This window comes from Methylobacterium sp. E-025 (assembly GCF_022829705.1).
In the GTDB taxonomy this organism is placed as follows: Bacteria; Pseudomonadota; Alphaproteobacteria; order Rhizobiales; family Beijerinckiaceae; genus Methylobacterium.
Genome location: NZ_JAKSYR010000021.1, coordinates 1 through 99,850 on the forward strand (window position 1 = coordinate 1; position 99,850 = coordinate 99,850).

General features: G+C 70.0%; 98 protein-coding genes and 1 riboswitch. Of the genes, 50 read left to right on the forward strand and 48 right to left on the reverse strand.

Going from position 1 to position 99,850, the window contains the following annotated elements:
• The first annotated feature begins 96 nt into the window (after positions 1 to 96).
• Genes MKK64_RS00980 through MKK64_RS00990 form a run of 3 tightly spaced genes read left to right on the forward strand, consistent with a single transcriptional unit; the run spans position 97 to position 2,057 of the window.
• Positions 97 to 897: a pentapeptide repeat-containing protein gene (locus MKK64_RS00980; RefSeq protein WP_243931864.1), complete on the forward strand. Its 801-nt coding sequence runs from the start codon at positions 97 to 99 to the stop codon at positions 895 to 897.
• A gap of 41 nt (positions 898 to 938) precedes the next feature.
• Positions 939 to 1,328 carry a thioredoxin family protein gene (locus MKK64_RS00985; protein ID WP_147709877.1) on the forward strand — a complete coding sequence of 130 codons (390 nt, stop codon included), beginning with the start codon at positions 939 to 941 and terminating at the stop codon, positions 1,326 to 1,328.
• 9 nt (positions 1,329 to 1,337) lie between these two features.
• Positions 1,338 to 2,057 (forward strand): cytochrome c biogenesis CcdA family protein, encoded by a 720-nt coding sequence (locus MKK64_RS00990; RefSeq protein WP_243931866.1) that lies wholly within the window; start codon positions 1,338 to 1,340, stop codon positions 2,055 to 2,057.
• Positions 2,058 to 2,150: 93 nt separating this feature from the next.
• On the opposite strand, the gene MKK64_RS00995 is transcribed toward MKK64_RS00990, so the two are convergent.
• Positions 2,151 to 2,621, reverse strand: a complete 471-nt coding sequence (locus MKK64_RS00995; protein WP_243931868.1) for a regulator — start codon at positions 2,619 to 2,621, stop codon at positions 2,151 to 2,153.
• A gap of 183 nt (positions 2,622 to 2,804) precedes the next feature.
• Positions 2,805 to 3,683: a type 1 glutamine amidotransferase gene (locus MKK64_RS01000; protein ID WP_243931870.1), complete on the reverse strand. Its 879-nt coding sequence runs from the start codon at positions 3,681 to 3,683 to the stop codon at positions 2,805 to 2,807.
• Positions 3,684 to 3,913: 230 nt separating this feature from the next.
• Here MKK64_RS01000 and MKK64_RS01005 point away from each other — a divergent pair, with 230 nt between their 5' ends.
• Complete coding sequence (locus MKK64_RS01005; RefSeq protein WP_243931872.1) at positions 3,914 to 4,465, forward strand: metallophosphoesterase; 552 nt, start codon at positions 3,914 to 3,916, stop codon at positions 4,463 to 4,465.
• 38 nt (positions 4,466 to 4,503) lie between these two features.
• Here MKK64_RS01005 and MKK64_RS01010 read toward each other — a convergent pair whose 3' ends face one another.
• Positions 4,504 to 5,637: a DNA-binding protein gene (locus MKK64_RS01010; protein WP_243931873.1), complete on the reverse strand. Its 1,134-nt coding sequence runs from the start codon at positions 5,635 to 5,637 to the stop codon at positions 4,504 to 4,506.
• 185 nt (positions 5,638 to 5,822) lie between these two features.
• Between MKK64_RS01010 and MKK64_RS01015 the strand changes: the two genes are divergently transcribed.
• The 3 genes from MKK64_RS01015 to MKK64_RS01025 are packed head-to-tail and all read left to right on the forward strand — an operon-like array spanning position 5,823 to position 10,487.
• Positions 5,823 to 6,458: a hypothetical protein gene (locus MKK64_RS01015; protein ID WP_243931876.1), complete on the forward strand. Its 636-nt coding sequence runs from the start codon at positions 5,823 to 5,825 to the stop codon at positions 6,456 to 6,458.
• Positions 6,455 to 8,401 carry a hypothetical protein gene (locus MKK64_RS01020; RefSeq protein WP_243931878.1) on the forward strand — a complete coding sequence of 649 codons (1,947 nt, stop codon included), beginning with the start codon at positions 6,455 to 6,457 and terminating at the stop codon, positions 8,399 to 8,401. The genes MKK64_RS01015 and MKK64_RS01020 overlap by 4 nt, the downstream gene beginning before the upstream one ends.
• Before the next feature lie 4 nt (positions 8,402 to 8,405).
• Positions 8,406 to 10,487, forward strand: a complete 2,082-nt coding sequence (locus tag MKK64_RS01025; protein WP_243931880.1) for a hypothetical protein — start codon at positions 8,406 to 8,408, stop codon at positions 10,485 to 10,487.
• Between the two features lie 28 nt (positions 10,488 to 10,515).
• Here the strand turns inward: MKK64_RS01025 and MKK64_RS01030 are convergent, their stop codons facing one another.
• On the reverse strand, positions 10,516 to 10,827 hold the full coding sequence (locus tag MKK64_RS01030; protein WP_243931882.1) for a hypothetical protein: 312 nt from the start codon (positions 10,825 to 10,827) through the stop codon (positions 10,516 to 10,518).
• 105 nt (positions 10,828 to 10,932) lie between these two features.
• Positions 10,933 to 11,961: a hypothetical protein gene (locus MKK64_RS01035; RefSeq protein ID WP_243931884.1), complete on the reverse strand. Its 1,029-nt coding sequence runs from the start codon at positions 11,959 to 11,961 to the stop codon at positions 10,933 to 10,935.
• Between the two features lie 507 nt (positions 11,962 to 12,468).
• Here MKK64_RS01035 and MKK64_RS01040 point away from each other — a divergent pair.
• The 6 genes from MKK64_RS01040 (at position 12,469) to MKK64_RS01065 (ending at position 20,480) form a co-directional block, all read left to right on the forward strand.
• Positions 12,469 to 12,681: a hypothetical protein gene (locus MKK64_RS01040; protein WP_243931886.1), complete on the forward strand. Its 213-nt coding sequence runs from the start codon at positions 12,469 to 12,471 to the stop codon at positions 12,679 to 12,681.
• Between the two features lie 122 nt (positions 12,682 to 12,803).
• On the forward strand, positions 12,804 to 13,796 hold the full coding sequence (locus tag MKK64_RS01045; RefSeq protein WP_243931888.1) for a hypothetical protein: 993 nt from the start codon (positions 12,804 to 12,806) through the stop codon (positions 13,794 to 13,796).
• Between the two features lie 968 nt (positions 13,797 to 14,764).
• Positions 14,765 to 15,256: a hypothetical protein gene (locus tag MKK64_RS01050; protein WP_243931890.1), complete on the forward strand. Its 492-nt coding sequence runs from the start codon at positions 14,765 to 14,767 to the stop codon at positions 15,254 to 15,256.
• Positions 15,257 to 15,331: 75 nt separating this feature from the next.
• Positions 15,332 to 17,548, forward strand: coding sequence for a hypothetical protein (locus tag MKK64_RS01055; RefSeq protein ID WP_243931892.1), 2,217 nt, complete (start codon positions 15,332 to 15,334; stop codon positions 17,546 to 17,548).
• Positions 17,545 to 18,591, forward strand: a complete 1,047-nt coding sequence (locus MKK64_RS01060; protein WP_243931894.1) for an ATP-binding protein — start codon at positions 17,545 to 17,547, stop codon at positions 18,589 to 18,591. The genes MKK64_RS01055 and MKK64_RS01060 overlap by 4 nt, the downstream gene beginning before the upstream one ends.
• 8 nt (positions 18,592 to 18,599) lie before the next feature.
• Positions 18,600 to 20,480: a TniQ family protein gene (locus MKK64_RS01065; protein WP_243931896.1), complete on the forward strand. Its 1,881-nt coding sequence runs from the start codon at positions 18,600 to 18,602 to the stop codon at positions 20,478 to 20,480.
• A gap of 13 nt (positions 20,481 to 20,493) precedes the next feature.
• Here the strand turns inward: MKK64_RS01065 and MKK64_RS01070 are convergent, their stop codons facing one another.
• The 5 genes from MKK64_RS01070 to MKK64_RS01090 form a co-directional block, all read right to left on the reverse strand.
• Positions 20,494 to 21,204 (reverse strand): hypothetical protein, encoded by a 711-nt coding sequence (locus MKK64_RS01070; protein WP_243931898.1) that lies wholly within the window; start codon positions 21,202 to 21,204, stop codon positions 20,494 to 20,496.
• A gap of 349 nt (positions 21,205 to 21,553) precedes the next feature.
• On the reverse strand, positions 21,554 to 22,399 hold the full coding sequence (locus MKK64_RS01075; protein ID WP_243931900.1) for a 23S rRNA (adenine(2030)-N(6))-methyltransferase RlmJ: 846 nt from the start codon (positions 22,397 to 22,399) through the stop codon (positions 21,554 to 21,556).
• Positions 22,400 to 22,465: 66 nt separating this feature from the next.
• On the reverse strand, positions 22,466 to 23,128 hold the full coding sequence (locus MKK64_RS01080; protein WP_147860168.1) for a ribonuclease T2 family protein: 663 nt from the start codon (positions 23,126 to 23,128) through the stop codon (positions 22,466 to 22,468).
• Complete coding sequence (locus tag MKK64_RS01085; protein ID WP_147842583.1) at positions 23,125 to 23,592, reverse strand: hypothetical protein; 468 nt, start codon at positions 23,590 to 23,592, stop codon at positions 23,125 to 23,127. Before MKK64_RS01085 ends, MKK64_RS01080 begins: the two co-directional genes overlap by 4 nt.
• A 138-nt stretch (positions 23,593 to 23,730) precedes the next feature.
• Positions 23,731 to 24,738, reverse strand: a complete 1,008-nt coding sequence (locus MKK64_RS01090; RefSeq protein ID WP_243931901.1) for an extensin family protein — start codon at positions 24,736 to 24,738, stop codon at positions 23,731 to 23,733.
• A 208-nt stretch (positions 24,739 to 24,946) separates the two neighbouring features.
• Between MKK64_RS01090 and MKK64_RS01095 the strand changes: the two genes are divergently transcribed.
• On the forward strand, positions 24,947 to 26,182 hold the full coding sequence (locus tag MKK64_RS01095; RefSeq protein ID WP_243931902.1) for an amidase: 1,236 nt from the start codon (positions 24,947 to 24,949) through the stop codon (positions 26,180 to 26,182).
• A 15-nt stretch (positions 26,183 to 26,197) separates the two neighbouring features.
• On the opposite strand, the gene MKK64_RS01100 is transcribed toward MKK64_RS01095, so the two are convergent.
• Both MKK64_RS01100 and MKK64_RS01105 read right to left on the reverse strand, forming a co-directional pair.
• Complete coding sequence (locus MKK64_RS01100; RefSeq protein ID WP_243931903.1) at positions 26,198 to 27,364, reverse strand: AI-2E family transporter; 1,167 nt, start codon at positions 27,362 to 27,364, stop codon at positions 26,198 to 26,200.
• Positions 27,365 to 27,422: 58 nt separating this feature from the next.
• Positions 27,423 to 27,926: a molybdenum cofactor biosynthesis protein MoaE gene (locus tag MKK64_RS01105; RefSeq protein WP_147859035.1), complete on the reverse strand. Its 504-nt coding sequence runs from the start codon at positions 27,924 to 27,926 to the stop codon at positions 27,423 to 27,425.
• A 142-nt stretch (positions 27,927 to 28,068) separates the two neighbouring features.
• On the opposite strand from MKK64_RS01105, the gene MKK64_RS01110 reads away from it, so the two are divergent.
• Positions 28,069 to 29,088: a gamma carbonic anhydrase family protein gene (locus tag MKK64_RS01110; protein WP_147842266.1), complete on the forward strand. Its 1,020-nt coding sequence runs from the start codon at positions 28,069 to 28,071 to the stop codon at positions 29,086 to 29,088.
• Between the two features lie 286 nt (positions 29,089 to 29,374).
• Here the strand turns inward: MKK64_RS01110 and MKK64_RS01115 are convergent, their stop codons facing one another.
• Together MKK64_RS01115 and MKK64_RS01120 are read right to left on the reverse strand one after the other, a co-directional pair.
• Positions 29,375 to 30,286, reverse strand: coding sequence for an amino acid ABC transporter substrate-binding protein (locus MKK64_RS01115; protein WP_243931904.1), 912 nt, complete (start codon positions 30,284 to 30,286; stop codon positions 29,375 to 29,377).
• 69 nt (positions 30,287 to 30,355) lie between these two features.
• Entirely contained in the window at positions 30,356 to 31,633 is a 1,278-nt protein-coding gene (locus MKK64_RS01120) for a dicarboxylate/amino acid:cation symporter (protein ID WP_147725916.1), read from the reverse strand.
• 348 nt (positions 31,634 to 31,981) lie between these two features.
• Between MKK64_RS01120 and MKK64_RS01125 the strand changes: the two genes are divergently transcribed.
• From MKK64_RS01125 to MKK64_RS01170, 10 genes are all read left to right on the forward strand, one after another.
• Positions 31,982 to 32,899: a branched-chain amino acid ABC transporter permease gene (locus MKK64_RS01125; RefSeq protein WP_147842264.1), complete on the forward strand. Its 918-nt coding sequence runs from the start codon at positions 31,982 to 31,984 to the stop codon at positions 32,897 to 32,899.
• Positions 32,899 to 34,287, forward strand: coding sequence for a high-affinity branched-chain amino acid ABC transporter permease LivM (livM, locus tag MKK64_RS01130; protein ID WP_243931905.1), 1,389 nt, complete (start codon positions 32,899 to 32,901; stop codon positions 34,285 to 34,287). The genes MKK64_RS01125 and livM overlap by 1 nt, the downstream gene beginning before the upstream one ends.
• Positions 34,287 to 35,165, forward strand: coding sequence for an ABC transporter ATP-binding protein (locus MKK64_RS01135; protein ID WP_147725913.1), 879 nt, complete (start codon positions 34,287 to 34,289; stop codon positions 35,163 to 35,165). The genes livM and MKK64_RS01135 overlap by 1 nt, the downstream gene beginning before the upstream one ends.
• The gene (locus MKK64_RS01140) at positions 35,162 to 35,965 is read left to right on the forward strand and encodes an ABC transporter ATP-binding protein (protein ID WP_147725912.1); all 804 of its coding nucleotides are present in this window, start codon (positions 35,162 to 35,164) and stop codon (positions 35,963 to 35,965) included. Before MKK64_RS01135 ends, MKK64_RS01140 begins: the two co-directional genes overlap by 4 nt.
• A gap of 4 nt (positions 35,966 to 35,969) precedes the next feature.
• On the forward strand, positions 35,970 to 36,335 hold the full coding sequence (locus MKK64_RS01145; protein ID WP_147842262.1) for a DUF6867 family protein: 366 nt from the start codon (positions 35,970 to 35,972) through the stop codon (positions 36,333 to 36,335).
• 87 nt (positions 36,336 to 36,422) lie between these two features.
• Entirely contained in the window at positions 36,423 to 37,544 is a 1,122-nt protein-coding gene (locus MKK64_RS01150) for a branched-chain amino acid ABC transporter substrate-binding protein (protein ID WP_147842261.1), read from the forward strand.
• Positions 37,545 to 38,045: 501 nt separating this feature from the next.
• Positions 38,046 to 38,942: a transporter substrate-binding domain-containing protein gene (locus MKK64_RS01155; RefSeq protein WP_147842271.1), complete on the forward strand. Its 897-nt coding sequence runs from the start codon at positions 38,046 to 38,048 to the stop codon at positions 38,940 to 38,942.
• 84 nt (positions 38,943 to 39,026) lie between these two features.
• Positions 39,027 to 39,749: an amino acid ABC transporter permease gene (locus tag MKK64_RS01160; RefSeq protein ID WP_147725909.1), complete on the forward strand. Its 723-nt coding sequence runs from the start codon at positions 39,027 to 39,029 to the stop codon at positions 39,747 to 39,749.
• Positions 39,749 to 40,441, forward strand: a complete 693-nt coding sequence (locus MKK64_RS01165) for an amino acid ABC transporter permease (RefSeq protein WP_243931906.1) — start codon at positions 39,749 to 39,751, stop codon at positions 40,439 to 40,441. Before MKK64_RS01160 ends, MKK64_RS01165 begins: the two co-directional genes overlap by 1 nt.
• 153 nt (positions 40,442 to 40,594) lie before the next feature.
• On the forward strand, positions 40,595 to 41,323 hold the full coding sequence (locus MKK64_RS01170; RefSeq protein ID WP_147725919.1) for an amino acid ABC transporter ATP-binding protein: 729 nt from the start codon (positions 40,595 to 40,597) through the stop codon (positions 41,321 to 41,323).
• Positions 41,324 to 41,371: 48 nt separating this feature from the next.
• Here the strand turns inward: MKK64_RS01170 and MKK64_RS01175 are convergent, their stop codons facing one another.
• From MKK64_RS01175 to MKK64_RS01185, 3 genes are all read right to left on the reverse strand, one after another.
• Positions 41,372 to 42,490 carry an alkene reductase gene (locus MKK64_RS01175; RefSeq protein WP_243931907.1) on the reverse strand — a complete coding sequence of 373 codons (1,119 nt, stop codon included), beginning with the start codon at positions 42,488 to 42,490 and terminating at the stop codon, positions 41,372 to 41,374.
• A 134-nt stretch (positions 42,491 to 42,624) separates the two neighbouring features.
• On the reverse strand, positions 42,625 to 43,266 hold the full coding sequence (locus MKK64_RS01180) for a GNAT family N-acetyltransferase (protein WP_147725906.1): 642 nt from the start codon (positions 43,264 to 43,266) through the stop codon (positions 42,625 to 42,627).
• The gene (locus tag MKK64_RS01185) at positions 43,266 to 45,623 is read right to left on the reverse strand and encodes an Orn/Lys/Arg decarboxylase N-terminal domain-containing protein (protein ID WP_147842259.1); all 2,358 of its coding nucleotides are present in this window, start codon (positions 45,621 to 45,623) and stop codon (positions 43,266 to 43,268) included. The genes MKK64_RS01180 and MKK64_RS01185 overlap by 1 nt, the downstream gene beginning before the upstream one ends.
• A 292-nt stretch (positions 45,624 to 45,915) precedes the next feature.
• Here MKK64_RS01185 and MKK64_RS01190 point away from each other — a divergent pair, with 292 nt between their 5' ends.
• The 3 genes from MKK64_RS01190 (at position 45,916) to MKK64_RS01200 (ending at position 48,363) form a co-directional block, all read left to right on the forward strand.
• The gene (locus MKK64_RS01190; RefSeq protein ID WP_243931909.1) at positions 45,916 to 46,584 is read left to right on the forward strand and encodes a DUF1007 family protein; all 669 of its coding nucleotides are present in this window, start codon (positions 45,916 to 45,918) and stop codon (positions 46,582 to 46,584) included.
• Entirely contained in the window at positions 46,575 to 47,576 is a 1,002-nt protein-coding gene (locus MKK64_RS01195; protein ID WP_243931911.1) for a nickel/cobalt transporter, read from the forward strand. Before MKK64_RS01190 ends, MKK64_RS01195 begins: the two co-directional genes overlap by 10 nt.
• 73 nt (positions 47,577 to 47,649) lie before the next feature.
• Complete coding sequence (locus MKK64_RS01200) at positions 47,650 to 48,363, forward strand: hypothetical protein (RefSeq protein ID WP_243931912.1); 714 nt, start codon at positions 47,650 to 47,652, stop codon at positions 48,361 to 48,363.
• A 20-nt stretch (positions 48,364 to 48,383) separates the two neighbouring features.
• Here MKK64_RS01200 and MKK64_RS01205 read toward each other — a convergent pair whose 3' ends face one another.
• Both MKK64_RS01205 and MKK64_RS01210 read right to left on the reverse strand, forming a co-directional pair.
• Complete coding sequence (locus MKK64_RS01205) at positions 48,384 to 48,980, reverse strand: histidine phosphatase family protein (protein ID WP_243931913.1); 597 nt, start codon at positions 48,978 to 48,980, stop codon at positions 48,384 to 48,386.
• Positions 48,981 to 49,003: 23 nt separating this feature from the next.
• Positions 49,004 to 49,399: a VOC family protein gene (locus MKK64_RS01210; protein ID WP_243931914.1), complete on the reverse strand. Its 396-nt coding sequence runs from the start codon at positions 49,397 to 49,399 to the stop codon at positions 49,004 to 49,006.
• A 177-nt stretch (positions 49,400 to 49,576) separates the two neighbouring features.
• Between MKK64_RS01210 and MKK64_RS01215 the strand changes: the two genes are divergently transcribed.
• The 8 genes from MKK64_RS01215 to MKK64_RS01250 all read left to right on the forward strand — a co-directional run bounded on the left by MKK64_RS01215 (position 49,577) and on the right by MKK64_RS01250 (position 56,562).
• Positions 49,577 to 50,515: a 2-hydroxyacid dehydrogenase gene (locus tag MKK64_RS01215; RefSeq protein ID WP_243931915.1), complete on the forward strand. Its 939-nt coding sequence runs from the start codon at positions 49,577 to 49,579 to the stop codon at positions 50,513 to 50,515.
• Between the two features lie 192 nt (positions 50,516 to 50,707).
• Positions 50,708 to 51,427, forward strand: coding sequence for a response regulator (locus MKK64_RS01220; protein ID WP_147728697.1), 720 nt, complete (start codon positions 50,708 to 50,710; stop codon positions 51,425 to 51,427).
• Positions 51,424 to 52,809, forward strand: a complete 1,386-nt coding sequence (locus tag MKK64_RS01225; protein ID WP_243931916.1) for an ATP-binding protein — start codon at positions 51,424 to 51,426, stop codon at positions 52,807 to 52,809. The genes MKK64_RS01220 and MKK64_RS01225 overlap by 4 nt, the downstream gene beginning before the upstream one ends.
• Before the next feature lie 71 nt (positions 52,810 to 52,880).
• Positions 52,881 to 53,747, forward strand: a complete 867-nt coding sequence (locus MKK64_RS01230; RefSeq protein WP_243931917.1) for an NAD(P)-dependent oxidoreductase — start codon at positions 52,881 to 52,883, stop codon at positions 53,745 to 53,747.
• A 183-nt stretch (positions 53,748 to 53,930) separates the two neighbouring features.
• Positions 53,931 to 54,254 (forward strand): XdhC family protein, encoded by a 324-nt coding sequence (locus MKK64_RS01235; RefSeq protein ID WP_147728569.1) that lies wholly within the window; start codon positions 53,931 to 53,933, stop codon positions 54,252 to 54,254.
• Between the two features lies 1 nt (position 54,255).
• Positions 54,256 to 54,957, forward strand: coding sequence for an XdhC family protein (locus MKK64_RS01240; RefSeq protein ID WP_243931918.1), 702 nt, complete (start codon positions 54,256 to 54,258; stop codon positions 54,955 to 54,957).
• Positions 54,954 to 55,979, forward strand: a complete 1,026-nt coding sequence (locus tag MKK64_RS01245) for a molybdopterin-binding protein (protein ID WP_243931919.1) — start codon at positions 54,954 to 54,956, stop codon at positions 55,977 to 55,979. Before MKK64_RS01240 ends, MKK64_RS01245 begins: the two co-directional genes overlap by 4 nt.
• Complete coding sequence (locus tag MKK64_RS01250) at positions 55,972 to 56,562, forward strand: NTP transferase domain-containing protein (protein WP_243931920.1); 591 nt, start codon at positions 55,972 to 55,974, stop codon at positions 56,560 to 56,562. Before MKK64_RS01245 ends, MKK64_RS01250 begins: the two co-directional genes overlap by 8 nt.
• 4 nt (positions 56,563 to 56,566) lie before the next feature.
• On the opposite strand, the gene MKK64_RS01255 is transcribed toward MKK64_RS01250, so the two are convergent.
• Positions 56,567 to 56,707 (reverse strand): DUF2256 domain-containing protein, encoded by a 141-nt coding sequence (locus tag MKK64_RS01255; RefSeq protein ID WP_147728565.1) that lies wholly within the window; start codon positions 56,705 to 56,707, stop codon positions 56,567 to 56,569.
• 64 nt (positions 56,708 to 56,771) lie between these two features.
• Positions 56,772 to 57,638 carry a formyltransferase family protein gene (locus MKK64_RS01260; protein ID WP_147859014.1) on the reverse strand — a complete coding sequence of 289 codons (867 nt, stop codon included), beginning with the start codon at positions 57,636 to 57,638 and terminating at the stop codon, positions 56,772 to 56,774.
• 153 nt (positions 57,639 to 57,791) lie between these two features.
• Between MKK64_RS01260 and MKK64_RS01265 the strand changes: the two genes are divergently transcribed.
• The gene (locus MKK64_RS01265) at positions 57,792 to 58,526 is read left to right on the forward strand and encodes an SDR family NAD(P)-dependent oxidoreductase (protein WP_243931921.1); all 735 of its coding nucleotides are present in this window, start codon (positions 57,792 to 57,794) and stop codon (positions 58,524 to 58,526) included.
• A gap of 47 nt (positions 58,527 to 58,573) precedes the next feature.
• The gene (locus MKK64_RS01270) at positions 58,574 to 60,106 is read left to right on the forward strand and encodes a cryptochrome/photolyase family protein (protein WP_243931922.1); all 1,533 of its coding nucleotides are present in this window, start codon (positions 58,574 to 58,576) and stop codon (positions 60,104 to 60,106) included.
• Here the strand turns inward: MKK64_RS01270 and MKK64_RS01275 are convergent.
• From MKK64_RS01275 to bcsS, 3 genes are all read right to left on the reverse strand, one after another.
• Complete coding sequence (locus tag MKK64_RS01275; RefSeq protein ID WP_147842235.1) at positions 60,096 to 60,503, reverse strand: type II toxin-antitoxin system VapC family toxin; 408 nt, start codon at positions 60,501 to 60,503, stop codon at positions 60,096 to 60,098. The two genes, MKK64_RS01270 and MKK64_RS01275, sit on opposite strands and share 11 nt — an antisense overlap.
• A complete protein-coding gene (locus tag MKK64_RS01280; protein WP_243931923.1) occupies positions 60,500 to 60,748 on the reverse strand; it encodes a type II toxin-antitoxin system Phd/YefM family antitoxin in 249 nt (82 codons plus the stop codon). The genes MKK64_RS01275 and MKK64_RS01280 overlap by 4 nt, the downstream gene beginning before the upstream one ends.
• Positions 60,749 to 60,841: 93 nt before the next feature.
• Positions 60,842 to 61,585 (reverse strand): cellulose biosynthesis protein BcsS, encoded by a 744-nt coding sequence (bcsS, locus tag MKK64_RS01285; RefSeq protein ID WP_243931924.1) that lies wholly within the window; start codon positions 61,583 to 61,585, stop codon positions 60,842 to 60,844.
• 331 nt (positions 61,586 to 61,916) lie between these two features.
• On the opposite strand from bcsS, the gene MKK64_RS01290 reads away from it, so the two are divergent.
• Positions 61,917 to 62,519 (forward strand): exopolysaccharide biosynthesis protein, encoded by a 603-nt coding sequence (locus MKK64_RS01290; protein ID WP_147727042.1) that lies wholly within the window; start codon positions 61,917 to 61,919, stop codon positions 62,517 to 62,519.
• A gap of 22 nt (positions 62,520 to 62,541) precedes the next feature.
• Here MKK64_RS01290 and MKK64_RS01295 read toward each other — a convergent pair whose 3' ends face one another.
• From MKK64_RS01295 to MKK64_RS28015, 3 genes are read right to left on the reverse strand one after another with little or no spacing between them, the layout of a single operon-like run.
• Positions 62,542 to 63,366 (reverse strand): metal ABC transporter permease, encoded by an 825-nt coding sequence (locus tag MKK64_RS01295; protein ID WP_279592983.1) that lies wholly within the window; start codon positions 63,364 to 63,366, stop codon positions 62,542 to 62,544.
• A gap of 35 nt (positions 63,367 to 63,401) precedes the next feature.
• Positions 63,402 to 64,265, reverse strand: a complete 864-nt coding sequence (locus tag MKK64_RS01300) for a metal ABC transporter ATP-binding protein (protein ID WP_243931926.1) — start codon at positions 64,263 to 64,265, stop codon at positions 63,402 to 63,404.
• Positions 64,262 to 64,396, reverse strand: coding sequence for a hypothetical protein (locus MKK64_RS28015; protein WP_279592978.1), 135 nt, complete (start codon positions 64,394 to 64,396; stop codon positions 64,262 to 64,264). The genes MKK64_RS01300 and MKK64_RS28015 overlap by 4 nt, the downstream gene beginning before the upstream one ends.
• A 138-nt stretch (positions 64,397 to 64,534) precedes the next feature.
• Here MKK64_RS28015 and MKK64_RS01305 point away from each other — a divergent pair, with 138 nt between their 5' ends.
• A complete protein-coding gene (locus MKK64_RS01305; RefSeq protein ID WP_243931927.1) occupies positions 64,535 to 65,035 on the forward strand; it encodes a Fur family transcriptional regulator in 501 nt (166 codons plus the stop codon).
• Between the two features lie 28 nt (positions 65,036 to 65,063).
• Here MKK64_RS01305 and MKK64_RS01310 read toward each other — a convergent pair whose 3' ends face one another.
• Together MKK64_RS01310 and MKK64_RS01315 are read right to left on the reverse strand one after the other, a co-directional pair.
• Entirely contained in the window at positions 65,064 to 66,569 is a 1,506-nt protein-coding gene (locus tag MKK64_RS01310; protein WP_243931928.1) for an undecaprenyl-phosphate glucose phosphotransferase, read from the reverse strand.
• A gap of 543 nt (positions 66,570 to 67,112) precedes the next feature.
• The gene (locus tag MKK64_RS01315) at positions 67,113 to 67,451 is read right to left on the reverse strand and encodes an antibiotic biosynthesis monooxygenase family protein (RefSeq protein ID WP_147842240.1); all 339 of its coding nucleotides are present in this window, start codon (positions 67,449 to 67,451) and stop codon (positions 67,113 to 67,115) included.
• 407 nt (positions 67,452 to 67,858) lie between these two features.
• On the opposite strand from MKK64_RS01315, the gene MKK64_RS01320 reads away from it, so the two are divergent.
• On the forward strand, positions 67,859 to 68,272 hold the full coding sequence (locus MKK64_RS01320) for a helix-turn-helix domain-containing protein (protein ID WP_147727032.1): 414 nt from the start codon (positions 67,859 to 67,861) through the stop codon (positions 68,270 to 68,272).
• A 77-nt stretch (positions 68,273 to 68,349) separates the two neighbouring features.
• Here the strand turns inward: MKK64_RS01320 and MKK64_RS01325 are convergent, their stop codons facing one another.
• From MKK64_RS01325 to cbiE, 4 genes are read right to left on the reverse strand one after another with little or no spacing between them, the layout of a single operon-like run.
• A complete protein-coding gene (locus tag MKK64_RS01325; RefSeq protein WP_243931929.1) occupies positions 68,350 to 69,666 on the reverse strand; it encodes a cobyrinate a,c-diamide synthase in 1,317 nt (438 codons plus the stop codon).
• On the reverse strand, positions 69,663 to 70,463 hold the full coding sequence (gene cobM / locus MKK64_RS01330) for a precorrin-4 C(11)-methyltransferase (protein ID WP_243931930.1): 801 nt from the start codon (positions 70,461 to 70,463) through the stop codon (positions 69,663 to 69,665). The genes MKK64_RS01325 and cobM overlap by 4 nt, the downstream gene beginning before the upstream one ends.
• Positions 70,460 to 70,996, reverse strand: a complete 537-nt coding sequence (locus MKK64_RS01335) for a cobalamin biosynthesis protein (RefSeq protein ID WP_313898874.1) — start codon at positions 70,994 to 70,996, stop codon at positions 70,460 to 70,462. The genes cobM and MKK64_RS01335 overlap by 4 nt, the downstream gene beginning before the upstream one ends.
• The gene (gene cbiE, locus MKK64_RS01340) at positions 70,993 to 72,237 is read right to left on the reverse strand and encodes a precorrin-6y C5,15-methyltransferase (decarboxylating) subunit CbiE (RefSeq protein ID WP_243931931.1); all 1,245 of its coding nucleotides are present in this window, start codon (positions 72,235 to 72,237) and stop codon (positions 70,993 to 70,995) included. Before cbiE ends, MKK64_RS01335 begins: the two co-directional genes overlap by 4 nt.
• Here cbiE and MKK64_RS01345 point away from each other — a divergent pair.
• Positions 72,236 to 73,000, forward strand: a complete 765-nt coding sequence (locus tag MKK64_RS01345) for a cobalt-precorrin-6A reductase (RefSeq protein WP_243931932.1) — start codon at positions 72,236 to 72,238, stop codon at positions 72,998 to 73,000. The two genes, cbiE and MKK64_RS01345, sit on opposite strands and share 2 nt — an antisense overlap.
• Here MKK64_RS01345 and cobJ read toward each other — a convergent pair.
• Genes cobJ through MKK64_RS01395 form a run of 10 tightly spaced genes read right to left on the reverse strand, consistent with a single transcriptional unit; the run spans position 72,976 to position 82,925 of the window.
• Positions 72,976 to 73,731, reverse strand: coding sequence for a precorrin-3B C(17)-methyltransferase (gene cobJ, locus MKK64_RS01350; RefSeq protein WP_243931933.1), 756 nt, complete (start codon positions 73,729 to 73,731; stop codon positions 72,976 to 72,978). The genes MKK64_RS01345 and cobJ overlap by 25 nt on opposite strands.
• Positions 73,728 to 74,522 (reverse strand): precorrin-2 C(20)-methyltransferase, encoded by a 795-nt coding sequence (locus tag MKK64_RS01355; protein WP_147728991.1) that lies wholly within the window; start codon positions 74,520 to 74,522, stop codon positions 73,728 to 73,730. The genes cobJ and MKK64_RS01355 overlap by 4 nt, the downstream gene beginning before the upstream one ends.
• Entirely contained in the window at positions 74,522 to 75,154 is a 633-nt protein-coding gene (locus MKK64_RS01360) for a precorrin-8X methylmutase (protein WP_243931934.1), read from the reverse strand. Before MKK64_RS01360 ends, MKK64_RS01355 begins: the two co-directional genes overlap by 1 nt.
• Complete coding sequence (cobG, locus tag MKK64_RS01365) at positions 75,151 to 76,512, reverse strand: precorrin-3B synthase (RefSeq protein ID WP_243931935.1); 1,362 nt, start codon at positions 76,510 to 76,512, stop codon at positions 75,151 to 75,153. The genes MKK64_RS01360 and cobG overlap by 4 nt, the downstream gene beginning before the upstream one ends.
• Complete coding sequence (cobN, locus tag MKK64_RS01370; protein ID WP_243931936.1) at positions 76,509 to 79,889, reverse strand: cobaltochelatase subunit CobN; 3,381 nt, start codon at positions 79,887 to 79,889, stop codon at positions 76,509 to 76,511. The genes cobG and cobN overlap by 4 nt, the downstream gene beginning before the upstream one ends.
• Before the next feature lie 7 nt (positions 79,890 to 79,896).
• Positions 79,897 to 80,505, reverse strand: coding sequence for a Uma2 family endonuclease (locus MKK64_RS01375; RefSeq protein ID WP_243931937.1), 609 nt, complete (start codon positions 80,503 to 80,505; stop codon positions 79,897 to 79,899).
• A gap of 57 nt (positions 80,506 to 80,562) precedes the next feature.
• Positions 80,563 to 81,597, reverse strand: coding sequence for a cobalamin biosynthesis protein CobW (gene cobW / locus MKK64_RS01380; protein ID WP_243931938.1), 1,035 nt, complete (start codon positions 81,595 to 81,597; stop codon positions 80,563 to 80,565).
• An 18-nt stretch (positions 81,598 to 81,615) separates the two neighbouring features.
• Positions 81,616 to 81,984, reverse strand: coding sequence for a DUF1636 family protein (locus MKK64_RS01385; protein ID WP_147844509.1), 369 nt, complete (start codon positions 81,982 to 81,984; stop codon positions 81,616 to 81,618).
• Positions 81,977 to 82,726 carry a CbtA family protein gene (locus MKK64_RS01390; RefSeq protein ID WP_243931939.1) on the reverse strand — a complete coding sequence of 250 codons (750 nt, stop codon included), beginning with the start codon at positions 82,724 to 82,726 and terminating at the stop codon, positions 81,977 to 81,979. The genes MKK64_RS01385 and MKK64_RS01390 overlap by 8 nt, the downstream gene beginning before the upstream one ends.
• Before the next feature lie 22 nt (positions 82,727 to 82,748).
• Positions 82,749 to 82,925, reverse strand: a complete 177-nt coding sequence (locus MKK64_RS01395) for a CbtB-domain containing protein (protein ID WP_147728670.1) — start codon at positions 82,923 to 82,925, stop codon at positions 82,749 to 82,751.
• Positions 82,926 to 82,961: 36 nt separating this feature from the next.
• Positions 82,962 to 83,243, reverse strand: a riboswitch (cobalamin riboswitch).
• A 67-nt stretch (positions 83,244 to 83,310) separates the two neighbouring features.
• Between MKK64_RS01395 and cobU the strand changes: the two genes are divergently transcribed.
• The 4 genes from cobU (at position 83,311) to MKK64_RS01415 (ending at position 87,464) form a co-directional block, all read left to right on the forward strand.
• Entirely contained in the window at positions 83,311 to 83,838 is a 528-nt protein-coding gene (gene cobU / locus MKK64_RS01400) for a bifunctional adenosylcobinamide kinase/adenosylcobinamide-phosphate guanylyltransferase (RefSeq protein ID WP_243931940.1), read from the forward strand.
• Positions 83,835 to 84,437 (forward strand): cob(I)yrinic acid a,c-diamide adenosyltransferase, encoded by a 603-nt coding sequence (cobO, locus tag MKK64_RS01405; RefSeq protein ID WP_147728672.1) that lies wholly within the window; start codon positions 83,835 to 83,837, stop codon positions 84,435 to 84,437. Before cobU ends, cobO begins: the two co-directional genes overlap by 4 nt.
• A 34-nt stretch (positions 84,438 to 84,471) precedes the next feature.
• Complete coding sequence (locus MKK64_RS01410) at positions 84,472 to 85,908, forward strand: cobyric acid synthase (RefSeq protein ID WP_243931941.1); 1,437 nt, start codon at positions 84,472 to 84,474, stop codon at positions 85,906 to 85,908.
• Positions 85,909 to 86,084: 176 nt separating this feature from the next.
• Entirely contained in the window at positions 86,085 to 87,464 is a 1,380-nt protein-coding gene (locus tag MKK64_RS01415; protein WP_243931942.1) for an MFS transporter, read from the forward strand.
• Here the strand turns inward: MKK64_RS01415 and cbiB are convergent.
• The gene (cbiB, locus tag MKK64_RS01420; RefSeq protein ID WP_243931943.1) at positions 87,398 to 88,387 is read right to left on the reverse strand and encodes an adenosylcobinamide-phosphate synthase CbiB; all 990 of its coding nucleotides are present in this window, start codon (positions 88,385 to 88,387) and stop codon (positions 87,398 to 87,400) included. The genes MKK64_RS01415 and cbiB overlap by 67 nt on opposite strands.
• Between cbiB and cobD the strand changes: the two genes are divergently transcribed.
• Entirely contained in the window at positions 88,367 to 89,395 is a 1,029-nt protein-coding gene (gene cobD, locus MKK64_RS01425) for a threonine-phosphate decarboxylase CobD (RefSeq protein WP_243931944.1), read from the forward strand. The genes cbiB and cobD overlap by 21 nt on opposite strands.
• On the opposite strand, the gene MKK64_RS01430 is transcribed toward cobD, so the two are convergent.
• Positions 89,388 to 90,569, reverse strand: a complete 1,182-nt coding sequence (locus tag MKK64_RS01430) for an MFS transporter (protein ID WP_243931945.1) — start codon at positions 90,567 to 90,569, stop codon at positions 89,388 to 89,390. The two genes, cobD and MKK64_RS01430, sit on opposite strands and share 8 nt — an antisense overlap.
• A 326-nt stretch (positions 90,570 to 90,895) precedes the next feature.
• Between MKK64_RS01430 and MKK64_RS01435 the strand changes: the two genes are divergently transcribed.
• The 3 genes from MKK64_RS01435 (at position 90,896) to MKK64_RS01445 (ending at position 94,267) form a co-directional block, all read left to right on the forward strand.
• The gene (locus tag MKK64_RS01435; protein WP_147726422.1) at positions 90,896 to 91,099 is read left to right on the forward strand and encodes a hypothetical protein; all 204 of its coding nucleotides are present in this window, start codon (positions 90,896 to 90,898) and stop codon (positions 91,097 to 91,099) included.
• A 182-nt stretch (positions 91,100 to 91,281) separates the two neighbouring features.
• A complete protein-coding gene (locus tag MKK64_RS01440) occupies positions 91,282 to 92,685 on the forward strand; it encodes a malonyl-CoA decarboxylase (protein ID WP_147842481.1) in 1,404 nt (467 codons plus the stop codon).
• A gap of 46 nt (positions 92,686 to 92,731) precedes the next feature.
• Positions 92,732 to 94,267: a malonate--CoA ligase gene (locus MKK64_RS01445; RefSeq protein ID WP_243931946.1), complete on the forward strand. Its 1,536-nt coding sequence runs from the start codon at positions 92,732 to 92,734 to the stop codon at positions 94,265 to 94,267.
• Positions 94,268 to 94,277: 10 nt separating this feature from the next.
• Here the strand turns inward: MKK64_RS01445 and MKK64_RS01450 are convergent, their stop codons facing one another.
• From MKK64_RS01450 to MKK64_RS01460, 3 genes are all read right to left on the reverse strand, one after another.
• Positions 94,278 to 94,820, reverse strand: coding sequence for a TetR/AcrR family transcriptional regulator (locus MKK64_RS01450; RefSeq protein ID WP_243931947.1), 543 nt, complete (start codon positions 94,818 to 94,820; stop codon positions 94,278 to 94,280).
• A 261-nt stretch (positions 94,821 to 95,081) separates the two neighbouring features.
• Complete coding sequence (locus MKK64_RS01455; RefSeq protein WP_243931948.1) at positions 95,082 to 98,207, reverse strand: efflux RND transporter permease subunit; 3,126 nt, start codon at positions 98,205 to 98,207, stop codon at positions 95,082 to 95,084.
• Entirely contained in the window at positions 98,204 to 99,289 is a 1,086-nt protein-coding gene (locus MKK64_RS01460) for an efflux RND transporter periplasmic adaptor subunit (RefSeq protein WP_243931949.1), read from the reverse strand. Before MKK64_RS01460 ends, MKK64_RS01455 begins: the two co-directional genes overlap by 4 nt.
• Positions 99,290 to 99,850: the final 561 nt, after the last annotated feature.

Here is a 99,850-nt window from a genome sequence, read left to right on the forward strand (position 1 = left end):
CCCAAACCGCTAGGGTAACTGAGCAAAAACCCTCCCGGCAAGACCGGGAGGAAGCGCAGGCTTTCGCTGGGACAATGCGAAAACCCGGGAGAAACCATGCGCCGCCTCGTCCCCCATCTGCTCGCTTCCGTGCTTCTGGCCGCCCCCGCCCATGCCGAGCAGGAACTGCTCCTCGGTGCCGACATGGGCTCTGCGGCGATGACCAAGGCCGAGATGACCCGTTCCGACGTCGAGGCGCTGATCGCCAAGGCCGACGGCAAGCCCATCGACCTCTCCGACAAGGCGCTGGCCGGCCTCGACCTGTCCGGCCTGAACCTCAAGGGCGCGAACCTGCGCACCGCCCGGCTCAACAAGGCCAACCTGCGCGGCGCCGACCTGAGCGGGGCGAACCTGGAGCAGGCCTGGTTCATCAAGGCCGACCTCTCCGGTGCCAAGCTGGTGGGCGCCAAGATGTTCGGCATCACCGCCCGCGACGCCAACCTCAGCGGGGCAGACCTCAGCAGGTCGATGCCCATCGGCGACTTCAAGGGCGCCAACATGGCCGGGGCGACGCTGGTCGACCTCAAGGGCGGCGCCGACATCAAGAACCAGTCGATGGGCCTGATGCGGGCCGTGTTCGTCTCGGTGAACCTCAAGGGCGCCAACCTGAAGGGGGCGAACCTCGGTCGCTCTCGCCTCGAATACGCCGACCTCACCGACGCCGACCTGACCGACGTGGTCCTCATGGGTTCCGACCTATCGGGGGCCAACCTCACCGGCGCGACCGTCGCCGGGGCCGACTTCAAGAACGTCGACGTCACCGCCGCCCGTCTGATCGATCTCAAGGGTCAGGACAGCGCCAAGGACTGGTCGGCCCGCGTGAACGTCGACCGGGCGATCACGCAGGTCTCGAACTGAGCCCTCTTCCACCTCGACCGATCCACGAAGGAAAGACATCCATGACCACCCGACGCATCCTGCTCGCCGCCTTCGCCGTCGCCCCCATGTTGTTCGGCACCGCCGCCGGCGCCGCCGAGATGACCTACACGCCTGCCGCCTTCGAGGCCGCCCAGAAGGCCGGCAAGCCGATCCTGGTGCACATCACCGCCCCGTGGTGCACGACCTGCGCCGCCCAGAAGCCGATCCTGTCGAAGCTTGAGGCCGACCCGAAGTTCAAGGACCTGCAGGTGTTCGACGTCGACTTCGACAGCCGCAAGGACGTGGTCAAGAAGTTCGGCGCGACGATGCAGAGCACGCTCATCACCTACAAGGGCGAGAAGGAGACCGGGCGCTCGGCCGGCGAGACCAAGCCCGAGGCGATCTCCTCGCTCCTCGATAAGGCGATCTGAGGCCACGCCATGGTCACGAGCCTCGGCCTCGCCTTCCTCGCCGGCATCCTCTCGGTGCTGTCCCCATGCGTGCTGCCGTTGCTGCCGCTGGTGCTCGGCGCGGCGGCGTCGGAGCACAGGCTCGGCCCGGCTGCCCTCGCCGCCGGCCTGGCCCTGTCGTTCGTGATCATCGGCCTGTTCGTGGCGACGGTCGGCTTCGCCATCGGCCTCGACGCCGGCATCTTCCGGACCGGCGCGGCCATCATGCTGGTCCTGATCGGGTTGGTCCTGATGGTCCCGGCGGCCCAGACGCGGCTGGCCGTGGCGGCGGGGCCGGTGAGCAACTGGACCGAGAGCCGGTTCGGCGGCTTCTCGACCGCCGGCCTGCTCGGCCAGTTCGGCGTCGGGGTGCTGCTCGGGGCGGTTTGGAGCCCCTGCGTCGGGCCCACCCTCGGGGCGGCCTCGTTGCTCGCCTCCCAGGGACGCGACCTCGGCGTGGTCGCGCTCACCATGCTCCTGTTCGGCCTCGGCGCGGCCCTTCCGCTGCTGCTGCTCGGCACCCTGTCGCGCGAGGTACTGATGCGATGGCGCGACCGCATGATGGGGCTGGGCAAGGGGCTGAAGGCGGCGCTGGGCCTGATCCTCGTCGCCACGGGCCTGATGATCGCCTCGGGCTTCGACAAGGCCGCCGAGACCGCCTTGGTCAACGCCTCCCCGGCCTGGCTGACCAACCTCACCACCCGCCTCTGAGGCCGGAGACCGGTCCGGGTCCGTACGAGCTAACCAGATCGGTCGCCTACGAACGCCGGGGATGATTGCCACATCCCCGGCGTTGCCGCGCCTTCATGCGGCCCTGGCGGTGACCTTCTCGTACGTGCCCGTCGCGACCTGCTCTTCGAGCTGCGCCTTGAAGTCCGCGATCCCGAGGACCTGGACCGGATTGCCGGCGTCGTCGAGGAACTCGTAGAGTGCGTCCTCAATGTTGCGGTTGCTGAAGAACACGATGGCGTCCTCGTCGCCGCCGCCTTCCAGGTGCGGCTCGCCGTTCGCCACACCGGAGACGTAGCTGCCCGTGGAGCGCGTCTCCTTGTGGGTCCCATCCTGCCGGTAGAACCGAAGCTCGCCCTGCATCACGAGCGTCACGTAGGGGCTCTTGTGCCGGTGCAGCATGACCTTCTGGTTCGCAGCGAACTTGAACACCACGTCGACGATGCGGTTCTCCTCGTCGACCTTGTAGACGAAGAAGGCGATGTGCGGCAGCCAGTCGAGCGTCCGCCAGGTGATGTTGCTCTCGTCGAACTTGGGGGTTTGCATCAGGTTTCCTCGGGGTTCGCCGTGTGACCCGTCCGGGGTCAACGCACGGCTTTCCGCCGCGTCTCGTTTTTGAGGGCCCGCTCGAAGCCCCTTCAACGAAACCAGGCGACCTCATTGTCGGTTCGACGATTCGAGCCTCACGAGTTTCCTGAATCCGCGCTGTCCCCGTTCGAGGACGGCCGCTCACCCGCCGCGTCGGGCGTTGCGCGTCGAAATGACGAGGGCCTCGATGAAGTTGACGATCTCGATCCGTCGGTTGCCCTCGTCGGTCACCTGATCGTCCAGACCCAGCCGCCAGGCGAGGTCGCGCCGGTCGGGCTCGCGATGGAGGGCCTCGACGAGATCGGCCTGCTCCTCGACCTCGCGGCGGGTACGGGCCAGCCCGCTCTCGACCAGGTCGTCCGCCTGCCGCCGGAGGGCTCCCGTCACCTCGTCGAGCCCGATTTCCGGGTGGTACTGGACGCCCCAGAACGTGCCGCCGTCGTGGCGGATCTCCGCGGCTTGCGCGACGGTGGACCGGTTCAGCGCGAGCAGCGTGGCCCCGTCCGGCAGGGTCTCGACCTCATCGGTGTGAATGCTGGGCGCATCGTAGGCAGCCGGGCGACCCCTCAGCAGCGGACGAGACCTCCCAGCGTCCGTGGGCACGATCCGCCGGGCGAAGCCCGCCTCCGGACCGTTGCGGTTCTGCCGGACCGTGCCACCCGCGGCGACGGTCGCCATCTGCAGCCCGGCGCATGACCCGAACGACGGGGTACCCGAACCGAACAGGGCGCCCATGAAGGCCAGGGCACGCCTGATCTCGGGCGTCTCCTCGTAGAGCGACAGGGGTGAGCCGGAGAGGAAGACGGCATCGTACCCGCCAAGGCTTTCGCCGTCCGGAAGGCTGCAATCCGCGTCCGCCGGCATGATCCGGTGGCAGATGGCGCCCGGCGCAAGCCGGCCGAGCAGCTCGACGTAGGTCTCGCCGGACGACTTCCCCACGCTCTCTCGGCGCTTCTTGCGGGCGTCCGGTGGTTCGCTCTCGGCGACAAGGAAGCGCAACCGTGGCGTCGATGACTGCAAGGGGACCATGCTCCGGGGAGACGGTCCCCGAGACGCGAACCTATCCCGGATGCCGGCGTTCCGACCCCGGCGAACCTGCCGCAGGCCGCTTCGCACCTTGCCTCCCGCGACCGGCCAGGGCACGGTCTTCCCGTTCCGAGGAGACCGTGATGATACGCATAGGCCGCCACCCCGCAGATTGATCCCGGAGTGCCGCCACGCGCCCAGCCTCCGCTTACGCCGAGGCTTCCATGCATCGCCACCTCTTCGTTTCCGACACCCATTTCGGCCACGCCGCGATTTTGGCCGACCGGATGTCACTCCGCCGTCCGTTCACCTCCATCCAGGAGCACGACGAGGCGCTGATCGCGAACTGGAACGCCGCCGTCCGACCCGACGACACCGTCTGGCACCTCGGCGACTTCTGCTATCGCTGCTCGGAGGCCTACGCCCGGGACGTGTTCCGCAGGCTGAACGGCCGGCGTTTCCTCATTCGAGGGAACCACGAAAAGATCGGGGTGCGCCTGCCCTGGGATGGGCCCGTCGTCGACGTCGCCCGGGTCGTCGTCCAAAATTCCGACGGGACATCAACGGGGCTTTGGCTTTCCCATTACGCACACGTGGTGTGGCCTCGCATGCACCACGGCGACCTGCATCTCTACGGCCACTCGCACGGCAGCCTGCCCGGGACCGCAACCAGGACCGATGTCGGCGTCGACTGCTTCGAATTCCGGCCCGTCACCCTCGACGAGATCCGCGTGCGGCTGGCCGAAAACGCCCGTGCCGGCGAAGGCTCGCCATGATGGGCCGAAACGTAACGCGTCTCGGATGCCGCTATGCGTTACGCGGCCTCCTCGGAGTCGTGCGACCGGCTACCCGGCCAGGGTCCCGTGGCGGCGAACTTCCCGTCGGGCAGTTCCTCGAACGGGCGTTTCCACGCGATGCGAACGCGTAGCTTGTACCGGAGACGCCCGGGTTGGATGGGCTTGTAGTCGTTCGTACGCTCCACCCAACCAGGCGGTAGGTGCACCAGGATGTCCTCCACCGTGAGCGGCCCGACCTCCCGCAGCAGGTCATGGACCTCCGCCACGAACAAGATCCAGAATCGTCGTGACGAAATCCTCGGCTCTTCGGGTTCGTCGTCGACCTCCGGCTCAGGAGGCGGCTCCGGGGGCGCTTGGCGGGTGTTCGCAAGGGTGAAACAACCATCGACTTCCTCAAGGCCGTCCCCGGTCTCGACCATGCGGAGAAGGTGGTAGCGCAGCCAGGCCGGGGTGAGCGGCATGTCGATTTCCGTCGCGCCCTTGATCAGCCAAGGGGGAAGCGCGGTGTGCAGGGCATGCACCCGCATGGGGCCGCGCCTGGACAGTTCCTTCCCGACCTGCTCGCGGACCTGAACCCAGAACGCATCCATCTGGCTCACAAGCGAGCGACCACGGACCTTGCCGTAGACGCCCTGGAACATCTCGATCAGCTTCTCGGGGCGAGGGGCCTCGGCGGCGGGCGGGGCGACGGTCGTCATTGGGCCGGAGGCACGGAGGCGGGCGATCTCCGCTTCCAGGTAGGCCACTTTCGCCTCCAGGGCGTCGGCGTGGGCCAAAGCCTCGTCGAGGGTCTCGCGGAACGCCTCCCGCTCGCTTTCTCCGTTCGAAATCTCACCCATCCGGGCTCGGGTCTGCTCGACGCGGACCTCCTCCATCAGCGCCACGCCGAAATCCGTCAGGCGTTTCTCCAGCGCCTCCGGTAGGCCTGCCGCCTCGATGACAGGTCGGTAGCCGCGCTCCGCCTTCCATAGTTTGATGCTCGCCCCGATGTCACCGAAGGACCCCTTGTCGCCGAGCTCCTTCCGGACGTTGCGGACCGAGACCCGTTCCTTCGGTTGTCCCTTCGCAGGCTCCCGGGTCCGTATCCGGTCCGCGGCATCCCAGACGTCCTGTTTCGCGACCATGTCCGCGCCCCCGATCAGTCGGGGCATGATCCTGGAAAGCCGTGAAGAAACAGTCGTTCCCGCTTGAGGATGCGACCGACGGGACAACCTGGCACTGACGCGGAACGAAAAAACGTCACCTGAGGCTGCGGAAGGTCGGCGTGCGTTGTAAACTTGGCCGGACGATTCCTGCTTTCCGTTCTCACTCAAATTCCTCGGACCCGCACCCGACGATGGCCAAGGCCGATTACCATCGCAACGCGCTCCGAATCCTCTTCATCCTGGTGAAGGGCAGTCGTCCGTACGCTGGTGAGCCCGTCCCGGGGTTCGACAGCTATTTCCGCGGCGAGACCAAGGTTCAAGCCCTCGATTTTTGGATACGCTACCCCGACTATCTGGCCGACGAGATCCTTTCGATCTTCGAGGCAACGAACGACCCGAGCCTCCTCGCTATCGCCGGGAAGATCTTCGAGGACGAGGAACCCGACCTTCGTCGCGTGCCGATGTTGCGTCGGTACTTCGGCGCATACGAACCACTCGATACCGTGCTCGGCATCCTCAAGAGCCGAGGATTGGTCCTGCCACGCTCCCGCAGGATGGAGACAGGCAAGGACGCGCACGACTTCCTGGTCGGCCCCAAGGCCCGGGAGCTGGTCGAGAAGGTCGTCGCGGATATGCCGGACCTCGCCTGGTACGACCGTCGGGTCGATCTCGTGCTTCAGGTCGCGGACAGTCGCGGCGGGTTCACCCTCAAGGCCCGGCAGCACGAGCAGAAGGAATACCACGATGCGGCGACAGGCGACCTGATCCCGACGACCGCCGAGCGCGTCCGCCTCAGGCTCGAACGACTTCAGGGGAAAACGTCATGAGCGAAGAACCGAAGAGCCTGGACGCAACCTCCCTGCTGGGGGCCATCGCGAAGAAAGCCGGGCGGTCCGTCGCCGAGGTTCGGTCGGTGCTCGCCGGCCATGGCGTCGACTACAAACCTTCCATCGCCATCCCCAAGCACCTTTGCATTCGCTCCCTGGCATTCACCGGAGAGAAGAAAGGCGGCAAGGTATCGGGACCGATTAAATTCGAATGGAAAGACCTGAAGCCGGGCCTCATGGCCATCCTCAGCGACCGGAACTTCCGGGGAAAAACCACCCTCCTCGGATTGATGAGGTGGTGCCTCAGGGGGCGTCGCGGGGAGGACATCCCCGATGTCATGGTGGACTGGTTTCACACCGTGAACATGTCTTTCACCCTCGATAGCCAAACCTACGAGGTCGACATTTCCGACGCCGTCACGCCGTCCGGCACCCTATGGCGTATCGATGGGGCAACCAGACATTCCCAGGCGACCTTCGCATCCGCGGAGGATTTCGAAAGCGTCATGTCGGACTTTTTCATGGGGCAGCTTGGCTTACAGGTGATGGTCACGCACATCGTCCGTGAAGAGAAAGGCATTGACCAGCCACACGATTGGCCCTGGCTCGCGGGCGCGATGATGATCGACCCCAGTCCGAAGGTTTTGTTCGGTACGAACCAGAACCTTCGTGTTCGCATGATGCAAATGTATCTCGGCGTTCCTTGGACAAACGCCACGAACGACGTCATGGCCGCACAAGGCAGGATCACGAGCGAGACCCGAGAGGCCAAAGCCGAGGTTGATCGTGACCGTGACCGTCGGAAAAGCCGGATTGAGGAACTGGAAACCGATATCGGCAAACTTCGCAAAGCGCTGGAAAAGATCCCAGTCGCTGGAGACCTTCGGGTCAAGCTACGGACTGCGAACCGCGAATTCGCGGCGGCCGAGGCACGGCTCCGAGCCGGACTTCAAAACCTCAATCTCATCAACGAGGATCTGGACGCCGCGAACGAGGCCTATACCCACGCCCGCCGTGAGCTTCAGGACTTCAAGGACTGTCGCGTGGCAAAGCGCGTCTTCCGCTCGCTCGATCCGGTCTGCTGTCCACGGTGTGACGAGATCTTCGACGAGGAGCGCCGACAGGAAACGCGCAGCGACCATATCTGCGTCGTTTGCCGTACCGAAGAGGAGCCCGAGATCGACCCGGCGGTTCTCGAAGCCGGCCTCAAAGATGCCGTCGCCGCCGCCGACACCGTGGTCAAAGCGCAAAAGAAGCGCGTGGACGCAGTCAACAAAGCCATTGCCGATGCCCGTGGGGATCGGAAGAAGGCCGAAGCCGATAGTCGGCGGATCGAGGCGGATCTGGTCAAGCCGACGGATGCCTATCCGTTGGAACTGGAACTCATTCAGAAACAAGCCCGTCTGGAGGAGCTCTCGATCAAAGACGTAACGGCTTCGGAAACCAAGGGCGACCAAGCGATCCTTAGGATTGCGGAAAACATCACCAAGGAAGCCTATAAACCTCTCCAAGACGATCTTCTTAAAGAAGTGTCTGATCTTATCAGGGACTATGCTGTACGCTTCGGGGTCGAGAACGTCGAGACGGTGGACCTGCAGGGCAGCGCCAACCTGATACTCACGAAAGGCGGGCACAGCACCTCTTTTTCTAGATTGACGGACGGTGAGCGAGCTCGCTTCAAGGTTGCCACCACCTTGGCGATCATCAAGGTTGCGGAGCGTCGTGGCCTCGGTCGCCACCCTGGCCTCCTGCTCATCGACTCAATTGGCGCGAACGAAATGGTAGGGCAGGACTATGCCAGCCTGATAGCCGGCCTGGCCCAACTCGCCGACGAGCTCCCGCACATTCAGGTGTTCGTCGCTGCTATCAATAACGACACCATCAGGGGCCATGTGTCAGGCCAGCAGGTGCGCTACGCTGAAGGCGACACGTACCTTTGGTGATCCGGTGGACGCTCTCGAAGCAACGATGCAAAGGCTGCTGACCGACGGGCGAACCCCGTCGGCGGCGGACTTCGGTGGCCTTTCGACGGTCTTGGCCGAACCCGATGCCATCGCCGGATCATATTTCGTCCCGGAGTTCATGACGCTCGTCCTCGACGGAGCGGATCAGGAGGATGCCGCAGTCCAGGCTTTCACGAGCAGGATCGTCGAGAAGCTGGACAACGACATCGGCATCAACGCGGTCATCGACCTGATGGCGGAGCGACCTCCTCTCCCGAACGCGGTCGAGGTTCGATGCTTCAGGAGATGGGTCGCATTGGCACGCGACCGGGCCAACGTCCCGAGCTCTCGAACCGCGGCCCTGCGAGGCGCGCTGCTGACGAAACGCCAGGATCCCCGCCGCGCGCTCACGCTGGCCGGATGCATCGCCGACAGCGATCTCGACGACGATCCAAGCTACCTCGCTCATGCCGCACGGATCGGCGGCTTCCTAAATTCCGAAACACCGAGCCCCGGAATCGTCGGCTTTCTTGAGGATCTTTTGGCCGTCGACGACGCCGCGGACGAGGCCGCCTTCGAACTCGGCATGGATCAGGTCGGATACGCTCTTTCGGCGTCCGACGGAGCCAAGGCTGGAGAGCACCTGCGTCATGCCCGGTCGCGGTTCGACGCGTCATCTGCCAAACGGACGTCCAGGGCCGACGCCAAGGTCCTCGCAACGGCCATAGGGTTGCTGGACGACTTCCATGAGGAGCGGGACGGCGACTGGTCGAACCGGATCGCCGAGCTGTCCAGGGAGGCCTTCGCCTACTCCGAGTATGCGGCGTACGACGATAACTTCCTGGCGGGAGCCAAGTCGGTTCAGGTCGCCGCCTGGGCATCACTTGCCGTACGTCTGGGAACCCTAACCGCCAATCTGCAGAAGCCGGGATGGCTAGATGCGGCCCGCATCATCGAGGGCGAGCTCCTGGCCGTCTATTCGGCGACACGGACCATCTTTCGACGGTCGAGCGACGGTGGACTGGAGTGGCTCGTCCGCCCCAGGATCGAGCGATACGTCGCCGGGCATCGGTCCCAACTGTACGTCCTGCGCGACTGGCTCGGCATACACGGTGCGAAGGAGCTCGGGGCGGTCGCGGCCGACCTGATCGCCCGAACCGAGGCGGCCTTGGGAGAAGGTCTTGGACCGGACCCTCTCTCGGCGGCGGCCGCTAGCCCAGCGGTCGTCGCCGTCCTGGCCGAGGGCTTCGTATCGCACGAACAACGAGAAACCATCGTCCGTCAGACCATCGCCGATGCCAACGCCTATGAGTTGAGCAACGTTTCACCGCCCCTCGCCGACGCTCTCGCAGTCGTTCACCAAACATTCTTGGCTTTGCCGGAGTACGAAACAGATAGACGGGCTCAAACCCTGGTTAGGACTATCGTATATAAGACGATGCTTTTCGTAGAAAGCCGGATGAACCCTACCCTCAGCCTCGATCCAACCGTAGCCTACCTATTCATCAAAGACGGCGCGCCAAATCCCCTCGAAAAGGATCTACAGCAAGATTATATGCGCTTCCTAATGACAGCGAACCTAGGTTCTTTGGACGAAGTTCGAGGCGTCTCGGGTGGCAGGGCGGATGTCTTCCACCAGATGGGGGGTATCCGTTTCATAACTGAAGTGAAACGAGAAGAGGAAGATGCATCCTTCGATCACCTCTTGGCTGCCTATGGTGACCAAACCGCGTTGTACCAGAACACGAACATCCCTATCGGCATCCTCCTCGTCCTCGACCTGACGACAGTCGGCGGCCTGTCCGGCCACCTCAAGACCCTTTACAAACCGGTTGTCGCCGATCTCTTCGGGGACGGCGTGAAACGCGGCGTCCTCATCCTGCGCATTCCGGCGAAGCGGGTCCCTCCGAGCACGGCGACGGTGGAAGCCAAGAAGAAAATCTCGTCGGATAAGGGGAAGGCACGTCTTACGGCCAAGGCCGCCGCGAAGGCAGCGAGCCCGCCTTCATCCCCACAGCCAGGACGAAAGCGCGCCGTGCCCGCACCTTCGTCCTCTGTCACGGCGCCATCACCTACGAAGAAGTAACGTCGATGAGGACGCTGCAATCATCGTGTTACCGGCGCATACGCGAGCGGAATGCCAGCTTGCGCCGACGCTCACCGGTCGCGGCCTTAAGCAGGAAAGCGTCGTAGGCCTGGGTCCGCTTCTCGGCCTCGACCTCCAGCAGTCCCGCCACCGACGGCTCGGTTTCCGAGTAGAGCAGCGCCACGAACCGGTCCCGCACCATCCGGGACTCGACCCCGGCATCGCTCAACGATGATGTCGGAAGCACCGTCTCCCACGTCAGGCCCATGAAGGTGCGCGCAATCTCGAAGTTGCCCCACTCACCGCCGGAAAGGAATTCCCGGCAGGTCTCGGCCGTCACGGGCAGGTGCCTTTCGGTATGCAGGCTCGCCTCGTCCCAGCCGGCATCGTCGTCACAGAGCGAGGTGAGGTAGGCCTCGAAGCGCGGGCAGGCGAACCGATCCGGCTACTTGACGTCGATCCAATGCCGGCCATCGGCCGTCAGTTCAGGCCGCCCCGGGATCGGGATTGCGTGGTACTCCAACTCCCCCCCGGTCCCCTTCGTCTGCCAGTCGGCATCGTCGGGACCGTTCAACGGAACGCCGGCGTAGGCCACCAGAGCGAGAGTGAACACCATCCGCAGGTCGCCTTGATCGACCGTGACGCCGAGCCCGACCTTCTCGCAGAGAATGCAGGTCGAGCGACCGAGCGACTTCAGCACGGGGCGGTCGAAAAGCATGGAGACGTCCCATGGGGCCTCGCCCTCCGACGGGGGGACATCCTCGCGGACGGAAACCTCGGCCTCCGCCCAGGCGACGATGCGCGTCAGAAGGGGAACCTGCGGGATCAGGCCGAAAGCGAAGTCGGACGCATCGGGCCCCAGGGAGACCATTTCCCCTTCGCGGACCAGGTAATCGAGGTCCTGTTCACGTGATCCGACCAGGTAGCGGGAGAGCTCGAACTCCCTGCCGGGGTGGGAGAGCCAGCGCGCCACGAGCGCGATGTCCCTCGCCAATTCGGCATCGGGATCAATCGCGGACTCCATGCGGAACTGCTCAAGGAAGCCGTCCACGACATCGGCAAGCTCCCTCAGGAGCATCGCGTCATCGACCTCATGGCCAGCCTCGCGGGCGTAGCGACCGATGGCCCTGACGTTGTCGACATAGGCGCCGATGCCGGTGGCCAGACGCTTGGTCACCACCGCCCCCGGCCGCATGTCCCGGCGCGAGAGGAAGAAGCGGCTCGTCGCCCCCGGAGCCGACGCATGCCCGCCGCTGGACAGCACCTTCGAACGGGTTAGGTCGTAACGGCCCAGCATCTCGGTCACGAGACGCGTCGCCGCCACCGCCTCCTCGCGGCTTATCTTGCGAGGCCCCTTCCAATCGCTTTTCGGCCGCGTCATCTCTGCGGCGAAGACGACGAGCGTTGCCGGATCGATCGGCTTCAAGGCGCGCTCCATCAGGGCGTGGACGGAGGGGTTCGAGAGCTCGGTCATGGCTGCCTCCCAGGGCGATTGCGATGACCTCAGGCTACCCCTGGCCCAGTCCGGAAATCGATCAGATTATGCCAAACACCAGTCGATGCGATTTGGCATACGTGGTCTTGCGCTTTTTGCTTATACGGCTCGTGGATGTAACACGTACGGGGAACGCTACGCGCTACGCGGCCTCGTCGGAGTCGCATTCGGAACCCGGTGCGGGTGTCCCCAAGGCCACTCGGGGTGGTTGTGTGCGGGATCCACAGCTCTCGAATATGTTCGAACTCGCGTATCATATTAAGCTTGCTCGAACACTTGGATGTTCCTATGTCGTTCTCGATCCCCGATGGGATCGGTCGCAAGCCTGTCTGGCACACGAGAGGAGGACGAGTTCATGCACGCCAACCGTCGCCTCATAGCCATGACGCGCGTGCCCGCCCTGGGCAGCCACCCGCTTCCCCACTCCGTCGACGAGGCCTGACCGGCGCACCTGCGCCCGCTCGCCTCCGTCCCGAGGCGACCGTCATGTCCGACATTTCGTCCAGACCCCTTCAGCCCTACCCCTCGTTCGAGGACCCGCCCCCGCGCGCGGTCTGCACCGACGCCCTGCTCGGCAGGGTGATCCGTCGGCTGTTCGAGGTCGGCGCACGCCACGAGGATGGCCTCGCCGGCGCCCTACAGGCCGTTCTCGCGACGCTGGATCACCGCATGGCCGCGGCCGGCAAGCGGTCGCGCTGACGACCGGGAAATCCATTCCCGCCACGACGGCCGACAAATCCGGAGACTCCCGATGAAACCTCGAAAACCATCCCGCGCACCCTTTCCCGACCACCCCCACGAGGCCTGACCGGCGCGCTCGATTGAGCCCGGCTGCCTCAACGGAGGCCGCCATGACGACATTCCCAAAGCCCGATGCCCAGTCCGCCGCCAAGGCCAAGACCGCCCCCAAGACGAAGTCGGCCCCGAAGGCCAGGCTCGCCCCGAAGAGGCAAAGGTCCCCGACCGACAGCCTCGACGACTTCCTCAATGATCATCACGACAACAGGCCCCCCATCGACCAGATGGAGTCCGAGATCAGGAGCTCGCGCTACTACCTCGCCCTGCATTCGCTGAACGAGGCGGTCTCGAACGCGGACCGGATGCGCATGCTGCGCTTCGGCGGGGCCGGGGTCGTGATCCAGGTGCCGAGCGCCGACTGGGTGCCGGCGATGCGCATGGCGGCGGAGAAGCTGACACGCTTCAATCACGTCACGGCCAGGACCGGAAGCTCCCGCAGTTCCGACAAGCCCGACCAGGGAAACGCCGAGGTGGCCGACTTCCTCGGGGCCTCGGGCCGCGTCCTCGGCATCTCGCAGGCACCCGACCAGTACCTGCCGTCGGCCCTGATCTCGGCCGCCGACGTCCGGATCAAGATCGGCACCCCTTCGAATGCGGTCATTCGCCGGGCCATCCTGAGCATCACTGGCAACAAGGGTGGCCGCATGCCCAAGAACATCGCTCAGGGTCTGTCCTTCGACGTCCTCGCCGCATGCCTGCGGAAGGGAACGTCCGCCGGTGCGTGCGTCCGTCGCCTCGTCGCGGCCGCGAAGGCCAACTCCACCATCGATCCGACCCTCGCCGACGTCCCCCTCCTGAAGGACGTCCATGGCTACGGACGTGCAGGCGAGTACGCCAGAGCGCTCGCCGAGGATTTTTCGGAATGGAAGGCAGGACGGCGCGAGTGGAGTTCGCTCGAACGCTCAATTCTATTCGCCGGTGAGCCTGGCACACCGCCGAGATCTTCAAGCGGCTCCTTCGGATGCGCTCGACGCTGGACGCCGAGGAGTTCGACGACCTTGCCGGAAAGATCATGATCTCGATGGGGGTGGCCGCGATGCGAAAGGCCGAGGGCCGGGCCCTGCGTAGGCAGGCCATCCTCCGGTCGGACCGCTCCGAGAAGGTCGTCGCCTTCCCTGGACGGGGACCGCAGGACTCGCGGTGAGACGGTCGTCGAAAAATTCGAGTCCGGAATCGTGAAAACGCTAGATACCGCGTTCTTTCAGCGTCGCCCGTAAGCCTACGTTAGGAGATCGCGGGCTAAAAGGATCCTGCGCAGAGTTTTGCGCGACGGCCGCCAGACGGCCACAGACAGAGGAGGCAGCGATGATCAACGAGTTCGCAAAGGCCCCTCTCATCCTCGGCACCGCGACGCTTTCGATATTACCGATAGCCTCGACCGCACGCTGAGCATCGGCGCCACCTGCGCCCTTTAACCCTCCCAAAACCTCAACCCCGACCTTCCGAGACCGCAACGCGGTCACCATCAGGACGGGCGCCCCCAGAACGGCCTCGACGCCATCCCTCCAGCCCGGCGACGCTCCCAGAGCGATAGCTCCCCGCCGGAACCGACCCTGGGCCCCTCAGCGGTGTCCCAACCTTCGAAAAGCATCTCCGAAGGCCCGCCCGTCCAAGGCGCGCGGTGTCATGCCTACCCGTCAAGGAGCGCCCCGATGATCAATCGCACCCAAACCCTCGCCGACATGTGCGCCGGTCGCCCGACCCTGTTCTCCCCGGCGGTGATCCTCGCCCCCAAAGGGTGACAGGCTAGTCCCGGCCAAAGGGAGACACGGGAACGGTCGCGCAAGCGGCTCCCGATTTCGTCGGCATCGACTACCCCTGGACGGATCCCGGCCGGAAGCCCCGGTCGCGGAAGCGGGGACCCTCGGCGGGGAACCTGCCCGATCCGGTCCGGTGCAAGACGCACGGCTTCGACAGCGAGTCCGAACGGACCGTCATCACGGTCCTCAGCTCGTTCTCGACCGTCCGTTCGATCCGCGAGCAGGTGAAGGTCGAGTACAAGCGAGACGGCATCTGGCACGTCTACTTCATCGATGTCGTCGTCGAGCATCGCTGCGGCCATCGCAAGGCCTACGCGGTCAAGGACACGAAGAAGTCGGCGGAGAAGGACGACACCTGGGCCAAGCTGCAGCTCATCTGCGACCAGGACACCGCCGATGTCGCCGATGACTTCAGGCTGGTGACCTTCGAGGGTCTCAGTCCCGTAGCTGTCGAGAACGCCAGCCTGATCGCCCGCTGCGGCGCCCAGGAGGACCGCGAGGCTTGGGAGGCGGTCCGCGCGACGCTCCCGAACCTGCCCGGGACCGTCACCGCCGCAGGCCTCGGCGAGGCGTCCGGATACGGCGTCAGGGGGATGAGGGCTGCCTTCGCCCTCATCCCGGCGGGACTACTCAGGAACCCGCCCGGCGAGCGTCTCCACATGGACACTCCGCTAACCAACGGGTCGAGCCTAATCCTCGCTAACCACGCCGCTTAACAGACCCTGCAGCTCGCGCAGGGAGGATGTCCTCAACGGACATCCTCCCTGCGCTCGAAAAGGAAAGATGAATACATGCCAAACACACGGATCTACCTTGGGCTCAACGACCGCGTTCGGCGGAACGGCGAGTGCTACCGGCCCGCGGAACGCCTAGGGCAGGCATGGGTGCTGATGCACGTCGTCGACGGCGAGATGCTCGTCGACGACGACGACGCGTGGCATCTCACCGACAAGCGCCAGCAGGAGATGCGGGACGCCAAGCTCATCGCCGTCGACGAGAACTACTTCTCGGTGGCCGCCAGGGACCTCGCCCTCCGCGACGACGACCTGCTCCTGCACGACCTGACGGACGCCCAGCTTCGCGACATCGCCTGGAAGGTCGAGTGGTGCACGCGCTACCACCGCGCCCGCGCCGGCCTCGATGGCCACGACAAGAGGCCTACCCTGTCGCAGAAGGGCCTCGGGGCGTTCATCGAACGCGAGCGCGATGCCGTGCATCGCTGGTACCTCGACCGTTATCGGATGACGCGTCCGGCCGGCCGGAGGAGCGCAGGCCAGAAGCTTAAGACCTACGACTATCCCGGCCCGACGACCCTCAGGGAATGGCTGGCCGAGTACGAGGACGCCGAGTTCCGGTCCAGCGCCTTCAAGCCGGGTTACCACCGGTGCGGGAACCGGCGACAGCTGGACGGCAGGGTCCTGGAGATCATCGAGCGGCACGTCGACGACTACGCCAGCCGCGGCGCTCCCGCCAAGGTCGACGTCTTCATGGACGTCGATGCCGAGATCCGGAAGCGCAACAGGGAACTGCCCAAGGACGCCCAGCTGTCCGTGAACGAACGGGCCGTCCGACGCCGCGTCAACAAGATGGCGCCGATGGTCGTGGACGCCGGACGGCTCGGGCAGGAGGTCGCCGGTCGCAAGTACGCGCCGGTCGGGCAGGGGCTCCGGACCTATGACGGCCTTGAGGTGATCGAGCGGATGGGCCGCGTCGAGATGGACGATTGGGAGATGGACCTCTTCGCCGTCCTCAACGACGCTGAGGTCTACGATGCGATGACCCCGAAGGCGCGCGAGGCCGCCAGGAAGGTCGACCCCAAGGTCCGCTGCACGGTCACCGCCGGCATCGACATCGTCACCCGGTGCATCGTCGCCCTGAACGTCACGCCCGGCAAGCCCTCGACCATGGGGTCCCGGCGCGCCCTCCACTCCATGTTCATCGACAAGTCGGGCTGGGCCAAGCTCGCCAAGGCCACCTCCGAATGGAACATGACGGCGAGGCCACGCGAGATCGCGACCGACGGTGGACCCGCCTTCGAGGGGGATTTCCGCGACACCGTCGGTCGCGTCAACATCACCCATCGCTACCCCGGCGGAAATCCGACCTCGCGCGGACACATCGAGGCGTTCTTCAAGACCTTCAAGCGGTTCTGCCGGATGTTCACCGGCCAGGCATTTGCCAACGTGGTCAAGCGCGGCGACTACGAGGCCGAGGGGCTGGCCAGCCTCATGGCCCACGAAATCGAGCTCCTGATCGTCCGCTTCATCGTCGACGACTACCACCTCCGTCCCCATTCCGGCCTCTCCGGAATGAGCCCGCTCTCGGCCTGGGAACGGTCGTCCAACGACTTGCTCCCCGCGCCGGACGAGGTGCAGCGGCACGCGGCGTTCGGCATTCGCAAGCGGAACCTGCGTATCCGCCCACCGGGCATCACCTTCATGCACGTGCACTACAAGCATCCGAAGATGGGCGTCCTACTCGGCGTGATCGGGCGCGGCGAGCTGACCGGCGTCATCAATCCCAACGACCTCGGCACCATGCTCGTCCTCGTCCCTGAGGAAGCCCGGCGCGCCATCGGCGCCAAGGGCCACTTCATGGAGTTCAAGGCAAATGAGTTTCGCGGCGTGCCGCTGACGAGGCTCCAGCACTTCAACGACGAGATCAAGCGGTTCGCCGCCGAGGAGCACGCCGCCAAGCGCAGCGTCAGGTACGAATCCCGACAGTTCATCAAGCGGGCGGCGGAGGAGGCTCGCATCCGCGCGGGCGTCCCGTCCGACATCATGACGAACGACCAGCACCTCGCCTTCTTCGAGCGGCTGGAGCGCGGCGGCGACCGGGCATGCATGCCTCGGCCGAAGCCCGAGGGCGCGCCGATGTCCGCCGCGGACGAGGCCGACACCCTCGGCGTGTCCGTCGCGAGGAAGCCCGGCTCCGGCCGCGTCGCCGACCCGACGAAGCCCTCCAACCGCAAGTCCATCAACCGCTACCGCGACGAGGAACGCTCATGAGCGCCCAGACCCAAGCCACCGCCCGACACGCCATGGACGAGGACGACTACTTCAAGGGCGTCAGCGCCGGCATGCCCGAGGGCAGCCGGCGCGTGATCGACGGCCTGGAGAAGGTGAAGTCGGTCTACGTCGCGTGCGACCGCGACGACGCCCTCCTCACGGGCTTCAACCGCTACCTGGAGCGGTACGTGGCGACCCGCCGCCTGCCACGGCAGGAGGCGGACTGCTTCTTCCTCGTCGGGGCGAGCGGGGCCGGCAAGACGGCCGCCATCGGGCGCCTGCTGCGCGATCACGAGGCGCTGCGACCCGTCCGGACGCCGTATGGCCTCGCGCCGCGCTACGTCTCGATCAAGCTCAAGGGCTACGCGCCCCCACGCCTCGTCGGGCTGCAGATCATCCGGGAAGCCGGATACGGCCTCGCCATGAAGACGGGACGCGGAGAGGTCTGGGACGGGATGGCCGGGCACCTGCAGTCGCAAGGCGTGTTCCTGGTCCACATCGACGAGGCCCAGCACCTCCTCAAGAGGAACGCCTCGCAATCCGACCGAGAGGAACTGTCGAACGCCATCAAGGGCGTGGCCATCGACACGAAGTGGCCAATCGCGTTCGTGTTCTCCGGGTTGCCCGAGGTCCTAGGCCTGCCCATCGGAGACGACCAGGTCGAGCGCCGCGGGAACTTCATCCGCTTCGCCGATGTGGCGATGCCCGAGGAGAGGGACCTCGTCATCGACATCCTCTCTCAGATGGGCGACCCGGTCGGCATCGCGTCGGACCACCTGGCTGCCACCGACCTGCCCGAGCGTCTGGCCTTCGCGGCGCGGCACCGGTACGCCCGGATCTGTCAGCTCGTGGAAGGCGCGCTGCAGGAAGCGCTTCATTGGAAGAAGGCGCGGTTGACCACGGGTCACTTCGCCGTCGCCTTCGAGCGCCGCTCCCTCGCCTACGGCCAGGACGACATGAACCCGTTCCTCGCGGAACATTGGCGTGGCCTGCGCCAAGGCTCGTTCCTGACCATCGACGACGCGCCGGCCCGCTCGTCGTGAACGGCGACGTGAACGCCCGTCCGTCCCAGGGCACCTTCCTCAACCTCGGGCATCCCTTGCAGCCGAGGGAGCCGGCGATGGGCTACGCGGCCCGCCTCGCCGCCCTGAACGGCGTCGACCTGCGAAGCCTCCTCAGGGACATGCGCATCGACATCGATGCCTTGGGACGCGGGGACGGTCGCGCCCTGGACGCCCTGGCGAACCTGCGCCGGCCGACGCCCACCAATCGGTTGGACCTCGGTCGGTACACCCCTTCGCACGCCGTCGGCGAGAAGGCCGCCGAGGTCGCCGGCCACCGCTTTCCGCCCGGATCGGTCCTGACCTCCGCGACGCGGGTCTGCCCGCACTGCGTCGCCGACGACCTCGCCCGGTTCGAGGGACCGAGAAGGGCCCGGCCGTGGTCGAGGCTCGAATGGGTGCTCGAACCGGTCAGGGTCTGCAGCCATCACGGGACCGTCCTGCTGCACGTCGAGGCCGACGCGACGCTCCGGGCCGGCCAGGACTTCTCGGCGACGGTGGCAAGCCGCGTGCTCCCCGCGTTGGACCGCCTCCGGGCCGAGGCAGCGTCCACCACCGGGACCGCCTTCGTGACCTGGTTCGCCGCCAGGCTCGACGGCGCGGGCGATCCTGGCAACTGGCTGGACGACGTGCCCCTCAATGCCGCCTCGGCCTTCTGCGAGGCGCTCGGGATCTCGGTCCTCCACGGTCCGGGAACCCATCCCTCGGACCTGGGCATGGCGGACCTCGCGCGGGCCACCGAGGAGGGCTACCGCGTCGCCGCGCTGGGACCCGAAGCGGTCGAAGGCGCCCTCGACGGCATCGTCGGGCGTCACAGCTTCGGAAAGCGCGGCTCCGTCGGCCACGGCAAGGTCTACGGTCGCGTCCACGCGGTCCTGCGGGCGAATTCCAAGGATCTCGCGTACGAGAAATTCCGCCATGTCCTGCGGGAGCATGCCTTCTCCAGGCTCCCCATAAGCCCGGGCACGGCCTTCCTCGGCGTCCGGCTGGACGAGCGGCGCATGCACACGCAAAGGAGTGCCGCCTTTTCGAGCTCTCGCTCGGACGTCGGACTGCTCCGGCTGGTGGGAGCCGAGGCCGTCGCGGAGGGTCGGCGGCTTTGGATCACCGTCGCGGAGTTCGGGAAGGTCGTCGCGACCGTCGAGGACCACCTTACGGCCAAGGACGTCGCGGCCAGGACCGGGTTCTCGGTGAAGCAGGTCGGGCACCTTGAGGAGGCGGGATTGCTGGCCGTCCTGCCCGAGGCCGAGCGGAACGCGGGCTCGAAGCGCCGCTTCCTGCGCCCGGACGTCGATGCCTTGATGGCGAGGCTGTTCCGAAACGCCGTGCCTGTGGCCAATCCGGCCGAGCCGCGGATGACGGTCGAGCGCGCCGCTCCCGGCCTGCGTGTCGGCACCGTCGAGATCCTGAACCTCATCCTCGACGACCGGCTCGCATGGGTGGGACGCCATACGACCGGCCGGCGCTACGGCGACCTCCTGATCGACCGCGACGAGATCCTCGGGGTCATCCAGGGGAAGGGCTCCGCCGACGAGGTCAGCGAGCCCGAGGCGGCCGCCATGCTGGTCGGCGTGGACCCGAAGAAGCTGTGGTGCCTGGTCAGGGCGGGGATGCTGGAATGGTCGCCGGGATACCGCCCGCGCGATCCGCGGTCGGTCAGGGCGTTGACCAGGGCGAGCGTCGAGGCGTTCGCCTTGGAGTACGTCACCCTTCAGGAGGCGGCCGCCGTCCTCGGCCTCGCGCCCCAGAAAGCGCTCCGCCGGCTCGCGGAAGTCGGCATCGCGGACGCGGCGCCATACGACCGCGTCCGGATGAAGCTTTACCGACGCCGCGACCTGGCGGCCTGCCGGTCGACGGTCGATGCCGCCTGACCGCCAGCCGCGGTCAGTGCATTCCCGGGGCGGACGCCGAGACGAGGTCGAGGTCGACCGACGGATCGTACGACACCTGCATGATGCCGAAGGCCATGGCGGCGCAGCACATACGGCACGCGTCGTACCGAAGCTGGAACTCAGCCGCCGCCCAAGCCTCGGCCGTGACCGGGGCGTCGCCCGAGATGTCGGCCCGAAGCAGGTCGAGCTGCTTCCGGATATGGTCGGCGTCGAACGCGACCACCGGGACGCGGGAAACGAAGTGCTCCAGCATTCCCGGATCGACCGGGACCTGGTGGTCGTCGAACCGGAACCAGCGCAAGCCAGTCGCCGGGTCCGGAGGAGTGACGTTGTCGCGCTGGGCGCACATCGACATCATCCCGACCACGCTCTCGATGGCCTCCTCCCGCGTGGGAACGGGCTCCGGCGTGCCGACGATGGTGGGAACGCCAGGCGGCAGCCCCTTGAACTCAAGGTCGGCATGCCAGCCTCCGCCTTCCTGATAGAGGTGGACCCCGGACGCCTTGGATAGCTGCCAGTACGCCTCGGCGGCGGCGTAGACGTTGCTCAAGGCTTCGACCTGAACGCCCGTCACGTCCACGAGTTGGCCCTTCAACTTGACGAGCAGGGACGCCGCCTTCGCACGGTTCTGCGGATGTCTATGCTTGTAGCCCATGGCGATGCCCCGTCCCGTCTTCGGCGAAAGCGCCGACCGGTCGAGCAATTCTCAGGTCCGAGGTTGCAACTCACAAACCGCTTGAAGGGTCGTCGCACGTGAGGTTGCGCAGGCCCTCGACATTGGTGCGGTTCATTGGTGACAAGAGCGTGTAACTATGGTGCTTAACGCCCATGCCCGCCTAAGGGCTCAGCGCGCAACATTGGGTCGGCTATCAGTGAGGTCGATGCCGGTCGATCCCATCTTCCTCCTCATCCTGAGGTAGCCGCGCGATCGGTCCTCGAAGGAGGCCTCCGGACCGCTCGGCGGCCTCTGAAGGGCGCCTTGGAGGGTTCCGCGTCGCTGCGGCACCTCGGGATGAGGTGTGGTCTCGGATGCGGGGCGGATCCGACGGACTTCAAGCAACCGTCCCGATCGCCTCGCAGCGAAACGCGCCGTACGCGCCGCGGGCCAGGCGTTCGGCCAAGGCCGGCATGAACAGCGCGGCTTCCTCCGCCAGGCGCCAGGGCGGGTTGACCACGATCAGGCCGTTGCCGGTGAGCCGCGTGTCGTCGGGCCGGTCGATCATCAGGTCGAGGCGGAGCGCCGGGCGGGTCAGGGCGCCGTTCAGCGCGGCGACCATGCGGTCGACGGCGGCGAGGGTCTTGATCGGGTACCAGGCCAGGAACACGCCGGTCGGCCACTTCGCCACCGCCCGGGCCAGATGGGCGCCGAGCCGGTCGATCTCGCCCGGCACCTCGTAGGGCGGGTCGATCAGGACGAGCCCGCGGCGCTCGGGCGGCGGGATCATCGCGTTGAGGGCGGTCCAGCCGTCGAGGTGCAGCACCTTGGTGCGGGCGTGACCGTTGAAGCGCTCGCGCAGCACCGCGTGGTCCTCGGGATGCAGCTCGACGAACACGCCCTGGTCCTCGGCTCGCAAGAACTCGCGGATCAGCGCCGGCGAGCCGGGATAGGTGGTGGCGCCGTGGCGCGCCCGGACCGCGGCGACCGCGGCGCGGTAGGGGGCAAGCAGATCCTCCACGGCCTGCGGAAACGGGTCGTCGAGGCGTCCCCAGCCGTCGACCCACTCGGCGGTGCGCCCGGCTTCGTCCGCGGTGAGGTCGTAGAAGCCGAGGCCCGCATGGGTGTCGATCGCCCGATAGGGCGCCGGCTTGAGGCCGAGATGCGCGAGCACCCGCGTCAGCACAAGGTGCTTGAGCACGTCCGCGAAGTTGCCGGCATGGAAGGCGTGGCGATAGTTCATGACGGACGATCAAGCGGATCCGGCGGCCCGGGTCCAGCCGTCGGACCCCGAATCCGCCGAAAAGGCTCAGCGCGCGGCGCCGACCGTGATCTCGGGCGCGCGGCAATTGCCGCGCGCGACCTCCGGGCAGGCGGCGAACCCGCGCAGGTCCTTGGTGAAGCAGATCCGCACGTCCTGGAGCTGCCCGCGGGCGCAGGACACCGCCATCATGTCCGGCCGCAAGCCGGGGTTCGCGGTCACGAACTGCCGCGCGATCTCGATCGGCGCCAGGCGGCGCTCCGAACCCGAGGTCTTGAGGTCGTCGGGGATGGTCACCGCCAGGCGCGCCGTGCGGGCGGCGTTGAAGTAGGCGGTCGGATCGAGGCCGGAGCAGGTGCCGTGCTTGCGCCACTCGTAGCGGGCGAGCCCCTCGCTCGGGTAGACCTGGCCGGCGACCTCCATGGCCTGCGGCGTCGGCGAGCGCTGCACGGCCGAGCAGTTCTGCGGGTAGCCGCGGGTGTATTGCGGCCACAGCCCGTGCACGACGAAGCCGAGGCCGCGCCCGGCGGCGCATTGGCGGTCGTCGCGCTGGCCGGCGGTCTCGCAGTAGGTCGGGGACCAGGACAGGGCCAGGACGTAGAAGTCGAAGCCGCCGGGCGTGTCGTTGCCGCGGCCGAAGCCGCCGTAATCCTGCGCCTGCGCGCTTCCGGCGGCCAGCAGGGCCGCCAGGGCGAGGCCGGCACGCGTCACGGGCGCGCCATGCGGCAGGCGGTGGCGTAGGCGTAGCTCAGGTCGCGGTCGAGGCCGTGGACGCAGAGCTCGACGCCCCAGGTCGCGCCGATGATGCCGAGGCTCTCGCGCACGGAGTAGTCGACCTTGCGGCGGACGCCGTCCGAGGTGGTCGCGGTCGCGGTGCAGAATCGACGCGGGATGAAATCGAGGCCCCACGGTCGCCACGCCGTCCGCTCGATCGTGTCGTAGGCTACGATCGTCAGGGACGAGTTCCAGAACTTCGCCTCCTTCTCGGCGAACTGCGTCGAGACCTTCTCCAGCACGCTCGAATCCTGGCAGGCCGGGATGTTGGCGTCGAAGGGGAAGGCGCGCTCCTCGGAAGGCTCGATGTCCTCCCGCGCCGAGCGGGCGAAGGCCGGCTGCAGGCAGCCGGCGAGGATGAGGCCGACGCCCAAAGCGACGGAGACGGCGTTCGAGCGCATGGCGGGTGCTTTCCGCGTGTTGTCCTGCATCCGGGGACGATGGCCCGGGGCACGCTCAAGTCAAGCCGGACGACCCGTCCGGCCACGCTTTCGCGGGCCGGTGGCGCACGGGAGGCACACCCGCCGGCCGGGTGACGCTCAGTAGATCGGCCCCGACGCCAGCCCGGGCGCGGCGAGCGAGAGCGGCTCCTCGGAACCGCCACCCACGTCCTCCTCCGGCAAGGCCGCCGCGACGCGGGGCGCGGGACGTGCCGGAAGCGGGCGCGGCGCCGGGGCCGAGGCGTAGGCCGAGGGCGCCGCCGGCCGGGCGGGCGCGCGGGCGACCTGTGTCGGGCTGGCGGCCCGGGACATCGGCGTCGCGCCGTAGGGATCGTCCTCCTCGATATCCACCGGGGCCTGCGGCGGCGCCGGCTGGCGCTCGGGCGGGCGGGGGCGGGACATCGGCCGCGGGCTGTCCGAGCCGAGCTGTGGCGTGAACTTGATCAGCGGCTGGCAGATCCGCTTCAGCCCGCGCGGGTCGTGGCGCGCCAGGTCGACGTGGATGTGGTCGTAGTGGAACACGTTGGATCCGGGCGCCAGCACGGTGGTGAAGCGCTGGCAGGCCCCGATGAAGACCTCGCGCAGGAAGCCCTGCTCGGCCTCCGTGCCGCGCCAGCCGCCCTTGACGGTGATGACGTAGCCGTCGGCGAGCTTGAACGACATCACGTCGATGGCGTTGCCGAAGGAATGCTCGGACAGCTTGGCGCCGACCTGGTTGTTGCGCCCGCGGCAGGCGTAGGAGCCGGCGTTGATCTCGGCGACCGGCTGGCCGAAATACAGGTTCGCCGCCGGCTGGATCGTGTCGGCGAGCCAGGCTTCGGCTTCCGCGAGCGCCGGGCAGCCGAGCGTCATGCGCTGCTTCAGGACCACGGCGCCGCCGCCGAGCCGCGTCACCCGGAACGGCTGCGTCATGCCGCAGGGGCCGGGCCCGTCGATCTCCTTGGACGGGACGACGAACTCGGTCGGCTCGACGAGCTTCTTGGCCAGGCACACCTGCTCCGCCTGGTCGCGCCAGGCGTCGCGGCGCTCAAACTTGTTGATCGCACAGCCGGTGAGCCCCGCGCCGAACAGCGCAAGGGCGGAGAATGCGAGAACGCTACGCCACATGACGCGGAGAATGATCACGGACGCGTAAACGCGATGCTAACGCTGCCGCCGTCGCGGCGGGGCCTTGCGCGTGCTACGCCCCCGGCACCGCCGGCCGGGCCTCCGCGCATCCGCGCACGAAACCTGCACCGGCGCCCGCGGCGGTCGTCGTCGGACCCGCCCCGGAACCGGCGGCCTTCGCGAAGGGCCCTCAAGTCAAGGACGCGTGATGCTCTCGTTGGTCGACCTGCGCCGCCGCATCGAAGCCGGCACCCTCACGCCGGAGGGCGCGATCCGCCTGTCGCAGGAGGCGATCCTCGCGCGCGATCCGGTGGTGCGCGCCACCGTCGTCACCGATCCCGCGCCCGCCGTCACCGATGTCGGGCCGCTCGCCGGGATCGCGGTGGGCGTCAAGGACATCATCGACACCGCCGCGATGCCGACGCAGATGGGCTCGCCGATCTACGACGGCTGGCGCCCGAAGGCCGACGCCGCCATCGTCATGCGGCTCCAGGCGCTGGGCGCGGTGGCGCTGGCCAAGACCACGACCTCGCCCTTCGCCAGCGTCGACCCGACCGAGACCACGAACCCGCACGATTCGAACCACACGCCCGGCGGCTCCTCGGCGGGCTCCGCCGCCGCGGTCGGGGCCGGGATGCTGCCGCTGGCCCTCGGCACCCAGACCGGCGGCTCGGTGATCCGGCCGGCGAGCTTCTGCGGCTGCGCCGCGATCAAGCCGTCGTTCCGGCTGCTGCCGACGGTGGGCGTGAAGACGTTCTCGTGGGCGCTCGACACGCTCGGCCTGTTCGGGGCCGGCATCGGCGACGTCGCCCACGCGCTGGCGCTGATCGCCGGCCGTCCGGCGATCGACCTCGGCGGCACCGTGCCCGGCACGCCGCGGGTCATGGTCGTGACGCAGGACTACGCCGAAGCCCCGGCGCCCGAGGCGCAAGGAGCGCTCGACCGTGCGCGGCAGGCGGCCGAGCGCGCGGGCGCGCTGGTGCGCGACTTCGCGCTGCCGGCGGAGTTCGCCGTGGCGTTCGAGAGCCACGGGACGGTCCAGGATTTCGAGGCGCGCCAGGCGCTGGCCTGGGAATACGCCCACCATCGCGACGCCCTGAGCCCGCGGCTCGGTCCGCAGCTCGACGCCGCGCAGGGGCTCGACGCGGCCGCCTACGACGACGCCCGCCGCAAGGCGCACCGTGCGCGGCGCCTGCTGAAGACGCTGTTCTCGGATTTCGACGCGATCCTGACCTATTCGACCCCCGGCTTCGCGCCGCGGACGCTGGCCTCGACGGGCGACGCCCGCTTCAACCGCCTGTGGACGCTGATGGGCGTGCCCTGCGTGAACGTGCCGGTGCCGGGGGACGGACTGCCCGTCGGCGTGCAGGTGATCGCCCGGTTCGGCGACGACGGGCGGGCCCTCGCCGTCGCCGCGATGATCGAGGGCGCCCTGGAACGGTAGGGCGCCCACAGCGCGTCAGACGGTGGCGTCCTCGCCGAGCGTGTCCTCGACGTAGAGCTGCTCCAGCAGCACCTTGATCACCGCCATCATCGGCAGGGCCAGCGCGATGCCCCACAGGCCGAAGATCACGCCGAGCACGAGCTGCCCGGCGAAGATCGTCGCCGGCGGGATGTCGAGGGCGCGCTTCTGGATGAACGGCGTCAGCCCGTAGCTCTCCAGGCACTGCACCAGCAGGTAGACGCCGAGCGCGCCGAGCAGCGCGTTCACCCCCGAGGCGAGGCTCGCCAGCAGGATGATCACGCCGGCGACGAGCGGTCCCACCGTCGGCACGAAGGCCAGCAGGCCGGCCTGGAGCCCGAGAATCAGTGAGCCGCCGATGCCGAGGAAGGCGAGGCCGCCCCAGATGCACAGGAAGATTACCGTCATCGTGATGAGCTGGCCGAACAGCCAATGCCGCAACGTCTCGCCGGCCCCGTCGAGCACCTTCGACCAGCGATCGCGCTTCCTGGGCGGGATGAAGCGCAGCACCCCGTCGCGGTAGCTCGCCGGATCGGCGGCGAAGGACAGGCCGAGGAAGACGATCACCAGCACGTTGCCGAGCGCGCTGAACAGCCCGATGATCACCGCCGCCGCCGGGCCCAGAACGTTGCCCGCATCCGACAGGAGCGAGCCCGGGCTCTTGATCGCGCTCGAGGCGAGGCCGCCGAGGCCTTCCGGCTTCTTGTCGTCGGCCTTGGGCGCAGGCTTCTCGTCCTTGCCCTTGCCGTCCGGGCCGCCGACGGAGTCGAGGATCGGCAGGTCGATGCCGTAGGACGACAGCCACGACGTGAGCGTGCCCGCCTGGCTCTTGATCGTCTGGCCGAGGTCGCGCCCCTGCTGCACCACGGTCGCGCCGCCGAAGCCGATCAGGCCGATGGCCGCCGCCGCGACCGCGAGGCTGGCGATCGTCAGCCGCAGGCCGCGGGGCAGGGGGAGGACGTGGCCGAGGCCACGGGTCAGCCCGTCGAGGAAGACGCCGAGGAGCACCCCGGCGAAGACCAGGAACAGCGTCGCCACCGACATCCAGGCCAGCGCCAGCAGCGCCACGAACGACACCACGGCGATGCCGGATGCGGCGAGCGGCAGCGTCCCTCGCCAGGGGCCGACGGGCCCGGCGAACGCTTCGGTCTTGGGTTCGGCCATGTCGTCCTTCGAAACTGGTGCGGCGTCGGCGCTCACGAGCGCCCCCGCGCCGCCCGGGTCAACCCTCGGGCGCCGCCTCTGCACCGAGGATCGCGGCCCAGCGCGCGGCGGCCGCGTCGTCCGCCTCCGCCGCCTCGACCCAACCGCCGGTGGTCCCGTCGACGAGATGCTCGCGCTTCCAGAACGGGGCGCGCGTCTTGAGGTAGTCCATCAGGAAGCTCGCCGCCTCGAAGGCCGCGACGCGGTGGCTCGATGCGGTGAGCACCAGCACGATGCCCGCGCCCGGCGCGACGCGGCCGTAGCGATGGATCACCCGGACCGCCTGGAGCGGCCAGCGCGCTTCGGCCGCCGCTGCCACGCGCCCGATCTCGGCTTCGGCCATGCCGGGATAATGCTCGAGTTCCAGCGCCGTCAGCCGGCCGCCCTCGTCGCGGCACAGGCCGGTGAAGGTGACGACCGCGCCGGCGCGACCGGCGAGCCGCGCGTTCAGCGCGTCGATCTCGGCGGCGACGTCGAAGGGCTCGGCTTGGATGCTGACGGAGGGCAGGGAAGCAGCGGGCATCGGTCTCTCATCGCGGCAACGCGGGTGACGGCGGCGTGACGACGAAACACGCTTGCGCCTGACTCGGCCACCGCCTGCGCCTATATGGCATATCGGCCCGCTCCCCGCGGGGGGCGGCCGATCCGCGCCGAAGGACGAAGACGTGACGCCTGAACTGATCCTGCCCTACGATGGCGTCCTGCCGGAATTCGCGAGCCGCCCCGTCTGGTGCGGGCGCGGCAGCACGGCGATCGGCGCCGTCCGCCTCGGCAGCCAGGCCTGGATCGGCGACGACGGCGTGATCCGCGCCGACGGGCAGCCGGTGACGCTCGGCGACCGGTTCTGGCTCGGCCACCGCTCCACCGTCCACATCGCGACCTTCACCCACGGCACCCGCGTCGGCGACCGGGTCACGGTCGGGCGCAACAGCGTGGTTCATGCCTGCACGGTCGGGTCCGACGTGGTGATCGAGGACGACGTGGTGATCCTCGACGGGGCGAGCGTCGGCGACGGCGTCGTGATCGAGGCCGGCGCGACGGTGTTTCCGCGCGCCCAGCTCGCCGGCGGCTTCGTCTACGCCGGCAGCCCGGCCAAGCCGCAGCGCCCGATCGATCGGGCCGAGATCGACGAGCGCGCCGAGCGCCTGCGCGAGGCCGCGGGCGATCCGGCCGCGGTCGCCGCCGGCGACCCGCCCGAGGTCGACGAGACGGTCTACGTCGCCAGCACGGCCCGCATCCGCGGCCGCGTCGGGCTCGGCGCCGGATCTAGCGTGCTGTTCTCGTGCGACCTCCATGCCGAGGTCGGGCCGATCGTGGTCGGCGCCGACACCAACATCCAGGACAACACGGTGATCCGCACCCGAGGGGAGGGCGTCGTCATCGGCCGCGACACCACGATCGGCCACAACGTCCGCATCGGCGACAGCCGCATCGGCGCCCGCTCGCTGATCGGCATCGGCGCGACGGTCGCGCCCGGCACGGTGATCGCCGACGACGTCATGCTCGCCGCAGGGGCCACCACCGATCCCGGCCAGCTGCTCGAGGGCGGCTATCTCTGGGGCGGCCGCCCAGCCCGCATCCTCGGCCCGCTCGATGCCGACAAGCGCGCGATGATGGTGCGCATCGTCGAGGGCTACTGCGAGCACGGGCGCGAGTACCGCAAGGCCGAGGCCGGGCAGGGGTGAGCTTGCGTTGCGCCGGGACGTGCGTCGTCGGGCAAGGCAGGGCTCCGCTTGGATCCACCACGCTCCGTCATCCCGGGGCTGCGTTGCGGAACCCGGGATCCAGAGCCGCCGATGGCGCAAGCTGAAGCACGACCTGCGGTTCAGGATCCCGAGCTCGCCTGCGGCGCCCCGGGATGACGGGGCGTGGTGGAAAACGACGTTCTATAGTAAGCCCTGCCTATCGCCGGGCCGGCCTAACGGTCATCGGCCACGGGCAATTGCGGCAACCAACCCTCAGCGACCGACCTCAATCCTCCAGCCCGATCAGCTGGAAGCTGGTGTGCAGGTCGTTGGACATCGGCACGTTCAGCCGCTCGCTGTTCGGCAGGCGCTTGAGGAACCAGCGCTCGTAGGTCCAGCGCAGCTCGCGGCTTTCGGCCAGCCGCGCGAAGGTCGCGGCGACGGCGCCCGCCATCTCCGGGTCGTCCTTGCGGAACATGATGCCGTAGGGCTCGAACGACAGCTTGTCCGGCAGCACCGTGTACTTCGCGCCATCGGCGGAATCGTTGGCGATCAGGCCGTAGAGCAGGATGTCGTCGGTGGCGAAGGCGTCGGCGCGGCCGTCCTTGACCATGGCATAGGATTCCGCGTGGTCCTTTCCGCTCAGGATCTCGGCCTGCAGCTTGAGCTTGGCGAGGATGTCGCGGACGGCGGCCTCGTTGGTGGTGCCGGCGGTGACCACGACCTTCTTGCCGCCGAGGTCGCGATAGGACGCGATCGGCGAGGCCCGGGCCACGAGGAGCTTCGTCGCGCTGATGAAGGTCACCGGCGAAAACGCGACCGTGCGGCGGCGCTCGGCGTTGGCGGTGGTGGAGCCGCATTCGAAATCGACCTTGCCGCCGGACACCGCCGCGAACCGCGTCTCGGAGGTCACCGGCTCGTAGCGCACCTTCAGGTCGGTGCGTCCGGTCTCGCGGCCGATCTCGTCGACGATCTCGCCGCAGAGGTCGATCGCGTAGCCGATCGGGCGCGGGCTGCCGTCGGCCTGCTTGCCCTCGACGAAGGAGAACGGGACCGAGCTGGTGCGATAGCCGATCACCACCTCGCCCTTCGCGGCGATGGTCTTCAGGGAGCCGGTGAGAACGTCGACCGCGCCCGCAGGCCCCGCGATCGCCAGCAGCCCCGCCGCCAACGCCGCCGTCACCGTGCCTGACGCCATCGCGAAACTCCTGATCCGGGCAGCGGGAAGGGATCGGGACCAGCGGCCGGCCCCGGATCGGACGACCGCCTACTCGGCCGCCGCCACGGCGCCGACGTGGTCGAGGCGCTGGTCGCTCGTCGAGAGCTGCCCCTCCCACTTGGCGACGGCCACGGTGGCGATGCTGTTGCCGAGCACGTTGGTGGCCGAGCGGCCCATGTCGAGGAACTGGTCGATGCCGATGATCAGCAGCAGCCCGGCTTCGGGGATGTTGAACTGCGTCAGCGTCGCCGAGATCACGACGAGCGAGGCGCGCGGCACGCCGGCCATGCCCTTCGAGGTCACCATCAGCAGGAACAGCATCGTCAGCTGCTGACCCCAGGTGAGGGGGATGTTGTAAGCCTGCGCGATGAACATCACCGCGAAGGTGCAGTACATCATCGAGCCGTCGAGGTTGAACGAGTAGCCCATCGGCAGCACGAACGAGGTGATGCGGTTGGGCACGCCGAACTGCTCGAGGTTGGTCAGCATCTTCGGGTAGGCCGCCTCGCTCGACGCGGTCGAGAAGGCGAGCACGAACGGCTCCTTGATCAGGTTGAACAGCCGCTTGATCCCGGCTCCGCCGAGCAGCAGGAAGCCGACGCCCATGAGCGCGCCCCAGAGCACGCCCAGCCCGATGTAGAACTCGACCAGGAACTTGCCGTAGGTCACCAGCACGCCGATGCCCTGCGTGGTGATCGTCGCCGCGATCGCCGCGAACACCGCGACGGGGGCGAACAGCATCACGTAGCCGGTGACCTTGAGCATCACGTCGGCGAGGCCCTCGATGCCCTTGGCCAGGAACGCGCCCTTCTCGCCGAGCGCGGCGAGCGCCACGCCGAAGAAGATCGAGAACACGACGATCTGCAGGATCTCGTTGTTGGCCATCGCCTCGACCGCGCTCTTGGGCACGAGGTGGGTGACGAACTCCTTCAGCGACAGCGAGGCCGCCTTGAGGCCGGTGCCGGCGCCGACGTCGGGCAGCGGCAGGTTCAGGTTGTGGCCGGGCTGCATGATGTTGACGAGCACGAGGCCGAGCATCAGCGAGCAGAACGAGGCGCCGACGAACCACAGCAGCGCCTTGCCGCCGACGCGGCCGACGCTGGCGGTGTCGCCGAGATGGGCGATGCCGACGACGAGCGTCGAGAACACGAGCGGGGCGATGATCATCTTGATCAGCCGCAGGAAGATGTCGCTGATCAGCGCGATGTAGCCGGCGATCTCCTTGGAGGTCTGCGGGTCCGGCCAGGTGATGCTGCACAGGTATCCGACGACGATGCCGAGCAGCATCCCGACGAAGATCAAGGTGGTCAGCCGCGAACCTGTCATCGGGAACTCCTGGGCGAAAGCGAGCCGGCACGAGACTTCGCGTTAACGAATGTGAAGCAGGAAGCGCGCCATGCGCAAGCGGCCAGGACGGTTTAATCCGTGGGTCCGCGACTTTTGTTTTTCGCGGGGATTGGATTTTCCGGCGTGGCGTTTTCGTCGCGCCGAGGGCTATGCTCCGGCACGGGCGCGGCCGGTTGCGGTTGAGGGGCGTCGCACGGTGTGGCGGCGGCGCCGCTCGTGCGGTACGGGACTTGCGCGTCCGGGATCTGCCGGTTCGGGACTTGCCCTGCCCGGCCTTGCCCCATACGCCATGCGCCGCCGGCCGCGGGCGAGAGAGACGGACACGCGATGGATGTCTTCGTACAGCAGTTGATCAACGGGCTGACGCTCGGGTCGATCTACGGCCTGATCGCGATCGGCTACACGATGGTGTTCGGCATCATCGGCATGGTCAACTTCGCGCACGGCGACGTCTTCATGGTGTCGAGCTTCATCGCGCTGATCGGCTTCCTGATCCTCACCGCCTGGCTCGGCGTCTCCTCGATCGCCCTGGCCTTCCTGATCGTGCTCGTCGTCTCGATGGTGCTGACCGCGCTTTGGGGCTGGGCGATCGAGCGGGTCGCCTACCGGCCGTTGCGCGGGTCGTTCCGGCTGGCGCCGCTGATCTCGGCGATCGGGGTCTCGATCTTCCTCTCGAACTTCGTCCAGGTGACGCAGGGCGCGCGCAACAAGCCGCTGCCGCCGATGCTCTCGGGCGGGATCACCCTGTTCGAGACCGACGGGTTCCAGGTGTTCCTGTCCTACAAGCAGTGCCTGATCATGGCGGTGACCGCGGTGCTGCTCACCGGCTTCTGGTACCTCGTCCAGCGCACGCCCTTCGGCCGGGCGCAGCGCGCCTGCGAGCAGGACCGCAAGATGGCGGCGCTGCTGGGCATCGACGTCGACCGCACGATCTCGCTGACCTTCGTGCTCGGCGCCGCGCTCGCGGCCGTCGCGGGCGTGCTCTACCTGATGTATTACGGCGTGGTCTCCTTCTCCGACGGCTTCGTACCCGGCGTGAAGGCCTTCACTGCCGCGGTGCTGGGCGGCATCGGCTCGCTGCCGGGCGCGGTGCTGGGCGGCCTGATCATCGGGCTGATCGAGACGTTCTGGTCGGCCTATTTCTCGATCGAGTACAAGGACGTGGCCGCGTTCTCGATCCTCGCCGTGGTGCTCATCTTCATGCCGTCGGGGATTCTCGGCCGCGCCGAGGTCGAGAAGGTCTGATGGCCGCTGCCACCCGCGGGGCCGACGGCCTCACCGGCATCCTGAAGGATGCCGCCATCTACGCGCTCGGAGCCTTCGCGCTCTGCGTGCCCGTGGTCAGCTTCCGGACCGATGCCGGCCCCACCGGCGGGCTCGAGCTGACGCCGCGCTGGATTCTCGTCGCCGGGCTCTGCGCCGCGATCTTCCTGGCCCGCCTCGCGCAGCGATTGGTCCTGATGCGCCGCGACGCCCGCCGCGCGCTCAGGCCCTCGCGGTCCCAGGCGACGGAAGCCGTCGCCGGCATGCCGAATGCCGGGCAGCGGGTCTCGATGCTGGCCCTGTGGCTGTTCATCGGCGTGGCGCTGACGCTGCCCGTCGTCGCCGCGCTCGCGAGCGGCAGCCTCGGGGAGGGACGCTACTGGATCGACCTCGGCATCCTGATCCTCACCTACGTGATGCTCGGCTGGGGCCTCAACATCGTCGTCGGCCTCGCCGGCCTGCTCGATCTCGGCTACGTCGCCTTCTACGCGGTCGGCGCCTACTCCTACGCGCTGCTCTCCACCACCTTCGGCCTGTCGTTCTGGATCTGCCTGCCGCTCGCGGGCCTGTTCGCCGCCCTGTGGGGCATGCTGCTCGGCTTCCCCGTGCTGCGCCTGCGCGGCGACTACCTCGCCATCGTGACGCTGGCCTTCGGCGAGATCATCCGCCTCGTCCTGATCAACTGGGTCGACGTCACCGGTGGCGGCGCCGGCATCTCGTCGATCCCGCGCGCGACCTTCTTCGGCATCCCCTTCACCGCGGGCGAGGACGGGTTCGCCGCCCGCTTCGGGCTGACCTTCGACTCGATGCACCGGGTCGTGTTCCTGTACTACCTCATCCTCGCGCTCGCCCTGATCACCAACGTCGTGACGCTGCGGCTGCGGCGGCTGCCGATCGGCCGCGCCTGGGAGGCCCTGCGCGAGGACGAGATCGCCTGCCGCTCGCTCGGCATCAACACCACCACGACGAAGCTGACGGCCTTCGCCCTCGGCGCCGCCTTCGGCGGTTTCGCCGGCTCGTTCTTCGCCGTGCGCCAGGGGTTCATCTCCCCGGAGAGCTTCAACTTCCTGGAGAGCGCGATCATCCTGGCGATCGTGGTGCTCGGCGGCATGGGCAGCCAGGTCGGCGTCGCCATCGCCGCGGTGGCGATGGTCGGCGGCCCCGAGATGCTGCGAAACCTCGGCTTCCTGAAGTCCGTCTTCGGCCAGGGCTTCGACCCGAACGAGTACCGCCTGCTGCTGTTCGGCCTCGCCATGGTGGCGATGATGGTCTGGCGCCCGCGCGGGCTGATCTCGGAGCGAACGCCCTCGGTGGCGCTGGGCGAGCGCCGCGCGATCTCGGGCGCGCATGTCAGCGAGGGCCACGGCTGATGACCGAGCCGACCACCCGCGCCGACGCCGTGCTGACCGTCGACCACCTGACCATGCGCTTCGGCGGGCTGACGGCCGTCGGCGACCTGTCGTTCCAGGCCCACCGCGGCGACATCACCGCGCTGATCGGGCCGAACGGCGCCGGTAAGACCACCGTCTTCAACTGCATCACCGGCTTCTACAAGCCGACCGAGGGGATGCTGACGCTCGCCCATGCCGACGGCTCGAAGCATCTGCTGGAGCGCCTGCCGAACCATGCCGTGAACCGGATCGGCCGGGTCGCGCGCACCTTCCAGAACATCCGCCTGTTCCAGGGGATGACGGTCCTGGAGAACCTTCTCGTCGCCCAGCACGCGCCGCTGATGCGGGCGTCGGGCATGACCGTGCTCGGGCTGCTCGGCCTGCCGGTCTACCGCCGGGCCGAGGCCGCGGCGATCGAGCGGGCGAAGGAGTGGCTCGTCCGCATCGGCCTGATCGAGCGGGCCGACGACCCCGCCGGCGACCTGCCCTACGGCGCCCAGCGCCGGCTCGAGATCGCCCGCGCGATGTGCACCGAGCCGGTGCTGCTCTGCCTCGACGAGCCGGCCGCCGGCCTCAACCCGCGCGAATCGGGCGAGCTCAACGCGCTGCTGCGCCACATCCGCGACGCGCACGACACCTCCGTGCTGCTGATCGAGCACGACATGTCCGTGGTGATGGAGATCTCCGACCACGTCGTCGTGCTCGATTACGGCGTGAAGATCGCCGACGGCACCCCCGGCGAGGTCCGGGCCGACCCGCGCGTCATCGCCGCCTATCTTGGCGTCGAGGACGAGGAGGTCGAGGCCGTCGAGGCGGAGGTCGGCCTCACCGTCACCCATCTGGAGGTCGAGGCTTGAGCGTCGCCGGGATCAACGTGCTCGTGGAGGAGACCCGGGCGCTCGCGGCCGGGAAGGCTCCGGCCAAGACCCTGCTCGCGGTGCGCGGCGTCTCGACCTACTACGGCAGCGTCGCGGCTTTGCGCGGCGTCGATCTCGACGTCACCGAGGGCGAGATCGTCACGCTGATCGGCGCCAACGGCGCCGGCAAGTCGACCCTGATGATGACGATCTTCGGGGCGCCGCAGGCGCGCGAAGGCACCATCACCTACGACGGGCGCGACATCACCCGCCTGCCGACCCACGAGATCGCGCGGCTCGCGATCGCGCAGTCGCCGGAGGGCCGCCGGGTCTTCCCGCGCATGAGCGTGCACGAGAACCTGCAGATGGGCGCCGCGCTCCACGACGGGCGGTACTTCGCCCAGGATCTAGAGCGCGTCTGCGCCCTGTTCCCCCGCCTGAAGGAGCGCCTGACCCAGCGCGCCGGCACCATGTCCGGCGGAGAGCAGCAGATGCTGGCCATCGCCCGCGCGCTGATGAGCCGGCCGCGCCTCCTGCTGCTCGACGAGCCCTCGCTCGGGCTCGCGCCGCTGGTGGTGAAGGGCATCTTCGACGCGGTGCGCGACCTGAACCGGCGCGACGGCATGACGATCTTCCTCGTGGAGCAGAACGCCTACCACGCGCTGAAGCTGGCGCATCGCGGCTACGTGCTGGTCAACGGGCGCATCACCATGAGCGGCACCGGCCGGGCGCTGCTCGCCGACCCCGCGATCAAGGCCGCCTATCTCGAGGGCGGCCACGGCGCCCCGGTGGAGGTCTGACGCGATGCAGGGCCTGATCTACGAAGAGGAGTCGATCGGCCTCTTCCTCCTCGTCACCGTCGCGATGGGCGGCTGGGCCGGGTGGATGGCCGCCCGCGGCCTGGCCAAGGCATGGCGCCCGTTCTGGCAGATCGTGCCGGCGCTCCTCGCGGTGGCGGCGGCGGTGCGATTCATCCACTTCGCGCTATTCGGCGGCACGCTTTTGTCAGCCCAATACTATGCGGTCGACGCCATCGTCGTCATGATCGTCGGCGCGGCGGGCTACCGCTGGACGCGGACGCGGCAGATGACGACCCAGTATCGCTGGCTCTACGAGCGGACTTCGCCGCTGACGTGGCGGACACGCGAGCCGGCGGCCGGCGGGCCGTGATCGCATTCGGCGCGCGCGCGTGCCGAGCGCACGATTCTTGCCCGGCGCCGACGGTCCGAATTCAGATCACAACCAAGGGGATTTGAGATGAGAGCGTTACTACTGGCGGGCCTCGGGCTCGGTGCCATGCTCGCGGCGGCCCAGGCGGCCGAGGTCAAGCTCGGCATCGCCGCGCCGATCACCGGCAACAGCGCCGCGATCGGCACGCAGCTCAAGAACGGCGCCACCCAGGCCGTCGAGGACCTGAACAAGTCCGGGGCGGTGAAGGGCACGACGTTCTCGGTCCTCGTCGGCGACGACGCGTCCGATCCGAAGCAGGGCGTCTCGGTCGCCAACAAGTTCGCCTCCGACGGCGTGAAGGTGGTGGTCGGCGACTACAATTCCGGCGTCTCGATCCCGGCCTCCGACGTCTACCAGGACGCCGGCATCATCCAGGTCACGCCGGCTTCGACGGCGGTGAAGTTCACCGAGCGCGGCCTCTGGAACGTGTTCCGCACCTGCGGCCGCGACGACCAGCAGGGCGCGGTCGCGGGCGAGTATCTCGCGACGCACTTCAAGGGCAAGAAGATCGCATTCGTCCACGACAAGACCCCCTACGGCAAGGGCCTCGCCGACGAGACCCTGAAGGCGCTGAAGGCCAAGGGCGGCAAGGACGCGATCTACGAGGGCATCAACCCGGGCGAGAAGGACTATTCGGCGCTCGTGTCGAAGCTGAAATCCGCCAAGATCGACGTGGTCTACTTCGGCGGCTACTACACCGAAGCCGGCCTGATCCTGCGCCAGATGAGCGATCAGGGCCTGAAGGCGCCGCTGATGGGCGGCGACGGCCTCGTCGACAAGGAGCTGGTGGCGATCGCCGGGCCGGCGGCGGAGGGCACGCTGACGACGTTCCCGCCGGACGCGCGCAAGAACCCCAACGCCAAGGACGCGCTCGCCGGCTTCAAGGCGAAGGGCATCGATCCGGAGGGCTACACCCTCTACTCGTACGCCGCGGTCCAGGTGCTGGCCAAGGCCATGTCCGAGACCGGGTCGACCGACGGCAAGAAGCTCGCGGACTGGCTGCACCAGGGCAAGCCGGTCGACACCGTCGTCGGCCCGATCGCCTACGACAAGAAGGGCGACATCACGAAGCCCGACTACGTGATGTACCAGTGGAAGAAGAACGCGGCCGGCAACATCGATTACGCCGGCAACGAGCTGACCAAGTAGCGCGTCCTCGCGTCGCCGCGTCCGAGCCGTCCCGCACCGCGCGGGGCGGCTCTTTCATGCCCACGCGGCGAGACAGATTGGCGGCTTTCCAGGCATAATCGTCGCCGAACCCCGGATTCCCGGTGCGCCCGCTCACGAAACGTGCACACTGCACCGTGCATGGGCGAAATTGCCCGGCTCCGAGGTTCGGATCGACAACCGGGTGGAACCTGTGAACGCCGACGCGCGACGGCCTCGCTCCATGCGGGCAGACCGCTTACGGACGAAGACCGAAATCGGTCCCGGTCCCGCGACGGTGCGGGACGACCCGGTCCCGATGCTCGCGAGAGTTGTCCCCACCATATCGGCCAAGCTTGCTTCGCCCGCCCCCGTTCCGGCACCATCATTGCAGAGGCACGGCCAGCGCCGGCCGCTTTCTGCGCGTCCGCCACACGCCGCCATGTTCGTGCGGCTCGTTTCGGGAGTTTCGTTTTGACGCAATCCAAGTTCGATCGTCGCGGGATCGTGGTCGCCCTCGCGCTCGGCGCGGCCGTGGTCTCCGCCGGCGCGCAGGCCCAGGAGCTGACCGGCACGCTGAAGAAGGTGAAGGACACCAACGCCCTCACCATCGGCTACCGTGACTCCTCGGTTCCGTTCTCCTACCTCGACGGCGACCAGAAGCCGGTCGGCTACGCGATGGACATCTGCCTCAAGATCGCCGAGGCGGTGAAGAAGGAACTCAAGCTCCCGGGCATGGAGGTGAAGCTCAACCCGGTCACCTCCGCGACCCGCATCCCGCTGATCGCCAACGGCACGATCGATCTCGAGTGCGGCTCGACGACGAACAACGCCGACCGCCAGAAGCAGGCGGCATTCACCAACACCCACTTCCTGACGGCGACGCGCTACGTCTCGAAGAAGGACGCCAAGCTGCACACGATCGACGACCTCAAGGGCAAGACCGTGGTCTCGACCTCGGGCACGACGAACATCAAGCAGATCAACGAGGCCAACACCGCCAAGAGCATGGGCCTGACGATCCTGCCCGCCAAGGACCACGCCGAGGCGTTCCTGATGGTCGAGACCGGCCGTGCCGTCGCCTTCGTGATGGACGACGTGCTGCTCGCCTCGCTGGTCGCCGGCTCCAAGACCCCCGACGCCTACGAGATCTCGACGGAAGCCCTGTCGAAGCCCGAGCCCTACGGCATCATGCTGCGCAAGGACGACGCGCCGTTCAAGGCGGTGGCGGATGCCGCGACGAAGGCTTTGTACGAGAGCCCCGAGGGCAAGGCGCTCTACAGCAAGTGGTTCGAGAAGCCGATCCCGCCGCGCAACATCAACCTCAAGCTTCCGATGAGCGAGGCGATGGCCAAGCAGTTCAAGAGCCCGAGCGACAGCGCCGACCCGGCCGCCTACTGAGCCTGAGCCGGCGGATCCCGGGCGGCGCTGCCGCCCGGGATCCGCGACACGGATCGAACGAACGAGAACGGTGAAGCGCGGGCGATGAACTACAACTGGAACTGGGGCATCTTCTTCGAACAATCGCCCGAAGGCACCGGCACCTACGCCGACATGCTGCTCTCGGGCCTGGTCTGGACGATCGCGACCGCGCTCTGCTCCTGGATCATCGCCTTCTTTCTCGGCTCGCTGATCGGCGTGATGCGGACGCTGCCCTCCAAGGGCGCCAATGCCGTCGGCACGGCCTATGTCGAGCTGTTCCGCAACATCCCGCTGCTGGTGCAGATGTTCCTATGGTACTTCGTGCTTCCGGAGGTGCTGCCGCAGGCGTGGGGCAACGCGCTGAAGCAGCTGCCGAACGCCCCGTTCTACACCGGCGTCGTCTGCCTCGGGTTCTTCACCGCCTCCCGCGTCGCCGAGCAGGTCCGCGCCGGCATCCAGTCGCTGCCCCGGGGCCAGCGCCTCGCCGGCACGGCGATGGGCTTCACGGTCTACCAGACCTATCGCTACGTGCTGCTGCCGAACGCCTACCGGATCATCCTGCCGCCGATGACCTCGGAGTTCCTGAACAACCTCAAGAACACCTCCGTCGCCCTCACCATCGGCCTGCTCGAGCTGACGGCCCGCGCGCGCTCGATGCAGGAATTCTCGTTCCAGGTGTTCGAGGCGTTCACGGCGGCGACCATCCTGTACGTCCTCATCAACCTCGTCGTCATCCTGCTCGCGTCCCTCCTGGAGCGCAGCGTGGCGGTTCCCGGGCAGCGCTGATGTTCTCGAACTTCGATTTCGGCGTCGTCTTCGGATCGCTGCCCTACCTGTTCGGTCAAGGCATGGTCTTCACCGTCACCCTGACCGCGCTCGCCGCCGGCATGGGCGTCATCCTCGGGACCCTCCTAGCGATGGCGCGCCTCTCGGGCGTGCCCGGCCTGAAGCACGTGGCCAAGATCTATGTCGAGCTGATGCGCTCCCTGCCGCTCGTGCTGGTGATCTTCTGGTTCTACTTTCTGGTGCCCTATATCGGCGCCTACCTCACCGGCGCCTCGCGCCCGATCCAGGTCGGCGCCTTCTCCTCAGCGCTCATCACCTTCACGCTGTTCGAGGCGGCGTACTTCTCCGAGATCATGCGCGCCGGCATCCAGTCGATCCCGAAGGGGCAGACCGGGGCGGCCTACGCGCTGGGCATGACCTACGCGCAGACGATGATCACCGTCGTGCTGCCGCAGGCATTCCGTAACATGCTGCCGCTGCTGCTGACGCAGACGATCGTGCTCTTCCAGGACACCTCGCTGGTCTACGTGCTGTCGCTGACCGACTTCCTGGGGGCAGCCTCGAAGGTGGCCCAGCGCGACGGGCGCCTGGTCGAGATGTACCTGTTCGCCGCGGTCGTCTACTTCGCCGTGTGCTTCTCGGCCTCGTTCCTGGTGCGCCGGCTGCAGCGCCGCGTCGCCATCATCCGCTGATCGCCGTACAAGGACCGCGTTATGACCTCGACGCCGATGCCGGCCCCCACCGCGAAGACCCCCGTCGCTCCCGGCTCCGTCGCGCCGACGGATGCCGGCCTGCAGTCCGGCCCGCTGTCGAGCCCGCCGCCGAAGCTCGCGACCGGCGCGCCGATGATCGCCATCGACAACGTCAGCAAGTGGTACGGCGACTTTCAGGTGCTGACGAACTGCACCACGCAGGTCGCTAAGGGCGAGGTCGTGGTGGTCTGCGGCCCCTCGGGCTCGGGCAAGTCGACCCTGATCAAGTGCGTCAACGCTCTGGAGCCGATCCAGAAGGGCCAGATCACGGTCAACGACACCAAGGTCGTCGACAAAGCCACCGACCTGCCGAAGCTCCGCTCCCGCGTGGGGATGGTGTTCCAGCACTTCGAGCTGTTTCCGCACCTCTCGATCACCGAGAATCTCACCGTCGCCCAGCGCAAGGTGCTGAAGCGCCCGGCCGAGGAGGCGAAGAAGAAGGGGCTCGACCTGCTCGCCCGCGTCGGCCTGTCGGCGCACGCCAACAAGTATCCCGGCCAGCTCTCCGGCGGTCAGCAGCAGCGCGTGGCGATCGCCCGCGCGCTGGCGATGAACCCGGTGGTGATGCTGTTCGACGAGCCGACCTCGGCGCTCGACCCTGAGATGGTCGGCGAGGTGCTCGACGTGATGGTCGAGCTCGCCAAGGAGGGCATGACCATGATGGTGGTGACCCACGAGATGGGCTTTGCCCGCAAGGTCGCCGACCGGGTCATCTTCATGGATCGCGGCGAGATCGTCGAGGACGCCCGCAAGGACGACTTTTTCGGCCAGCCGCGCAGCGAGCGCGCGCAGCAGTTCCTGTCGAAGATCCTGCAGCACTGAACCTCGCGCGCGGCCCGGCGCGCCCCGTGAGCGCGCCGGGTCCGAGCGTCAGCGCTTGATCGCCACCGGCCCATTCATGCCGGGCCAATCCGAGTAGCCGTTGGCACCGCCGCCGTACCAGTACGGCTTCGGTGCCTCGGCGAGAGGGGCGCCGGACGCCAGCCGTCCGACGAGGTCGGGATTGGCGATGTAGGGCCGGCCGAAGCTGAACAGGTCGGCGTGCCCATCCGCGAGCTCCTTCTCGGCCAGCTCCAGCGTGTACTGGTTGTTGCCGACATAGGCCCCCGAGAAGCGCTTCCGCAGGTCGAGGAAGTCGACGCTGTCGGGCACGTCGCGGGTCTGCTGGGTCACGCCCTCGATGGTGTGGATGTAGAGCAGGCCGAACTGCGATAGCGCATCGACGTAGGCGCCGAAGGTCGCGTGCGGATCGCTGTCGAGGGGCGTCTTGCCGGGCTCGGTCGTCGCCGGGGAGAGGCGGATGCCGACGCGGTGACCGCCGCCCCAGACGTCCGTGACCGCCTTCACCACCGCGAGCGGAAACCGCAGCCGGTTCTCGATCGATCCGCCATACGCGTCGGTGCGCGTGTTCGTCGAATCGCGGACGAACTGCTCGAGCAGGTAGTTGTTGGCCGAGTGGATCTCGACGCCGTCGAACCCGGCGCGCTTCGCGTTCTCGGCGGCGCGCCGGTAATCCTCGACGATTCTCGGGATCTCGTCGGCCTCCAGGGCGCGCGGCGTCACGTGCGCCTTCATGCCCTCCTCGGTGAAGGCGGTGCCCTCCGGCCGGATCGCCGAGGCCGAGACCGGCGGCCGATGTTCCGGCTGCAGGTCGGGATGCGAGATCCGGCCCGTGTGCCAGAGCTGCAGGAAGATGCGGCCGCCGTTGGCGTGCACCGTGCCGACGATCCGGCGCCAGGCCTCGACCTGCGCCTCCGACCAGATCCCCGGCGTGTAGGCGTAGCCGACGGCCTGCGGCGAGATGTTGGTCGCCTCCGAGATGATCAGCCCCGCGGTGGCGCGCTGGCCGTAATAATCGGCGGCGAAATCCGGCGGCACGCCGTCGGTCGAGGAACGGCTCCGGGTCAGCGGCGCCATCACGATGCGGTTGCTGAGGGCGAGGTCGCCGAGGGTGTAGGGCTGCAGCACGGGGCTGTCGGAGCGGGGCATGCCGGGTCCTTTGTCGCAGGCGGTCGCGCGGCTCACGGCGATGGACGGTCCGCCGGGCCGCGAGCGCGGGTGTCCGACAACGTGCCGCGCCGGCGGGAGTTCGCCGCAGCGCACCGGCGGGCGTCGGGCCCCGGCTACTTGCCGGTCCAGTCGTGCCCCGCCACCAGCGCCTCCACCGGCTTCCGCCACGTCGAGGGCTGGTCGTCGGAGCCGGAGCCGAGGGCGCATTGCACCATCACGCTGTCGCTCCAGCGGCCGTACTTGTAGCCGACCGCGGGCAGGTGGCCGACGCGGACGAAGCCGCAGGCCTCGTGCAGGCGCAGCGAAGCCGCGTTCTCGGAATCGATGTAGCCGATCATCTGACGGTAGCCGCCCGCGGCGCAGGCCTCGATCAGCGCCGGCAGCAGGCGTCGGCCGATCCCGGCATGCAGGTGCTCGGGATGCACGTAGATCGAGTGCTTGAGCGTGTAGCGGTAGGCCGGCCGCTTCCGGAACGGCACCGCGTAGGCGTAGCCCGCGACCTGACCGTTCCGGTCGGCGACGAGGTGGGGCAGGCGCTTCTTGCGCATGGTCTTGCGGCGCCGGCGCAGGTCGTCGGGGAGGAGGCGATCCTCCTCGAAGTCGCCGACGTCGCCGACGCCGCGGCGGATGTGGTGCTCGTAGATCGCCACCATCGCCGCGAGGTCCGCGTCCGACGACGGGCGGATGACGATGTCGGCGCAGGACGCGGCCGGCTCTGGGATCGCGAAGTCGCCCGCCGGGCCCGCGTCCTCCATCAGCGCGCCTCGCGCATGACGTAGGTGTGGAAGCGGATCTGCCCGTCCGGCTCGACCTGACGGTACACGCCCTGGATCTCGGCCTCGAAGCCGGGAAACAGGTTTGCGGAGCGCTCGAACATCTTAAAATAGTCCAGCATCGGCTTGGCCCGCTCATCGATCCGCTCGCCGGGCAGCACCGTGCCGATCCCGGGCGGGTAGACCAGAAGCAAGGTCGTCGCCACACGCCCCTCGGCCTCGGCGATCGGGACGAAATCGACGTTGTTGCGGGTCAGCATCTGCGCCGCGGCCTTGGGCGCCATCACCATCTCGGGCAGGTGCTCGGGCTGGAACTGCTTGCGCTGGAGCATCGAGGTGCCGTGCTCGCGGTGGAAGGCGTGGAAGTCGGCGCAAAGGTCGCGAAGCCGCACGCCGCGGTAGCGGTTCGGGCGCCGCCGCACGAACTCCGGCATCGCGTCCTCCAGGAGCACGTTGTCGTCGTGCAGGCGCTTGAAGGCGACCAGGCCCGAGATCAGCGTGCCGGCCTTCGAGGATTCGACGCCGGGGGTCAGCAGGAAGAGCAGCGAGTTCAGATCGTTCTTCTCGGCGACGATGCGGTTCTCGCGCAGGTACTGCGCGACGATCGGGGCCGGAACGCCGTGGGCGGCGTATTCCCCGGTCGCCCGGTCGAAGCCCGGCGTCAGCACCGTCAGCTTGTTCGGGTCGGTCATCGCGTAGCCGGGCGAGGTTTCGGGCCCGACATGGGTGAAGCCGTGCCAGCGCGCGCCGGGGCGCAGCTCCCAGTGCTTCGGGTCCGAGGCGAGCACGTCCGTCGTCAGGCTCTCCCACGGCACGTTGACGCCGTCCGGGCCGGGGGTCACGTCGGGCACGAAGGCGTCGAAGAACCAGCGCCGGTTCGGATCGCCCTCCTTCTCCTCGAACTCGCGGCGGATGGCGCGGACCTTCTTGCGCCACTCGATCCCGAGACGGATCGTGTCGTCCCACAGGATCATGCCCGAGCGGCCCTTCATCATCTGCGCCCCGACGTCCAGCGAGGCGAAGATCGGGTAGAACGGCGAGGTCGAGGCGTGGACGAGGAAGCTCTCGTTGAGGCGGCGGTGCTCGACGCGCCGGGTCTGGCCGCGGATGTGCCCGTCCTTGGTGTGGATCTGCGAGGCTTGGCTGAAGCTCGCGAGCTGCTTGTGGGTCGATTGCGTGGCGATGATGCCCGGCGAGGTCTCGTCGAGCCCCTTCAGGCCCATGGCGAAGCGGCCGACGAAGAGCGGGTGGAACTTCATGAAGCCGGCCCAGGCCTCGTCGAACAGGATGTAGTCGCACAAGTGCCCGATCCGCTCGACGACGCCCTGCGCGTCGAGGATCGTGCCGTCGTAGGTGCACTGCTCGATCACCGCGACGCGGAACGGACGCTCGCGGCGCCACGCCTCCTTGTCCTCGACCAGCGGGTTGCGGCGGATCTTCTCGCGGATCGCGGTCTCGTCCAGGGCCTCGTGGTAGATCGGCCCGATCAGCCCGTAGGCGTTGCGGTCGGTCTCGAGGAAGATCGGGATGCCGCCGGCGAGCATCAGGGCGCCGTGATGGGCGGCCTTGTGGTTGTTGCGATCGAACAGGACGAGGTCGCCCTCCGCGACCAGAGACCCGAGCACGACCTTGTTCGAGGCCGAGGTGCCGTTGAGGACGAAGTAGGTCTTCTCCGCCCCGAAGATCTGCGCCGCCTCCTTCTGCGCCTTCAGCGCCGGCCCCTCGTGGGTCAGGAGGTCGCCGAGGTCGAGGACCGAGTTGTCGAGGTCGTCGCGGAAGATCGCCTCGCCGAGATGCTCGACGAAGATCCGCCCGATCGGCGAGCGGTTGTAGAAGATGCCGCCGTTGTGGCCTGGGCAGGTCCAGAGCTGGTTGCCCTTCTCGGCGTAGTCGACGAGCGCGCCGAAGAACGGCGTCTTCAGGGTCTCGGCGTACTGGGTCACGCGGGAGACGAGGCCGCGGGCGATGAATTCCGGCGTCTCCTCCGCCAGGAAGATGTAGCCGTCGATGAAGTCGAGCAGCTCGACCGGGATGTCCTCAAGCCGCTTGCGGCGCACGAGGATGACGATCGGCATCTCGAGGCCGCGCCGCCGCATCATGTCGATCAGCGAGGCCGCCTTGCCGTCGAGGCCGCGCTTGCCCCAGTCGACCACCATGCAGCCGATCGCCGCGTCGGTCTGCACGGCAATCGCCGCGTCCTCGACGCGCCGCGCCCGGATCACCTCGAAGCCGCGCCCCTCGACCGCGGTGACAATCTGCGCGACGCGGACGCCTTCGAGGTCGTCCGGATCGAAGGCCGGCGCGCACATCAGCACGGTGAAGCGGCGGTGAAAGTCCATGGAAAGCCTCTGGCCTGACGGGTCGGCGCCTGCCTGCGACGCCATCATGACGGTTGGATGACGGTGCGGGCGAACGGCGCGGGATCTGGCCGGGGCGGCGGCCGACCTTCGGTCCGCTCGGGTAATACGGTCGGCCCGCCATGGCTATGACGACAATGCCTCGGGCCACCAGCTCGACCGCTCCGCGCATCGGCCGCGTCGCGCTCCGCCTCGCTTTCGCCCCAGCGCCTGCGGACAAGGTGGCCCGCGCTTAACGGATCCTTCACCACAGCGCCGCGAGCGTCCCAAACGCATGAAGCCGACAGCCGCGATCCTTCGTCCTGCCCTGGCCGCCGCATGGCTGGCCTTCGCCGTCGCGCCCGCAGCGGCCCACCCGCACGTCTGGGTGACCGCGAAGGCCGAGATCGGGTACGCGGGCGGCAAGGTGGTCGCGGTGCGCCACGTCTGGACCTTCGACGCCGCCTACACCGCCTTCGTCACCCAGGGGCTCGACGCGAACAAGGACGGCAAGCTGACGCCGGACGAGCTTCAGACCCTCGCCGCCGAGAACACCGGGAATCTCGCCGAGTTCGGTTACTTCACCAAGCTGAAGGTCGGCGGCAAGGAGCAGGCCTTCGCCGACCCGGTCGAGCCGCGGATGGCGATGGAGGGCGACACGCTCACCCTGAGCTTCCGCCTGCCGCTGAAGACGCCGCCCGCGCAGGGGCGCGGCGTGCTCGCGCTCGAGGTCTACGACCCGACCTACTTCGTGTCCTTCGGCCTGTCCGAGGCGCCGGATGCCGCGACGCTCGTCGGCGCACCGAGCGGCTGCGCGGCGACGGTGACGCGGCCGAAGACCCCCGAGCCCAAGACGGCGGAGGCCGGCGCCCCCGGGATGAGCGAGGCGTTCTTCGAGGCGCTGACGGCCGCTTCCGGCTACGGGATGCAGTTCGCGAACCGGATCCTCGTCGCATGTCCGTAGGCGCCACGCTCGCCGTCCAGCCCGCAAGCCGCTGGCCGCTGCGGCTGATGCTGGTCGCCGCCGCCGTCGCGGTCGCGGCCCTGATCCTCGCCGGCCTGGTCTGGCTCGCGGCGCCCGGCCTCTCGGCGCCGCCGCCGCGCTCGCCCTTCGGCATCGGCTTCCGCGAGGCCGCGCCGTCGGCGACCGGGCTCGGCGGCTGGCTCCTGGCGATCCAGTCGAGCTTTTCGCGCAGCCTTCAGGCCGCGCTCGCCGCGATCAAGGGCGGCGGCGACTGGATGCCGCTGGTCACGCTCGGTTTCGCCTACGGCATCTTCCACGCCGCCGGCCCCGGGCACGGCAAGGCCGTGATCGCCGGCTACCTGTTCGCCGGCGAGCGGGCCTTGCGCCGCGGCTTCGGCTTGAGCTTCGCCGCCGCGATCCTGCAGGCGCTGGTGGCGATCGCGATCGTCGGGATCGGCCGCCTCGTGCTCGGCGCCACCGCCGCCGGAATGACGCGGGCCGGCAACACCATCGAGATCGTCAGCTTCGCCCTCGTTGCCGCGATCGGGCTGGCGGTGACGTGGCGCAAGGCCGGGCGCCTCGCGGACCTCGGCGCGCCCGCCGCCTGCGGGCCCGAATGCGGCCATGCCCGCCTCGCCGACGCGCGGGCGCTCGAAACGCTCGACACCTGGCGGGAGCGCGCCGGCGTGGTCGCCGCCGCCGGTTCGCGACCATGCGCCGGAGCGGTGCTGATCCTGGTCTTCGCCGCCGCGCAGAACATGCTGGCTGCGGGCGTCCTCGCGGTCTTCGCCATGGCGCTCGGCACGGCGCTCACCACCGGCGCGCTGGCGAGCCTCGCGGTCTTCGCCAAGGGCGCCGCCCTGCGGATCGCCGGCGGTCGCGGACGCGCGGGCGTCGTGGCGATCGGCGCGCTCGAGCTGCTGGCCGGCGCCTTCGTGCTGGTGCTCGGGCTGGCGATGCTGTCGGGCCTCGCGCTCGACATCGGCGGCTGATCGCCCCTCGCCAACGGCACGCCGCCATGCCACGCTCCGGTCCGGGCGGGGAGCCCGGCACGCGAGGCGCCGCATGGCAGGGTTCGACCACATCCTGAACTGGCGGCTGCTCTCGGGCTCGCACCCGTTTCCGGGACCCGACGGCGGCACCTGCATCAACGAGGCGGCCCTCGTCGCCGCGGGGCTGCCCTACCGCGCGATCCGGTCGAGCGACGAATGCCCGCCCTGCTTCTCGCGCCCGCTCGCGGCCTACGCGCTCGGCCTCAACGACGGGATGCCGGACGGCGAGCGCCACCGCTTGATGGCCTTCGTCCTGCGCCTGTCCGGCTCCGCCGACACGCCGGCGGTCGAGGCGGAGCGGACGGCCTTTCTGGCCCTCGAAAGCATCCGCAGCCTTCTGCCGCCGCTGCTCGAGCGGGCCGGATTCGCCGACCTCGCCACCCGCTGCGCCGACGCGGCGGATCTCGACGAGGCGCTGGCGGCCGCGCGTTCGGCCGCCTGGGCGGGCGGAGCGCGAGCGCAGGCCGCATCGGGTCAGCGCGCCTGGGTCTCCGGAGCGTTGGCAGCCGCGGTCTCCCGCACCGCAAGCGCGGCGATCCGCGCAGCGGAGGATCCGCGCTGCGCGGCGGAGATCGCCGAGGGGGCAGCGCCGTTCGCCCCGGGCACGTGGGCGCGGGCGGCCGTGATCCTCGACGGCGCGCTGCGGATCGGGCGGCAGGCGCCCGACATCGACCTGTTCGCCGCGCGCGACCGCCTCGACGCCGCCCGATCGGCCGCGCACGCCTGAGCCGCGATCACGCGTTCGCGTCAGGCGGCGGCGGAAGCCGCGTCGAGATCGAGCTCGACGGTCTCGCAGTTGTCGAGCCAGACGCCGGTGAGGTGGAAGAAGAACGTGCCGTGGCCGACCACTGCGATCGTCCGCTCGGGCCGCGCGCGCAGCCATTCGCGAAACCCGGCGACGCGCTGGTCGAACAGGTGCCTCGGCTCGACCGGATGACCGCCGACGTCGGACCCCTCCTCGGCGTGCCACCACACCTCGGGCAGGTGCCCGACATCGAGATGCGGGAACTCCGCCGCGATCTCGGAGGCGACCCGGCCGACGTCGCAGCTGCTCTCCTGGCACTCCCGATGCAGCACCTCGACGAGGAGCTTCGGCTCGGCCGGATGGTCGGCGAAGACCAGCGCGGTCGTCTCGATCGCGCGGGTCAGCGGCGAGACCACCACGAGGTCGAACGGGATCTCGCAGAGCGCCGCCCGCGCCGCGCGCGCCTGCTCCCGGCCGCGCGGCGTCAGGCGCGCGTCGCGATGGTCGGGATCGCGGCCGGTCGCGCGGTGGGCGGCGTTGAAGGTCGATTCGCCGTGGCGGAGGCAGACGATGCGGGTCGGGCCGTTCATGCGGGTCATGGTCTCGTCGGTTCGTGTCGGGGTCAGGCGAAGCGGCCGCCGCGCTGGATCACCTCGATCTTGTAGCCGTCGGGGTCCGTGGCGAAGAAGAACCGCGCCAGCTCGGTGTCGCCGTGCTTGAGCGTCTTCATGTCCGTCGCCGGAAGCCCCTCGCGGGTGAAGCGGGCGTGCTCGGCGGCGAGATCCGCGACGGTGACGGCGACGTGGCCGTAGCCGTCGCCGAGGTCGTAGGCCTCGGTCCGGTCCTTGTTGACCGTCAGCTCGATCTCGAAGGGCGAGTCCGGCGCCCGCATGTACACCAGGGTGAAATCGGGAAAGTCGAAGCGGTCGGAGATGGCGAGCCCGAAGGCCGCCTCGTAATAGGCGACCGAGCGCGCCTCGTCGCGGACGCGGATCATCGCATGGAGGGGCTTGGCCATTCTTCCTCACAGGTTGGATCGAGGGAGTGAAGCCGATATCTGGCGCGAAGAACCGATCCGAAAAGGCCGGGAGCCCTGCGCCGAACCGCCGGCAGCTCCGCGCCGATGGCCACGGAGGCCCGTTCGAAGCCGATGCCGAGGCTATCAGCAACCCTGTCGACCGATCGAGGCGCCCTCATGCCTGAGCCCATCCTGCTCGCCACCAGCCAATCGCCCGCCGAGGAAGCGATCTGGCGCGACGCGCTCGCCCGCGCGATGCCGGGCGAGCGCATCGTGACGGCTGCCGACGAGTTCGATCGCTCGACGGTCGCGATCGCGATCGTCGCCAACCCGGTTCCGGGAGCGCTGGCCGGACTGCCGTCGCTCGCCTGGGTGCACAGCCTGTGGGCCGGCGTCGATCGCCTGCTGCAGGACGCGACGCTGCCGCCGGTCCCCGTCGTCCGTCTCGTCGATCCGACGCTGGCGCGAACGATGGCCGAGACCGTCGCGGCCTGCGTGCTCGCGCTGCACCGCGATCTCCCGCTCTACGCCGCGCAGCAACGCCGCCGCGAATGGCGCCAGCACCCAGCCCGCGCGGCCGGCGCGTGCCCGGTTGCGATCCTCGGGATGGGCGAGATGGGGCGGGCCTCGGTCGAGCTGCTGCTCGGGCTCGGCTTTCCCGTCCGCGGCTGGAGCCGATCGGGCACCGCGATTCCGGGGTTGATTGCGCATTCCGGCCGCGACGGCCTCGGCAGGGCGCTGGACGGCGCGGCCTACCTCGTCAACCTGCTGCCGCTCACCGCCGAGACACGCGGCATCCTCGATCGCGCCTGCTTCGCCCGGCTGGCGCCAAGTGCCGGCGTGATCAACTTCGGCCGCGGCGCCCACCTCGTCGAGGCCGACCTGTGGCAGGCGCTCGATGACGGACGGGTCGGGCACGCGGTGCTCGACGTGTTCGCGCAGGAGCCGCTGCCCCGCGACCACCCGGCCTGGGACCACCCGAACGTCACGGTCCTGCCCCACGTCGCGGCGCCGACCGACGAAGCCTCGGCGGCCGCGATCGTCGCCGGGGCCGTGGCGGCCTTCCGCAGCACCGGACGGGTGCCGGCGGGCGTGGACAGAGCCCGCGGGTACTGATCGCCGTCGCCGCAAGCTGTCGCGTGGTTTCGCGGACGCAACGTCTTGCGTCTTCGAGATGCCGCACACCGAAGCGCGCATGGGAAACACGCCGTTACAAATTTGCCGCCGCCCCCCATCTTCGATTGTCGCGCGTCTCGGGCCATAAGGAGCCGCGAAGTCCCGTCGGGACGCGACCGAAGACGACCGCCGATGAACGCGCCCGCCAGCCCGCATATCCTGATCGTCGAGGACGACCGCGAGATCGCGAACCTGGTCGCGCGCTACCTCCGCGGCAACGCCTGCCGCGTCACCCTCGCCGGCGACGGCGCGGAGATGGACCGGGCGCTGGCCGACGGCCGGGTCGACCTCATCGTCCTCGACCTGATGCTGCCGGGCGAGGACGGCCTCAGCCTGTGCCGGCGCCTGCGCGCGAGCTCGGCGATCCCGATCCTGATGCTCACCGCCAAGGCCGAGGAGATCGACCGCATCGTCGGCCTCGAGATCGGCGCCGACGACTATCTCGCCAAGCCGTTCAACCCACGCGAGCTGCTGGCCCGCATCCGCGCCGTCCTGCGCCGCACCGGCAACGAGGTGGCGGAGGAGGAGGGCGCGCGCCGGATGCACTTCGTCGGCTGGACGCTCGACGTCTCGCTGCGGCAGGTGCTGAGCGCGGAGGGCGCGCGCATCTCGATCACCGGCGCCGAGTTCGACCTGCTCCACGCCCTGTGCCTGCGCCCGGGCCGCGTGCTCTCGCGCGACCAGCTCCTCGACCTGACCCAGGGGCGCAGCGCCGGCCCGTTCGAGCGCAGCATCGACGTGCTCGTGAGCCGGATCCGCCAGAAGATCGAGCGCGATTCGCGCAACCCCGAGATCATCCGCACGATCCGCTCGGGCGGCTACCTGTTCACGCCGGAGGTGACGCGCTCATGAGGTTCGGCCGGATCCGGAGCCGCCTGCGCCCGCGCAGCGTCGCCGGGCAGATCGCCCTGCTCGTGGTGGCCGCGATCGTCGTCGCGCACGCGGTCGCGACCACGGCCTTCGTGCTCCTGCGCGAGCCCTGGAAGCCGGACGACCATCCCGGCGTCGCGGCAGGGCGCCTCGCGATCGTCGCCCGCCTCCTCGACAACGCTCCCGTGCCGGACCGCGACGCCCTGCTGGCGAATGCGGCACGCAGCGTGCCGAACCTTCAGATTGCGCCCTGGACCGGGACCGCTGCCGAGGGCGAAGGCCTCAACCGCCCGGTCGTCCGCCGCCTGCGCAACGGCTTCGGCCGGGCGCTGACCGTGGTCGAGATCGGCGGGCCGGAGATGCGCACCGACGGCTACCTCCGCCTCGGGATCGTCACGCCGAACGGCGCCCGGCTGCAGGCGAGCCTGCCCGACGACCCGCTCAGGCCGCCGCACGAGGGGGCGATCATCTTCACCGTGATCTTCCTCGCCCTGACGCTGGCCCTGCTCTCGCTCTGGGCGACGCGGGCGCTGACGGCGCCCCTGGCGCGGCTCGCGGGCGCCGCCGAGGCGTTCGGCACCGGGGACGACCACGTGGCGCTGCCCGAGGCCGGCCCGCGGGAGGTGATCGCGGTCTCCCGCGCCCTCGACCGGATGCGCAACCGCGTGCGGCGCCTGATCGACGACCGCACGCAGATGCTGGCCGCGATCAGCCACGACCTGCGCACGCCGATCACCCGGCTGCGGCTGCGCGCGGAGTTCATCGACGACGACCACACCCGCATCATGACGCTGCGCGATCTCGACCAGATGAACGCGCTCGTCGAGGCGGCCCTGTCCTTCGTCCGCGACGGCCAGGGCGGCGCGTCGAGCGCGCGGACGCTGATCGACCTCGCCTCGGTGGTGCAGACGGTCTGCGACGGGTTCAGCGACGTCGGCGCCGACGTCTTCATCACGCAGAGCCGCCACGTGCTCGTCCGCGGAAAGCCCGACGAGCTCGAGCGAGCGATCACCAACCTCGTCGACAACGCGGTCAAGTACGGCGGCGGCGCGCGCCTCTCGATGGAGCAGACGCCGCGGGGCGTCCGCATCGTGGTCGGCGACACCGGCCCCGGCATTCCCGAAGCCGAGCGCGACGCGATGCTGCAGCCGTTCGTTCGCGGCGACCGGGCCCGCAATCTCAACGACGCGAGCGGCTTCGGCCTCGGGCTGTCGATCGTGCTCGCCATCGTCGAAGCGCATGACGGCTGGCTCACCCTGACGAATCGCCCGGAAGGCGGCCTCTCCGCCGCGATCGAGCTGCAGCTGGCCGCCGCGATCCCGGCCGAACCCGCCGAGACCCGGATCGCCGCCGCGGCGGAATGAACGGCCGAGCCTTGCATCGGACCGGCGCGCTCGGCGTTGAGGCCGAGCGGGCATCGGAAGGCAGGAAGCGCATGGACGTCGGATTCATCGGGCTCGGGCGCATGGGGCGCGCCATGGCGGCCAAGCTGGTCGAGGCCGGGCACACCGTCCGCGTCTGGAACCGGACCCCGGATGCTGCGCACGGGATCTCCGGCGCGACGCCGGTGGCGAGCGCGGCCGAGGCGTTCGCGGGCGACGCGGCGATCACCATGCTGTCGGACGACGCGGCACTGCGCTCCGTCATCGTCGAGGGCGGGCTGCTCGACGGCGCAGGCCGGCCGGCGATCCACCTGTCGATGAGCACGATCTCCGTCGCCCTGGCGCAGGAACTGGCCGCGATCCATGCGCGCGCCGGCATCGCCTATGTCGGCGCCCCTGTGTTCGGGCGGCCGGACGCGGCCGCAGCGGGCGCCCTCAATATCATCGCCGCGGGCGATGCCGGCGCGATCGACCGCGCAGCCCCGCTCCTCGACGCGATGGGCACGAAGACATGGCGCTTCGGCACCGAGCCGCATCAGGCCAATGCCGTGAAGCTCGCCGGCAACTTCATGCTGGTCTCGGCGATCGAGGCGATGGGCGAGGCCGCCGCCTTCGCCGAAGGTCACGGGGTGGCCGGCGCCGACCTTCTGGACATGCTCACCGGCACGCTGTTCGCCTCGCCGGTCTACAAGGGCTACGGCGCGTCGATCGCCGCGAACCGCTACGAGCCGCCGGGCTTCGGCCTCCGCCTCGGCGCCAAGGATATCGGCCTCGCCCTCGGCGCCGCGGCGGCGGTGAACGTGCCGATGCCGTTCGCCAGCGTCCTGCGGGACAACCTCATCGACGCGATCGCGCATGGCGACGGCGACAAGGACCTGGCCGCGCTCGCCACCGTGGCGACCCGGCGCAGCGGGCGCTGAGCGCTTGGACGCGGCGACGGCCGGCGTTTGCACCGACGCGTGAAGTCGGTCGTCATGCGTTCCGTGCAACACCGCCGCTGCGCGCGCCTTGCGCCCCGCCCACGATGCCATACCTGAACCTCTCGGCCCGCGACCGGGCTCCCGCATCCTGAGGCCGGCGCGCGCGGCCTTCGAGGCACGCCGATGATCTCGACCGAAGCCGACATCCTGAACACCGCCGCGTCCTGGCGACGCGACGGCCGCGACGTGGCGCTCGCGACCGTGATCGAGACCTGGGGATCGGCGCCGCGTCCGGTCGGCAGCCACCTCGTCGTCGACGGCGAGGGCAACTTTCTCGGTTCGGTCTCCGGCGGTTGCGTCGAGGGCGCCGTCATCACGGAAGCCGCCGACGCCATCGCCGACGGCAAGCCGCGGGTGATCGAGTTCGGCGTCGCCGACGAGACCGCGTGGCGGGTCGGGCTCTCCTGCGGCGGCCGCATCCGAATCTTCGTCGAGCGGATCGACTGACATGCGCGCCGACATCCTCGAAGGCCTCAACGCCGAGCGCGCCGCCCGCCGCGCCGCGATCCTCGTCACCGACATCGCCGACGGCGGGCAGCGCCTGGTTCGGGAGTCCGATATCGCCGCCGACGCCCTCGCCGAACCGCTCGGTCGGCACCTCGCCGCAGGCCGGAGCGGCCTCGTCGAGGCGGACGGCCGGACGCTGTTTCTCACGGTCCAGGTGCCGCCGGTCCGGCTCGTTGTGGTCGGGGCCGTTCACATCACCCAGGCCCTGGTGCCGATGGCCGCTGCGCTCGACCTTGCGCTGACGGTGATCGACCCGCGCACCGCCTTCGCCAGCCCCGAGCGGTTTCCGGGCGTCGCACTGGTGGCGGATTGGCCGGACGCGGCCTTCGGCGGCGCGGTGCCGCCGCTGGATCGCTACTGCGCGCTCGCGGCGCTGACCCACGATCCCAAGATCGACGATCCGGCGCTGAAGGCCGCGCTCTCGGCGGAGTGCTTCTACATCGGCGCGCTCGGCTCGCGGAAAACCCACGCGGCGCGCGCGGTCCGGCTGATCGAGGCCGGCTATTCCGAGGCCCAGCTGGCGCGCATCCGCGCCCCGATCGGGCTCGCCATCGGCGCGGTCAGCCCGGCCGAGATCGCGCTGTCGGTGATGGCGCAGATCGTCGCCGCCCTGCGTCGGGCGCCGCGCGAGGCGGCTTCGTGAAGTTCGGGCCGGTTCCGGTCGGATCCGCGCTCGGCCTCATCGCCGCCCACACCATCAAGGCGGGCGGCGCGACCCTGCGCAAGGGCCGGGCGATCTCGCCCGAAACGATTGCAGGCCTCGCGGCCGAGGGCGTGCGCGATCTGGTGGCCGTCTCCCTGGAGCCGGGCGACGTCGGCGAGGACGAGGCCGCCGAGACCCTGGCGCGGCACCTCGCCGGGACCGGCCTGCGCTGCGAGCCGCCGTTCACCGGACGCTGCAACCTCTTCGCGGTCGGGCCCGGCGTTCTGGTCGTGGATCGAGCCGGCATCGATGCGGTCAACGGCGTCGACGAGGCGATCACCGCGGCGACGCTGCCGCCGTTCAAGCCCGTGGTGGCCGGCGAGATGGTCGCGACGATCAAGATCATCCCCTACGCGGTGCCGGGAACGGTCCTGGCGCATGCGTGCGCCGCCGCGCCGGCCGGCGCGTTGCGGGTCTCGCCCTATCGCCGCCGCCGGGTCGGCGTGGTCTCGACGCGGCTGCCGAGCCTGAAGGAGACCACCGTCGACGGGACCCTGGCCGCCCTCGCGGATCGGCTCGCGCCGACCGGCGCCGAGATCGTCGCCGACCGTCGCGTTCCGCACGCGGCCGGCGCGGTCGCCGAGGCGCTGGCCGCGGCGACCGCGCTGGACGGCGCCGACCTGGCGATCGTGTTCGGCGCCTCGGCCATCGCCGACCGCCGCGACGTGATCCCGGCCGGCATCGCGGCTGCGGGCGGCGCGGTGATCCATTTCGGCATGCCGGTCGATCCCGGGAACCTGCTGCTGCTCGGAGCGCTGGGGGACGTTCCGGTGATCGGCGCGCCGGGCTGCGCCCGCTCGCCCAAGGAGAACGGGTTCGACTGGGTGCTGCACCGCCTGCTCGCGGACCTGCCCGTCACCCGCGCCGACATCGTCGCGCTCGGTGTCGGCGGACTGCTGATGGAGATCGTCTCGCGGCCGCAGCCGCGATCGGGCGAACCGAGCGCCGCCGACGATGCTTGACATCGGAATCGGTGCCGTCCTGCTCGCCGCCGGCCGCGGCACCCGCTTCGGCACCGAACCGAAGCTGCTCGCGCGGCTCGACGGGACGCCGCTGGTGCGCCACGCCGCGGAAGCCGCCCTCGCGTCCAGGGCCCGTCCGGTCGTCGTCGTGCTCGGTGCCCATGCGGTGGCCGTGCGCGCCGTCCTTCACGATCTCGACCTCGTCTTCGTCGAGAACGCCGCGTTCGGTTCCGGCCTCTCGACCTCGCTGCGGGCGGGTCTCGCCGCGCTGCCGGCCGAGACCGATGCGGCGGTGATCCTGCTCGGCGACATGCCGCGGGTGACGCCGGCGCAGATCGATCGCCTCGCCGCCGCCTATCGGGCCGCGAAGCCGGCTCCGAGCGCCGTGGTGCCGACGATCGCGGGGCGCCGCGGCAACCCGGTGCTGCTCGATCGGCGCGTGCTCGGCGACGCCCTCGCCAGCCTGTCCGGCGATCACGGTGCCGGGCCGCTGCTGAAGGGTCGCGCCGACGTCCTGGAAATTCCGGGAGAGCCCGGGACCGCGCTCGACGTCGACACGCCGGAGATGCTGGCTCGGCTCTGAAGGCTCAGGCCTTCTTCGCCTCGCTTCTGCAGCGATCCGAGCAGAACCGGACCTCGTCCCAGACCCGCTCCCACTTCTTCCGCCAGGCGAACGGCCGCCCGCACTGCGCGCACAGCTTGGTCGGCAGGTCGCCCTTGCGGATCATCTTCCCCGATGTCCGGCCCGAACTCTTGTTTGCGGAATCGCCCCCGCTTCGCCTGGACATCCGGTCAGCGCCCGATCTGTCCGGCTTCGGCCAGCCCCACCGGCGACCACCGCGTGATCTGGATGTAGCCGTCGCGGGCCGCGACCACGACGTGGCGCCTGTGGCGATGGACGACGGTGCCGGGCAGATGCTTGTGCGCCTCGCGCCAGCCGCCGGCCTGCGCGACGTAGACGCGAGCGTCGCCGAGCCGCGCCAGCGTCTCGATCGATCCGAAAGCGCGGATCCGACGCAGGATCGCGGCGACGTCGGCGCGGAAGTCGAGGGTGCGGTCGACGTCGCTCGCGCGCGCCCAGTACGAGCCGTCGCCCTGCGGCTCGGGCCGCCGCCACCGCGCCGGCAGATCGCGGCCGATCGGCCCGGTCGCGAGCCGCCGCGCCGCCATCTGGCACTTGGCCAGCAGCGTCTCGTGGTCTTCCTGGGCGTCGAGCGGGAACAGGTCCTGCGCGAGGATGTCGCCGGTGTCGAAGCCCTCCTCGGCGAGCACGTGGGCGGTGACGCCCCAGGTCTCGTAGGCTTCCTCCACCGCCCGGAACAGCGGGTAGGGGCCGCGCCCGGTCGGCAGCGGCGAGGGGTGGATGTTCAAGCCGAAGGCCGCGCGGGTGCGCCATCCGGTGATCAGCCAAGGATAGCCCGCGACGACGAGCGCCCAGTCGCGGCCGTGGGCGGCGTTCAGCGCGTCGAGATCCTGGGCCTTCAGCCGCGAGAGCTGGATCGGCAGGCGCAGCTGGCGGGCACGCGCCACCACCACGTCGTTGTGATCGTAGAGCCCGTCGCAGGGGCGGGTGAACAGCTTGATCGGGGTCCAGCCGGCCTCGATCAGGCCCTCGAACACGCCGCCAAGGAAATCGATGCCGGCGAAGGCGAACTTCATGAACCTGGATTCTCCGGCGGTCCCGATGGGATGCGACCTTGTGGAACGGCCGCGCCGGCCTCGACCGACTCCTCCGTCCTCCACGACGCCTTAGCTTCATCTTGTCGAACCGTCTCCGCCGGCAAGGGGCGTTCGGCGGCGACGGGGGCGAGCATGCAACGGGTTCTGATCTACGGCGGCACGGGCGGCATCGGCCGGGCGACGGCGGAGGCGCTGCGCCACCGCGGCTACGGCCTCCACCTCGCGGCGCGCGACCGCGGCCGGCTCGAAGCCGCGGCGGCCGAACTCGGCGAGACCACCGTGACGGCCGGCGACGTCGCCGACCCCGACTTCTTCGCTCAGGCTACCGCGGAGGCAGGCGATCGCCTCGCCGGCCTCGTCTACGCGGTCGGCACCATCAACCTGCGCCCGCTCGCCCGCCTGACCCGGGCGGACGCCGAGACCGATTTCCGGATCAACGCGCTCGGCGCCTTCTCAGCGATCCAGGCGGCGGCCGGCGCGCTGAAGGCCGGTGCCGGCGAGGCCGGCGCGGGCGTCGTCCTGTTCTCCACCGTCGCGGTGGCACAGGGGTTTCCGGCCCACGCCTCGGTCGCCATGGCGAAGGGGGCGGTCGAAGGCCTCGGCCTCTCGCTGGCGGCCGAGCTCGCGCCGCACGTGCGCATCAACGTGGTGGCGCCCTCGCTGACCCGGACGCCGCTCGCCGCCGCGATCACCGGCAACGCCACCCTGGCCCAGGGCATCGCCGCGATGCATGCCCTGCAGCGCCTCGGCACGCCGGAGGACATCGCGGGGCTCGCCGCCTTCCTCGTCTCGGCCGAGGCCGGCTGGATCACCGGGCAGATCATCGGCGCCGACGGCGGCCGCTCGATGCTGCGCACCAAGGGCTGAGGCGCTTGGCAACGCGGAACACCGGGGGGCGGAAGACACTGCGCTTCGTGCTGGGCGACCAGCTCAACCGGCGCGTGTCGAGCCTCGTCGATCTCGATGCGCCCGACGTGGTGCTCATCGTCGAGGTGATGGCGGAGGCGACCTACGTCCGCCATCACAAGCAGAAGATCGCCTTCCTGTTCTCGGCCATGCGCCACTTCGCGGCGGAGCTCGAAGCCGAGGGCGTCACGGTGGATTACGTCCGCCTCGACGATCCCGGCAACAGCGGCAGCTTCACCGGCGAGCTCGCGCGCGCGGTAGCCCGGCACGCGCCGGACCGTGTCGTCGTGACCGAACCCGGCGAATGGCGGGTCTGGTCGATGATGCAGGCGTGGCGCGACGACCTCGCCGTCCCGGTGGAGATCCGCGACGACAACCGTTTCCTGTGCCCGCGCCGCGATTTCGCCGACTGGGCCGGGGACCGCCGGGCGCTGCGCATGGAGACGTTCTACCGCGGCATGCGCCGCCGCACCGGCCTGCTGATGGCTGGCAAGGATCCCGTCGGCGGCCAGTGGAACTTCGATGCCGACAACCGCAAGAAGCTGCCGCGGGGCCATGCCGTTCCGAGCCGCCTGCGCTTCGAGCCGGACGCGACGACGCGCGCGGTGCTCGACCTCGTCGCCCGGGCGTTCGCCGGGCATTTCGGCGACCTCGACGGCTTCGGCTGGCCGGTGACCCGCCGCGACGCGCTGGAGGCCCTGAAGCACTTCATCGCCGACGGCCTGCCGACCTTTGGCGACTACCAGGACGCGATGAAGACCGGCGCGCCGTTCCTGTACCACGCGCTGATCTCGCCGCCGCTCAATGCCGGCCTGCTCACCGCGGAGGAAGTCTGCCGCGCCGCCGAGCGCGCCTATCGCGAGGGCGCGGCCCCGCTGCACTGCGTCGAGGGCTTCATCCGCCAGATCCTCGGCTGGCGCGAATACGTGCGCGGCCTCTACTGGGCGCGGATGCCGGCTTATGCCGAGACCAACGCCCTCGACGCGCGGCGCGACCTGCCGTGGTTCTACTGGTCGGGCGAGACGGAGATGAACTGCCTCGCGCAGGTCGTCGCCGAGACGCGGGCTCATGCCTATGCCCACCACATCCAGCGCCTGATGGTCACCGGCAACTTCGCCCTGCTCGCAGGGCTTTCGCCGGCGCAGGTCGAGGAATGGTACCTGATCGTCTTCGCCGACGCCTACGAGTGGGTCGAGCTGCCGAACGTGCACGGCATGGTGCTGTGGGCCGATGGCGGCGTGATGGGATCGAAGCCGTACGCGGCCTCCGGTGCCTACATCAACCGGATGTCCGATTACTGCGCCGCCTGCCGCTACGACGTCGCGAAGAAGGCCGGCCCGGACGCCTGCCCGTTCAACTACCTGTACTGGAACTTCCTCATCGCCAACGCCGACCGCCTCGAAGGCAACCCGCGCCTGTCGATGCCCTATCGCACGCTCGCCGCGATGCCGCCCGCGCGCAAGGCCGAGATCGCGGCGGACGCGGCGTCGTTCCTCGATGGGCTGAGCGCCGATGCGCCGGCGGGCGAGATTAAACGATAACTGGAACGCTGCAGGCGGACGCGGCGCGAAGGAGCTTCGCATCGCGCGAGGCGAGGGGGCGTGAACACCGAATCGCCAATTCGAGATAGCTCGCATCGTACAGCGAGAGCCCGTGCTTGGCGGCGAGCGTCATCGTCGCCGACCAGGCATGTCGCGCGGTCTCGGTATCGATCGAGATCGGTAGGGCTGCGAGAAGCTCGAGAGCCTGAGTCCTCTCTGCCGTTACGATGCGGCGCTTCCGCTCAGCCGTAAGAAGGACGTGCCCGACCTCGAGAGCCCAGAGGCCAGGCACGATCGCACCTTTTGCCGCGACCTGTTCGAGAATATCGCTCGCATCGCTCTCGATCGGCAGGACCCAAGCGAGGGCCATCGACGCATCTAGGATGCAGAGGCTCACCGGCGGTCTTCGCTACGAAAAATCTCTATCTCATCTGGGCTGAACGTTTCACCGCGGGCGGCGATGCGATCGCGCAACGCGCGCAGCCCGCCAACCGTCAGGGCCGTGGTATCCTCACGGGTCGGCGGGACGAGCCGTGCGACGGGTTTGCCGTCGCGCAGGACGAGCACGTCCTGGCCAGCCTCGAGCGCATCGAGAAGTGAGCCGAGCGAACTTTCTGTGTCGAAGATGCTGATTGCGTCCATACGATCACCAACCGAACGACGTCGCGTTTCCGCTGCGTCTGCTGCTGGCAATCGTAGCATGGTTCGGCCAGCCGCGGATGGGTCGAGCATCGCTCACCACGGCGTCCAGACCGACAACGCGAGGTACGGGCTCGGCCTCCTTTCGGTACTCTCGACCTGTACGCCGCCCGACACGCGAAAACTGTAGCTGCCGACTGCGAAATCGGTGGCGTGGGCGCCGAAATTCCACTTCGTATAGCCGGTCCGGTCGGCGTAGAGGCTGACTTCGGGGCCGAGGTAGAAGCCCCAGGCGCGATAGCCGAGGGCGATCCGGGACCAGGCCGAATCGCGCGCCGAGCCCAGGACCAGGGTCGCCTGAACCAGGCTCTCGTCGGTCGGGCGCGCCCAGACCTCGCCGTGCAGGCGAAGGCCCCAACGCATCGGAAGCGTCGCCACGCTGCGCCCGTCCGTTAGGGCTTCGTACGCACCCTCCGGCCCAGCATAGAGCGCGACGACGCCCCAATCCGGGAACCACTGATAGCCCGCCAGCGCTGCGCCGAGCACGGTGTAGCGCGACAGGCGAGCGCTGCCCCACGAATCGCAGCCGCACGCCATCTCGTTGCGGCGCCCGCCGCCGAGGCTGGCGAGCGCGACGAAACCCGGCCGGTCGAGCTTGTCCAGCGCGATCTTGGCGCCGATGGACAGGAAATTCGCGGCGCCGGCATCCAGGCTGCCGAACAGCAGGGTGTCGAGATCGCCGGCCCGAGCCGTGGGGGATGCGGCTGGAACGGTGCAGAGCAGGCACGCCACCGCCGCCGCGAGACGGCGCCTTCGGTGCGGGGACGCGAGCCGTGCCAAGCCGATGACTCCTAATACAAGATGAAAATCTTATATCTCGAAGGCTCGCAACATGGGGCGATTCAGGAGAGATGTCGCGACAGTTTCAAAGACGGTCGTCGATTTTTCCACCATTCGGCCGTGAAACAATCAACCGCAACTCTGAGTATGTAACTTCAAGTTACGCATGAATCGTCTAGCCAACCTGAAGGAAATATGTCCTTTCTGAAGCTTCCAGGCTTGTCGGTTTCCCGCGGACGGTGCGCCGCCGGGGAGGGGGCGAGGCTCATGCTTGGCGGCGGTGCCGAACTCGGCTAGAGCCCGCGCCGGGACAGCAACCTGCGGCCACGTTTTGTATTCCGGTGCCCGAACGTCCGACGTCCTCACGGTTCTCGCCAGCCAAGAGGGAGACCGCCTGACCGTCGGCGACATCGTCGCGGTGCTGCGGGACCGTGCCTTCGCGCTGCTCGTGGTGCTGCTCGGCTTGCCGAACTGCCTGCCGATGCCGCCGCCGATCCCCCTGGTCTGCGGCCTGCTGCTGCTGCTCGTGGCCGTGCAGATCGCGATCGGCAAGTCGTCGCCCTGGCTGCCGAAGGCGCTGCTGGGACGGTCGGTCGCCCGGAAGGACGTCGAGCGGGCCGTCAAGCGCGCCGTGCCGGTGCTGCGGCGGCTGGAGCGCTGGTCGCGGCCACGGCTCAGCGTGTTCGAGACGGCGCTCGGCATGCGCGGCATGGGCATCGCCCTGCTGACGCTGTCGCTGGCGCTGATCGTCGCCGCGCCGGTGATCGGCCAGATCCCGCTCGGGCTCGCCGTCTGCCTCGTCGGCCTCGGGCTGGTCGAGCGCGACGGCATCCTGGTGCTGGTCGGTCTCGGGATCGGGAGCCTGGGCGTGCTGCTCAATGCCGGCTTCGCCTACGCGATCGTCGCCGGGATCATGAGCCTGTTCCACCTCTGAACCGCGATCGTGCGGCTCCGGCTCACGCCTCGAGATGCCGTGGCTTCACCAAGCGGTAGAGCAGCCCTCCGCGCGGGCCCGCCAGCATCGACACGAGATAGAGCGCGCCGGCCGCCAGCACGATCGCCGGCCCGGTCGGCAGGTCGAGATGGTAGGACAGGCTCAAGCCCGAGAAGCTCGCCACCACCGCGATCAGCATCGAGGCCGGGATCAGCGTGCCGAGCCCGCGCGCCCAGAACCGGGCGGCGATCGCCGGAAGCAGCATCAGCCCGACCGCGAGCAGGGTGCCGAGCGCCTGGAACCCGCCGACGAGGTTCATCACCACGAGGCCGAGGAAGGCGTAGTGCACCGGGCCGCCGCCGCGGCTCACCGTGCGCAGGAACAGCGGATCGACGCATTCCATCACCAGCGGGCGGTAGATCAGCGCGAGGCCGAACAGGGTCGCCGTCGCGATGCCGCCGAGCAGCAGCAACGCCGGGTCGTCGAGCGCCAGCACCGTGCCGAACAGGATGTGCAGCAGGTCGATCTGCGAGCCGCGCATCGACACCAGCAGCACGCCGGCGGCGAGCGAGATCAGGTAGAACGCGGCCAGGCTCGCATCCTCGCGGATCACGGTCGAGCGGGTGACGAGGCCGGCGAGCAGGGCGACCGCGAGCCCCGCGACGAGCCCGCCCAGCGTCATCGCCGGCAGCGACAGGCCCGCCACCAGGAAGCCGACGGCGGCGCCGGGCAGGATGGCATGGCTCATCGCCTCGCTCATCAGGCTCATGCGTCGGAGCATCAGGAACACGCCGACCGGCGGCGCCGAGATCGACAGCGCGAGGCAGCCGACCAACGCCCGGCGCATGAAGCCGAACTCGACGAACGGCGCGAAGGGATCGATCACGCCGCGGTCTCGTGCTGCTCGGGTGGGGCCGGGCGATGGTGATGCCCGTGCGTGTGATCGTGCCCATCGTCGTGCCCGGACCCGTCGGGTGCCGGGGCGACTAGGGCATGGTCGTGGGCGCAGATGGCGGCGTCCTCGTCCCAGGCCTCCGACAGGCGGGTGGCGCGGGCGAGGTTCTGCGGCGACAACACCGAGGCCGTCGCGCCCCAGGCGACCGGCTCCCGCGCGAGCAGGAGCGTCTTCGGGAAGTACGCATGGACCTGCGCCAGGTCGTGCAGAGCCGCGACGATGGTCCGGCCCTCGCCGTGCCACGTGCGGATCAGCGCGATCAGGTCGGCGGTGGTGCGGGCGTCGACTCCGGTGAACGGCTCGTCGAGCAGGAGCACCTGCGCGTCCTGGAGGATCAGGCGTGCGAACAGCGCGCGCTGGAACTGGCCGCCCGAGAGGGTGCCGATCGGCCGCGCCTCGAAGCCGGACAGCCCGACGGCGTCGAGCGCCTTCAGCACGGCGCCTCGATGCCCGAGCAGGCTCCGCCAGGCGCCGGATCGGCGCCACAGGCCCATGCTGGCGAGATCGAGGACGCTCAGGGGGAAGCTGCGGTCGATCTCGTCGGCCTGCGGCAGGTAGGCCAGCGTGCGGGCCGGCATGCCGCGGTGGATCTGCCCGTCGAGGCTGGGGATCTCGCCGATCAGCCCTTTCAGCAGGGTCGACTTGCCGGCGCCGTTCGGGCCGACCAGCGCCAGCAGGTCGCCGCGGCGGATGGTGCCGTCGAGGTGGTGCACCGCCGGATGCCGGTCGTAGCCGAGCGTCAGTCCGTCGAGGCGGATGTCGCCGGCGGCCACAGGCGTGCGCGCGGTCACGCGCCCAGCGTCCAGGCGATCGCCAGCCAGAGCGGCGCGGCGAGCGCGGCGGCGAGGCCGAGGCGGAACGCCAGGCCGCTCTGGAACAGCGATGCGGCCGAGGAAGCCGGCGGGCGGGATCTGGGTCTCAAGGGGACGATCTTCGTCGAGGGTGCGCGAGCGCCGAAGGCCGATCCGTTGCCCGGACCGGTGGCGCGGCCTATAATCCGTGGTGATACACTGTAACACCGGCGGCGTTCAATCGGGGCGCCCCGGCCGCAAGGATCGGGATGCACGATCACGTCGGGCACGAAGGGGAGGCGTGCGGCGCGGAGCACGCCGCCGCGACGATGGCGCGTGCCGAGAAGCTCTGCCGCGACAGGAGCCTGCACTTCACCAAGCTGCGGCACGACGTGCTGCAGGCCGTCGCGGAGACGGGCAAGCCGATGGGTGCCTACGACATCGCCGAGCGCCTGAGCGGGCCGGATCGCCGGGTGGCCGCCGTCTCGGTCTACCGCGCGCTCGACTTCCTGACCGAGAACGGCCTCGTCCACCGCATCGCCAGCCGCAACGCGTTCGTGTCCTGCGCGCACGAGCACGGCGCGGGGGAGGGGCTGGTGTTCCTGATCTGCCGGAGCTGCGGCGGCATCGACGAGACCACCTCGCCCGAGATCGAGGCCGGGCTCGGGCGCACCCTGGAGCGGGCGGGGTTCCGCCCGGCGAGCCGGATCCTCGAGGTCGAGGGCGAGTGCGGCGCCTGCCACGGGCGGCAAGCCGACGACGCCCACTGATCCCGGGACGTCGCTCGCGGAATCCGGCTCAGAACGCGTTGCGGTAGGCGCGGCGCGAGAACACCGTCTGGAATATGATCTGGATGTCGAACCAGATCGACCAGTTGTCGATGTAGTGCAGGTCGTGGTTGACCCGGCGCTCCATGTCGAGGTCGGTCAGGGTCTCGCCGCGCAGGCCGTTGACCTGCGCCCAGCCGGTGATGCCGGGGCGGACGTTGTGTCGGCGCGCGTAGAGGGCGATGCGCCGCTCGAAGCTGCGGTCGTGCGCGAGCGCGTGCGGGCGCGGCCCGACGAGCGACATCTCGCCCTTGAGCACGTTCAGGATCTGCGGCAGCTCGTCGAGGTTGGACCGGCGCAGGAAGGCACCGATGCGGGTGATGCGCGAATCGTTGCGCGAGGCCTGCTTGAACACCGCCTCCGCCTCGGCCTTCATGCTGCGGAACTTGAACACGCCGAAGGGTTGCTGATTGAAGCCGTAGCGCTTCTGCCGGAAGAACACAGGGCCGGGGCTGTCGAGCTTGATCGCCACGGCGATGGCCGCGAGCAGCGGGCTCAGCGCAACGAGGGCGATCGTGGCGAGCGTCACGTCGAGGAGGCGCTTCAGCAGCACCTCGGCCATGCTCAGCGGACGGCGGCCGATGTTGATGCCGGAGAGGCGGCCGACCCGGGACACCTGCATGTCGGGAAAGCGGTCGAGCACGGAACCGGGGCGCAGGTGCAGCGCCGCCGGCACCCGCAGGAAGGCGTCGATGCAGCGCTCCACCTCGGCGGTGTCGGCCCAGGGCACGAGGATGAAGACGTCGTCGGGGCGCAGGAACCGCACCACGGAGACCGCGAGGTCGAGATCCTCCGACATCTGCGCATGGCGGGTGGCCTCGTCCGCGCGGGCGTCGACCCGGCGGAGATAGCTGGTGCCGACGACGCGCAGGCCGAGCGAATCGGCCTCGTTGCTGGCGTAGAAGCGGGCGATGTCGTCCTCGAAGCCGACGAGGTGGACGCGGCTCACCGAGGCGGACGCCGGCGTTACGCTGCGGCGCACGAGCCCGATCATCGCCGCATGCGCCAGCATCAAGACCGGCAGGCCCGAGACGAACACGGTGAGGGCGACGACGCGCGAGACCTCGTTCGTCGTCTTGGTGATGAAGCCGACCACGAGCGCCGCAGCCCAGGCGACGACCCACCGGGCCGCGCTCTTCTGCAGCGACGCCTTCTGCGCCAGCATCGCCTCGATCGCGTATTCCTCGCGCAGGGCGGACGTCGCGACGATGACGATCGCCAGCAGACCGGAGAGCTGCAGGCCCCAGCTCGCCGAGAACGGCATCATCTCGCCGTTCAGAAGGAAGAAATAGCCGTATTCGACCACCATCGTCGTGATGACGATCGACAGGATGTCGGTCATCGCCACCGAGGCCGAGATGCCGATGCGGAACGCGCCGCGGCTCCGACGCGGGAGCAGCGCCGTCCATACATTGCGTCGCCGCTCCGCCGAAGTCGGCAGCGGCTGGAAAGTCTCAGGCAGGCGATCTTGAAACATCTGGCGCGCCATGTTCCGAACTGAACCGGACGGTGTCCCGAAACGACACGGATCGCGCGTCGTGAAGAGCACTCTTGGACTATGGAGCAAGCGTAGGGCCGCGATCACGACACCCGTCACCTTGCGCGAGATGACTCGGCCTTAAGGGTCCGATCAGCGCCTCGCAACGCGAGCAAACTACTGAGAGAGGGTTTCGTCAGGATCGCGTCGATCACGCGCAATCGAATCGCAGCGGCCGTCCTACGCCGTCGGGGGCCCGACGGCTTCACGGTCAAGCTTCACGTTCGAGTGATGGCGGTTCCGGTGCGGGTCGGAGGCACGCCCCTCGTGCCGACGCGGTGGGATGCAGCGATGCGTGCCGAAGACGCGCTCTGGCGTCCACGCGTCGGCGGCCCGCCACGCTTCGGCTTCGAGCGTGCCGGAACCGTTTTCGATGCGGGGGCGCCGATCGCGCTCCGTTCGCATCACGCCGGGGGAGACGAGCCGGCGGCCGGGATGGAGGAACCTCGGCCGTCCCGCCTTCGGGACGCCGAGGCCGTGTGATCAAGCCGCTGCGACGTCGCCGCTCGCCCCGCCGACGGTTTGGATCGTCTCGAAGCCCTCGAATTGCGGGTGGCCGAGATAGAGCGGCTTCGTCGTCGGCACGCGGCCGTGCGCCTTGCGGAACTGCTCGGAGCGGGTCCAGGCCTCGAAATCGGCCTTCGAGCGCCAGATCGTGTGCGAGGCGTAGAGCACGTGATCTTCCGCCTCGGGTCCGCGCAGAAGATGAAACTCGACGAAGCCCGGCATCTCGCCGAGATGACTGTCGCGGCCGAGCCAGACCTGCTCGAAATCCGTTGTCGATTCCTTAACCACTTTAAAACGATTCATCGCAATGAACATCAATGTCTCCATGATGTGGTGGGATCTCGCCACCATCCTGATTCCAACGCCCGAATCTGCGTAATTCGTACCGAGGACCGCTTCGGTAGGCCGACGCCACCTGTCGAACCAACATACTATAGTTTTAGCGCAGGCTCGTAGCGTCGCAGCGCAAACGTCGTGACAAGGCCTCGATCTGATCGATCTAAGCTTGCATTCAGATTTATTTCGTGTCCTAGTTGTCTTCAGTTGAGGCGCTCAGGTGGCTATCCCTTCGCTCTGACAAGACGTTGGCACGGCACCGTGACGGGCGCGAGGTAGGTGGCGGCCTCCGCAACCGGCTGTCAATCTCCCGGTCGGCGTGTCGACCGTCCGAGGATGACGGTCACCCACCCGGTCGCGACCGCGAAATGGGATTGTGTCTGACGATGATGCCCAAACAGACCACCGACGTCGACCGCCTCGTCGGTCTCCGCATCACCGCGCTCCGCAAGGCGCGAGGGCTGAGCCAGACGGCCCTCGGGACGGCGGTGGGCGTCACCTTCCAGCAGGTCCAGAAGTACGAGAAGGGGCAGAACCGCGTCGGCGCGGGGCGCCTGCGCGAGATCGCGCGCCTGCTCGAAGTTCCGGTCTCAGCCTTCTTCGAAGAGAAGGAGGAGGGCGCGGCGCCGAAGGAGGACGTGTTCGGCTTCCTCAGCGCCCACGGCGCGATCGAGCTGCTGCGGGCCTACGCGCTGATCGAGAACGACCAGATGCGCCGCGACGTGCTCGCGATCGTGCGGACGGTGGCCAAGCTCGGCCATGGCCAGGCGGACACGGCCGAGGCCGAAGCCGCCGAGTGAGCCGGGAGGGTCCGCCCCCGATCGGGACGGCGCTCGTCTCCGATCGCTGAGCGCTGCCGGCCCACCGTCGTCGTCTGTCAGTCGTCGAGCGCGATCAGGTGGAAGAACGTGCCGGTGACGCGGCCGCGCCGATGCCCGGCAAACCCGAGATCCGTCCCTTCCGCGTCGGCGACCCGACAGAACGCTTCGTCCTCGGAGGGCGGCGGGGTCGACTCGCTCGCGTAGTGGAACTCGTGGCCGACGAGGCGCAGCCCCGCCCGCCCCAGAAGCCCATCGGCGATGGGATGTGCGACGCGATACCCGAGATGCAACTTGCGCGACTTGTACGAGGTCGCGACCGGCAAAAGCCCGGCCATCGGATGCTGCATGCCGGCCGCATCCTCGAGGCTCTCGCCCAGAACCATGTAGCCGCCGCACTCGCCGTGCACCGGCCGTGTCTCGGCAAAGCTGCGCAGGCCGCCGAGGAAGGTCGTCGCCGCGGCGATCCGGCCGGCATGGAGCTCGGGATAGCCGCCGGGCAGCCAGCACACGTCGCACCCCTGGCTCGGTGCCTCGTCGGCGAGCGGCGAGAACGATACGATCTCCGCGCCCGCCGCCCGCCAGCCTGCCGCCTGGTGCGGATAGAGGAAGCTGAACGCGGCATCGGCCGCCACCGCGATGCGCTGCCCCGGCGGGCGGGGGAGGGCGCCCGCGCCGGCGGGAACCGCGCCGCCGGCCGCGGCCAGGATCGCATCGCAATCGAGACCTTCGACGGCGAGGTCGCCGAGGCGGTCGAGACGGGCGTCGAGGTCGGAGGTCTCCCGCGCCTGCACGAGGCCGAGATGGCGCTCCGGCAGGACCAGCGACGCATCCCGCATCAGCGCGCCGAGGACCGGGATCCCGACGCGGGCGAGCCCGGCTTCGACGAGGCGGCGATGGCGGGCGCTGGCCACCTTGTTCAGCACCACGCCGGCGATTCTGACGCGCGCATCGTAGAGCGAGCAGCCGAGCGCGATCGCCGCCGCCGACTGCGCCGCCCCCGACACGTCGAGCACCAACAGCACGGGCCAGCCGTAGCGGGCGGCGATGTCGGCATTCGCGCCGGTGCGGCCCTCGCCGGCTCGGACGCCGTCGAACAGGCCCATCGATCCTTCCGCCACGACGATGTCGGCGTCCCGCACGGCGAACCCGGCGACCGCGTCGAGGAGGGCAGGGCCCATCGCGAAGCTGTCGAGGTTGACGCTCGGAAAGCCGGTCGCCGCCTCGTGGAAGGCCGGGTCGATGTAATCGGGCCCGCACTTGACCCCGCGGACGCGCAAGCCGCGACGGGCGAGCGCGCGCATGAGCGCGAGCGTCACTGTGGTCTTGCCGGAACTCGACCGCGGCGCGGCGACGAGGATGCCGGGAACGCTCATGCGTTCGCGTCCTCGTTGTCGATGCCCGTGCTGCCGACCGCCCCGCCGGGCCGGAAGCGGCGGTCGTAGTCAGCCGCGTAGAGCGCGCTCTCGCGAAAATCCTCGGCGCCGAGCGCCGGCCCGACCAGGATCAGCGCAGTGCGCTCGATCCCGGAACCGGCGACCTGCCCCGCGATCGTCGCCAGCGTTCCGGTGATCACCCGCTCGTCCGGCCAGGAGGCGCGGAACACCACGGCGGCCGGGCAGGGCGCGCCGTAGAACGGCACGAGCTCGGCGACGACCTTGTCCAGAATGTGGATCGAGAGGTGCAGCGCCAGCGTCGCGCCGGTGGCGGCGAAGCCGGCCAGCGTCTCGCGCTCCGGCATCGCGCTCGCCCGCCCGGAGGTGCGGGTGAGGACGACCGACTGCGCCACGCCCGGCACGGTCAGCTCGCGCTTCAGCAGGGCCGCCGCCGCGGAGAAGGCCGGGACGCCCGGCGTGACGGTGTAGGCGATCCCGATCCGGTCGAGCCGCCGCATCTGCTCGGCGAGCGCGCTCCAGATCGACAGGTCGCCGGAATGCAGCCGGGCCACGTCCTCGCCGCGCGCATGCGCCGCCTCGATCTCCGCGACGATCGCGTCAAGGTCGAGCGCCGCGGTGTCGACGATCCGCGCGCCCGGGGGGCACCAGCCGAGGATCTCCGGCGCGACCAGGGAGCCGGCATAGAGGCAGACCGGACAGGCGGCGATCCGGTCGCGCCCGCGCACGGTGATGAGGTCGGGAGCGCCCGGCCCGGCGCCGATGAAATGGACGGTCATGCGGTCACGATCTGCGCCGCTCGGGCGCGCTGGGATATGGGAGTCTTCGATCGGCTAACGGCGCCCGCATCCTTCCCTACCCCCGCAGAGGGGGGACGGAAGAGGGCGCTGGCCTCATCGGCCTCGCGCATCGCCTCGTCGCTCGCTAGGCCCAGCGCCGCGAGCGCGCAGGTGGCGCGTCCGTCGTCGATGCGGGCGAGGATCAGGCGTCCGGTTTCGCCGGCGACGGCGAGCGCCGCCGCCTCGGCGAGCGAGCCGACGCCGCGCGACTTCTCGATCCGGGCCGAGCGCGTCGGCACGCGTGGGTCGACCGTGCGGAGCGCTTCGGCATCGACGGCGATGGGCATCAGGCCGAACGCGCCGGCGGCGTCCCGGATCGCCGGCTCATCGGCTCGGTCGGCGGCGGTGGCGATCGCGACGAGCGCCCCCTCGCATGCCGCCTGCGCGATCGCCCGCCGGATCAGCGCGACGATCGCGTCGGGGGGCACGCCGTGGCGGAAGCCGATGCCGGCGACGAGGCGGGTCCCCGTCACGGCTTGGTCCAGGCCCATTGCGTCACCGGCATCGCCGCACGCCAGCCGTGCAGCCCGCCGACCGGATCGGCGCGGGCGATCGACAGGCGCCGCAGCGTTCCGCCCCGGGTCGAGAAGGCGGCGAGCAGCACCGCCTCGGCCTCCAGCGTCACCGCGTTGGCGACGATCCGGCCGCCCGACCGCAGGCCGCCGAGCGCCGCCGGCAGAACGCCCGGCGCGGAGACGCCGCCGCCGATGAAGATCGCATCCGGCGCCGGCAACCCGGTCAGCGCATCCGGCGCCACCCCGTGGACGATGGTCAGCCCGGGGGCGCCGAGGGTCTGCGCGTTGCGGGCGATCCGCTCGACGCGAGACGGATGGGCTTCGATCGCGGTCGCCCGCATCGCGGGATGGCGCAGCATCCACTCGATGCCGATCGAGCCGGCGCCGGCGCCGACGTCCCACAGCAGCTGGCCGGCGAGCGGGCGGAGCGCCGCCAGCGTCACCGCGCGGATCTCGGCCTTGGTCAGCTGGCCGTCGTTCTCGAACCACGCATCGTCGAGCCCCGGGGCGAGGCCGACCGGCCGGCAGCCGGGCTCGCCCACCACCTCGATCGCCAGGGTGTTCAGGGCGTCGACGTCGCCGAGGTCGAAATCGCGCGCGCATCGGGTCCGCACGGTCTCGCGCGGGCCGCCCATCGCCTCGCATACGGTGATCGGCGATGCGCCGAAACCGTGCTCGGTCATCAGCGCGGCGACCGCCGCCGGCGTCGTGCCGTCCCAGGACAGCACCAGCAGGCGGGCGTTCGGCTGCAGGTGGCGGACGATCTGCGCGAGCGCCCGCCCGTGCAGCGTCAGGCAGGCGCACTCGGCGAGCGGCCAGCCGAGGCGGGCGCAGGCGAGGCTGAAGGCCGAGGGCTGCGGAAACGCCCGAATCTCGGCGGCCGGCACGATCCGGGCGATCTCGGCGCCGATGCCGTAGTGGAACGGGTCGCCGGTCGCTAGCAGGCAGGTCGGCGTCCCGCGCTGCGCCAGGATTTCAGGGTAGGCGTCGGAGATCGGGCTCGGCCATGTTCGCAGCTCCGCGTCGAGCGGGCCGGCGAGCGCGAGGTGACGACGGCCGCCATAGACCACGCGGGCGCCGTCGAGCGCCGCGCCGGCGGCGGGGGAGAGCCCGTCGCGGCCGTCCTCGCCGATGCCGACGATCGCGAGCCAGGGATCGGGCCTCGACACCGGTTCGGGCCTATCGGACAAGGCGGCCATGCGGATCCTCATCCTCGGGGGCACGACGGAGGCGAGCGCCCTCGTCCGCGGCCTTCTCCCCCATTCCGGCCTCTCCGTCACGTTGTCGCTGGCCGGGCGCACCGCGGCGCCGGTCGTCGACGCAATTCCGACCCGCATCGGCGGATTCGGCGGCCCGGAGGGCTTGGCTTGCTACCTGCGCGAGCAGGCGATCGACCGGCTTGTCGATGCCACCCACCCCTTCGCTGCACGCATCGGTAGGAACGCTCATGGGGCCGCGGAAGCTGCCGGCGTTCCGCTCCTGGCGATCCGCCGCCCGGCCTGGACGCGGAAGCCTGGAGACGCCTGGACCGAGGTCGACACCGTGGCCGGTTGCGTCGCGGCGCTGGGGGATGTTCCGCGCCGCGTCTTCCTCACGGTCGGCCGCATGGAAGTTGCGGCCTTCGCGGCCGCGCCGCAGCACGACTACGTCGTGCGCACGATCGAGCCGCTCGGGGATGCGCTGCCGGTCCCGCGCCTCACGGCGATCCGCGCGCGCGGACCGTTCGACGCAGCCGCCGAGGTCGCGCTGATGCGCGACGCGTCGGTCGACGTGCTCGTCACGAAGAATGCCGGGGGGGCGGCGACCTACGGAAAGATCGCCGCTGCGCGGACACTTGGCTTGCCGGTGGTGATCGTCCGCCAGCCGTGGAAGCCGATGGTCGACGCGGTCGCCGATGCCGCCGCGGCCGTTGAGCGGCTCGCCGGCGCGGGCCGCGATCATGCGACGCTGCGCGGCGTGTAGACGAACGGCCGCTCGCCCGGCCCGCGCTCGATCAGCCGGGTGGTCGAGGCACCGATGATGACCATCGTTGCCATGTCGGCGGTCGCGTCGCGGGCCTCGGCCAGCGTCATCACGCGGATCGCCTCGTCGGGCCGGGTGACGGCCCGGGCGAAGATCACCGGCGTGTCGGGGTCGCGGATCTCGGCGGCGATCTCGAGGGCCTTGCCGAGCTGCCAGAGCCGCGCCGACGAGATCGGGTTGTAGAGCGAGACCACGAAGTCGGCGCGCAGCACCGCGTCGAGCCGCGCCGTGATCACTTCCCACGGTTTGAGATTGTCCGAGAGCGAGAGCGCGCAGAAATCGCCGCCGAGCGGCGCGCCGAGGCGCGCGGCGGCCGCCAGCATCGCGGTGATGCCCGGCTCGACGGTGATCGCAAGGTGGCGCCAGGCCGGATCGCCGTGCTCCACCGCCTCGAAGACCGCCGCCGCCATCGCGAACACGCCGGGATCGCCACCCGAGACCACGGCCACCCGCCGGCCGGAGGCTGCGAGCCCCAGCGCATGGCGGGCGCGGTCGACCTCGACGCGGTTGTCGCTGGCGTGCCGCGTCAGGCCGGGCCGATCCGGCACGCGCGAGACGTAGGGAATGTAGCCGATCAGGTCCTCGGCCGCATCGAGCGCGGCCTGCGCCGAGGCGGTGAGCAACCCGGCATCGCCCGGCCCGAGGCCGATGACCGCGAGGCTTCCGCTCACGGCCGGCGGCCTTCGCCCGGCACCAGCACCATCGAGAAGTACGGGGCCGCGTCGTCCGGCTTGTCGGCCAGCGGCACGACGTGCTCGCCGGCCATGGTCCCGCGCTCGACGTAGACCGCACGCGCCAGAAGGCCGGCCTCGTGCAGGGCGGCGCGGACCTTCGGCAGGTGCCGGCCGAGCTTCATGATCACGGCGGCGTCGGTCGTGGCGAGGCGGGCCGCGAGGTCGGCGGCCGGCAGCGTCGCGGGCAGGATCGTGAGCACGTCGTCGCCCCAGGTGATCGGCGTCCCGGCCTTGGTCCAGCAGCCGGACATGCCGGTGACGCCGGGCACGACCTCGACCGGGAAGCGGTCCTTGAGCCGCCGCCACAGATGCATGAACGAGCCGTAGAAGAACGGGTCACCTTCCGACAGGATCGCCACGTCGCGACCCGCGCCGAGGTGGTCGGCGAGCTGCCCGGCCGCGTCGTCGTAGAAGGCGGCGAGCGCCGCGACGTAGTCCGGGTGATCGGGGTGGAGCTCTGTGGTGTAGGGGTAGGCCAGCGGGAACTCGCGGGTCGCGTCCGGCGGGAGCACGGCATCGGCGATGGTGCGGGCGTTGCCGCGCCGGCCCTTCTTGCAGAAGTGGACCAGCACCGGCGCGCGCTCGAGCACCCGCATCGCGCGAACGGTGAGGTAGTCCGGGTCGCCCGGCCCCATGCCGACGCCGAACAGCGTGCCGGTGACGACCGCGATCGGCCTGTCCGGCTGCTCTGCAGGCTCCTCCGCGAAGCGGTTCTCGGCCGAGTCCATCACTCGATCTCGTTGGCGAGCGCGTTGACGGCCGCCGCGGCCATGGCGCTGCCGCCGCGCCGCCCGTGCACGACGACGAACGGCACGCGCCCGTCGCGCGCGAGCGCCTCCTTCGACTCGGCCGCGCCGATGAAGCCGACCGGGATGCCGATCACCGCCGCCGGCGGCGCGACGCCCTCGTCGAGCAATTCGAGCAGGCGGAACAGCGAGGTCGGCGCGTTGCCCACCGCCACGACGCTGCCGGGCAGGTGCTCGCGCCACAGCTCCATCGCGGCGGCCGAGCGCGTGGTGCCCATCTCAGCCGCCATCGCCGGCACGCGCGGGTCGGTCAGCGTGCAGATCACGCGGTTCTCGGCCGGGAGCCGGGCGCGGGTGCAGCCGTCGGCGACCATCCGCACGTCGCACAGGATCGGCGCGCCAGCGCGCAGAGCCGCCTCGCCGGCCTGGGCGAAAGTCTCGGACATCTCCACGTCGGCCGGCAGGTCGGTCATGCCGCAGGCGTGGATCATCCGCACGACCACGCGCTCGGCCGCACCGGACCAGCGCGCGAGGTCGGCCTCGGCACGGATCATCGCGAAGGACCGGGCGTAGATCGCGCCGCCGTCGCGCAGGTATTCGTGGCGGGCGCTCATATCGTGGTCCCGATGGCTGGCTCGGCGAAGGCTTGCCGAGGGGAGGGGGAGGGGCCGAACGCCTGTGCCAGCGTACCGGATTTCGCCCTCCATACGCGCTCCAGCGCCGCGTCGAAAGTCAGTTCCAGAGCCGGCGCATCGCCGGGCGAGCCGTCGAGGACGACGCCGTATCGTCCGTCGCGGGCGACCAGCGTCAGGTCGGCGCGGGCCGGATGGGCGCAGCCCTTGGCGCAGCCGGAGACGTGCGCGGTCATCCCGCTCGCGGCGAACGGCCGGAATGCCTCGGCGAGCCGTGCGGCATCCGTGCCCGTCGGCGTCGAGCCCGAGGCGCAGGCCGGCGCGCCGGGGCAGGTCGCCACCGCCCGACGCGGATCGTCCGGTGCGGTGACGAAGCCGGCGGCGGCGAGGTCGGCAAGGGCCTCGCCGCGGCGATGTGACGGCACGCCACGCATCGGCAGCACGAAGCCGCGCGTCGGCGAGACGCGGACCTCGTCGGTGCCGAGACCGTCCGCGACCTCCGCCAGCCGATCCAGCATCGCCGCCGTGCTGCGGCCGAAGGGTGCCGCGATCTCAAGGTACGAAGATGCTGGGTCGGACAAAGCGGGTTTCCCGCCCCCCTCCGTGGGGGAGGGTGGGCCATACTCCCCCACGGAGGGGGGCGGGGGCTCGTCGGCGAGGATGGCGGGCAAGGCCCGCACGAGGCTCCCTCGTTCCGTATCGGCAAGGTCGCGGATGCGGCGTCGGCCGCTGGTGGCGAACGCCCGGAGCAGCCCCGCGACCGCCTCGGCGGTTCGCGCCTCGTCGCACGTCGCGATCCACGTCACGCCCGCTTCGTCCGCGAGGCCGACCGCCGCGATCCCCGGCCCGGTCGCGCGCACATGGATGTCGGCCGCGATTCCCGAAAGGTCGGTGCCGCCGCCCTCGATCAGCACCAGGGTCTTCGGCGGAAGCCCGGCGATCGCGAGGCCGTGCGCCTCGATCGCGGATGCCATGGCCCTGACATCCACGGCCTCCCCGGTCAGGCCGGCGAGCGGGCTGGTGAGGGTGAGGCGCTGCGGGCCGCCGTCGGCGCGCATGTCGCCGAGGCCCGCCCCGCCCAGCGCCGCGACGAGGGCCGGCCGGGTCGCCTCGGTGACACCGCGCAGCTGTAGGTTGGCGCGCGCCGTGACGTCGACATGGCCGTTGCCGAAAGCACGGGATGCCGCCGCCACGGCACGGATCTGCGCGCGCGTCAGGATGCCGAGGGGCGGGTGGATGCGGGCGAGCAGGCCGTCCCCGGTCGGCATCGGCCGCGCGAGGCTGGGGCACCAACCGCGGCGGTTCGCGGCATCCGGCAGGACGCGACGCGGCGCGCTCATTCCGCCGCCTGCGGCATCAATTCGTCGGCCGGCATCGCATTGCGCCGGCTGGTCCAGAGACCGCGGGCGCGGGCCTCGTCGAACCGCTCCAGGATCGCCCGCGTCGCCGCGGGATTGGCGGTGCGCAACGCGTCGAAGGTCTCGGCATCGGCGATCCAGGCGCCGTAGAGCCGGTCGAAGTCGGCATCCGTCACCGCGTCGGTGGTCGCGGCCAGCACGAACACCGCATCAAGCCCTTGAGCGAGTTCCTGGGCGCCGCGATAGCCGTGCCGCAGCTGTCCGGCGATCCAGCGCGGGTTCGCGAGCCGGGCGCGGACGAGGCGGGCGGCGTCCTCGCGGGCGGTGCGCACCTTCGGCGTCTCCGGCCTCGCGGCATCGAGGCTGTAGAGGGTCGGCGTGCCGCCCCCCAAGGCGGCCGCGGCGGCGAACCCGCCCATCGCATCGGCGGCGGCATCGCCGTCGAACAGGTCCCGTTCGGCCACGTCGAAGGCGTGGAGATAGGCGTCGGCCTGCGCCACCCGCTGAGCGAAGCCGGCATCCGCACCCTCCGCGTCGCCGTAGGCATGGGTGCTCGCCGCGAGATAGGCGCGCCCGAGATCGCCGCGCTCGGCCCATGCGCCGTCGAGCGCCGTCTCGGCGGCGCCGGCGCCATAGCGGCCGGGGGCGGCGCCGAAGATGCGAGCCTGGCCCTCGCCACGGCGGCGGGCTGCGGCAAGGGGGTTCTCGTCGTCCTCCTCCTCGCGCTGCGCCACGGCCCGTGCGGCGCGGTCGAGGAGGGCGAGGGTGTCCGGGAAGGTGTCGCGGAACGCGCCCGAGACGCGGCAGGTCACGTCGATGCGCGGCCGGTCGAGCAGGGCGAGCGGCAGCACCTCGAAGCCGGTGACGCGGGTGGTCGCGTGGTCCCAGGTCGGGCGGACGCCCATGAGAGCGAGGGCATGTGCCACGTCCTCGCCGCCGGTGCGCAGCGTCGGCGAGGCCCACAGGTCCATGACGATCCGGGCGGGATACTCGCCCTCGTCCTGAAGGTGGCGCAGGACGATGGCGGCAGCGGCCTTCTCGCCGAGCAGCGTCGCCGCGCGGGTCGGCAGCGAACGCGGATCGAGCGTCGTCAGGTTGCGGCCGGTCGGCATCACGTCGGTGCGCCCGCGCGAGGGCGATCCGGATGGGCCCGGCGGCACGAATCGGCCGTCGAGGGCGGCGAGCACCCCCGCCCGTTCGGCCTGCGCGCTCGCGACGACCGCGCTCGGCGCGCCGTCCGGTGCGCGGCCGAAGACATGGAGCCCGTCGCGGAACGCGGTCTCGCCGAGGTCGCACAGGTGCGCGTCGAGCGCCGCGAGCGCGTCCGGCATCGGCGTGTCGGCGTCGATTCCGGCGCCCGCCAGCAGCCCGGCCGCCTCGGCATCGTCGAGGATGGCGCGCGCGATCAGCGTCGCGCGGCGCGGGTCGAGGACGCTCGCGGCACTGTACTCCTCGACGAGCTCGCGCAGGCGCGCCGCCTCCGGCTCGAGGCCGCCGGCCTCGATCGCCGGCGTCAGGTGCCCCAGGGCGACGCCGCCGAGGCGGCGCTTCAGCGGGGCCGCCTCGCCGGGATCGTCGACGATGAACGGATAGACCACGGGCAGGGCGCCGATCGCCCGCGCGGGCCAGCATGCGGGCGCGAGCGCGACGGCCTTGCCGGGCAGCCATTCGGTGGTGCCGTGGGTGCCGAGATGGACCAGGGCGTCGAAATGCCGGCGCAGGCCGAGATGGAACGCGAGGTAGGCGTGCGTCGGCGGCTCGTCGGGATCGTGGTACCCGGCCTTGCGGTCGTCCGACCGGCCGCGGTCGGGCTGGAGGAAGATCGCGATACGGCCTGACGCGTCGTCTTCCCCTTCCCCCGCTGCGGGGGGAGGGGGCGTGTCGCCCCCGGCATCCACCATCCGAAAGCGGAACGCGCCGTCGCGGCACGTCGGGTCGGCTTCGGGTTCGCCCCAGCGTTCGATCAGCGCCTCGCGCGAATCTTCCGGTAGCGTCGCGAGCCAATCCGCGTAATCGGGCAGCGGGATCGCGAAGTCCGGCGCACCGTCCGTCAACGCCTGCATGAGGGCGGCGGCCTCCGGCAGCGATGGGCCCGCGTAGCCGGCCGCCGCGAGGTCCGACACGATCGCGCGCGCGCTTTCCGGCGTGTCGAGGCCGACGGCGAAGCCGGCGCGGCCGCCGCGGGACGGGTAGTCGGAGAGGACCAAGGCGATCCGGCGATGCGCGCGCGGCGTCGCGGCCAGGCGCAGCCAAGCGGCGGCACGGTCGGCGAGCGCCGCGATGCCGGCCGCGTAGGGCACCGCGCGGCGCTCGGCGTAGCCGTCGGCCGCGTCCGTTTCCTGCTTGAACGAGATCGGGAAGCCCGAGAGGCGGCCGTCGAATTCCGGCAGGGCCACCTGCATGGCGAGGTCGGCCGCGTTCATGCCCCGTGCCGACGCCTCCCAGGCCTCCTGCAGGCTGCCGACGGTGAAGGCCTGCAGCACCGGGCAATCGGCCGCGTCGAGGACGAACCCGGCATCCTCGCGCGCCGAAAAGGCGGTGGCGGCGACGATCAGGTCGGGTTTCCGCGCGTGGATCGCCGCGCGCACCGCGTCGACCGCCTCCGCATCCTTGAGGCTCGCCACCGCCAGGGTCAGCGTTCCGATGCCCCGCTCACGGAGGGCGGCCGCCAGCGCGTTGGCGGGTGCGCCGTCGCCGCCGAGAGCCGCCGAGCGGTAGACCAGGATCAGCGCGTGCGGCGCAGCCGCGCCGGGCGCGCCGAGGCCGAGCGGCGAGGCGCCGAGCGAGAGCGCCGCGTCGAGGCCGAGCGGTCCGCAGCCCGGGCACCATGCGAAGCCGCGCGGCAAGGTCTCGGGCGGCTCGACGGTGGTCGGGACGCCGATCTCGGCCGCGAGGCGCCCGAGCATGCGGCGCAGGTTCTCGGGGCCTCCGGCGCGGAAATATCCGTCGAGCACCGGCGCGAGGTCGGGCGCGGTCGAGAGCTCGGCGAGCCGCGGGTCGGGCCGGTCGCAGCCGGGCAGGATCACCAGCGGGATGCCGGCGGCCCGTGCGACGGCGGCGCAGCGCTCGACGCCGTAGCGCCAGTAGTCGAGGCCGCCGAGGCAGCGGATCACGACGATCCTCGCCTTCGCCACCACGGTCTCGACGTAGAGATCGACCGACATCGGGTGGCGCAGGCGCGACAGCTTGGCCAGGCGCAGCGACGGGAAGCCCGGGCCGCAGGCCGCGTGGGCATTGGCGACGCCGAGCAGGTCGGAATCCGTAAACGACAGGAACACGACGTCGCCAGGCTGTTGCCCGAGATCGACCGCCGCCTCGCCGTCGTCGAGGCTCACCGTATCGATGCGGATCAGGTGCATGCGATGGTCAGCCTGCGGAGCCGCCCGGCTCGTCGGGGACGAGGCGGGGCCGGCTCGGAAACGCGACGCCGTCGTAGATCTCGGCCGCGGGCATGGCGATCCCGAACGCCAAGAGCGGGACCGTCGCGTCGAGCCCGAGAAGACGGGTCTCAGCCCAATGCCGGTCCGGATCACGCGTCCAGAGGCGGAGTTCCGCCGCATTGGGTTCCACCAGCAGGATATGCTCCAGGTCGGCCATCGTGCGGTACTCGCCGAGCTTCTCGAACGCATCGAAGTCGCGCGTGCTCGGCGACAGCACCTCGACGACCAGCCGCGGCTGCGCCGCCTTCAGCGCGTTCGGATCGCGGGATCCGCAATCGACCCCGATATCGGGGCGCCGGATCTGGCCGGGCAGCGTTTCGACGCTGCCGTCCCCGGTGAACGGACGGCATCCGCTTCCGCGTAGGGCCGTGCGCAACCATGCGAGGATGTTCACGACGATGTCGTCGTGAACGTTGCGCGCCCCGGCCATCATCCGCACCGGCACGCCGCCGACGAGCTCGTACCGCTCCGCTTGGGCTTCCTGCCAGGCGAAGAACGCATCGATGCTCATCGGCTCAAGTCGGCGGTCCAGCATCCCGGAATCTGCGGTGATCGTGAAAACGCGCAGTGTAGCCTGTGCGGCGGACAACCCCTAGCCGGCGAGCGCTTCGGCGACCGCGCCCTGGTCGAAGCCCTTCAGGCCGATCACCACCAGCGTGCCGTCGCGGGGCTCGGCCGCCGTCCAGGGACGGTCGAAATGATGGGTGATGCGGCGGCCGACGCCCTGCACCACGAGGCGCATCGGCTTGCCCTCGACGGCGCAGAAGCCCTTGATGCGCAGGACGCCCTCGGTCTCGGCCGCCTTCTCGACGCGGGCGGCGAGGTCGGCGGCGGTGATCGCCGTGCGGACCGGGAGCGCCACGGTCTCGAAGTCGTCGTGGTCGTGATCCTCGCCCGCGCCGTGATGCGAGGGGCGCGCGTCGAGGTCGTCCTCGGCGGCGGCCTGGAGGCCGAGCAGCACCCGCGGGTCGATCTTGCCGTGGGCGGTCTCGACCACCTTCACCGCGCGGGGAAGCTGGCGCTTCACCTCGGCCCGCACCTGCGCGAGGCCGGCGGCGTCGAGAAGATCCGCCTTGTTGAGCACGACGAGGTCGGCGCAGAGGAGCTGGTCCTCGAACACCTCCTCGAGCGGGTTGTCGTGGTCCACCGCCGTATCGGCGGCGCGCTGGTTGGCCAGAGCCTCGGGGTCCTCGGCGAAGGCGCCCGACGCGACCGCCGGCCCGTCCACGACCGCGACGACGCCGTCGACGGTCACTCGCGAGCGGATCGCCGGCCACTGGAACGCCTGGACCAGGGGCTTGGGCAGGGCGAGGCCGGACGTCTCGATCAGGATGTGCTCGGGCGGGTTCGGGCGATCGAGAAGAGCCGTCATCGCCGGCACGAAGTCGTCCGCGACGGTGCAGCAGATGCAGCCGTTGGGAAGCTCGACGATCGAATCCTCGGTGCAGCCCTCGATGCCGCAGGCGGCGAGGAACGACTTGTCGAAGCCGATGTCGCCGAACTCGTTGACGAGGATCGCGAGCCGGCGCCCGCCGGCATTCTCGACCGCGTGGCGCACCAGCGTTGTCTTGCCGGCCCCGAGGAAGCCGGTGACGATGGTGCAGGGGATCTTCTGGACGATGCTCATGGGGATCTCGCCGATGGCTCAGGCCGCGCGCGGCGGAAACGGAGGGATGCGGGCGACGACGCCCTTGCGGAATTCCTGCGGCCTCTGCTTCCACGGCACGATCCCGTCAGGCGTGCCGGCGTAGAGGCCGACGCCGTCGAGAATGATGCGTGCGGAATCCGCCGGGTCGAGGTCGCCGTAGACGTAGGTCCAGCGATCCTCCGCCGCCACGGCGACGGTGCAGGGCCGCTTGCAGACCGACAGGCACTCGACCGCTTCGATCGTCACGCCGTCGGGGGCGGGAAGCGCACGCAACGCGTCGAAGAGGCGGGCGCCCGCGCGCGGGCCGTCCGGTGCATCGCTCTCCATCCGGCAGGTGGTGCAGACGTAGAGGATCGTGTCAGCCACGGGCGCCTGCCGCGGCCTTCGGGCCGAAGGTCTGCCAGGCGCGCCCGAAGGCCAAGCCGATCACCGCCCAGAACACGAAGGCGATGGCGAGCGAGCGCGCGGCGAACTGCGCGGCGAGGCCGGCGGGAAGCTCGGACGGCGTCGCCGCCACCTCCGGCGCACCGGCCAGATGCGGAGCGACGATGAGCACGATTCCGCCGAGGATGGTGATCGGCACCCGGCGGATCGCGATGAGATAGATCCCCATCGCGGTGGCCGACGCCGTCATCACCCACCAGACCTGGCGGGCGGCCAGCGGGGCCGCCTCGCTGCCGGGCAGCTCGGGCGGCAGGCCCAGAGCCGGCGCGAGCGCCACGGCGAGGAAGCCGGCGACCGCGAAGGCGAGCCCGCGCTCGGGCGACGGCTCGCGGCCGGTGGCCAGCATCACCGCGCCAAGGAGCAGGGCGTAGCCGATCCCGCCGACGAGGGTCGCGAGCCCGGTGAACAGCATGCGCGGCAGGCCGGCGGCCGGCTGCCATTCCGGCTCGGCCTTGGTGTCGTGGTCGTGCCCGGCATGGGCGAGCACGATCGGCAGGCGCCCGGCCAGCGGGGCCGCCGAGGCGGCGGCGCCGGGAGCGGCCTGGGTCTCGTAGCGCTCGGCGGCGATGATCAGCGGCGAGGTGAGCGCGAGCTCGAGCCCCGTCACGAGGACGGCCGCGAGGAAGCCGGCGGCGAGCGCCGCCGACAGGAGCCGGATGAGCATGGGAACGCCTGGGTTCAGGCGGTCAATGGCAGGGGAAGTTCTGCGTGTGCCGGAAGTCGTGCGCCGCGTTGTGCAGCGCCGAGGCCGGCGAGAAGCCGGCGAGGAACACGAGCCCGAGGCCGAGCATGGCGGCGGCGACGATGGCGACGAAGCCCTCGTTCGCGCGGGTGCCGGTCTGGGTGAGGGTCTGGGTGGTCATGTCGACAACATCTCCGGCCGCCCCGCCGGCGGCGTTCGAGAAAGCGCGGGGGACGGCAGGTCTCCTGGCTCGCGGATCGCAGCGCCTGCCGCCTTCCCGAAACATCGGTGGCCGAGGGCAGGAGCTGAGGGCTCCCACGGCGATCCGGGCTTCGATCCGCAACGCAGTCCCATCTTGGACAGGTCGGTTCAACGAAGCCTGGATCGCTGTGGGGACCCTGGCCGCTTACAGTTGCGGGGGCAGCCGCGGCATCGGGTTTCCCCTCACCGCATTCCCTTTTCACCCCGTCTCCGGGGCACCGTCGCGTCCAGCCATAGCCTGTCCGGTCTCCCCGCACAACGGAGGCTTTGACGGGCGCACAGGGGTTGGGGCATGGGTTCCAGCCATGCAGCAGGCCGCGCCTCGGACGACCCTCGTGCTCGGCGGTGCGCGCTCGGGCAAGAGCGCCTACGCCGAGAGGTTGATCGAGGCGGTGCCGGGCCCGTGGCTCTACCTCGCCACGGCACAGGCCTGGGACGACGAGATGCGCGCGCGCATCGCCCGCCACAGAGCGCGGCGCTCCGGCGACTGGATCACTCGGGACGTGCCGAACGCTTTGGCCGCCGCGATCGCCGAGGCGCCGGGGCCGGTGCTGGTCGATTGCCTGACCTTGTGGCTGACGAACCTGCTGCTTGCCGATGCCGACCTCGACGCCGAGACGGCGGCGCTCCGCAGTGCCTGCCGGGAAGCGCGCGGGCCGCTCGTCCTCGTGTCGAACGAGGTGGGCCTCGGGATCGTGCCCGACAATGCGCTCGCCCGCCGCTTCCGCGATGCGGCCGGACGCCTCCACCAGAGCCTCGCGGCCGAGTGCGACCGCGTCGTGCTGACGGTCGCCGGGCTGCCGCTCGTTATCAAACCGCAGGGAACGCCATGACCGACGACGCCGAACGCCATCGCGAGAAGATGGAGAAGCGCAAGGCGGTGCAGGACGCCGAGGTCGCGGCCAAGACGATCGAGAAGGGCCTGCTCATCGTCAACACCGGACCCGGCAAGGGCAAGACCACGGCGGCGCTGGGCCTGGCGCTGCGCATGCTGGGGCGCGGACACCGGGTCGGCGTGGTGCAGTTCATCAAGGGCGCGTGGGACACCGGCGAGGCGCATGCGCTGAGGACGTTCGGCGACCGGGTCGCGTGGCACGCGATGGGCGAAGGCTTCACCTGGGAGACGCAGGACAAGGCCCGCGACATTGCCGCCTGCCTCAACGCCTGGAACCGGGCGACCGACCTGATGGCCGACCCAAGCCTCCGTCTCCTGATCCTCGACGAGCTCAACATCGCGCTGCGCTACGACTACCTCGATCTCGACGCGGTGGTGGCCACCCTGAAAAGCCGTCGCCCGGACCTGCACGTCGTCGTCACCGGCCGCAACGCCAAGCCGGCGCTGATCGAGGCGGCTGACCTCGTCACCGAGATGGGCAGCGTGAAGCACCACTTCGCGGCCGGCGTGAAGGCGCAGGAGGGGATCGAGTTTTGATGGAATGGTCCCTTCAGCCGTGACCCGAAGCCTAATGATCCAGGGCACCGGCTCGGACGTCGGCAAGTCGCTGATCGTTGCCGGGCTCGCGCGCGCCTTCACCCGACGCGGGCTTCGGGTGCGCCCGTTCAAGCCGCAGAACATGTCGAACAACGCCGCCGTCACAGCGGATGGCGGCGAGATCGGGCGGGCGCAGGCGCTGCAGGCGCGGGCGGCCGGCGTCGCGCCGTCGATCCACATGAACCCGGTGCTGCTCAAGCCCCAGACCGAGGTCGGCGCCCAGGTGGTGGTGCAGGGCCGCATGGTCGCGACGGTGAAGGCGCGCGACTACCAGGCGTGGAAACCGCGCCTGCTGGAGGCGGTGCTCGACAGCTTCAACCGCCTGAGGACGCAGGCCGACCTGATTCTCGTCGAGGGTGCGGGCTCGGCATCCGAGGTCAACCTGCGCGCCGGCGACATCGCCAACATGGGGTTCGCCCGCGCGACGGATACGCCGGTGGTGCTGCTCGGCGACATCGACCGCGGCGGGGTCATCGCCAGCCTCGTCGGCACCAAGGCGGTGATCGATCCCGACGACGCCGCGATGATCGTCGGCTTCCTGGTCAACCGCTTCCGCGGCGACCCGAGCCTGTTCTCCGACGGCATGGACCTGATCGCGCGCCACACCGGCTGGGCCAGCCTCGGCCTGATCCCGCACTTTCCCGAGGCGGCGCGCCTGCCGGCCGAGGACGTGCTCGGGCTCGTCGGGTCCGCCGGCCCGGCGGCGACGCGCATCGCGGTGCCGGTGTTTCCGCGGATCGCCAACTTCGACGACCTCGATCCGCTGCGGGCCGAGCCCGCGGTGGAGGTGGTGCTGGTCCGCCCGGGCGAGGCGATCCCGGGCGATGCCGCCCTGGTGCTGCTGCCGGGCTCGAAGACCACGATCGACGATCTCGAATTCGTCCGGGCGCAGGGCTGGGACGTGGACCTGCATGCGCATCTACGCCGCGGCGGCCGGGTGCTCGGCCTGTGCGGCGGATACCAGATGCTCGGGCGGACGCTGTCCGATCCGGACGGCATCGAGGGCGAGGCGCGGACCGTGCCCGGCCTCGGGCTGCTCGCCGTCGACACGGTGATGACGCCGTTGAAGCGGCTCGAAGCCGTCTCCGGCACCAGTCTGCCCGACGGCATGCCGTTCACCGGCTACGAGATGCATGTCGGCGACACCACCGGCGCCGACGCGGAACGGCCGCTGCTGCGCCTCGCCGACGGACGCGCCGACGGTGCGGTGTCCGCCGACGGCCTGGTGTCCGGCACCTACGTCCACGGCCTGTTCGCCGACGACCGCCAGCGTGCCGCATGGCTCGCCCGCCTCGGCGCACGATCCGACGGCGCCTCCTACGAGGCCGGCATCGAGCGGGTGCTCGATGCCCTTGCGGCGCATCTCGAGCAGCATGTCGACTGCGACCGGCTGCTGGCCATGGCGCGATGAGGCGCACCGGGGATGAGGCGCATCGGGCATGACACCCGGGCGGGTCCTGTCCGCGAGCAGGCATCCCGGGCGGTCGGGGATCGCTGCGGGCCGATAGGCACGCGCCGCCGCGGAGCCTAGTCTCGTGCGAAAGCGCGGCCGGTCGCGATCGACCGCCGGGACGCGAGGAACGCCCGATGACGCCCACCGAGACCGCGGCCGACGACGCGCTCGCCCGACGCACGATCGCGACGGTGACTTGGCGGCTGATGCCCCTGCTCGGGGTGATGTACCTGATCGCCTATATCGACCGGCAGAACATCTCCTATGCCAAATTGCAGATGGTCGGCGACCTCGGGCTGAGCGAGAGCGTCTTCGGGCTCGGGGCGTCGCTGTTCTTCCTCGGCTACTTCCTGTGCGAGGTCCCGGCCAACGTCATCCTGGAACGCGTCGGCGCGCGCCTGTGGTTCGCCCGGATCATGGCGACCTGGGGCCTGGTCACGGTGCTGCTCGGCTTCACCCGGAACACGGCGATGTTCTACGGGCTGCGCTTCCTTCTCGGCGTCGCCGAGGCCGGGTTCTTCCCCGGCGTGCTGTTCGTGCTGACCCTGTGGTTCCCGCAGAAGCACCGCGCGGCGATGATCGCCTGGTTCATGATCGCGAGCGCGGTGGCCAACGCCGTCGGCGCGGCGATCGGCGGCGCGCTGCTCGACCTCGACGGCGCGCTCGGGCTCAAGGGCTGGCAGTGGGTGTTCGTCAGCACCGGCGTGCCGGCGCTGCTGCTGGCCGTGATCGTGCTGGTGGTCATGCCGGACGGGCCGGAGAAGGCGCCCTGGCTCGATCGCGCCGGCCGCGACTGGCTCGGCCGGACGCTGCGGGAGGAGCGCGAGACCGGCGGCAAGGTCGAGCACGGCAACCCGTTCGCCGCGCTCCTCGACCGGCGCGTGTGGATGCTCGCCAGCGTCTACGTCGCGTTTCCGCTGGCCGCCTATGGCCTGAGCTACTGGCTGCCGACGGTGGTGCGCAGCTTCGGCGTTACCAACACCGTCAACGGCTTCATCAACATCATCCCGTGGGTCGTCACCGGGCTGGCGCTGTGGTGGGTGCCGCGGCATTCCGCGCGCACGGGCGAGCAGACCTGGCACGTCGTCGGCCCGGGGCTCGTCGCCGCGTCGGCGCTGGCGCTGAGCGTGGTGGTGCCGGGCTCGATCCCGAAGTTCGCCTGCCTGTGCGTGGCGGCGGCCGGCATCTTCTCGGCCCAGCCGGTATTCTGGTCGCTGCCGCCGACCTTCCTCAAGGGCGCGTCGGCCGCGGCCGGAATCGCGGCGATCAACTCGGTGGGCAATCTCGGCGGCTTCATCGCCCAGAACGCCGTGCCGATCATCCGCGACCGAAGCGGCAGCGACCTCGTGCCGATGATCTTCCTCTCGGCCTGCCTCGTGGTCGGCTCGTGCCTCGCCTTCGTCGTGCTCGGCGCCCTGCGGCGCGATGCCGGCCGCCGCGCCGCCGATCAGAGCATGGCGAGCCCGGTCGCGCCGGTGGCGAGCCCCCACAGCAGCACGCAGGCGGTTCGATAGAGGCGCAGGGCCCGCTCGATGTCGTCGGCCGCCGCCGCCTCGCGGCCGTCGCCCATCCAGGCATCCTCGACCGCGACGCCGGCATAGACCCGCGGGCCGGCGAGCCGAAGGCCGAGCGCGCCGGCCATCGCGGCCTCGGGCCAGCCGGCATTCGGCGAGCGGTGGCGGCCGGCGTCGCGCCGGATCGCGAGCCAGGCGCCGCCCGGCGAGGCGCCGTGATGGATCGCGGCGGCGGCGACGATCAGCAGGGCGGTGAGCCGCGAGGCGGGCAGGTTCACGAGGTCGTCGAGCCGGGCCGAAGCCCAGCCGAAGGCCTCGTGGCGCGGGGTGCGGTGGCCGATCATGCTGTCGGCGGTGTTGATCGCCTTGTAGAGCGCGCCGCCCGGCAGGCCGCCGAGCCCGATCCAGAAGGCCGGCGCGACGATACCGTCGGAGAAGTTCTCCGCCAGGCTCTCGATCGCGGCGCGGCAGATCCCGGCTTCGTCCAGCGTCTCGGGATCGCGCCCGACGATCATCGACACCGCGCGCCGGCCGCCCGGCAGGCCCTCGCCGCGCAGCCCCTCCGCGACCCGGGCGACGTGCTGGTACAGGCTGCGCTGGGCCGGCAGGCTGGCGCAGAGGATGGCGATGAGCGAGATCGCCGGGAGCGGGCCGGCCAGCCCCGCCGCGAGGGTGAGACCGAGGGCGGTCGCGCCGACGCAGGAGAGGAGGACGGCGAGCGCGAGAATCCCGCCGAGCCGCCGCGCGGTGCGGCCGCCGCGGTTGAGGCCGCGGTCGAGGACGGCGATCACCCGGCCGATCCAGGTGACAGGGTGGCCGAGCGCCCTGTAGAGCGCGTCCGGATAGCCGAAGGCCGCCTCGATCGCGAGGGCGAGGGCGAGGATGGCGAGCGTATCGGGCGGATGAGCGAGCGCGGTGGACATGGCGTCTGGGGTCCGGGGAGGCCCGAGGCGGAGCCGATCGCCCATGGCGGCGACCTCGATGCGGCGCGGCGGATGTTTCCCGATGCGCCGGAGCCTTGGATCGACCTCTCGACCGGGATCAATCCGGTCCCCTATCCCTGCCCGGCGATCGACGCCAGCCTGTTCCACCGGCTGCCCTCCGCCGCGGACCATGCCGCGCTCCGCGAGGCGGCGTCCCGAGCCTACGGGGCGGCGCCCGATCGCATCGTGCCGGCGCCGGGCACGCAGATCCTGATCGAGACGATCCCCCGCCTGGTTTCGACGCGCGCGGTCGCCGTCGTCGGGCCGACCTATGCCGAGCACGCGGCGGCGTGGCGTCGGGCCGGGCACGCCGTCTCGACGGTGCCATGCCTCGAAGCAGTCGGCACCGCGCAGGTCGTGGTCGTGGTGAACCCCAACAACCCCGACGGGCGGACGTGGCCGGCGTCCCCGCTGCTCGCCCTCGCCGAAGTCCTCTCCGCCCGCAACGGCCTGCTTGTCGTGGACGAGGCCTTCACCGATCTCGAAGCCGTCGAGAGCCTGTGCCCACGGCTGCGGCCGGGGCTCGTGATCCTGCGCTCGTTCGGCAAGACCTACGGGCTCGCCGGCCTCAGGCTCGGTTTCGCCGTGGCGGAAGCCGGGATCGCGCGCCGGATCGCGGGGGCGCTCGGGCCCTGGGCCGTCGCCGGGCCGGCGCTCGCGATCGGCCGCGCCGCCCTCGACGATGCCGCGTGGCGCCGCGACGCCGCAGCCGCCCGCGCCGCCGATGCGGGGCGCCTCGACCGCATGATCGCCCGGGCCGGCGGGACGCCGGTCGGTGGAACCGTCCTGTTCCGCACGGCCGATTTTGCCGATGCGCTGGGCCTGTTCCGGCGGCTCGGGGCGGCCGGACTCCACGTCCGGCGCTTCGCCGAGGCGCCGGCGCGCCTGCGCTTCGGGCTGCCCGCCGACAGGAACGCCTGGTGCCGCCTGTCGCGGATCCTCAGATGATCGTCGGGCGCCGGTCGAGCACGGCGACGAGCAGGGCGGCGACGGCGAAGGCGATGCCGACCGCGCAGACCCCGCCCCAGCCGGCGAGCAGGAAGGCCTGCGATCCGGCATAGGCGCCGATCGCTCCGAAGACGAACATCGCCGTGAACAGCACGGTGTTGATCCGTCCGCGCGCGCCCGGGACGAGCGCGTAGGCGCGCGTCTGGTTCGCGATCAGCGCGCCGTTCATGCCGATGTCGATCAGCAGCACGCCGACGGCGACGGCGGCGAGCGACCACGTGCCGCCGGCCCAGAGCACCGCGAACGCCGCCACGACCAGCAGGCTTCCGCCCACGACCACCGGTCGCGCGCCGCGCAGATCGGTGAAGCGGCCCGAGACCGGCGCGACGAGGGCGCCGCAGACGCCGATCACGCCGAACAGCCCGGCGCCGGCCGCGGTCAGGTTGAACGGCTCGGCCTCCACCAGCAGGGCGAGGGTGACCCAGAACGCGTTGAACGCGGCGAACAGCAGCGCCTGCGACAGGCTGGCGTTGCGCAGCACGGGCTGGGTCTTGGCAAGGTGCAGGATCGACAGCATCAGCGCCCGGTAGCGCAGGCGCTTCGCCGCGGTCCGGGGCAGTGTCGCGGCCGCGACCGCCGCCATCGCGAGCGAGACCACGGCGGCGGCGAAGAACACCGCCCGCCATCCGAGATGCGCGCCGACGAAGCCGCTGACCGTCCGCGCGAGCAGGATGCCGGAAAGCAACCCGGTCATCACCTGCCCGACGATGCGGCCGCGGGTGGCGTCCGGCGCCAGCTCGGCCGCGAACGGCACCGCCTGCTGCGCCGCCGACGACAGGAAGCCGATCAGGAGGCTCGCGAGCGCCAGGATCGGCAGGTTCGGGCTGAGCGCGGCGACGACGAGCACGAGGCTCAGCGCGAGAAGCTGCGCGATGATCAGCTGGCGCCGCGGCCAGGCATCCCCCAGCGGCACCAGCCCGACGATGCCGAGGCCGTAGCCGACGAGGCAGCCGGTCGGCACCCACAAGGCGGCGCGCGGCCCGAAATCGGCAACCAGCAGCCCGAGCAGCGGCTGGTTGTAGTAGATGTTGGCCACCGCCCCGCCCGCGATCAGCGTCAGCCCGAGCCGCGCCTTCGTGCTCAGGTCGGGATGCGGCACCGGGATGTCGCTCACGAGCGGGGCTCCGTGGCGCGCGAGCGGTTCGGCTCTGTGAGCATGAGACTCGTATCTCTGGTTGCGAGGGATCGCGGTCGGCCTAGGCGCCGACCGGGCGGGTGACAACGGCGGCGCGCGCAGGGCACGGCCGCGTAGGAGTGGCGCACCCGGTTTCGATTCCGCTGCGCCTGCATATGTTTCGTCCACGGACGATGTTCCACGCGCGGGTCGATTGCTGGCAATCGATTTGGCGATCGCGGCGATTCAGGTTCTGATGCCGTTCATAGGATTGGTGGCACCGATTCGTGCGGCGGAGCGTGACCGACACGACGAGAGAGGGTTGCATGCCGAATTATCGGGTGGATTTCGAGAAGCAGATCTTCGGCCTTCCGTTCACCATCGGATCCGTCGAGATCCAGCGTGCCCGCGACCCCGATCGCGCGCGGCGGGCGGCCGAGCTGAAGTTCGCCCGGCAATACGGCCTCGGCGATTGGCGCGAGCGCGCCGACAGCGCCGTCGTGGCCCAGGCCGGCGACGAGCGCCGCTGAGCGCCCTTCACGGCGGAGCCGGCCACGACGTCCCTGAGTTCCGCTTCGGCCTTCGCGGCCTCACGGGGGGTCTGGCCCTGCGCGCGGTCACGCCGTAAACGATGGGGCCGCCGGCATCGCCGTGCGGGACGACCGGAGCCTCCGCGGCGGCCGGTTTCGAGGCGAGACGCGGACGGCGATCCATGGCGGCGATCTCTTTCTTCGGCGATCTCCTTCAGACCATCAGCGACCGCGGTCGCGACCTCATCAGCTTCGGCCGCGGCGATCTCGCTGCACGGGCCAACGCCGCCGAGCTGGTCAAGCTTTGCGACGACCTGATCTCGCGCCGCGGCGAGGCATCGGGCGTCGCCCTCGCGCGGCTGATCCTCGACCGCTACGCGACGCTCGGCACCGACGAGCGCCACGCCTTCCTGCGCCTGATCGCCGTCGAGTTCGATGCCGACCACGACGCGGTCGACGCCGCGATCCAGGCCTATCGCTCGGACCCGACGCGGGCACGCCTCGGGCACCTGCACGAGGCGGCCGAGCCGCGTTCCCAGGAACTGATTCGCCGCCTCAACCTCGCCCGCGACGGGACGCTGAGCCTTGTCCGGATGCGCGAGGACTTGTTCGACCTGCGCCGCATCCTGCGCGACGAGGGCGAGCCCAACCTGATCGACGCCGCCGACAGCCTCGATTCGGACTTCGAGCACCTGTTCGCCTCGTGGTTCAACCGCGGCTTCCTGGTGCTGCGCCACATCGACTGGACGACGCCGGCTCACATCCTCGAGAAGATCATCCGCTACGAGGCAGTCCACGAGATCGCCGGCTGGGACGACCTTCGCCGCCGGATCGAGCCGGCGGACCGGCGCTGCTTCGCGTTCTTCCACCCGGCACTCGTCGACGAGCCGCTGATCTTCGTCGAGGTCGCGTTGACCAGCGCGATCGCGCCGGCGATCGCGCCGATCCTGTCGCAGGCGCGCGATCCGCTCCCGCTGAAATCCGCCACGACCGCGATCTTCTACTCGATCTCGAACTGCCAGAAGGGCCTGGCCGGCGTCACCTTCGGCAATTTCCTGATCAAGCAGGTGGTCGAGGACCTCGCCCGCGAGATCCCGACCCTGAAGACCTTCGTCACGCTCTCGCCAGTTCCGGGTTTCGCGCGCTGGCTCGATCGCGAGCGCCGAGCGGAAGCGCCGCAGGGCCTGACCCGCGACGATGTCGAGGCGCTTCGCCTGCTGGACGAGCCGGATTGGGCGACCGACAAGGCGAAGTCCGATGCCGTGCGCAAGGCGCTGCTACCGGCGGCGGCCGCCTACTTCCTCCGCGCGAAGAACGAGCGGGGTCGCCCGCTCGACCCGGTGGCGCGCTTCCATCTCGGCAACGGCGCGCGCCTCGAGCGGATCAACTTCCTCGGCGACGTCTCCGGCAAGGGGTTGCGGCAATCCCATGGCCTGATGGTCAACTACCTCTACGACCTGTCGGCGATCGAGAAGAACCACGAGACCTATGCCAACCTCGGCACGGTCTCGGCGTCCGGCGCGGTCTCACGCGAGTTGCGCGCCAACCTGCCTCCGCCGCGTTCCGTCGCGCTCGCCGAGGCCTGAGGCGGGTGGACCGCCGCCGATCATCCGTTTCGCTGAGCGTTGTGTCATGACGAATCATCTCTTCGCGTTGATCCGCGAGGCCCTGCCGGCGGATCCGGCGGCCAGCAGCTTCATCGAGACGTCCGACGGGCGCCGCTACAGCTACGCCGACATGCTCGCGCGCAGCGGGGCCTACGCGAACGCGCTGGTGTCCGCGGGCGTCCGCCCCGGCGACCGGGTCGCGGTGCAGGTGGAGAAGAGCGCCGAGGTGGTGTTCCTCTATCTCGGCGCGGTGCGCGCCGGCGCGGTGTTCCTGCCGCTCAACACCGCCTACACCGCCCCGGAGGTCGCCTACTTCCTCGGCGACGCCGAGCCCGCCCTGTTCGTCTGCGACCCGGCCAAGCGCGAGGCGCTGGTGCCGGTCGCCGGGGACGCCGGGACCACCCGCGTGCTCACCCTCGATGCCGCCGGCCGGGGCAGCGCCGCCGAGGCCGCGGACGCGCAGGGCTCGGAGTGCTCCGACGTGCCGCGGGATCCGGAGGATCTCGCCGCGATCCTCTACACCTCCGGCACCACCGGGCGCTCGAAGGGCGCCATGCTCAGCCACGACAACCTCGCCTCGAACGCGCGCACGCTGGTCGAGGCCTGGCGCTTCACCGCCGACGACGTGCTGATCCACGCCCTGCCGGTGTTCCACACCCATGGCCTGTTCGTCGCGATCAACACCGTGCTGGCGTCGGGGGGCAGCATGCTGTTCCTGCCGCGCCTCGACGCCGGGCTGATCCTCAAGCTGATGCCGCGGGCGACCAGCATGATGGGCGTCCCGACCTTCTACACCCGCCTGCTCAAGGATCCGGGGCTGACGCAGGCGGCGACCGTGCACATGCGGCTGTTCACCTCCGGCTCGGCCCCATTGCTGGCCGAGACGCATGCCGCGTGGCGGGCACGGACCGGTCACGCCATCCTCGAGCGCTACGGCATGACCGAGACCAACATGAGCACCTCGAACCCCTATGAGGGCGAGCGCATCGCCGGCACCGTCGGGTTCCCGCTGCCCGGCGTGGCCCTGCGCGTCGTCGACCCGGACACCGGCGCGCCGCTCGGCTCCGAGCAGGTCGGGATGATCGAGGTGAAGGGCCCGAACGTGTTCAAGGGCTACTGGCGCATGCCCGAGAAGACCGCGGCCGAGTTCAAGGTCGACGGCTTCTTCGTCACCGGCGATCTCGGCAAGGTCGACGCCCGCGGCTACGTCCACATCGTCGGCCGCGGCAAGGACCTGATCATCACCGGCGGCTTCAACGTCTACCCGAAGGAGGTCGAGGCCGAGATCGACGCGATGCCGGGCGTCTTCGAATCGGCGGTGATCGGCCTGCCGCACGCCGATTTCGGCGAGGGCGTCACCGCCATCGTGGTGGGTTCGAAGGACGCTCCGGACGAGGCGGCGGTGCTCGCCCATCTCGAAGGGCGCCTCGCCCGGTTCAAATGCCCGAAGCGGGTTCTCTTCGCCGACGACCTGCCGCGCAACGCCATGGGCAAGGTCCAGAAGAACGCCCTGCGGGATCGCCACGCCGATTTGTATCGCGACGCGTCGAAGACGTCCTGACCAGCGGGCCTCAGCCGGCCACCGAGGCGCGCGCGGCCTCGATCAGGTCGTTCGCCAGCGCCTCGTCGTCCACGGCTCGAGCCAAGACGACGGCGCCGACGAGGGTCGACAGCGTCGCCAGCGAACGCTGCCGGCGGCGCTCGCGCGAGGCCCTCGGCGTCAGGTCGGCAAGGATGGCGGCGAGGCGTTCGACCCCGTGGGTGAACCGCGCGCGCACCGGGCTACCCGATGGCTCCCGCGCGACGTCGTTGGCCAGGGCCGCGAGCGGGCACCCCTTCTCGGGCGCCTGGACGTGCCCGAGCGACAGGTAGTTCCCGACCAGGCTGTCGAGGTTGCCGCGGTATTCCTCCTTGATCGCGCATTCGAAGGCTTCGGCCGCCAGGGCGTCCTTGTTGGCGAATTGGCCATAGAACCCGCCATGCGTCAGGCCGGCCGCCCCCATGATGTCGGCGACCCCGACGCCGTGAAGGCCGCGCTGGCGGAACAGCGCCGACGCCACCTCGACGACGCGCTGCCGGTTCAGCCGCGCCTGCTCCTGAGACACCCTCGGCATCTTCGTCTCCTCGTTTCACGAGCGGCCGCCGCGCGGTCCGGCGGACGATGCGCTAACGCATCGCATCCGATGTGGATGCGACCTGTCATCTAAATCAGTCTACGGTCGCGCTGTCGCCGGACGCTTTCGCCGCCTCGGCCGTTGCCGCCAGCACGAAGCGTCGCCCGTTCGACCGTTCAGGGGCATGGGCTCGGGCTGGTCGATCGATCGGGCACTTGCCGCGTCGCATGCGCGGCGGCGAGCGCCCAGCCGCACCAGCCCTCAGGATGGAACAGCGCCCGTCGTCGCAGTCGCTCCGTCTCGTCCGGAAACGACCGCGGGGCTCCGCGCATCCGCAGGCGTTCGGGCGACGCGGAACCACAGCGCATAGAGGGCCGGCAGGAACAGCAGCGTCAGCAGGGTGCCGACGCCGACGCCGCCGATCAGGACGTAGGCCAGCGCCCCCCAGAACACCGAGTGGGTGAGCGGGATGAAGGCGAGCATCGCCGCGGCCGCCGTCAGGATCACGGGCCGCGCGCGGCGCACGGTCGATTCCACCACGGCCTCGTAATCCGACAGGCCCGAGGCGCGATCGTGATGGATCTGATCTACCAGGATCAGCGTGTTGCGCATCAGGATGCCCGACAGCGCGATCAATCCGAGGATCGCGTTGAAGCCGAAGGGCTGGTGGAAGATCAGCAGGGTCGGCACCGCGCCGACGAGGCCGAGCGGCGCGGTCGCGAACACCATGAACATGGTGGTGAACGAGCGCACCTGGATCATGATCACCGTCAGCGTGACGATCAGCATGATCGGGAACACGGCGATCAAAGCCGACATCGCCTTGGCGCTCTCCTCGACGGCGCCGGCCGTGTCGATGCGGTAGCCCGGCGGCAGCCTCGCCCGGATCGGATCCAGCAGCGGGAAGATCTGCGCATGGACGTCCGGCGGCTGCTTGCCGTCGAGCACGTCGCCCTGCACCCGGATGTAGCTCTCGCGGTTGTAGCGCTTGAGCACCGCATCCTCGTTCCGGCTTTCCAGCCGTGCGACCTGCGAGACCGGCACCTGCCGGCCGTCCTTCGTCGCGAGCGTCAGGTCGCCGATCTCGCCGAGCGAGCGTCGCTCCGGGCCGGGGCTGCGCAGCAGCACGTCGACCGAGCGCAGGTTCTCGCGGACCTGGGTGGCGGGCGTGCCGTTGAGGTAGCTCTGCAGCTGCTGTCCGGCCTCCTTCGGTGTCAGGCCGATCAGGCGCAGGCGTTCCTGGTCGAGGACGAGGTGAAGGCCCGGCGTCCGGTCGCCCCAGTCGAGATGGACGAGCCGCATGTCGGGATTGCCCGCCATGACCTCGGCGACCTCGGCCGCGATGCGGCGGATGACGTCGAGGTCGGGGCCGACCACCCGGAACGCGACCGGGAATCGGATCGGCGGCCCGAACACGATCTGCAGCACCCGCACGCGCGCCTCGGGGAAGCGGCCGTCCTCGACGAGCTTGCGCACCTTCGCCCGGAGGGCGTCGCGGGCCTCAGCGTCCGCGGTCTGCACCACGATCTGCGCGAAGGCCGGGTCCGGCAGCTCGGGATCGAACGACAGCACGAAGCGCGGCATGCCCTGGCCGATATAGCTCGTGATCTCCTTGGCCTCCGGCAGGTCGCGCACCGCCGCCTCGACGCGCTGCACGGTGGCCTCGGTGGTGGCGAAGGCCGACCCGGTCGGCAGCGTGACCTCGACGATCAATTCGGGCCGCTCGGAGTTCGGGAAGAACTGCTTCTCGACGCGGCCCATCCCGATGACCGCGACCACGAACAGCGCCACGGTGATGCCGGCTGCCGCCCATTTGTGATCGACCGAGGCCCGCACGATCCGACGCAGGCGCTGGTAGTTCTTCGTCGCGTAGATCGCCGCGTGGCCGCCCGCGACCGGCTCGATGTTCGGCAGCAGCTTGACGCCGAGATAGGGCGTGAAGGTCACGGCCACGATCCACGAGACGACGAGAGAAAACGCCACCACCCAGAAGATGTTGCCGGCATATTCGCCGGCCGTGGAGGCGGCGAAGCCCACCGGCAGGAACCCGGCGATGGTCACCAGCGTGCCGGTGAGCATCGGCGCGGCGGTGGCGCTCCAGGCATGGGTCGCGGCCTCGATCCGGCCGGCGCCTTCCTCCATGCGCACCACCATCATCTCGATGGCGATGATCGCGTCGTCGACGAGCAGCCCGAGCGAGATGATCAGCGCGCCCAGCGTGATGCGATCGAAGTCGCGCCCCGTCAGCATCATCACCACGAACACCGCCGACAGGGTCAACGGCACGGCCAGCGCCACGACGATGCCGACGCGGAAGCCGAGCGCCACCAGGGACACGAAGATCACCACAGACAGCGCGGTGAAGAACTTGACCATGAACTCGTGGATCGCCGCGTCGATGACCTTGGCCTGATCGGTGATCTTGGTGAAGCCGATTCCGAGGGCGAGGTCGTGATGGATCGCGACCTCCTCGGCATTGAGCGCCTCGCCGAGCTTGAGGCCGTTGAAGCCGGGCTTCATCACCAGGCCGAGCATCAGGGCCGGCTCGCCGTCGTTGTGGATCGCGAAGCTTCTGGGGTCCTCGTAGCCGCGCTTCACCTCCGCGATGTCGCCGAGCTTGAGGCTGCGGTCGCCCGCCGCCACCGGCAGGCCGCGGATCGCGTCGAGCCCGTCGATGGCGCCGTCCAGGCGAAGGTAGACCCGCGGCCCGGCTGTCTCGACGAAGCCGGCCGGCGTCACGTCGTTCTGGTTGGCGAGCGACGCCAGCAGCTGCTGGCCGGTGATCCCGAGCGTGGCCAGGCGCTGGTACGAGATCTCGACGAAGATCTTCTGCGCCTGCTCCCCGAGGATGTTGATCTTCTCGACGCCGGGCAGCCGCAGCAGGCGCTGGCGCAGGGCCTCGGCCTGGAGCACGAGCTGACGGTGCGGCAGCCCCTTGGCCTGGAGCGCGTAGAGCGCGAAGTAGACGTCCGAGAACTCGTCGTTGAACAGCGGCCCCATCACCCCGCGGGGCAGGCTGGAGGCCTGATCGGACAATTTCTTGCGCGCCTGGTAGAACTCCGACTGCACCTTCCCCGGGGGCATGTTGTCCTTGAGGTAGACCTTCGTCACCATCAGGCCCGGGCGCACGGTGGTCTCGGCGCGGTCGTAGTAGACGAGCTCCTGCAGCCGCTTCTCGAGCGGGTCGGCGACCTGGCGCTGCATCTCCTCGGCGGTGGCGCCCGGCCACGCCGCCGAGACCGTCATGGTCTTGACGGTGAAGGCCGGGTCCTCGCCGCGGCCGAGCTTCTGGAAGGCGAAGATGCCGGCGACCGTCACGGCGATCAGCAGGAACAGCGTGACCGCCCGCTCGCGGACGGCGAGCGCCGAGAGGTTGAAGCCGCTCATCGCTTCGCCCCCGTCAGGTTCGCGTCCGCCTGGCGCACCTTCTCGCCGGGCTTGAGCAGGTGGGCGCCGAGCGCCACGATGCGATCGCCCGGGCTCAGGCCCGCGACGACCTCGGCGCGCTCCTCGCCCATGCGTGCGACCCGCACGGCCTGCTCCCGCACCGTTTCGGTTTCGGCGTCGTAGCGCCAGACGGCGGTGCCGTCGCCCCGGTCGAACAGGGCCGCGAGCGGCACCTCCACCGCGGGCTCGCGCCGGACGTCGTGGTCGGCGAGCCGAAGGGTGACCGTCGCCCCGAGCGGCGCAGCCTCGCCGCCGCCCGACAGGATGTAGCGCGCCCGGTAGGTGCGGGTCGCGGGGTCGGCCGTCGCCGACAGCTCGCGCAGGCGCGCCGGATAGGTCGCCTCGCCCTCGGCGTAGAGGGTGGCCGAAGCGTTCCCCTGCGCCGCGCGCCGGCTGCCCTCGGGCAGGAACACCTCCGCCTCCCGCGATCCGTCGCGGGCGAGCTTCACCACGGTCTGGCCGGCGGCGACGACCTGTCCCGGCTCGGTCGGCACCTCCATCACCACGCTGTCGGCATCGGCCTGGAGCTCGGCGTAGCCCGCCTGGTTGGCGATCTGGCTCGCCTGCGCCTCCGCGTTGGCGAACTGCGCGATGGCGGCATCGGCCGCGCCCTTGTTCTGGTCGTAGGCCTGGATCGAGGTCCAGCCGTCGGCCACGAGCTTGCGGCTGCGCGCCTCGTCGGCCTTGGCCTTGATCATCTGCGCGCGGGCCGCCTCGACGGACGCCTTGGCGGCGTTCAGCGCGAGCCCGAAATCGGTTGGATCGAGGCGCATCAGCGGCTGCCCGAGGCGGACACAGTCCCCCGGATCGACGAGCCGCTCGAAGATCTTGCCGCCGACGCGGAAGCCGAGATTGCTCTCCGTCCGCGCCCGAACGACCCCGGTGTAGCGCGAGACCGCCCCCTCGGCCGGGGCGACCGCGACGGTCTGAACGAGCGGTGGTTTCTCAGGCACCGCCGTCTCGGCCGGCGAGCACGCCGCCAAAGCGAGGCTCGTCAGCAACATGACCATACCGACGTTCATCACAGCCTCTCAGCCTCTGACATGCCTTTAAAATTATGTACATCATATATTTTGGTCCGTCGATACCAAAATTGATCGGCATCTGGAAAGATGGCCGACACGGGGTTCGGCAAACACGCTTCAACGAAGCGAAAAGAGAAGGGGACGCAGCCCTTTACGTCCAATCGGCATTATGACGATAGCGTGCGCACCAGCACGCTGCCAGAAGACCGCGATCTGGTGACATCGGAGTGCGAGGGGATTTTCTAAGCGGCTTGCCAAACAAACTGCGTGTGCAGATTAATCTCAGAACACTATAATCCCGCCTTAACATGTCATTATTAATCGTATTCGCCGTTGTTATAGAATATCATATTTCTAATACTATGTATTAGGGCGGACATTTATGGTTTTATTTTCTGAAAGATCTTTTGCGCTCCAAGCCTTGACAACTTGCGGGAATGTTTGGAAGCCCCGTCGCGATGGGCGGGACAGGCGCCGAGGCTCGGTCCGGGGCGGTGTCCGGCGCGAGCGCGGCGCATTCGGGGAGCGTGCGATGGATGTGATCGAGACCCGGGTTCC

Bases quoted from the DNA above. Each gene is read 5' to 3' on its own strand.
- MKK64_RS01055 (WP_243931892.1), top strand. From the start codon at position 15,332: ATGCCAAACACACGGATCTACCTTGGGCTCAACGACCGCGTTCGGCGG.
- MKK64_RS01145 (WP_147842262.1), top strand. From the start codon at position 35,970: ATGCAGGGCCTGATCTACGAAGAGGAGTCGATCGGCCTCTTCCTCCTC.
- cbiE (WP_243931931.1), bottom strand. From the start codon at position 72,237: ATGGCCGCCTTGTCCGATAGGCCCGAACCGGTGTCGAGGCCCGATCCC.
- MKK64_RS01240 (WP_243931918.1), top strand. From the start codon at position 54,256: ATGCGCGCCGACATCCTCGAAGGCCTCAACGCCGAGCGCGCCGCCCGC.
- MKK64_RS01195 (WP_243931911.1), top strand. From the start codon at position 46,575: ATGTCCGTAGGCGCCACGCTCGCCGTCCAGCCCGCAAGCCGCTGGCCG.
- MKK64_RS01150 (WP_147842261.1), top strand. From the start codon at position 36,423: ATGAGAGCGTTACTACTGGCGGGCCTCGGGCTCGGTGCCATGCTCGCG.
- MKK64_RS01230 (WP_243931917.1), top strand. From the start codon at position 52,881: ATGGACGTCGGATTCATCGGGCTCGGGCGCATGGGGCGCGCCATGGCG.
- MKK64_RS01115 (WP_243931904.1), bottom strand. From the start codon at position 30,286: ATGGCGTCAGGCACGGTGACGGCGGCGTTGGCGGCGGGGCTGCTGGCG.
- MKK64_RS01435 (WP_147726422.1), top strand. From the start codon at position 90,896: ATGCCGAATTATCGGGTGGATTTCGAGAAGCAGATCTTCGGCCTTCCG.
- MKK64_RS01165 (WP_243931906.1), top strand. From the start codon at position 39,749: ATGTTCTCGAACTTCGATTTCGGCGTCGTCTTCGGATCGCTGCCCTAC.
- MKK64_RS01120 (WP_147725916.1), bottom strand. From the start codon at position 31,633: ATGACAGGTTCGCGGCTGACCACCTTGATCTTCGTCGGGATGCTGCTC.
- cbiB (WP_243931943.1), bottom strand. From the start codon at position 88,387: ATGTCCACCGCGCTCGCTCATCCGCCCGATACGCTCGCCATCCTCGCC.
- MKK64_RS01225 (WP_243931916.1), top strand. From the start codon at position 51,424: ATGAGGTTCGGCCGGATCCGGAGCCGCCTGCGCCCGCGCAGCGTCGCC.
- MKK64_RS01445 (WP_243931946.1), top strand. From the start codon at position 92,732: ATGACGAATCATCTCTTCGCGTTGATCCGCGAGGCCCTGCCGGCGGAT.
- MKK64_RS01280 (WP_243931923.1), bottom strand. From the start codon at position 60,748: ATGGACGCAATCAGCATCTTCGACACAGAAAGTTCGCTCGGCTCACTT.
- MKK64_RS01305 (WP_243931927.1), top strand. From the start codon at position 64,535: ATGCACGATCACGTCGGGCACGAAGGGGAGGCGTGCGGCGCGGAGCAC.
- MKK64_RS01410 (WP_243931941.1), top strand. From the start codon at position 84,472: ATGATCCAGGGCACCGGCTCGGACGTCGGCAAGTCGCTGATCGTTGCC.
- MKK64_RS01175 (WP_243931907.1), bottom strand. From the start codon at position 42,490: ATGCCCCGCTCCGACAGCCCCGTGCTGCAGCCCTACACCCTCGGCGAC.
- livM (WP_243931905.1), top strand. From the start codon at position 32,899: ATGGCCGCTGCCACCCGCGGGGCCGACGGCCTCACCGGCATCCTGAAG.
- MKK64_RS01015 (WP_243931876.1), top strand. From the start codon at position 5,823: ATGGCCAAGGCCGATTACCATCGCAACGCGCTCCGAATCCTCTTCATC.
- MKK64_RS01185 (WP_147842259.1), bottom strand. From the start codon at position 45,623: ATGGACTTTCACCGCCGCTTCACCGTGCTGATGTGCGCGCCGGCCTTC.
- MKK64_RS00980 (WP_243931864.1), top strand. From the start codon at position 97: ATGCGCCGCCTCGTCCCCCATCTGCTCGCTTCCGTGCTTCTGGCCGCC.
- MKK64_RS01450 (WP_243931947.1), bottom strand. From the start codon at position 94,820: ATGCCGAGGGTGTCTCAGGAGCAGGCGCGGCTGAACCGGCAGCGCGTC.
- MKK64_RS01460 (WP_243931949.1), bottom strand. From the start codon at position 99,289: ATGAACGTCGGTATGGTCATGTTGCTGACGAGCCTCGCTTTGGCGGCG.
- MKK64_RS00995 (WP_243931868.1), bottom strand. From the start codon at position 2,621: ATGCAAACCCCCAAGTTCGACGAGAGCAACATCACCTGGCGGACGCTC.
- MKK64_RS01455 (WP_243931948.1), bottom strand. From the start codon at position 98,207: ATGAGCGGCTTCAACCTCTCGGCGCTCGCCGTCCGCGAGCGGGCGGTC.
- MKK64_RS00990 (WP_243931866.1), top strand. From the start codon at position 1,338: ATGGTCACGAGCCTCGGCCTCGCCTTCCTCGCCGGCATCCTCTCGGTG.
- MKK64_RS01090 (WP_243931901.1), bottom strand. From the start codon at position 24,738: ATGTGGCGTAGCGTTCTCGCATTCTCCGCCCTTGCGCTGTTCGGCGCG.
- MKK64_RS01075 (WP_243931900.1), bottom strand. From the start codon at position 22,399: ATGAACTATCGCCACGCCTTCCATGCCGGCAACTTCGCGGACGTGCTC.
- MKK64_RS00985 (WP_147709877.1), top strand. From the start codon at position 939: ATGACCACCCGACGCATCCTGCTCGCCGCCTTCGCCGTCGCCCCCATG.
- cobG (WP_243931935.1), bottom strand. From the start codon at position 76,512: ATGAGCGCGCCGCGTCGCGTCCTGCCGGATGCCGCGAACCGCCGCGGT.
- MKK64_RS01125 (WP_147842264.1), top strand. From the start codon at position 31,982: ATGGATGTCTTCGTACAGCAGTTGATCAACGGGCTGACGCTCGGGTCG.
- MKK64_RS01205 (WP_243931913.1), bottom strand. From the start codon at position 48,980: ATGACCCGCATGAACGGCCCGACCCGCATCGTCTGCCTCCGCCACGGC.
- MKK64_RS01095 (WP_243931902.1), top strand. From the start codon at position 24,947: ATGCTCTCGTTGGTCGACCTGCGCCGCCGCATCGAAGCCGGCACCCTC.
- MKK64_RS01310 (WP_243931928.1), bottom strand. From the start codon at position 66,569: ATGTTTCAAGATCGCCTGCCTGAGACTTTCCAGCCGCTGCCGACTTCG.
- MKK64_RS01105 (WP_147859035.1), bottom strand. From the start codon at position 27,926: ATGCCCGCTGCTTCCCTGCCCTCCGTCAGCATCCAAGCCGAGCCCTTC.
- MKK64_RS01235 (WP_147728569.1), top strand. From the start codon at position 53,931: ATGATCTCGACCGAAGCCGACATCCTGAACACCGCCGCGTCCTGGCGA.
- MKK64_RS01190 (WP_243931909.1), top strand. From the start codon at position 45,916: ATGAAGCCGACAGCCGCGATCCTTCGTCCTGCCCTGGCCGCCGCATGG.
- MKK64_RS01440 (WP_147842481.1), top strand. From the start codon at position 91,282: ATGGCGGCGATCTCTTTCTTCGGCGATCTCCTTCAGACCATCAGCGAC.
- MKK64_RS01215 (WP_243931915.1), top strand. From the start codon at position 49,577: ATGCCTGAGCCCATCCTGCTCGCCACCAGCCAATCGCCCGCCGAGGAA.
- MKK64_RS01255 (WP_147728565.1), bottom strand. From the start codon at position 56,707: ATGATCCGCAAGGGCGACCTGCCGACCAAGCTGTGCGCGCAGTGCGGG.
- cobW (WP_243931938.1), bottom strand. From the start codon at position 81,597: ATGAGCATCGTCCAGAAGATCCCCTGCACCATCGTCACCGGCTTCCTC.
- MKK64_RS01360 (WP_243931934.1), bottom strand. From the start codon at position 75,154: ATGAGCGCCCGCCACGAATACCTGCGCGACGGCGGCGCGATCTACGCC.
- MKK64_RS01135 (WP_147725913.1), top strand. From the start codon at position 34,287: ATGACCGAGCCGACCACCCGCGCCGACGCCGTGCTGACCGTCGACCAC.
- MKK64_RS01160 (WP_147725909.1), top strand. From the start codon at position 39,027: ATGAACTACAACTGGAACTGGGGCATCTTCTTCGAACAATCGCCCGAA.
- MKK64_RS01345 (WP_243931932.1), top strand. From the start codon at position 72,236: ATGCGGATCCTCATCCTCGGGGGCACGACGGAGGCGAGCGCCCTCGTC.
- MKK64_RS01250 (WP_243931920.1), top strand. From the start codon at position 55,972: ATGCTTGACATCGGAATCGGTGCCGTCCTGCTCGCCGCCGGCCGCGGC.
- MKK64_RS01085 (WP_147842583.1), bottom strand. From the start codon at position 23,592: ATGCGCTCGAACGCCGTCTCCGTCGCTTTGGGCGTCGGCCTCATCCTC.
- MKK64_RS01260 (WP_147859014.1), bottom strand. From the start codon at position 57,638: ATGAAGTTCGCCTTCGCCGGCATCGATTTCCTTGGCGGCGTGTTCGAG.
- MKK64_RS01210 (WP_243931914.1), bottom strand. From the start codon at position 49,399: ATGGCCAAGCCCCTCCATGCGATGATCCGCGTCCGCGACGAGGCGCGC.
- MKK64_RS01265 (WP_243931921.1), top strand. From the start codon at position 57,792: ATGCAACGGGTTCTGATCTACGGCGGCACGGGCGGCATCGGCCGGGCG.
- cobO (WP_147728672.1), top strand. From the start codon at position 83,835: ATGACCGACGACGCCGAACGCCATCGCGAGAAGATGGAGAAGCGCAAG.
- MKK64_RS01060 (WP_243931894.1), top strand. From the start codon at position 17,545: ATGAGCGCCCAGACCCAAGCCACCGCCCGACACGCCATGGACGAGGAC.
- MKK64_RS01220 (WP_147728697.1), top strand. From the start codon at position 50,708: ATGAACGCGCCCGCCAGCCCGCATATCCTGATCGTCGAGGACGACCGC.
- MKK64_RS01005 (WP_243931872.1), top strand. From the start codon at position 3,914: ATGCATCGCCACCTCTTCGTTTCCGACACCCATTTCGGCCACGCCGCG.
- MKK64_RS01200 (WP_243931912.1), top strand. From the start codon at position 47,650: ATGGCAGGGTTCGACCACATCCTGAACTGGCGGCTGCTCTCGGGCTCG.
- MKK64_RS01035 (WP_243931884.1), bottom strand. From the start codon at position 11,961: ATGACCGAGCTCTCGAACCCCTCCGTCCACGCCCTGATGGAGCGCGCC.
- cobM (WP_243931930.1), bottom strand. From the start codon at position 70,463: ATGACCGTCCATTTCATCGGCGCCGGGCCGGGCGCTCCCGACCTCATC.
- MKK64_RS01010 (WP_243931873.1), bottom strand. From the start codon at position 5,637: ATGCCCCGACTGATCGGGGGCGCGGACATGGTCGCGAAACAGGACGTC.
- MKK64_RS01325 (WP_243931929.1), bottom strand. From the start codon at position 69,666: ATGAGCGTTCCCGGCATCCTCGTCGCCGCGCCGCGGTCGAGTTCCGGC.
- MKK64_RS01315 (WP_147842240.1), bottom strand. From the start codon at position 67,451: ATGTTCATTGCGATGAATCGTTTTAAAGTGGTTAAGGAATCGACAACG.
- MKK64_RS01415 (WP_243931942.1), top strand. From the start codon at position 86,085: ATGACGCCCACCGAGACCGCGGCCGACGACGCGCTCGCCCGACGCACG.
- MKK64_RS01295 (WP_279592983.1), bottom strand. From the start codon at position 63,366: ATGCGCCGGGCGTTGGTCGGCTGCCTCGCGCTGTCGATCTCGGCGCCG.
- MKK64_RS01020 (WP_243931878.1), top strand. From the start codon at position 6,455: ATGAGCGAAGAACCGAAGAGCCTGGACGCAACCTCCCTGCTGGGGGCC.
- cobN (WP_243931936.1), bottom strand. From the start codon at position 79,889: ATGCACCTGATCCGCATCGATACGGTGAGCCTCGACGACGGCGAGGCG.
- MKK64_RS01040 (WP_243931886.1), top strand. From the start codon at position 12,469: ATGTCCGACATTTCGTCCAGACCCCTTCAGCCCTACCCCTCGTTCGAG.
- MKK64_RS01100 (WP_243931903.1), bottom strand. From the start codon at position 27,364: ATGGCCGAACCCAAGACCGAAGCGTTCGCCGGGCCCGTCGGCCCCTGG.
- cobU (WP_243931940.1), top strand. From the start codon at position 83,311: ATGCAGCAGGCCGCGCCTCGGACGACCCTCGTGCTCGGCGGTGCGCGC.
- MKK64_RS01390 (WP_243931939.1), bottom strand. From the start codon at position 82,726: ATGCTCATCCGGCTCCTGTCGGCGGCGCTCGCCGCCGGCTTCCTCGCG.
- MKK64_RS01375 (WP_243931937.1), bottom strand. From the start codon at position 80,505: ATGCTGGACCGCCGACTTGAGCCGATGAGCATCGATGCGTTCTTCGCC.
- MKK64_RS01355 (WP_147728991.1), bottom strand. From the start codon at position 74,522: ATGGACTCGGCCGAGAACCGCTTCGCGGAGGAGCCTGCAGAGCAGCCG.
- MKK64_RS01170 (WP_147725919.1), top strand. From the start codon at position 40,595: ATGATCGCCATCGACAACGTCAGCAAGTGGTACGGCGACTTTCAGGTG.
- MKK64_RS01320 (WP_147727032.1), top strand. From the start codon at position 67,859: ATGATGCCCAAACAGACCACCGACGTCGACCGCCTCGTCGGTCTCCGC.
- MKK64_RS01395 (WP_147728670.1), bottom strand. From the start codon at position 82,925: ATGACCACCCAGACCCTCACCCAGACCGGCACCCGCGCGAACGAGGGC.
- cobD (WP_243931944.1), top strand. From the start codon at position 88,367: ATGAGCGAGCGCGGTGGACATGGCGTCTGGGGTCCGGGGAGGCCCGAG.
- MKK64_RS01180 (WP_147725906.1), bottom strand. From the start codon at position 43,266: ATGGAGGACGCGGGCCCGGCGGGCGACTTCGCGATCCCAGAGCCGGCC.